Genomic DNA, 112,885 nt, shown 5'->3' on the forward strand with positions numbered 1-112,885 from the left:
AGGACGTGGCCCACGTCTCCGGCGGCGACCCGTCGGTCTACGGCAAGTCCGACCTCATCTTCAAGATGGCCGAGGAAGACGACGCGACGGACGTACCGATCGAGATCGTCCCCGGCCTCACCGCAGCGCTCGGGGGCTCTGCGAATGTCGGCGCGCCGCTGTGTAACGACTTCTGTACGATCTCGCTGTCGGACAAGTGGCGCGGCTGGGACGAGATCGAGGAGAAACTGCGGGCGGCCGCGATCAGCGACTTCGTGATCGTCCTCTACAACTGCTGGCGCAACTACGAGGAGGCCGTCGAGATTGTCCGCGAGGAGCGGACCGACGACGCCTACGTGGCGATCGTCAACGACGCCGGCCGCGAAGACGCCGGCCGCAACGGCGAGAGCCACTTCATCACGACGCTCGGCGAGGCTACCGACCACGACGACAAGGTCTCCGGGATGGGAACCTCGCTGATCATCGGCAACCACGAGACCGAGACCTGGCGCAACGACGATCGAACGTACCTCGTCACCCCGCGCGGCGGGCGTGACGTCGACGATTTCTAATACCCATGAGTACGGACACTGACGCAGACGCTGACGACGAATCGACTTCCAAGTGTGGCGCATCGAGTAGCAGCGAGTCGAGCACCGAGTCCTCGAGTTCGAAATGCGGTGGCTCGAGCAGCAACACCGACGACTCGAGCAGTTCGAAATGCGGCGGCTCCTCGAGTTCCTCCTCGTCCTCGAGCAAGTGCGGCGCTTCCAGTTCCGACGACGAGTCGAATGAGCAGGAAGTCGGCGCGACGATCGACGACTTCGACGCCGAGCCCGGCCAGCTGATCGCCGTCGGTCTCGGCCCCGGCCACCCGGAGGGGATGACCGAGCGCGCGAAGAACGCGCTGCTTGAGGCTGACCACATCGTTGGCTACACGACCTACATCGAGCTGATTCCCGACGAGATCACCGAGCAGGCCGACGACATCTACGACACGCCGATGTGCGGCGAAGTCTCCCGGACCGAAGAGTCGATCGACCGCGCGCTTGCGGGCAACGACGTGGCGATCGTCGGCAGCGGCGACCCCAACGTCTACGCGCTCGCGGGCCTGGCACTCGAGATCCTCGAGTCGAAGGGCGCGACGGCCTCGATGGTCGACTTCGAAGTCGTGCCCGGTGTGCCGGCGGCCCAGTCCTGTGCGGCCCGCCTCGGCGCACCGCTGGTGAACGACACCGTCTCGGTCTCGCTGTCGGACCACCTTGTCCCGATGCCGGAGATCGAGTCGCGGCTGCACTCGGTGGCCAGCGAGAACTTCACGATCACGATCTACAACCCGTGGAGCCGCAAGCGCCGCGAGAACTTCGAGAAGGCCTGTGAGATCCTGCTGACCCACCGCGACCCCGACACACCGGTCGGTATCGTTCACGGCGCGGGCCGCGATGACGAACAGGTGATGATCACCGAACTCGGCGAACTCGAGGACCTCGGTGAAAGCGAGATTATCGACATGACGACGACGATCGTCGTCGGCACCGAGGACACCTACGTCTGGGACGACCGGATGGTCACACCGCGTGGCTACGAGACGAAGTACGACTACTGAGCACACTATGCCACGATACGAAGTTACCATCGAGAAAGACGCCTGCGACGGCATCTTCGCCTGTCTGACCCGCGATCCGCGCTTTATCGAAGGCGCGGACGGCCTCGCGACGGTCGACCCGGACGCGGATCCGGTCTATGACTGTGAGGGCGAGGTCACGGACAACGAGGAACGCGTCGTCGCGACGTTCGACGACGACCGCATTGACGAGGCCCAGCAGGCCGCCGCGGCCTGCCCCACGGACGCGATCATCGTCGAGGAGGTGGGCGAATGAGCGACGGCGACGCGCTCGAGATCGTGGTCCCCTCGGACCCACTCGCGGGACACGCCGCGACGGCGTACTTCTGGGGCCACGTTGCTGGGAGTGGCGATGTCTCGGACGACGGTATCGAGGTCGTCACCAACGACGAGGAGTCCGCCCAAGTGCTGGCCGCGATTGCGGGCGGGAACGTCGCACACGAGACGACGACCCGCGAGTACGCCCACGACACCTCGATCACGCGCACGGAAGACGAGTACACGCTGTCGATCGGCGAGGAAGATGTTGGAGGGCTGTTGGGTCGCACCAGCGCCCTCTCGCTCCCCGTCGACGGGCGGGGCAACTACCGCTTCGGGGCCTTTACGAGCCACGAACGGGAGCTGCTCCGCGGCCTGCTCGAGGGCTGTGGCACGATCTGTTTCAAGTCCTCGAGTGGCACCGTGGGCATTTCCTTCGTCCACGACGACCGCGAACTGCTCGAGGTAACCCAGGAGCTGATCGCCGACTGTCCGATCGACGCCCCCACGGGAGATCTCTCGGCGACTTCGTCGGGTGGCTACTGGTTCGGTGTCGACGACGACGCTGTCCCCGAGTTCGGCACCTGGCTCTACGAGAACTGCGAGGAAACCGGCCTGTTCGCGCCGAGTCGCCGCCGCAAACTCGAGCGCAGTCTCGAGCAAGCGTCGGCGTACGACGGCGACGAGACGTAACACGATCGACGATCGATGAGTACACCTGACGAATCCACGCCCGCGTCGGTGGCTGGCTTCGACGACGAAGCCGTCCTCCTGATCGGCCACGGCTCCAGACGCGAGAAGTCGAACGAACAGGTCCGCGAACTGGCCGCCGGACTCGAGTCACGACTGGGAATCCCGGTCGACGCCGCGTTCCTCGAACTCGCGGAGCCGTCGATCGAAGAGGCCTTCGCGGGACTTGCACCCGTCGCCGATCGGGTGACCGTCGTCCACTGCTCGCTCTTTGCTGCGAGCCACGTCAAAAACGACGTACCGCTGGCGATCGAGCAGGCCCGCGCCGAACACGACATCGCGATCGACAACGGCGCCCATCTGGGAGTCCATCCCGCCATCCTGGATCTGCTGGACGATCGCGCCGCCGAAGTCGAAGCGCAACTGGGCGTCGATCGCGCTGAGGACGATGTCGCCGTCGTCGTCTGTGGCCGCGGCTCGAGCGATCCGGACGCGAACGGCGACGTCCACAAGCTGGCCCGCTTGCTGTTCGAGGGCCGGGACTTCGACCGCGCCGAGGCGACGTTCATCGGCGTGACCGAGCCGACGCTCGAGGACACCCTCCACGGGCTCTCGAAACACCGGCCCGACGCGGTCGTCGTGCTCCCCTATATGCTCGGCGACGGCGTCCTGACCCAGCGGGTCCGCGACTGGACTGCGGAGTTCGACGAGGACTACCCCTACGTCGACGCGCTGGCCGGCGACCCGCTCGGGACGGACTCGCGGCTGCTCGATGTCTTCGCCGACCGTTGGCAGGAGGCGCGGTCGGGCAGCGTCGAGATGTCCTGTGATACGTGCAAGTACAAGGTCGACCTCGAGGGCTACGAGGAAGACGTCGGCGGCGCACGCGCCATGTTGCGTGCGCTGGCCCACCAGGAGGCCCACGCCGACCGCGAGGATATCGACGACGAACCTCACAGTCACGACGCACCCGAGAAACACGTCGCGGTCTGTACCAACCAGACCTGCGCGAAGATGGGCTCGCCGGCAGTCCTCGAGCGCCTCCGTCAGGAGGTACGCGACTCCGAACATTGCGACGCCCGGATCACGCGCTCGTCTTGTTTGGGACGGTGTGGCGACGGGCCGATGGTCGCGGTCTACCCCGACGGGATCTGGTACGGCGGCGTCGAATCCGGCGACGCCGAACGGATCGTCGCCGACCACCTCGACCGGGATCGCATCGTCAGCGACCTCGTCGATCAGACGCTGTAGCAAAGCTGCACCGACTAACGAGACGATACACGATTCCAACACTACTATTCAACCATGAGCTGCCACGAAATCGAAGCACTACGACTCGGACTGATGAACGTCCTCGGCGTCGGGGACGACAGCGCCCGCGAGCACGCGGAGAAAGAACTCGAAGGCCACCTCGAGGGCCCGATTCAGGGCCTCGTGGAGGCCGACAGCCTCACCGAACTGCAGCGCCACCTCGACGCGGCGCTGGTCGACTTAGAGGAGGAGGTCGCCACGATGGACAGCGCCGACCCGGAATACGATTACACGCGAGGGCGACTGCTGGCGGTTCGTGACGCCGAGCGAGCGGTCGGGCGGCTGGCCACGCAGGGCGAGAGCATCGTCGAGGGGCTCGGCGATGCCCACGACACCCTCCACGAGACGTTCCCGGTCGAGGAGTGAACGATGGCTGAACCTGTACCCGACCACGACAGCGGGATCGATTTCCGACAGGTACCGCTCGGCGAGATCGAGCCGGCGCGGAGCCGGCACATGTGGACCCGATCCGCGGTCGGCGTCGCCGAGTCGGGCGACCTTGCCGTCACCGGCGAGTGGGACGGCACCGTCACTGCCCGCGACATCGATTCACTCGAGACCCGCTGGACAGTCGACCATCCCGACCACGCGGTCGGCATCGCGTCGCTCGAGGCTGACGAGACGATCGCCGTCGCCGGCCGCGGCGACACCGGAACGATCGCGGCCTACGACGCCGAGACGGGCGAGCAGCGCTGGCGCTACGACACCGTCGACGACGTCGGCGAGGCGGTCAAAGACACCGTCTTCTATCTGCCCTACGTCGTCGCGCTCGAGACTGGAACGGACGCCGACGGAAACGAGCGGCTCTATGCTGCTGCGCGACGCTACGAGCGCGACGGTGAGACGCGACAGTGGCACAGCACGGTCTACGCGTTCGACACCGACGGCGAGATCTGCTGGACCTACGAGACTGACGCCTCACCGATCGCGCTCGATCTCGCCGCCGACGGCGAGCGCCTCGCGGTGGGCTACAACCGCTGTATGGGCGATCACGACACTGGGCTCGTCGTCCTCGAGGCCAATGCGGGCAAGCTCGCGTGGACCTGGGATCCTGGTACAGACGGCGACCGTCGCGTCGGCGATGTCTCCTTTGACGGGGAGACGATCGCTGTCTCGAGCCACGGCGACAAACGCGGTTACCTGCTCGGTCCCGCCGGTGCTGAGCGCTGGCACGTCGACCTCGCTGTCGAGACCGAGATCGACGGAGAGACGCTCTATGCCTATCCGAACCACGCCTACGCGAACGACGGGCGGGTGGCGTTCGTGACGGGCAACACCTACGCGGCAGAGAGTCGCGAAACGGAGAGCCGGCATCCGAACGAACACCGGGTCGCCGCGTTCGACGCCGACGGCGACCTCGTGTGGGACGAGACGGTTCGCGGGTTCGTCCACGGGCTGGCCACCGACGGCGATCGCCTCGTTGCGCCCTGTGCTCAGAACTTCCGGGTTCGCGATCCCGACACCCACGCCGTTCGCTGGTTCGATCTCGAGTCCGGCGCGGACGGCTGTGAACGCATCGATGGAATCGCCACTGCGGCTGCCGTCGCCGACGATACCGTCGCTGCGATCGAGGAACCTGTGACGTATCACGACGAGGGCGAGACGCGTGGCGCGTACGCGCTTCGTGTCGGCTCGCTCGAGTAGTGTCAATTGGGGTTTCGAGAGCGGTTTCTGCCACGCTGTGCCGACTAGTCGCATACGCAAGGCCAACCGCCACAACGCTTAGGGCCCTCTGCTTTTCTGTATAATGACCGATGAGTTCGCACATAACGGACTCGAGGAATGCTCGTATTCAGAGCGGGGCGAGCATTCCTCGAGCCGCCCCGACGGTGCCGTGCATGCAGCAGGGCCGCCACGCCGAGTATTGACTGACGGCGGACAGGCGGAGATGGAAGAATCGGAAGACGAAACGGCCGACAGTGATGCCGAGGGAGAAGCCGAAGAAGCACCCGAAAACGAAGAAACCGAGGGCGAAGGCAAGGAAGAGGGAGAAGAGCCGGAAGTAGAGCAATCGCAAGCAGAAGAGGAGACAGAGGAAGAAGCAGAGGAAGCGGAAGAGGAGACAGCGGAAGCGGAAGAGGAGACAGCGGAAGAGGCAGAAGAAGCGGAAGCGGAAGAGGAGACAGCGGAAGAGGCAGAAGAAGCGGAAGCAGAAGAAGACGAATACCACGTCGAAGACGCCGACGACGTCTATCAGGACGATGAGGTTGCAGGTGTCCTCCATCTCGACCTCGACGGCCTGTTCCTCGATTTGCTCGGCCTCGAGGTGAACCTGAACCCGGTCACGCTCGACGTCTCGGCGCGACCGGGTGAGAACAACCTGCTCGGGAACCTCCTTGCAGCGGTCTCGGGACTCTTCGACGGGTCCGGAGGCATGCTCGAGAAGGCGGAATCGCTGCTGAGTAAGCCAGGTAAACTCTTCGACGCTCTGTTCGGGGGTGGTGCGGACGGTGAGACGGAAGACGAGGACGCAGAATCGGGCGAGGGTGACGACTCCCCCGGTCGCATCTCCAGAGCGATCGGCTGGCTCAAAGAGAAGGTGGCCGCGCTCGTGCCTAGCTTCCCCACCGAGGAGGTCGTGGCAGCGATCGTCAGTGAAGTGATCGAACAGTTAGTCGAGCGACTCGAGCCCGAACAACCCGAAGAGACCAGCGAACAGAGGGAGCCGTCACAGGCGGAGGCAACAGCATGAGCGATAGCACACTGACCCAGCGGATCGATACCGAGAAGATTAGCGACAACGTCGACGTCGACGAACTGGTCGAAGGAACCCAGTGGGAAGACGAAATCGACGGGGACAAGCCGCTCGGCGAAGCGCTGGGCGGGCAGATCGGCGCGATCCTCGGGCGGGCAATCGGCGAATCCCTCGGACGGACGATCGGGGACATGGTCGTTGACGAACTACTCAGTTCCGGCGAGGAGGAAGGGAAAGCGGACGTGGCTGAGGAACCCGCCGAGGAAGGCGACGAACCCGCTGAGGAGGACGAAACCGGTGAAGAGTCCGCCGAGGAAGGCGACGAAGAAACCGAGGCCGAGGGAGCAGGCGAAAGCGACGGCGATGAATCCGAGGACGACACCGAGACAGAAGGTGACTCCGAGTCGGACACGAAGGACAATGAATCAGCGGACGAAGAACCGGGGCAATCGACCGAAGCCGAAGAGTAACACTGTGACACGGAAAAATAACGTGCTCCACGGATCCGATCGGGGTGGTTATCATGAGTGAGGCATCCGGACTGAAGGGAATGGTAGCTGATGAGGTCAGCAACCAGCTCGATGTCGCCGATATGCTCGGTGATGGGAGTATCGAAGACAGCATCGACGGCGGCGAAGTCGGCGCTGCGGTCGGTCGCCAGTTCGGTGAGCAGTTCGGACGTGATGTCGGTGAGTCGGTCGGCCGAGCAGTCCACGAGACGATCGCCGCGGGCGTCGACGAAGGAAAGGAACTCGGTGAGATCCAGACAGACCTCTCGACGGCGATTCAAAACGCCCTCCGGGAGTCGTTCTCGGAGATCGAAGGCCGCGATTCGCTCGAGTCGATGGCCAAAGGCGTCACCGATGGGAGTAGCGTCGAGGGACTTCTAGACGGCATCGGTGGTGATGAGAGTGAGAAGCAGGCTGAACCACAGGCTGAGGAACCAGCGGAGGAAGCGGAAGATCAGGAAAACGAAGGCGGAGAGAGTGACGAAACGGACGCCAAAGCGGTGGTGAAAGAAGCTGCCGGCAAAGCAGGGGACTCAGTCGAGAACGCTGCCAGCAACGCGAAAGAGACGGTCGAAAGCGTTGCTGGCGAATCCGGGGCGACCGATGAAGCCGACTCGTCCGGAGATGGCGAGGACGAGTCGTCAAGCGCGGATCTCGAGGACCTTCGGAAGGACACGCTCGAGGACTTCCTCGGCGTGATGTCCTACGACGACCTGCAGTCGGTCGCGAAAGACGTCGGCGTAAAGGCGAACCTCAGCCGTGAGGAGATGACCGACGAGATTATCGAGACGGTGACGGACGATGAACCGGACGCGGACTCGAGCGAGGAGTCAGAAACGGAGGCGGAAGCCGAGTGATCGACTCAAACGCACTGCTCTCGCTTCGAACGGGGGACGGATGACACAACCAGCGGCGCGCTGAGAGCGAGGGCCATCCATGAGTGACTCGCAACTACACGACCGGGTGCACGAGATACTGACCGAGGCCGACACATCAAGTGTCTCGCTCGTCGCCGGCGATGGTGACGACGAGTCGACCGAGACGGACCTGCTCGAGACTGCAACCGAGGCGAGCGACCTCCTCGAGTCGACCAACCTCGACGAGTTGCTTGCCGCAGTCGGGCTGGACACGCTCGCAGATGGAACCGAACCGGATTCGATTCCCGAGGCTATCGCCCGGGGTGAGCAGGAGAACGTGGCGGCCCTCCAGCGGCTGCTCCACCTCGCGAAACTGGCCGACCGGGCCGACGATGGGAGTCTCGAGGGAGCAGTCGGCGACCTTCAGGAAGCGATCGACGAACGGACGGGATCGGCTACCGAAGACGAGGACCGCAATGCCGACAGGGATCGGCTGGACGACGAGTCGGCGACCGCCGAGAGCGGCGATACAGACGAGACTGACGCCGATCACGAGGATCGCCTGCGATCGTCGCTTCAGTCCTCGTTTGAACAGTTCGGCGACGACCTCCAGCAACTCAGAGCACGACTCGGGACGGCAAGTGCTGGCACATCGAGTCGTGGGGCTGCTGACGATGCTCAGTCCGATGCAGACGACGCTGAAACTGCGGGCGACGAGGGCCTCGTGGAGAGCGGACTCAGTAGCAATCAGGACTACGGGACGGCGTCAGGTGGTCCGACGCGCTGCTCGACGATGGCACCGCCGCCGTCCCGGCGAGCGGACATGAAAGGTCCCGTCAGGCACTCGACGGTGCCGGACAAACAGGGATAGTACGAGGTATCTCTCGGCTTCGCTCGAGCGCGTCGGGGTCGCGCCAGCCGACCCCCAAATCTCGACTGGGTGTCGTCGGGAGTGCGAGGCGGATCTCGGCGACCGGTGGATGCACCCCTCGAACCATCAAATGCCAGACACTTACCGAGTAGCACGGTCGGTGAACGTTCTAGAGCAGCGATAAGCGTAACCGAAAGCAGTTATAATCTCGGTCGTATCGGCCATTCGAGCGTCCGACGTAACCACTGTCGCCCAAACGTTTATTTACATCCGTTTCATCGTTATTCCCGACATGGAATATCGACGACGAGCCTTCTTAGGGGCAGGTGCAACTGGGATTGCTGCGGCCATTGCGGGCTGTCTGAACAGCAGGAACGACAGCAGCGAGGCGTCGATCGCTGGAGCGGAACTCGCGCTTGCGACGACCACGAGTACGTACGATACGGGACTGCTCGACGAGATCAACGCTGCGTTTCAGGAGCGGTTCGGGGTGCAGGTCGCGGCAAACGCACAAGGGACGGGGCAAGCGATCCAGTCCGCCCGCGACGGAAACGCCGACGTGATCCTCGTCCACGCACGCTCACAAGAGGACGAGTTCATGCGGGATGGCTACGGGGTCAACCGGCGGGACCTGATGTTCAACGACTTCGTGGTCGTCGGGCCGAGCGACGATCCGGCAGGCGTGGGCGACACCGACCAGGCGACGACCGCCTTCGAGGCTATCGCCGACGCACAAGCGACGTTTGCCTCCCGCGGCGACGACTCGGGGACGCACACGAAAGAACAAGTGATCTGGTCCGAAGCCGGCATCGAACCAAGCGGCGAGTGGTACCAGGAAACCGGCAGCGGCATGGGGAATACGTTGACTGTCGCGGACGAATCGAGCGCGTATACGCTCGCTGACCGGGGCACCTACCTCTCGATGCAGGATAACATCGACCTCGAGATCCTGCTTCAGGGCCCGATCGAGGGCGGACCGGAACTGCTCTCGAACCCCTACGGGATCATGGCAGTCAACCCGGAGATCCACGACAACGTCAACTACCAGCTTGCGATGGCCTACATCGGATTCTTTACGAGTCCCGAGGGCCAGCAGCTCATCGGGGACTACACCGCGAACGGCCAACAGCTGTTCTTCCCCGAGGCGCTGGCGGAGGACCCGGACTTCCAGCAGTACGTCCCCGAGGGATGGCAGCCGGATTCGGGCGGCGAGTGATCGCCGCGTTCACAGACCAGCCACACAGACGGAACACCAACTGATGCCATTCGAGTTGATCGCCGAACCGAACTATCTCCGGAGTGTCATTCGCGTCTCGCTGATGGTGAGTCTGACCGCCATCTTCGTGAGTACGCTGGTGAGCCTGCCGATCGCGTTCCTCATCGGCTTCGCCGACTTCCCCGGTAAGCGCCTCGTGACGGCGATCATCAATACGGGAATGGGCTTTCCAAGCGTCGCCGTTGGACTGCTCGTCCTGCTATTTATTTCGAGTGACGGCCCGCTCGGTTCGCTTGACCTCGTCTACACGCCGGAAGCGATGATCATCTCGCAGTGTATTCTCGCCGCGCCAGTGATTACGGGCGTCGCGCTCTCGGCAGTCGAGAGCGTCGACGACGCCGTTCGCGATGCGGCCTACGGCGTCGGCGGAACTCGGACCGACGTTGCCCTCATAACACTCAAAGAGGCACGCTACGGCGTTATAACCGGGATCCTCGCCGGCTTCGGACGGGCGATCAGCGAAGTCGGGTCAGTCCTCATCGTCGGCGGGAACATCGCCTACGCCGACGGCACCTCGAAGACCCGAACCATCACGACCGCGATCACGTTCGAGACGCGCCGAGGCGAGTTCGAGACGGCGCTGGCGCTCGGTGCCATCTTGATCGTCCTCGTCTTGCTCGTCAATGGAATCGTCATGCGACTCGGTGGTCGATAACGATGGTAGACACGAACCCCGCCTCGAGACAGCCGCGGTCAACCGAACCGGGGGTGGCTAGCCGATGAACCTCACACTCGATGGCGTCTCCTACGGCGTCGACGACACGGAGATCCTGAGAGACGTCTCGCTGGCCCTCGAGTCCGGCGAGATCGTGACGATCATCGGTCCCTCGGGAGCCGGCAAGACGACACTGTTACGGCTGGCTGCCCTGTTCGAGCGACCGACCGATGGCGCGATTCGCTACGACGGAACGGATCCGTGGGGGCTGTCGAGAGACGAGCGACTCGCAGTCCGGCGGCGAATCGCGATGGTCTTCCAACAGGCGAGTCTGTTCGATGCCCCGGTTGCGCGGAACGTCGATATCGGACGGCGGGTTCGGCGACCGTGGCTACGGCGGATTGGGGGCTTCCTCGAGCGACTCCTGCCGCGCCGATTCGACGACTCGCCGGCAGTCGACGAGCGGACGCTCGAGGCGCTCGAACTGGTCGGTCTCCGTGACGCGTGGGATCGCGACCCGGCGTCGCTGTCCGGTGGCGAGGCACAGCGGGTGTCGTTCGCACGTGCGCTCGCGGCGGAGCCCGAACTGTTGGTGCTCGACGAACCAACCTCGGATCTCGACCCGCGGAACACGGCGATCCTCGAGCGGGCGATCGAACGCGCACGCGAGCGCAACCATGGCGTCTTGCTCGCGACCCACGACATGCATCAGGCCGAGCGGATCTCGGATCGCGTCGCCTTCTTGCTCGAGGGCGAACTGGTCGAGGTCGGCCCGCCGGATCGGGTCCTCAAGAACCCACAGGACGAACGAACCGCTCGGTTCGTTCGCGGCGATCTCCTGTACGATGACAACGAACTTTTCGCCTGATCTCGAAGGGACACTACCGGAGTAGTCGCCGACTGCAATCATGGAAAAGGAATTCGACCCCTATCTGCGGATCGACGATGTGACAGTCGACCGCAGCGATGTCGCGATGTTACGTGCGATCGACGACTGTGGCTCGCTGTCCGGCGCGGCCGAGGCCCTCGAGCGTTCCTATCCCCGCCTCCAGCAGCGGGTCGTGACGCTTGAGGAGTCGATCGGCCCGCTGGTCGAGCGGACCCGCGGGGGAGCCGACGGCGGCGGGAGTTCGCTGACGGAGACGGCACGAGAGCTGTTGGCACGATTCGATCGGCTGGTCGCGGCGTACGAGGGCGTTACACGCGTCGACGAAACGGTCCTGTCGGGACCAGTCGTCGATCGCGACGGCGAACTCGGGACCGTCGAGACGCCGGTCGGTGAGGTGTTGGCGGTCGTTCCGACCGACGTCGAAAGCGCAGCGGTGACGATCCGCTCCGACGCGGTCAGCCTGCACGCACCGAGCGACGTACCACGGGCCGAGGGCACCAGCGTCCGCAACCGGTTTTCGGGAACTGTCGCATGGCTCGACGCTGGTGACGCCATCGCGCGCGTGGGACTCGAACTTGAGGCCGAGCGCGATGCGGACGGCGACGAGCCGACCGCGCTCGTGGCGCTCGTTACCCGCCGCAGCGTCGAGACGCTGGGCCTCGAGCCCGGTCGATCGATCGTCGCCTCGGTGAAGGCGACGGCAGCGCGGGGCATCTCACGGGACGAGCAGGACGGCGCTGCGACTGGAGCGCGCACTGGGAACTGACTGGGCTGTCGGAGCCGTCGCTGTCTTTCGTCGGGTTCGCTGCCGGCTCGAGCAGTCGTGCGATATCCGGTCGGAGCCACAGGCCTTTCTCGCGGCGGCATCTATTGGCACGCATGTACGATTCGATTCTGGTCGCGACCGACGGCAGCGAGACGGCGACGACCGCGATCGACCACGCGGTCGAACTCGCAGCGCGGTTCGACGCGTCGCTGTACGGCATCGCCGTCGCTGACGATCGGACCGACTACGACACGGGCATCGTCGATCCCGACGAGGCCATGCAACACCTTCGCGAGCGGGCCGCAGACTGGCTCGAGACGGTCGAATCGAAAGCGACCGATGCCGATGTTGCCGTCGAGACGACGGTGCGGACCGGCGTCCCCCACGAAGAAATCCTCGCGTATGCCGCCGAGACTGACAGCGACGTAATCGTCGTCGGTGCTCGGGGTCGCTCGTCGCTCAAGGGTGCCCTGCTCGGCAGCACCATCGACAGGGTCGTTCGAGTCGCCGACCGGACGGTCCTGGTCGTCGGGGACGATGCTGACGACGACCAGACGGGATGAGTACCGCCGGAGGGCGAACATTTACGTCCGCTGTCGTATGACATACCCCTATGTCATTGCTCGTTCCCTTCGACGGGTCGGAGTTGGCCATGAACGCACTCGAGCGCGCCTCCACGTTCGGTGATCTCCTCGACAAGGAAGTCGTCGCCCTGACGGTCATTCCCGACGATGAGGACTACGCACGGGATCGGGGCTGGATCACGCAGGGCGAACCGTTCGATCCGGAGGCGATCGCCGCGGGTATGCAGACCCGCGCCAAAGAGGTCGCACCGGAAGTGACCGTCCGGTCCGAGCGAGTCAGTTCCGACGAGCCGACCGCGACGTCGACGACGAACGTCGTCCGCGAGATCCGGCGGGTCGCCGGCGACCTCGAGGCGTCGGTCGTCTTCATCGGCTCGGAGAACGCGGGCTCGGTCATCGCACCCCAGTCGAGCGTCGGCAGTCCGGTCGCAAACGACCAGCGGTACGATGTCTACGTCGTTCGTGAACCCGGTGAGGATTCCGATCCAGGGGATTTCGCTGATATCGATTCAACGCAGGACGAATTCTGAGCGCGGCCCGAACTGGGGGTTGATCGGCACCCGTCTTGCTGTCAGACGGTCTGCTGTCACGAGTTCCCGGTGAGACCGCAGAGCAGTCGTGGTTGCAGTGGGACAGCAGCCCGTATCACCGTCCGCTAGTCCAGAGGAACGTTTATTCCTCTGACCGACCACGTTTCGAACGATACATGGTCGAACGAAATGGGCGGAGCCAGGAAACGACTCCATCGTCGGGCTCCACCCACAGCCCATCCGACTCGTTCGTCGAGCAGGCGAACGTCGCGGATCCAGCGATCCACGAGCGTTTCGAGACGAACTGGCCGGATTGCTGGACGCGTGCGGCGGATCTCCTTTCGTGGGACGAGCCCTACGACACCGTCCTCGAGGACGACGATGCTCCGTTCTACCGCTGGTTTGCCGATGGGCGATTGAACGCCGCCTACAACTGTCTGGACCGCCATCTCGAGTCGGGTCGGAAAAACCACGCTGCGATTCGCTGGGAGGGCAAGCAGGGCGAACGCCGGACCTACACCTATCAGGATCTCTACGTCGAAGTCAACGAGTTCGCGGCGGCCCTGCGAGACCTCGGCGTCGAAGAGAACGACGTCGTGACGATCTATCTGCCGATGATCCCCGAACTGCCGATCGCGATGTTGGCCTGTGCTCGCATCGGTGCGCCCCACAGCGTCGTCTTCGCCGGCCTCTCTGCGGATGCGCTCGCAACGCGGATGGACGCCGCAAACAGCGAGTTCCTGATCACCTGCGATGGGTACTACCGGCGTGGCGACGCCTTCAACCAGAAGAGCAAAGCGGATAACGCTCGCATCGGCCTCGAGCAGGACGTCCGGACGGTCGTCGTCGACCGCCTCGGCGACGATATGCCACACGTTCTCGGCGACGACGAGTGGGACTACCACGAGCTATGTGACGAGTTCGCAGGCGAGACGGTCGAGCCGGTGTCACGCAACGCCGAGGATATGCTGTTTTTGATGTATACGTCGGGGACGACCGGTCAGCCGAAGGGTGTTGTTCACTCGACGGGCGGTTATCTCGCCCACGTTGCGTGGACGAGCCACGCCGTCCTCGATATCAAACCCGAGGATACCTACTGGTGTGCGGCCGACATCGGCTGGATCACGGGCCACTCCTATATCGTCTACGGGCCGCTCGCGCTTGGTACCACGTCGGTCATGTACGAAGGGACACCCGACTATCCCGACCGGGATCGACTCTGGGAGATCGTCGATCGCAATGCCGTCGACGTCTTCTACACCGCGCCGACGGCGGTCCGTGCGTTCATGAAGTGGGGGTCTGACTATCCGAATCGGCACGATCTCTCCTCACTCCGGCTGCTTGGTACCGTCGGCGAACCGATCAGTCCACGTCCCTGGAACTGGTATCGCGAACATATCGGCGGCGGCGATTGTCCGGTCGTCGATACGTGGTGGCAGACCGAGACCGGCGCCGTGACGGTCTCGACGCTGCCGGGCGTCGACGAGATGAAACCCGGCTCCGCCGGGCCGCCGCTGCCGGGCATCGACGCTCGCGTGATCGACTCCCAGGGTAACGAGGTCGAACCCGGCGAAGCCGGCTATCTCACGCTCGCTCGACCGTGGCCGGGAATGGCCCGGACGCTGTACGACGGCGACGAGCGGTTCGTTACCGAGTACTGGCGGCGTTTTTCCGACCCCGACGCCGACGAGTGGCGCTACTTCAGCGGCGACACGGCCCGGATCGACGAGGACGGCTACATCACCGTCCTCGGTCGAGTCGACGACGTCATCAACGTCTCCGGCCACCGGCTGGGCACGATGGAGATCGAGGGCGCGATCGCCGACGTCGACGGCGTCGCCGAGGCTGCCGTTGTGGGCCGCTCGAACGAGACCGGCAACACCGAGGTCTACGCGTACGTCAGCACCGAACGCGAACGCGAGCCGGATGCGAGCATCCGCACCGCCATCCTCGAGAGCATCGAGTCGGCGATCGGACCGATCGCCCGCCCTGCCGAGGTGATCTTCACGCCGGAACTGCCAAAGACCCGCTCGGGCAAGATCATGCGCCGTTTGCTCGAGGACGTCGCCAACGGCGAGGAACTCGGGGATACGAGCGCGCTCCGCAACCCCGAGATCGTCGGTGAGATTCAGGCCGAAGTCGGCGACGGCAGCCAACCCGGCCAGTGACGTTTCGCAAATTCAGATAGTCCGAAACTAAACCTCATCTCGTTTTCCGATCGGTCCTGTGAAAACCTTGCGAACGGCGGTAATAGGCGATACAATTATGTTCGCGAAACCAAAAGGAGCGAACCATGAGCCTCGAGCAGGGTGTGGGGGCAGTACTCAGACGCCAGGAGTACGAGTCGCTTCTCGACGCTGCCGAGACCTACCGCGAGGCGCTGGTACTCCGTCTCTGTGCCGATGTCGGCCTCCGGCCAGCAGAACTCACGCGGCTCACGATCGACGACATCGAGCAGGTGCGGATCGATCCGCCACGGTATCTGGTTCGAGTCCCGTCCGAGGATGGTGACCGGAACCGAACTGCGTACCTGCCGACGCGTGTCGAACGTGAACTCCGGCGATACGCCCGGAGCAACGGCCTTTCGACCGATGACCGGATCTTTTCGGTGACGCCGCGTCGACTCCAGATGCTCGTCTCCGACGTCGCCGACCGGGCGAGCGACCTCTTTCACGACCCCAGCCTCGCCGAGGTCTCGACGAGCGATCTCCGGCAGTACTTCGCCCACACCGCGCTGGTTGAACACGACGTCAACCCCCGTGTCGTCAAGACTGCGGGCGGCTGGCGCAGTTTCGAAGCCCTCGAGTCCTATCTGCCCGAGCCGACCGATACCGAAATCGTCGACGCCTTCGACGCCGTCGAGCGACCGTCGGGCCCCGGACACGACCGAGCCGGCGACCAATCGAGCCCGGTGATCGGCGACGACAGCGTCATTCGCCTCTTGCTGGCGGCAAGTGATCGGTACGCGTTGCTCCGGCTCGATTCGGATGGCTACGTCGAGCGCTGGAACCGCAGTGCAGCGGCCATGTTCGGGTATCGGGCCGGCGAGATCGTCGGCACGCACGTCTCGACGTTCTATCCCGACGCCGCCGTCGAAAACGGTGCGCCCGAGCGAGCACTATCGACGGCCATCGAGGAATCGGGCACGGAAACCGAAGGCTGGCGCGTCCACAAGGACGGGTCACAGTTTCGGGCGACCGAGGTGATCTCGCCGCTGCGGGACGATCAGGGCCGCCACCGTGGGTTTGCCGTCTTCGTCCGCGACGTCACAGTCGCCCACGAGGAACTGGCGACCGCCCGCAAGCAGCGGAACGAACTCGATCGGCTGTACGCGGTCGCCCGCCGACATCGGGACGTTACGCACGCGTTACTAGATGCAACAGATCACGAAGAGATCGAAACGTCGACGTGCACCGCGCTCACCGACGGCGCTGCCTACGAGTTTGCATGGATCGATCGCGCGACGATGTCGAATCACCGTCGAGAGTGGCGTGCGTCCAGCGGGATCGAACCCGACGCGGTCGAGCACGTGCTCCCCGAGGAGTGGGACAACGAGCCGACCGCCGAGTTCGAGCACGCGGATTCGGCGAGATCGGCCCACGCTGGAGACCGGACTGTCCTCGTCGCAACCGACGTGACGGCATCGCTCGAGGACGAGACGTTCGAGGGTGCCGTCGCGCGAGTCCCGCTTGCCTACGGCGATACCGTCTACGGGCTGCTCTCGGTCGCGACCGATCGCCCAGGGGCGTTCGACGACGACGAGCGGGCGTGGCTCTCGACGATCGGTCGGCAGATCGGCTACGCGATCGCCGCCATCCGTCGGCGAAACCTCCTGTTGTCCGACCGCGTGACGGAACTCGAGGTCGCCTGTCGCGACGAGCGGTCGTTTTTCGTCGCCGCGTCACAACAGCTCGATTGTCGCTTCGAGCTCGACTCGCTGGTCCCGATCGACGAATCGACCCAGCTCTACTACGTCCGCCTCGAGGGGGCGTCACCGGCTGCTGTCTTCGAACTCGCCGAAGACGACCCGGGAATCGAGGACTGTCGGCTGATCGAAACCGATGAGGACGGCTGGCGCGTCGAGTTCGTCATTGACGGCTCCTGTCCCATCGTCACGCTGACGGAGTACGGCGTCACCGTCCGCGAGGCGGTCTTCGAGGACGGCACGGGGACGGTCACCGGTGATTGTGCAGTCGACGCGGACATTCGAACCATCGTCGACGGCCTTCGATCCGCGTTTCCGGACTCCGAACTGGTCGGGAAACGCGAGACCGAACGGGCTGTCCAGACCGCTCGCGAGTTCCGGGAAGGGCTCGAGGACCGCCTGACGGATCGTCAAGAGGCAGCCCTTCGAGCGGCGTATTTCGGTGGGTACTACGACTGGCCCAGAGAGAGCACGGCAGAGGAGGTCGCGGATGCGATGGGTGTCTCCTCACCGACGCTGCACAATCACTTACGAAAGGGTCAACACGAGTTGCTTCGGACGTTCTTAGACGATCCGGACGGCTAGCTGGCCGTTGACGAGCCACTGCCCGTGGTTCGAGCTCGCGCTGTAATGCGAGAGGGGATGCTGGGGTGGCGCTTCCCGGTCGATTTGAGACTAAGTCTCTAGATCCAGCGTTCGATTTGGCGCCACTGACGCTCGATTCGGTACCGATTGGCACGCACGAGCTGGCGTCTCCACCCAGAGTAGCTCGTCGCACCTCCGATTTCACCCCGTTTTTCGGGTGGGCGAGCTGCCTATCACCCCCTAATATAGTCAATATTCCCTATGTCACCCCGCGAGTATCGGGTCGATTTTGCACAACTAGAGGCCGCCTTTACTATGGTAGTCGATAATTGACTGGGTGTACCATGTCACAGGACAATGCCGATCTCGAAGCTCGGCTCGCGGAGCAGGACACGTTCGAGCCTCCCGAGTCGTTCGTCGAGCAGGCAAACGTCACTGACCCTGGGGTCTATGAGGAGTTTGAAGAAAACTGGCCACACTGCTGGGAGCGTGCGGCCGATCTCCTCTCGTGGGAGGAAGAGTACGACTCTGTCCTCGACGACAGCGACGCGCCCTTCTACGAGTGGTTCACGAACGGTAAAATCAACGCCTCGTACAACTGTCTCGACCGGCACGTAGAGGACGACGCCGGCGACAACGTCGCGATCGAGTGGGAAGGCGAACTCGGCGAGACGCGCACCTACACCTACGAGGAACTGCTGGACGAAGTCGAAGACACCGCCGCGATGCTGCGCGACCTCGGCGTTGGCGAGGACGACATCGTCACGCTCTACATGCCGATGATTCCGGAGCTGCCGATCGCGATGCTGGCCTGTGCCCGCATCGGTGCGCCTCACAGCGTCGTCTTCGCCGGCTTCTCGGCGGACGCGCTCGCGACGCGAATGAACTCGGCAGACAGCGAGTACCTCATCACCTGTGACGGCTACTACCGTCGCGGGGACGCACTCGACCACATCTCGAAGACCAACGAGGGCCTCGAGGGCGTCGAGCACGAGGTTTCCGACGTCGTTGTCGTCGACCGACTGGGCGACGACCTCGACCACGAGCTCGCGGACAACCAGCACGACTACGACGACCTCGTCGCCGAGCACGAGGGGTCGACGGTCGAGCCGGTTTCCCGGGACGCCGAGGACATGCTGTTCCTGATGTACACGTCGGGGACGACCGGCCAGCCGAAGGGTGTCAAACACACCACCGGCGGTTATCTTGCCTATAGCGCCTGGACGAGCCACGCCGTCCTCGACATCGAGGCCGACGACACCTACTGGTGTTCGGCCGACATCGGCTGGATTACGGGCCACTCCTACATCGTCTACGGGCCGCTCGCACTGGGCACCACCAGCGTCATGTACGAGGGCACGCCGGACTACCCCGACAAAGACCGCATGTGGGAGATCGTCGAGAAAAACGACGTCGACATCTTCTACACCGCACCGACCGCGATCCGCGCGTTCATGAAGTGGGGCGAGGAGTACCCCGCACAACACGACCTCTCGAGCCTGCGCCTGCTCGGGACCGTCGGGGAGCCCATCAACCCACGCGCGTGGAAGTGGTACTACAAGCACATCGGCAACGAGGAGTGCCCGATCGTCGACACGTGGTGGCAGACCGAAACCGGCGGCATGATGATCACGACGCTGCCGGGTGTCTGCAAGATGAAACCCGGCTCCGCCGGGCCGCCGCTGCCGGGCATCGACGCACAGGTCGTCGACGCACAGGGTGAAGAAGTCGACGCCGGTCAGGCCGGCTACGTCACGGTCAACAACCCGTGGCCCGGCATGCTCCGGACCCTGTACGACAACGACGAGCGATTCATCAACGAGTACTGGGACGAGTACTCCGATCCAGACGCCGACGAGTGGGTCTACTTCCCCGAAGACGGCGCGAAGATCGACGAGGACGACTACATCACCATCCTCGGTCGGGTCGACGACGTGATCAACGTCTCCGGCCACCGGCTGGGGACGATGGAGATCGAGTCGGCCGTCGTCGGCGTCGAAGGCGTCGCCGAAGCCGCCGTCGTCGGTGGCGACCACGAGGTCAAAGGCGAGGCCGTCTACGTCTACGCCATCCCCGAAGACGGCTACGAGGGTGGCGAGGAACTCGAGGAGCGCGCCGCCGAGGCCATCCTCGACTCCATCGGCCCGATCGCCAAGCCCGAAGAGATCGTCTTCACGCACGAACTGCCCAAGACGCGCTCGGGCAAGATCATGCGGCGCCTGCTCGAGGACATCGCGAGCGGAAACGAGCTCGGGAACACCTCGACGCTGCGTAACCCGGACGTCGTCGACGACATCGCGGAGCAGGTCTCGACCGACTAACCACCCATATCTTTTTAAGGTAACAAACAAGTCACTAACACGATTCGTCATAATATGCCAGATAATAACAGCCACAATTCGACCGACAAACAGATCGAAACGGACGGGGGTATGGCCGGACAACCCGCCCAGGCCCACCGAAATACCGACTACCTCAGCTCGGAGGTGAACCTCCTGAAGCCGAGCACGCTGTTCATGCGCGATCACCTGAAGCTCGTCTGGGGGACGTTCATTGTGTGGATGCTCGTTGTTTGGGGACCGGTGACGATGACGTGGATCGCACCGGACGTCATGACGCAGAGTATGCCAGGGCTCGGCTTCCCACTTCACTACTTCCTCATTGCGTTCGGTGCCCCGACCGGGGCATTGATCCTGTCGGCGGTCTACGCCCGCTCTCGGGACCAACTGGACGAAAAATACGGAATCGAGCCTGCCGCAGTCGGTAGCGACAGTGGAACAACGGACGCAGCAGCAACCGACGGAGGTCGTGACCAATGATGGTGCCGCTACAGGCCGAGGCGCTTGACATCTCGTTCAAGCTGATCCCGGCCATCATGATCTTCCTGATGATGGCATCGTTCCTCGCCATCGGCTACGTGTTCAAAGTCGCCGACACCGAGGGCATGTGGGTCGCCGGTCGGGGTATCGGGAACATCGAGAACGGGATGGCGATCGGTGCCAACTGGATGTCGGCCGCCTCGTATCTCGGACTCGCGGGACTCGTTGCCCTCGCCGGGTTCTACGGACTGGCGTTCATCGTCGGCTGGACGACGGGCTACTTCGTGTTGCTCATCTTCCTGGCCGCACAAATGCGTCGGTTCGGCAAGTACACCGCACCCGACTTCGTCGGTGACCGCTTCAACTCGCCGGTCGCACGAGCGCTTGCGGCCTTCACGACGCTGTTGATCGCGTACGTCTACTCGGTCGGACAGGCCCGCGGCATGGGGCTGGTGGGCCAGTACGTCTTCGGGCTCGACATCATCCCGATGATCATCGTGATGATGACGATCACCGTCGGCTACCTGGCACTGTCTGGAATGCTGGGAGCGACGAAGAACATGGCCGTCCAATACGTCATCCTCATCGTCGCGTTCCTCGCGGGTGTGTACGTCGTCGGTTGGTCGCAGGGATACTCCACGGTGCTCCCCCAGATCGAGTACGGGGCGCTCTTCACCGAACTGGGCCGCCAGTTCTCGGAACCGTTCCTCGGCGACAACACGTTCTACCTCTGGGTGGCCACGGCGTTCTCGCTCATCGTCGGTACGTGCGGTCTCCCGCACGTGTTGGTTCGGTTCTATACGGTCCGGAGCGAGCGGACCGCTCGCTGGTCGACCGTCTGGGGCCTGTTCTTCATCTGCCTGCTATACTGGTCCGCGCCGGCAATGGCGGCCTTCGGCGTCGATCTCTTCGGAAATACCCAAGGAGCCGGTGCCTATGCGGCTGAGGGCGGCATGACGGGCGCGGAGGGCGACGTCATCGTCGTGCTGGCCGCGCAGTTCGCCAATCTCCCGACGTGGTTCGTCGGACTCGTGGCCGCAGGGGCGATGGCCGCGGCCATCGCGACGACCGCCGGGCTGTTCATCACCGCCTCCTCGGCAGTCGCACACGACATCTACACCGAGCTGATCAACCCTGACGCGACCCAGCGCCAGCAGGTCCTCATCGGCCGCGCCACCATCATCGTCATCGGCGCGCTGGTGACCGTCACTGCGTTCAACCCGCCGGCACTCATCGGCGAACTGGTCGCATACGCGTTCTCGCTGGCCGGGATCGTGCTGTTCCCGATGTTCTTCCTTGGTCTGTGGTGGGAGAACACCAACAAGCCGGGTGCGCTGGCCGGCATGTCCGCCGGTCTGCTCATCTGGATCACGTCGATCATCAACAGCGTGCTGCCGACCTACATCGGCTTCCTGGCCGATATTGCTGGCGGTGAAGGGGCAGCTATCGTCCCCATCTATGCCCAGTACGTGCCGCCTATCGGGGCGGCGCTCGTTGGGACGCCGGCAGTGTTCATCATCACCATCGCCGTTTCGATGGTGACTGACGAACCACCGATGGAGACCAAACGACTGGTCCGGCAGTGTCACAGTCCCGAACCGATGGGCCAGCAACAGTCCGCACAGGACGTCGTGAGTACCGACGGCGGAGAACCACCTGCAGATGACTAAACCAATGTACGAACGAATACTCGTTCCGACTGACGGCAGCGAAACGTCCGAAGCGGCGGTCGATCACGCACTCGACCTCGCCGAACAGTATGGGGCCGAAGTCCACGCCCTGTACGTGGTCGATACCGACTCGATGAGCCTGAGCCTCGGTGCTGAACAGGTCGATCGCATCGAACAAGGCCAGTTCGGGGAGATGGGTGAAGTCCGAGAACGCGCCGAGCGTGCCACCGGTCACGTTGTCGACCGCGCCCAAGAGCGTGGCCTCGAGAGCGTCGAGAACGTCTCGGCGGGCAAACCCCACTCGCTCATTTCGGACTATATCGACGAAAATGACATCGACCTCGTCGTCATGGGGTCGCACGGTCGGTCCGGCATCAAGCGTGCGCTTCTCGGCAGCGTCACTGAACGGACGCTTCGGTCGACCCATATACCCGTTCTCGTCGTCGACGTCGAGGGACACGAATAGCGAACTGCCGTTTCTTTTGTGTGGTGTCACACCGTTGAGCGGCCGCGCTGTCGACGAGACGATCGCTGATACTCCAGGAGGATCACACCGATCGCATGCGAGCAGCCGTCTCGAGCGGTGAGAGATGTCACGACGCGACCGGGCCCCGCAGGCCGTTACCTGATACGGACTCCTGTCAGTCAGTGCCGGCGCACCCGCGACCCGTCCTGCGGGTGCGCCGGTAACTAGTGATAGCAAACCGTATGACAGTACGAAAAGAGCCAGTTGCTCCGTCGACTCGTGTCTTTCGAGGTGTACTTGCGAGCTCGATCTATCGATTCTGCTGGTTGACCGCGATGTTATAATTCCAGATAAGTCCGAAATACGCGACGATTCCAGCGAGCATACACCCGTAGTACGCCCACGTCGGCCCACCACCGGCGACGTAGAAGATCATCTCGACGAGCGTCACCCAGACGATCGCAAACGCTAGATCTGTCAGCATTCCCCACCGCTCCTCGCGGGCAGTTTGCAGCCACTCTCGAACGCCTGTCATCGACCCATCACCCGGCTCGTAACGTCGTCCATTGTGAGACCGTTTCGCAGGGCCCCGGAAAAAGACTATCGACGTCTCACCACCCTGTCGGCTACTGCTCGTAGAACTCGTCGACTTCGGCTGCCGGAAACGCCGGCGTTGCAGCGGAGACGTACTCGAGTGTTCGGTCACCAGTGTTCTCGAGGCCGTGTTCGGTGTTCGCCGGAATGTGCACGAGATCGCCGGCCTCGACGGCGCGTTCCTCGTCGCCGACGGTCATGATACCGGTTCCAGCAAGGATGACGTAGGCCTGTTCCGGATCGTGCTCGTGGAGTACTTGCCGTGCACCCGGGTCGATATCGACCCAGGTGATCGTCAGCTCGGTCTCCGGGTCGTCGTGGCGTGAGTTGAGGATATGAGAGACCAGCCCATCGTTGCGAGTGAGTGCCGGCGCGTCGGATTTGTTCATTTTCCTCATGTTGGTATCGAATTGTGTTTGAGGTATAAACTTTGACAAGCCGATACTATCGTCACTCCTCCCAGTACTCGGTCTCGTCGTCGATGTGGTAGTAGCCCTCGAGCGTCCGTTCCCCGCGACCGCCTGGCGGTGAGCCGACGAAGACACCGAACTTGTCTATCTCGGGGTAGACGGTGACGTCCGGTTCGTTCATCGTCGACATCGCGAGATACCGAAGGGGCTCTTCGCTGTCGTTGACGACGCGATGGCCACCGCGCTCGTTCGCTGGGAGGGAAACGTAATCGCCAGCCGCCAGGCCCTCGAGGCCGTCGTCAGTTTTGAGTTTGCCCTCGCCCGCCAGCACGTAGAGTGCCTCTTCGTTGGCCGTGTGGTAGTGGTAGGGCCACGAGCGCATGCCCGGCGGGAGTTCGTAGAGGCTACAGCCGAGTTCCGAGGCGTCGACGGCGCTCGAGAGTTCTTTCCGCCGAAACGTCGTCTCGTCGGGATCGTACGTCTTCCAGCCGATATCCGATTGGTTCGTCTTCTCCATACTACGGCTATTTGTGCCTTCTTTCACATATTAGTGCGGGCCGGTCCCGCCACACGTCAGGGACAGCCGATCGACGAGGCGATCTCGAGCAGCGGTGCATCGTCGGTGAGACTCGAGACTTCGTAGTTCAGTTCGTCACAGGTCCAGAACACGCTCTGAATCCGCCCATCGCGACGGTAGGCTGTGTGGCCGTCGAACTCGATTTCCTCGAGCACGTCGGGGCTGAACCGCTGGACCTCCCGGACGGCCACGTAGAGTTCGCGTGCGACCACGTTCGGATCGTTGTACCACAGCGTCGTCGTCGTCCCGAACCGCTCTGCTTTCTCGACGACGGTGACTCGATCGAGGGTGTACGACGCCGGGATCGCCGGCTCCGGCAGGTCGTACGGAGCGACGTCTGCGGCAGCCGCTCGCGACTCGAAGACGCCCAACGGCTTGCGTCCGTCGGTGACGACGGTCGCGTCGTTCGGCGGGTCGTACGTGAACGTTCCCGGCTCGAGCCCCACGTCGATCGCGAGATCGGTGTACGTGACGGCCAGTTCGTGACGGGTTTCGCCGTCGATGCTGACCGTGTTTCGCTCCTTGATCGGATACCGATACTCGTCGTCGATCCAGACGGTCCGGGTGACGTCCATCGCGTCGGGATCGCCGGTCGCCCGGAGTGGCACGACGAAAGTCGTCTCTCCGACGACGAGACTGATCGCCGGCCCGATATCGTCGGTTGGTGGCTTCGTCTCGATAACGTGTGCTTCGCGACCGTCGATCATTTCACTCCCTTCGTAGCCGAGGCGGGACTCCTCGAGGAGGCTCTCGAGAACGAGCCGCGTCCGATCGGTATCGACCTTGTTCGGATGATACTGTTTGTCGACGATCGCTGTCGACGGGTTGTACTCCCATGTCGTGGCTCGGTTGGTCACGGTTACAGCACCAACTGGGACGTCGGGATCGGTCGACTCGCGGACCTCGATGCGCTGTTTGGCCGGCGGTTTGCGCGCGATGCGCTCGGTTCGTTCGACGGTCTCGTCGGGCGTTTCGACCGTCATCGTTCGACGGGCCTGCAGGTTGGTCATGCGGCGGCGTGTCTCGATCGCATCACGGACGAGGTCCTCGCTCGAGGGAGGATCGTCGCGACCCGGATAGCTGACACAGCCGGCGAGTGCGACCGTCGCTCCGACGGCGAGGATCCGCCGACGATTCATGCGAAAGCAATTACCATCAGTGGTGATAAGTCTGTAGGTTCGAACCGATTTCCGATCGCCGGGACCCCCGAGATTTTGTGCGCGGCTCTCACACGTCCAGTCATGAACGTTGACGCCGATCTTTCCGCCCTTCGCGAATACCTCGCTGCTGCAGGGCTCGACGGCTACCTGATCGACGACGACGCCTCGGATTCAGACCAGCGGTACGTCTCGGGCTTTACCGCACCGGATCTCTACCAGACGCTCGTCACGCGGGAGGGTATCCATCTGCTCGTCTCCGGACTCGAGTACGGTCGCGCGAGCGCCGAGGCGAACGCGGATACGGTCACCCGGCGGGCCGCCTATGACTACCAGCAACTGGTCGCCGAACACGGCCAGTACGAGGGGCGGATTCAGACGATCGCGGCCTTTCTCGCGGATCACGACGTCGCCTCGATCGCCGTGCCACGCAGCTTTCCGACGGGGACCGCCGACGGACTCCGCGAGCACGGCCTCACGGTCACGGTCGAGTCCGACGGGATCGTGACGGATATCCGCGCGAGTAAAACCGACTGGGAACTCGAGCAGATTCGGGCGAGCCAGCGGGCAAACGAGGCCGCCATGGCACGAGCCGAGGAGTTGATCGCCACCGCGACGATCGAGGACGGAACCCTCGTTCACGACGGCGACCCACTCACCAGCGAACGTGTCACGGAGGATATCGAGATCACGCTGTTGCGCCACGGCTGTGCGCTAGACGACACGATCGTCGCCTGCGGGGCCGACGGTGCGGATCCCCACGACCGAGGTAGCGGGCCGCTTGAGGCCGACGAACTGATCGTGATCGACATTTTCCCCCGCGATAAGGAGACTGGCTACCACGCCGACATGACCCGCACGTTCGCCCGCGGCGATCCGGGTGCGGAGGCCAGCCGGCGCTACGAGGTCACCCGCGAGGCCTACGAGGCCGCCCTCGAGACCGTCGAGGCTGGCGTCACCGGCGCTGCCGTCCACGGCGCGGCCTGCGATGTGATCGAGGACGCGGGCTACGCGACGCTTCGGAGTGATCCGACCACCGAGACCGGCTTTATCCACAGCACCGGCCACGGCGTCGGGCTGGACATCCACGAACAGCCAAGTGTGTCGTCGGCTGGCGGCGAGCTCCAGCCGGGCCACGTGATCTCGATCGAACCCGGAATCTATGACCCTGCAGTCGGTGGCGTCCGCATCGAGGATCTGATCGTCGTCACCGAAGACGGCTACGAGAATTTGACCGACTATCGCGTGGGGCTCGACCCCGTCGCGGACTCGCGTTAGCGATAGCCGCCGTCGTCCGTGCCGCGAGCATCGTCGATTCGGTCGAACTGCTCGTCGCTCAACTCGAGGTCGACTGCGCCGACGTTTTCTTCGAGTTGGTCCGGGGTGCGTGCGCCGACGATCGGCACGCAGGTAAAGCGGTCCTGATCCATCAGCCATCGCAGGGAGACCTGTGCGGGCGTCGCGTCGAGGTCGTCGGCGACGGATTCGACGGCTTCGAGCACTTCCCAGGCCGTCGCGCTCGTATACCGATCCTCGAACAGGTCGGTGAGGCTGGCCCGCGAGCCGTCCGGCGCGACAACGGTCCCGTCCTCGTCGCGCTCGTATTTTCCGGTGAGGAAGCCGCCGGCAAGCGGCGAGTACGGACAGACCGCGATGTCCTGATCCGCACAGACGTCGAGGTAGTCGCCGACATCGTCCGTATCGGCCGCGTTGAACATCGGCTGGGTTACGTCGAATCGCTCGAGGCCCTCGACGTCGCTCGTCCACAGCGCTTTGGTGAGTTTCCAGGCGGCCATGCTCGAGGCGCCCAGGTGGTTGACTTTCCCCTCGCGGACGAGGTCGGTGAGTGTCCGCAGGGTCTCTTCGATGGGGGTGTCGTCGTCCCAGCGGTGGATGTAGTACAGATCGAGGTAGTCGGTTCCCAGTCGCTCTAGGGTCCCCTCGATCTGGGCGCGGATATGTTTACGTCCGAGCCCGGAGTCGTTCGGCCCGGGTTCGCCCCAGCCGTCGAAGGGGAAGTAGACCTTCGAGGCGATGACGAAGTCCTCGCGGTCGTGGTCTGCGAGCCACTCGCCGATCCACTCCTCGCTGGTGCCGTCGGGATCGCCGTAGACGTTGGCCGTGTCGATGAAGTTGATCCCGTGGTCCCAGGCAGCGTCGAGAAGTTCGTGGGCTTCTTCGCGTTCCGTTTCGACGATGCCGCCGGTCTCGCGACCGAAGCGCCAGGTGCCGAAACAGAGTCGCGAGACCGTCGTGCCCGTGTTACCGAGCGTGGTGTACTCCATAGCTGGGGTTCGGCGGCGACCGCCAAAACGGGTTTGGAAGCGGTGATCGCCCGCTGACGGGTCCGCTCGAAGCCACTCGAGAGCGCCGTTTCCGAAGTTACAAATCGCTTGCCGGTCACCTCCCGGTGATGAATTACTGGTGGCGTCGAATCGTGCTCTCACTGGTTGCCGTTTTCGTTCTCGTGTTCGTCTATGCCGGCATCTATCAGGCCGGAATGGCCGCCTTCGAGGGGGTGAACATGTCGTACTTCGAGGCGCTTCAGTTCGTGATCGAAGCGCTGACGACCGCCGGCTTCGGCGGCGATTCAGCCGACTGGCAGAGCGTCCCGACGAATCTGATGGTGATCGCGATGAACCTCACCGGCGTCCTGCTCGTCTTCCTCGCGCTGCCACTGCTCGTCGTCCCGCTGTTCCAACAGGCGCTCGAGGATCGACCGCCCGAGTCCACTGACCTCACTGACCACGTCGTCATCTGCTCATACACGCCGCGGTCTGACGTGCTCGCGGACGAGCTCGAGGCGGCGAACGTCCCCTACGTCTTCATCGACGACGATCCCGAACTCGTGGTCGAACTCGACAACGGGGGAGTCGACGCCATCCACGGCGAACTCGATCAGGCGGAAACACTTCGGGCAGCAAACGTCACCGATGCCCGTGCGCTCGTCACTGACATCGATGCCGAGACCAACGCGATGGTGATCCTCACTGCCCGCGAACTCTCGAGCGAGCTGACGATCGTCAGCGTCGCCGAGGACGAAGACGTCGCGAGTTACCACCGCTACGCCGGAGCCGACGAGATCGTCCGCCCACGGCGGGTGCTCGGACAGAGCCTTGCCACGAAGGCGACGACGACGATCTCGGCCGAGCTTCGGGACACGATCGCGCTCAGCGAGGACTTCACGGTGACCGAACTGCTCGTCAAGGAACACAGCGATCTCGTCGGCCAGACGATTTCCGAGTCGGGAATCAGAGATCGAATGGGAGTCACCGTCATCGGCGCGTGGTTCAACGGTGAGTTCGTCCCTGTTCCCGGCCCCGACGACGTAATCGACGACAACACGATCTTGCTCGTCGCGGGTCGTCGTGACGACCTCACGGAACTGAAATCGCGAACGGTGTCGAGCCTGCCACGCCGCCCAAACCGAGTAGTCGTGGGCGGTTACGGCGTCGTCGGTCGAACCGCGGTGGAAACGCTGGCTGCAAACGACGTCGCTACGTTCACCATCGATACCGCCGACGAAGACGGGGTCGATATCGTCGGCAGTGTCACCGACGAAGCAGTCCTGGAGACGGCGGGTGTCTCCGACGGCCAGTCGGTCGTGTTGACCCTCGACGACGATGCGGCATCGATCTACGCGACGCTGGTGATCAAGCAAATGGCGCCGAGCGTCGAAATCATCGTTCGAGCGAACGAAACCGAGAACATTCCGAAGTTCTACCGGGCCGGCGCGGAGTACGTCCTCTCGCTCTCGACAGTGACTGGTCGAATGCTCGCGTCCGCGCTGATCGAGGACGAAGAGATCCTCACGCCGGAGACACAGTTCGAACTCGTCCGGACGACCGCGCCGAAAATCGTCGGTCGAAGTCTCGGGGACGTCGACCTGCGGGCACGGACCGGATGTACCGTCGTTGCGGCCGAGCGCAACGGCGACCTACTGACCGACCTCGGACCGGACTTCGTCGTCCGCGAGGACGACGTGTTGATCGTCGCGGGGAGTGACGAGGCGATCAATCGGTTCGTCGCGGTCGCAACGAGTTAGAACGACGGCAACACCTCCGCCTCGTAGAGCTCGAGCGCCTTCCCTTGCTCCGGGCCGATCTGGTGGTAGTAGACGTGGTCGTAGCCGGCGTCGATCGCCTGCTCGATGCTATCGATGTGGGCCTGTGGGTCCGGTTCAGTGGTGGTCCCCGATTCCGCAATGTCTGCTTTCTCGACCAGCTGGGCGGCCTGCTCGAAGTGTGCAGGCGTCGGCAACTCCTGGCCGAGTTCGCCCGGAAGCGAGCCGTTGGGCCACTGTTCGTAGATCGTCTCGATCGCATCCTCCTCGCTGTCGGCGTAGCAGCCGTGTAGCTGGGTGTATTTCGGCCCGTCGCCGCCGGCGTCCTCGTAGCCATCGACGATGTCCCCCTTCGGCCCGGAACACCAGAGGCCATCCGCGTGGTCTGCTGCCCACCGGGCCGTCTGCGGACCGAATGCACTGGCGACCGTCGTCGGCTGCTCGTCGGGGACCGTATAGAGGCGCGCGTTCTCGACCGTATAGTGCTCGCCGCGGTGACTCGTCGTCTCGCCAGTCCAGAGTTTTCGCATGACGTCTAGCGCTTCCTCGAGTTTTGCGAGGCGGACGTCGTGTTCGGGCCAGCGCTCGCCGGTGATGTGCTCGTTTAGGTTCTCGCCGGTGCCGACGCCGAACGTGAACCGATCGCCGAGCAGTTCGTCGACGGTGGCGACGGCATGGGCGACGTTGACCGGATGGATGCGGGTCGTCGGACAGGTGACACCGACCCCGACCTCGATCTCGTCGGTCGCGTTCGCGATGGCACCTAGCGTCGACCAGACGAACGGCGACTCCCCCTGCGCGGAGATCCACGGGTGGAAGTGATCCGAAATCGAGACGAAATCGAAGCCGGCGGCCTCGGCGCGACGGGCGATGTCGACCAGTTCCGTCGGACCGAACTCCTCGCTCGAGAGGGTGTATCCGAGCTGGGGCATTCTCGAGGCAGTACCACGGTCCGGCGGGTAACGGTTGAGCCTGCGACGGCAAGAGCGCGGTTCGGAACGAGCAACGTGAGTGAGAACCGCGATACGAACGGTGCGAAGCACGGTGAGCAGCATGGCGTTTTTCGACCCGTCTGTGCGGCCAGCCGAATCGAACCCCTTACCCGCGATGCGTGGGAACCGACCGCTATGGAAGCCGTAGTCGAAGCAACGGATCTCGAGAAGACCTACGGCGAGACCGTCGCCTTATCCCAGGCCTCGCTGTCGGTCGCCTGTGGCGAGGTCTTCGCGCTGATCGGCCCGAACGGGGCCGGCAAGACGACGCTCGTCCGCGCGCTGACGGGGACGACCGAACCCGACGGCGGCAGCGCGCGAATCCTCGGCGCGAAGCCAGCAGCAGTCGATCGCGGTCGCCTGGGCGTCCTCCCACAGGAGTTCTCGCCACCGGGTCGCCTCAGCGCTCGCGAACTGCTCGCCTACTACGCCGGCCTCTACGACGACGCGCGCGATCCGGACGACGTGCTCGCGGACGTCGGGCTCGTCGATGCGGGCGATACCTGGTACGAGGACCTCTCGGGCGGCCAACAGCGCCGGGCCTGCGTCGGCTCCGCGCTGGTCAACGACCCCGATCTGCTCTTTCTCGACGAGCCGACGACCGGCATTGATCCCGCCGGTCGCCGCACCGTCTGGCGACTGATCGAGGACCTCGCCGACGCCGGGACGACGGTCGTCCTCACGACACACGACATGGCCGAAGCCGAACGACTCGCCGACCGCGTCGGCCTGCTCGCCGACGGCTCGCTCGTCGCACAGGGCCCGCCCAAAGCCCTCGTTCGGGACCACGGCGGCTCGAGCCGACTCACCATCGAGACGGCGGCCGACCCCGATGCCTTCGCGGACCTCGCGTACCCGGTCGAGCGACCGGAACGCGGCCGCAACCGGAACCCCGACAGCGCGGTCGTCGTTCGTGAGATCGACCCCGCCGCGATCGGGACTGTGGTCGACCATCTCAAGGAGCAAGGCATCGAGTACACGGAACTCTCGTGGGCCGAACCGGACCTCGAGGACGTCTATCTCGCGCTGGCCGACGTGACCGAACGCGAGCGAACGGATCGACTCGGGAGCGAAAGCGAAGACGCAGACCTCGTGCAGGCGGGTGAGACGGCATGAGCCGGATGGGACGCGTCAGGGCCGAGACGAGCGCCGGCTGGCGATCCTTTATCCGCCGGCGGACAGCAGTCTTCTTTACGTTCTTCTTCCCGGTGATCCTGATCGTCATCTTCGGCGCGTTGATCCGGACCGATCCGACCGGTGAGGGGCTGTTCACGGAGCCGGCGGCCTACTACGTGCCGGGCTATCTCGCCGTCGTCGTCCTCTTTACGCCGCTGTCGCGGATGGGCAGCGAGGTCGCACGCCACCGTGAGGGGAGCCGGTTCGAGAAACTCGCGACGACGCCGCTGACCCGTCCCGAGTGGTTGCTCGCCCAGACCGCGGTCAACGCAGCGATCATCGGCCTGGCGAGCCTGCTCATCCTTGGACTGGTGATCCTGCTGACCGGCGCCCAGATCACGTTCTCACCGCTGTTAGTACCGTATATCCTGATCGGTGTGATCTGTTTCTGTGGCGTCGGCGCGATGCTCGGCAGCTACACCGACTCCCAGGACGGCGCGGTCGCCGCCAGCAACGCGATCGGGCTGCCGCTGCTCTTCCTCTCGGAGACGTTCATCTCCCTGTCACAACTGCCCGGTTGGTTCGAACCCCTTGTGAACCTCTCGCCGCTGACCTACTTCGCACGCGGCGTGCGGGCCGCGACCTACACGGACGCAACGACACCCGCGGTCGCCGGCGTCGACCCTGCACTCGCGAACCTCGGGATCCTCGCCGCGCTCGCCGTCGTCGCCTTCGCGCTCGGTGCGCGATCGATCCCGCGGACGGACTAATCGTTGGCCGCGAGAACGAACCGATTTAGGCCCCGCACACCAACCTCCGGCAACCAGCATGCGCCCAGCCCATCCCACCGAGCAGGCCGTCGGTATGGACCACTACGTCTCTGAAACCGACGGCGTCGGCGGCCACCTTCGCGAGGACGACGAACACTTCCGGGTGCGCGAACTCGAGCGCTTCGACACCCAACCCGTCGACGCCTCGATGGACGCCTACCCGCATCTCGTCTTCCGGGCGACGCTGCAGGGCTGGGACACCAACGACTTCGCATCGCGACTCTCGGATGCGCTCGGACTCTCCCGCGAGCGGGTCAACTGGGCCGGGACGAAAGACAAGTACGCCGTGACGACACAGCTGTTTTCGGTCTACGGAGCCGATCCCGAGGACATCCCCGAGATCGACGGGGCCGAGATCGAGGTACTGGGCCGGGCAGGCCGAAATCTCGAGTTCGGCGACCTCGCGGGCAACGCCTTCGAACTTGTCGTCAGCGAACCCGACCGACCTGACAACGCCACGGCGATCACCAACGAACTGCACGAGTTCGGTGGGCTCGAGGATCAAGGGAGCGACGACGCGACCTCGATCGGCGTCCCGAATTTCTTCGGCCAGCAGCGCTTTGGCAGCCGCCGGCCGGTCACCCACGAGGTCGGCCTCGCGATCGCTCGTGGCGACTGGGAAGGCGCAGTGATGGCCTACCTCGGGAACCCGACGGACGCGGAACCGGAGTCGACCCAGGAAGCCAGAGCCTTCGTCGAGGAGACGCGCGACTGGCAGGAAGCCTTAGAGCGTGTTCCCAACCGCCTCCGGTACGAGCGCTCGATGATTCACGCGCTCGCAGAACACGACGGCGAGCCCGGTTCCGACGAGTTCCGGGCCGCCCTCGAGCGCGTCCCCTCGAACCTCCAGCGGCTGTTCGTCCACGCGGCCCAGTCGTACGCGTTCAACCTGATGCTGTCCGAACGGCTCGAGCGCGACCTGCCGTTCGATCGTCCCGTCGACGGCGACGTGGTCTGTTTTGCCGATACCGACGCACCTGATGGGCTCGAGTTGCCCGATCCCGACCGACTCCAGCGGGTCGACGAGCGCCGCGTCGGCTCGGTGACCCGCCACTGCGAGCGTGGCCGGGCGTTCGTCACCGCGCCGCTGGTCGGCACCGAGACGGAGCTGACCGACGGCGAGCAAGGCGAGATCGAACGCGCCGTCCTCGACGACCTCGGCCTCGAGCCATCGGATTTCGACCTCCCCGGCGAGTTCCACTCCACGGGCACGCGGCGGGCGATCCTTCTGCGGACGGATCTGTCGCTCGAGACCGAGCCGCTGACCCTCTCGTTTGCGCTCCCGAAGGGGTCGTACGCGACGGTCGTCTCCCGGGAGTATCTGAAGGTCGATCCGATCGACCTCGGCTGACGCCGTCGCGTCCGAACGCAGCCAGTCTCGAGATGGTCGCCGAACCGTTTACATGGTGGTACGAGTAGGCTCGCACATGATCGGCACGGACGAGACTCGCGAGATCGTCGACTGGCGAAAGACGACCGAAGACGGGAAACCAACCTACGAGATCGAGTACAGCGAGCCGGTTCCGGAGCCGACGGGGCGATCGAAGGCGCTGTTCGGTGCGAGCAGCGGTGGAACGGTGCCGGCCGGCGAGCAGTCGTTTCTGTTGCCGGACGGCGAGCGGATCCCCGCGACTGAGGCAGTCTTCGAGGCTGACGGGACCACGCTACGCGTCCGCCACGAACCGTCGACGCTGGCTCGCCTCCGCCGATACCTGCCGTGGTGAACTGGGCTGGCCTCGATCGCGTGCGGGGTCGCTGACAGCCTTTTGCCTGCTCGCGTTCAACGGACACCCATGCGTAGCAAACGCGTCCAACGGGAGATCGACGATCTCGTCGCGCAGGGCTGGCGGATCGAGGAGGAGACGCCCGACCGCGTCGTGATGGTCGACCGAGAGTTCGGCTCGGTCGGCTCGCACATCGTCGTCGCGCTGCTGACGTTCTGGTTCTCGCTGGGTGTTGGAAACGTCGTCTGGGCGGCGTACAACTACGTCTCGAACTCTCGGCGTCGCGTGCTCTGGGAGGACGGCGATGCCTGTCCGTCCTGTGGGGCCGCTGTGTCGGCGACCGACGACTACTGCCCGTCCTGTGGTGAGGCCCTCGAGAGCGGTCCCGACCCGACCGACGCGGTCTCCTGTCCCGACTGTGAGGCCGTCGTCGCCGCCGGCTCGCGATACTGTCCGGCTTGCGGGACGGAACTCGCGGACGCGGCAGATAAATCCACGTAGCGGACCTCACCGTCACGAACCGAACTGATAGGTACGTTGGGCCCTAGACCGTGTATACGGCAATGGAACTGGATTCGGACCCTCACATTCTCCTGACGAACGACGACGGGATCGACGCACCCGGGATCCGGGCGCTGTACGACGCACTGCAGGCGGTCGGCACGGTCACCGTCGTCGCGCCCGATCGGAACCGCAGCGCCGTCGGTCGCTCGCTCTCGTATGGCCGGACGCGATCCTCGCCCGACGACCTCTCGCTGGACCTGGAATCGGATTCGTTTACCTCGCCAGTTCCACACACCGACCACGAACTCGGCTACGCCGTCGACGGCACGCCCTGTGACTGTGCCATCGTCGGCGTCAACGCCATCGAGCCCGAACCCGACATCGTCGTCTCGGGCTGTAACGCCGGCGCGAACCTCGGTGCGTACGTCTTCTCCCGCTCGGGAACGGTGAGCGCTGCGATGGAAGCAGCCTTCCTCGAGACGCCGTCGATCGCCGTTTCGATGGACACGCTCGGCTACGACACCGACCTCGAGCCGACCGATTTCGAGCGAGCGGCCGAGATCACAGCCACGATCCTCGACGGTGCACCCGGAACGGGCCTGTTCGACCGCGTCGACTACCTGAACGTCAACGTTCCTCGCCCGGATCGCGAGCCAAACGGCTATGCGATCACGCGCCCGACCCGCGTCTACGAGATGGACGCGACGGTCGAAGACGGCGGCTTCCAGTTGACCAACCGCCTCTGGCAACAGATGGCCAACCGGGACATCCCCGATCCAGCAGACACCGACCGCCACGCCGTGCTCGCAGGTCTGGTCTCGATTTCGCCGCTTCGCATCCCCTACGACGTCGTCGATACCGACCCCGTCCGGACGATCATCGAGCGCATTCTGTAGCGCCGTGACCGCCAACAAAAACACGGCTGTTTTACACGACCGGTGTCAAACGGCGAGTATGGAGTGTCGTCACTGTGCGTCGCCGCTCGAGAAACCCGGGGACTACTGTCTGGTCTGCCGGGACGCCAACACCGAGGCGATCGTCCTCGAGGCGGCACGCGACAGGGCGACGATCACGATGCTCGCGGGCGAGGACGAGACACGCGAGCGCGACGAATCGGCAGACCCCGACAAACAGATCCTCGGCGAGACGACGATCACGACGACGCCGGAAGACGGCGAGAACGAGCCGATCGAACTCCGGAACTTCGCCGGGCTGATCGCCGACGAAATCCGCCGGAAGCGCCCTGACGAGGTCTATGCCGGTGGGACGCGGGCAGTGATCCGTGCCGTGCGCGAGGACCTCCACCATCCGTTCTACCGCGTCGACGACGACGAGCCAGTCCAGGCCGTCCTCGAGCGTCGCGGCAATCGCGCGCTCGATGTCGTCGAGACGCCGCCGGCCGAGAAGATCGGCGGCAGCCACACCACGCTCATCGGCGGGCGGACGGGCATGGAGGCGATCCACGCCGTTGCGGGCCACCCCCACGTCAAGAAGGTCATTCCGGGCCCCATCGACGCCGGCGGCAAGGGCTCCCAGTCGGGCATGCGCGCGAAGGTCACCCGCGCTGACGACGGCGGTAACGTGCGGATGCTGCTCCGGGACGGCTCGAGTGTGCAGGAAAATCGCGTCGTGACGACCGCTCGAGATCGAGAGATGGGCGAGCGAATTCGGGCGGATTTGAATGACGTGCTCGCTGAAGCGGAGTTTCAGTAGCTATTCTTCGACCGGTTCGACTGATTGATTATCCGGCTGTCCGTCAACCGGCTCCGCCGGGGAGTCTTCTGTCTGTTCGTCTCCGGGTGAGTCGGGCGATTCCGGTTCCTCCGGTGGTTCTGATTCTTCGGGAGTGTCTGGCTCTTCCGGTGGTCCTGGTTCTTCAGGCGAGTCAGGTTCCTCTGGTGGTCCCGGTTCCTGGGGACTGTCTGGCTCTTCCGGTTGCTCGTCGGGAGTGCTGTCGGGCGATTCGTCAGCCGTTTCGGGTTCAGTCACCGTGAACTGGATCGACGCAGCGTCGTCGTCGGTGCGCACGGTTGCGGTTCGGTCGCCGACATCCGTCTGGGTCGTCGCATACGTCAGCGTGACTGATCCCGTCTCGTCGGCAGCGAGTGACACAGATTGGGTGTCGACGCCCTGTTGCTGGTCGATATCCAGGTACACGTTAGTCTCGCCGGCTTCGGTGCCGACGTTCGTCACCTCGGCGGTCACCTCGAGTGTGGCTCCGGCTTCGACTGGATCGGTCGCGTTCACAGTCGTCACCTCGAACGCCGCCGTCTCGGCTGGTTCCTCGACGGTCACCTGCGCCGTCGCCTCGTCGTCCTCGCTGCGAACGGTGACCGCGAGTTCGCCGACGTCTTCGGGCCGGGTCTGGTACGACAGCGTCACCGTTTCGAGCGCACCTTCCTCGAGATCGACCTGCGCGGTGTCGACGACCTGCCCGCCGACCGCGAGCGCGAACTCCCGAGATCCGGTGGCGTTGCCGATGTTTTCGACCTCGACCGTCACCTCGAGCGTCTCACCGGCCACTACGGGGGCTGTCGTCTCGAGGATGGCGACCGAAAACGCGGGCTCCGGATCTCGATACTCGCCGGCTGGCTCCGTCTCGGCCCGGAGCGTCTCGTCGTAGAGATAGTTTTCGAGGTCGATCTCCCAGACGAGTCGTTCGTCGTCGGTTTGGGGCGTCCACTCGACGGCGAACGAGTGGGTTCCGGGCTCGAGCGCAGGCGGTTCGTCCTCAGTTGTTCCCGCGACGAACGCGCCGCCAACGAGTTCGAGATCGTTCGGGTTCTCGTAGCCGAACGTAACTGTGTAGCTGTCGCCTTCCGTGGGCGTGACGTCCTCGAGTGCGATTGACGGTCGCTCGGGCCGGCGTTCGTCGATGCAGTCGTTTGGGTTGCTTTCGCGGCGCTCATCCGATTCGAACCAGTTGACGAAGACGGTCCCGATAGTCGAGCCGAAGCCGTCGTCTCTGAGTCCGACGACGACCTCGTCGTCGGTCCGGTCGAGGACCCCCTCGTCATCGCTGATCTGGAGCCGAATCGTCCCGGAAAACGGGGCATCGATCGCGTCGCCGATCGTGATCCCCGGATGGGCGTTGCCGACGCCTACCGAGTCGACGAAGAGCGTCTCGACGGTCAGATCGTCGCCATCTTCGAACGTCCCGGAGACGGTCGCCTGCGTGCAGTTGACAAATTCGATCTCGAAGTCCCTGTCATCGGTGCCGTAGACGAGGACCGTCCGTTCGTCCGAGGCAACAGCGCTCTCGACGCGAACCGGGAACTCCTGGTCGTTTTCGACGAGTGCCGTTTCGAACGCCATCGTGACTGTCTCACGGGCACCCGGTTCGAGCCGTATCGACGCGGTATCCACGACGGTCGGATCGTGGCCGACGACGAACTCGAGATCCTGCGTCACGGTGACCTCGCTTGCGTTCTCGACTTCGGCGGTCACCTCGAGGACGTCGCCAGCGTCGACGGGATCGTTCGTCCCGGTGATCGTCACGGTTACATCGACGTCGTCCGTGCCGATCACCTCGACGTCGCGGACCGCTGCGTCGTCGTCGCTTTCGACCCGCACGGGAAACGTCTGTGTTCGCCGGACGAGCGCTGTTTCGAATTCGAGATCGACCGTCTCGGTCTCGCCACCGGCGACCGTCACCGACTGGGAATCGACGAGTTCGGGATCGTGACCGACGATCAGTTCGATCTCCTGGGTCGTCTCCGACTCGGCAGTGTTTTCGAGTGTTGCAGTCACCTCGAGGACGTCGCCGGTCGTGACCGGGTCGTTCGTCTCGATGTTCGTCACTGCCAGCGGCGGCTCGTCGACGTAGACGAAGACGGGGACCTCGTCGGAATCGCCCTCGGTTTCGATCCGGGCCGGGAACTCTTGGTCGTTCCTGACGAGCGCGGTCTCGTACCCCATCGTAACCGTCTCGGATTCGCCGGGCTCGAGCGAGACCACTGTCGTATCGACCACCGTCGGATCGTGACCGACGATCAACTGCACCTCTCGCGTAAGGCCCGTGCTGTGGCTGTTCTCGAACTCGGCGATCACCTCGAGAAACTCGCCCGTCTGGACCGGTGCGTTGGTCTCCACGATCGTCACGTCCAGTCCGATATCCTCAGTGCCGATCACTTCGACCGTCCGTTCATCGGCGCTGTCTTCGGTTTCGACCCGCGCGGGGAACGTCTGGGTTCGCCTGACGACTGCCGTTTCGAACTCGAGATCGATCGTTTCGGACTCGCCCCCGCCGACGGCCACCGACTGGCTGTCGACGAGTTCGGGATCGTGGCCGACGATCAGATCGACATCCTGTGTTATTTCGGTGTCGGTCGTGTTCTCGACCGTCGCCGTGACCTCGAGCACCTCGCCGGCGTCGACGGGATCGTTCGTCTCGATGATCGACACGGCCAGGTCTGCATCGGTTTCACCGACATCGTCGATCACCCACGACCGTTCGGACGTGATCGTTCCGTTCTCGCTGATCACCCAGGCGATGATCGGACACCCATGGCAGCCGCTCTCGAGCGAGAGCGTCGCGGTGTCTTTGCTCCCGCTCACCGCTGTCTCACCGAGGATGACGTCCGCGTGGCCGAGCCACCAGACGACGCGGTCGAGCGCGCCGTCGGGATGTGCGACATCCAGCTCGAGTTCGATCGATTCGTCGGTGGTCATCGCGAGTGACTCGTCAGCCGGCCGCCTGCCCTCGATGGTCGGCGCTGCGGTCCCGGTTTCTGCCACGGTGATCGTCCACGTCGCTCGGCGGGGCTCGTCGTCGCCGACGGCAGCAGCGACCTCGTAGGTGCCTGCCGAGTCGAACGTCGTCTGCCAGTAGTCGGCACCCCGATGGCCGTAGTACGTGCTAAACCAGGGTCCCATCGACCAACCGACGTACTCGCCATCGACGAACCACTGTGTTCGTCCGCCGTACTCCCCGAGCGCGTCGGATTCGACCTCGAAGAGCACCGTCGTCCCCGGCTGTACCGTCAGCTCCGGGTCCGGTGATAGTTGTGCGGTGTCCAATTCCTCAACGGCGAGGACGTCGACGGTGCGTTCAGCCGTGTCGTCGTCGGTCTCGAACCGGACCGTGACCGTCTCGTCCTGGCTGACTGGATAGGTACGATAACTGAAGTAGTCGATCGTCTCGGTTTCACCGGGACCAACCGTCGTTTCGACGGTCGACCGATGTTCGCCCTCGTAAAAACCCTCGACTGTTGTCCTCACTGCCGTGGTGCCTGTGTTTTCGACCGCTACGCTCACCTCGAGTAGCGATCCACCCTCGACGGGCGCGTTCGTCTCGACGATTCGAACCTCGGTGACGCCGTCGTCCTGAACGGCACGCCTCCGCCTCGCGACCTCTCGTTCGATCGCTTCCACACTCCCCGTAAGCGTCGCCGCCAGACCGCCCCCGGCGGCGAGATAGCGTCGTCGCCGCATGGATACGCTGTCCACGACGGAACACATAATACATTGTCACCGTTTGCTTGATCGTCATTCTGCAGCGGTAACGAGACGCGAAACAGGTGGACAGGTGCCGTCAGCGAGTCTCAAAGAGCTGTGTCACGCACAGTCTCGGCTGGCGCAAATACTGTCAGTACCCGATGGAAGTGACACTTCCTGCTGGTTGTCCCAGCCTTAACCGGAGCGGTGTAATTAGATATAATTAGTCATGCTCGAGCGACCGGACGCTGTCCTCACACTGATCCCGCTACTGGCGGTCAGCGGCCTTGCCGTTCGGACACTGCTTGCGCCGGGTTTCGGATCGGGGCTGTTCACGACGCCGCTTGCGGCTGCCGGCTATCTCGCCGCGCTCGCGCTCGTCTTTCTAGAGCTGCTTGCGTGGCCGGTCGCCCAGCGGCTCAGTGGGTCGTGACCGGAGCCGATCGCGTCCGCGAACCGACGCGACTCAACAGGTTTAAGAATCCGCTGGCGATAGAGAGCACTACTATGGCCAAGAAAGGACAGGTCGGTAGCGCTGGCCGCTTCGGTGCCCGCTACGGCCGCGTCGCACGACGTCGCGTCAGCGAGATCGAAGACGACATGCAGAACGCCGAAGTCGACGGCGACGACGTCACCCGCGTCGGCACTGGCATCTGGAAAAACGAAGAGACCGGCGAAGTCTTCACCGGCGGTGCCTACCGCCCGGAGACCCCCGCTGGCCGCACCGTCCAGCGCTCCATCCGCGCTGCGCTCGCCGAGGACGACGAATAACCACCTCTTCAGGACCAGTATGAGTTACAAATGCTCTCGCTGTAAACGCGACGTCCAGCTCGACGAGTACGGCGGCGTCCGCTGTCCCTACTGCGGCCACCGCGTGCTCCTGAAAGAACGCAGCCGCGACGTCAAGGAAGTCGACGTCCAGTAACGCGTCAGCGTGTCTTCTCACGACGCGACCCTCGAGTTCGACTACGAGAGCACCGCGCGTGCCGAACTCGTCGCTGAAAGCGTCGCCCGCGAGATCGGTGAGATCGACGACGACCGCTCGCGGACGACCCTCGAGCGAGACGACTCGCTGGTCCGCGTCGAGATCGACGCCGACGACGTGATCGCCCTGCGAGCCGCGTTGAACACGTGGTTTTCGCTGATCGATGTCGCCGAGCGAACCGCCGACGCTGGATTGGGAGTGCTCGAGGCCAAGTCTGAGTCATCGTAGTCTGTCAACCCCTTCTGACGGGCTGGGTGATCTGTGGATTGCATTCGACCTGGTCGAACGCATTGTACTCGAACTCGACGCTACGCTCCCCGCTCGTGATCGCTGGACCCGCGCTCGCTGCGGATCGACGGGATCGTCTTCCAGTAGAGCACTCTGATTCTATATCCTCGCGCACGTGATATCGTGATAATAACGTGGAGCCGACCACGGTGGCGCTCCGAAGACAAAGCTTGGCTTTATCAGTCCGGAGGGCGACGGTCGAGATATGCAAGGAAACCTGCCGCCGGAAGCACAGGAGAAAATCGAACAGCTACAGGATCTGCAGGAGACGGCACAGCAAGTCGCCGTCCAGAAGCAGGAAGCGGAAACCGGCCTCACCGAGGCCCAGAACGCCCTCGACGAACTCGAGAACATCGACGAGGAGACGACGATGTACCGCAGCGTCGGCGAGCTGCTCGTCGAGACCGACTACGACCAGGCAGAAGAAGACCTCGAGGACAAGGTCGACTCGCTCGAACTCCGCGTCGAGACCCTCGAGAAGCAAGAAGAGCGCGTCCAGGACCAGTTCGAGGGCCTGCAGGACGAGCTCGAAGAACTGCTCGGTGGCGGCATGGGCGGCGGTCCGAGCCCGGCTGGCGGTCCCGGCGCTGGCGGCGCATAAATGCCGACTGACGAGCCGACGGCCGACGACGTTGTCCAGACGGCGTCGGACGCTGCGGAAGGCTACGTCTTCTCGCAGTACAAACAGTCGGCCGTTCGCGATCTCGACGTCACCGTGACGTTCGAAGACGGCGTCCTCGAGGTCGACGTCTACCTCAACGTGCCCGAGGGCGACGCCGAGGCCGATCCCGAACAGGTTGCCGACGATGCCGCGCTCGCGGCTCGGCAAGCGGTCGACGAACTGTTCGAGGCATAACGGACGCGATCTCGCGTTTCGAACAGCTTCTTTCGGTCTCTTTGAGAGTGACTAGCCAGTGCTACGCCGGTGATCGACGTGTGAGCGGCGTGGCTGTGTTCCGGTGAACGCCGGTACGAAGCGACGAACCGGTGAGTGCCACGAATCACTCGAACGGACGTGCCGACGACCGCTACACCCGATAACCCGGTGCCAGCAACTCGATCGGATGTGGCACGTCGCGCTCGAGCAGCCCCTCGAGTTGATCGCCACACGACGTCCCCGACGCAACGACTGTTTTTGCGCCGTCGATCTGTTCGGCCAGCCGCTCGCCGACATCGACACTCAGTTCGTAGTACTCCCGTTTGTAGCCGAAGGAGCCGGCCATGCCACAGCACTCGGCGCTGGTCGTCTCGGGGGCGTAGCCACACCGCTCGAGGACGGCGACGGTCGGTGCCTCGAGATCGAGCGTGCGCTGCTGGCAGTGGGAGTGATACGTCACTGGCTCCGCGCCATTGCCGTTCGACAGCGCCGATGGGTCGGCTCCGTTCTCGAGCAGTCCGTAGACGAACTCACAGATCTCGTAGCTCCTGTCGCGTAAGCGCTCGAACGATCGCTCGGGGAGCAGCCGTTCGTACTCGCGGTGCATGGCTGCCAGATCGGAGGGCTCGACGACGACCACGTCCCGGTCAGCATCGAGATCCTCCGCCAGCGAAGCAAAGAGCCGGCTTGCCTGCCGGTCGGCGGTCGCGACCATCCCCTGGGAAAGCGCCGCGCGTCCGCTCTCGGGCAGGTCCGGTACCTGTACCGGAACGCCCAGCGCCTCGAGCGTGCGGACGGCGGCTTTCCCGCGGTCGACGTCGACGTAGTTCGTGTAGACGTCGGGATAGAGGACGACCTCGCGGTCGATATCCACGTCAGCGCCTCGAGACGCTCGCCGACTCGAGGCCGCAGCGCCACCTCGCTTCTCGAACCAGTCGACGAGCGATTCGCGCTGGAACGCGGGCAAATCACGGCGGCGGTCGATTCCGAGAGTGCGCTCGAGCAGCCCGCGGACGGGGTCAGCGTCCGCGAGCCAGTTCGAAACGGGTGCGGTTGCGCTGGCTGCTTTCGCAGCCGTGCCGATGTTGCCGAAGAAGCGCTTGCCGAGGTCGAGGCCACCCTCCTCCATATCCGGCGTGAGGCCGTCGACGAGGAAGTCGGTGGCCGCCGGGTCCTCGCTGCGGTTGATCCGATCCCGGACGACGGTGTTGATCCACGGGATGTCGATCTTGACCGGACAGGCGTCGACACAGCGCGAGCAGCCGGTACAGAGGTCGTTGAACTCGGCGGCGGATTCCTGGCCGTGGACGCCGGCCTCCCAACCGGTCGCGATCCCGCCGGAGTAGGTCTCGCCGCCGAAGCCGTGGCCGCCGACGGACTGGAAGTTCGCACACGAGTTCGAGCAGGCCCCACAGCGAATACAGTACAGCGTTTCCCGGAGCTGGTCGTCCTCGCGCATGTCCATCCGACCGTTGTCCAGCAGGACGAGGTGGAAGTCTCGGTCCGCCTTCGCTTCGTCGCCGGTCGTCGTCGGCTCCTCGGGGTCGTCGAAGGAAAGCGTCGGCGAGTCGGTCGGCGGCGAGAGCATCGTCACGTACTGTGCGATCGACTGGCCCGTCGCGCTCTTGGCGATGAGATCGACGAACGGCTCGAGATCCGACAGCGTCGGGATCAGCTTCTCGACACCCGCGATCGCGACGTGGGTGTCGGGCGTGACCGCACACTTGCGCGCGTTGCCCTCGTTCGTGACGAGCGTGATCGTCCCGCTGTCGGCGACGACGAAGTTCGCGCCGGTGATCCCCACGTCGGCCTCCTGGATATGGTCGGCGAGATAGTCGCGGGCAAACTGGGTCAACTCTTCGGCGGTCTCGAAGGGTTCGTCGGGATCGAATCGTTCGTTGAACAACTCGGCGATCTCCGCGCGCTCGAGGTGCATCGCTGGCCCGACGATATGCGAGGGCGTGTCGTCTGCAACCTGCAGGACCCACTCGCCGAGGTCGGTCTCGGTGATGTCGATCCCTGCGGCCGCGAGCGCCTCGTTGAGATCGATCTCCTCGGTCGTCATGGACTTCGATTTGACGACCGACGGAGTGTCGTCGTCTCCGGTGATCCCGTGTTCTTCGCTCTCGGTATGGACGACATCGGCCACGTACGCGTTTGCATCCGCGGCGTCGTCGGCGACGTAGACGGTGCCGCCGTTGGCCTCGACCGCTTCTCGGGCCGTCTCGAGCAACTCGGGCAGCCGATCGATGGCATCCTCCTTGATCGATCGGGCCTCGGTTCGTAGCGCCTCGAGATCGTCGGTTGCGCTGTATGCCGCTTCGCGCTGCGTGTCGAACGAACTCGCGTTTGCGTGGACAGCATCGCCTTCGGTCTCGAGCAGGTGCCGAATCCGATCAGCTTGCTGCGATCGGGTGCGCTGGGCCATCTTAGCGGTCCTCCAAGACGATTACGTCGACAGCACCCGGGCCGTGGACGCCGTGGACGAGATCGCCCATATCGGCGGTCGCACTCCGACCGGTTGCGAAGACGACGCTGTCTCGGCCTCGCTCGAACTGCGATTCGAGACGGTCGAATCCGGCACTCAGATTCGGGACGACGTCGCTTTCTGCGACGACCGCGACGTGGCGATCTGGATAGAGGCTGATCGGCTCTGCGCCATCGGCGGTCGATTCGATCGCAACGGTGCCGTACTCCGCGATGGCGAAGCCGACTGGAGTGATACCCGTCCGTGCTCGTTCGAGGTCGGCGGTCGTTGGCGTCGTCGTCACCGATTCCGGAAGCGTAGCGCCCTCGAACGGCAGTGGCGCGCCGACGGCTGGCTCTTCGACGATCGTTTCGATTCGCTCGCTCGCGTCGGCTGCCGGAACGCGCTCGAACCCCACCTCGAGTCCCTCGAGTGCGCGCTCGAACCGACCGATAGTGTCGACTGTCATCACGTCTCACGTCTCAACGGACGGTGAAGATACTGACGGTCGAATTGGCTACATCACCCGTCGGCAGCGAACTCGTCGCGGACGAGCCCTTCGAGATAGTAGTCGAGTTGGTCGCGGACGGCCTCGAGCCACTGGGTCTCATTCGTCGTACAGCCGAGAAAGAGGGCTCCTTCGACAAAGAGGTAGAGCGTGCCGGCGACGGCGTCGGGGTCGACGTCACGGAAGACGCCCTCCTCGATTCCTGCTTCGATCACGGTGGCAAGTCGGTTCCGTGCCTGTCGATCGACGCTGTCGAAGTAGGCACGGTAGTCAGGATCATGAACAGCCTGCGCTCGCAACTCGAGGTAAACTCGGTGGATCTCGTCGGGGACGAGCGTTTCGAGTCGTTGGCCGTCGGCTGTTTCTCCGACCAGTGCGAGGTCGAGCAGTCGTTCGACGCACTCTATCGCGGTTCCCGAAGTTTCGAGAACGAGTTCGTCGCCGTACTGCATGAGCAGCGATTCGGCAAACTCGCGCACCAGGTCGTCCTTGCTCTCGAAGTGGTGATAGATCGTCGACTTGCTCACTGCAGCTTCGTCGGCGACACGGCCCATCGAGAGGTCGGCATAGCCGTCCGTCTCGAGTGTCCGGTACGTCGCCGCGAAGATAGCCTCCTTTCCGCCGGTCGACTCGTCGAACGGCGTCTGGCTGTCGTCCATGCCGACCGACTGTTCGGTCGATCGGCATATAAGCACGGTGGGCTCGTCGTCGTCACGACCACCTCCTTTTTAACCCTACCGATCGTTCGGTTGGCTATGAACCGAACGTTCGGTCGGTACGGTGATCGCGATGGATGCTAACGAACTCGCCGAGCGGATCGTCGGCCACAGACGGCTCGTTCTCGTCGTGGTTTTGCTGTTGACGGTCGGGATCGGGGCCGGCACAGCCGCGGTCGAGGAAGACACGGCGATGGACGAATTTCAGGTCGAATCCGAGGAACGCGAGGCACTCGACGCGATCGACGACGACTTCGCCACGCGCGGCAGCGAGACGACAACCGCACAGGTGGTCATCGAGGCCGACGACGGGAACGTACTCGACCACTCGTCGCTCGCCTCGATCCTCGAGTTCCAGCGAACGCTCCACGAGGACGAGCGCGTATCGCTCACGCTGGCCGACGACGAGCCGATCGGCAGCGTTCCAAGCGCCATCGCGACAGCAGCGATTCACGAGGAGCAGGCCACCGAACTCGAGTCGCATGCGACCGAGCTAAATCGGACCGAGGCGGCACTTGTCGCGGCACTCGAGCGTCTCGAAAGCGATCCCGACACATCCGCCGCGACCGAGTTCGATACCGTCCGCGCGAATTCGTCGATCGAGTTCACCGACGAGGAAGCCACAACGTTCGCGACGGCAGCCAAGCGACTTCGCGAGGCCGAGACCGAAACGACACGTGAAGAAGCCATCCGGCAGGGAACCCGTGGGCTCCTCGTCGACGAGTACGAGGCGCTTGCTGCCGATCGTGCAGCGCTTGCCGACGGCCTCGAGCCGTCGCTGTCGGCCCAGATCGAGCAAGTGGAATCGATGGACGACGACGAACTCGCGGCGACGATCGAACGGGTGCTCGACGCCGAAACCGGTCGCGACGAACTGTTCGCACTCATGCCGACCGCGTACGAACCCGGCGAGCCGACGGCGTCCGGAACCATCGTCGCTGTCGTCCAAGATACTGACGGCGAGTACGTTGCCGTCGACACTGCTCCGGACACGATCGTGACGAGCCAGCAGGCGATCGGCGACCTCGCCGCGTCGGAACTCGAGGGGTCGACCGCCGTATTCGGCCACGGGATTACGGCAGACGAAATCACCACCGCGTCGTCGGACAGTCTCGCCGTCGTCGGGCCGCTGGCGCTTGCGTTCGTGCTCGTCGTCCTGTCGATCGCTTACCGGGACCCGATTGACGTCGTTCTCGGGCTCGTCGGCGTCGCACTCGTACTCGTCTGGACGATCGGAGCCATGGGCTGGCTCGGGATCGACTTCGGGCTCGTCTTCATCGCCGTCCCCGTCTTGCTGATCGCGCTGTCGATCGACTACGCGATTCACCTCCTCATGCGAAGTCGGGAGGAACGAGACGGAGAAGACCGCGGTCCAGCAGCTGGAATGACCGCTGCGCTCGCCGGCGTCGGCGTCGCGCTCGTCACGGTGACGCTGACGACGGCGACGGGCTTTCTCTCGAACCTCGTCAGCCCGATCGGTCCGATCAGGGAGTTCGGCCTCGTCTGTGCGCTCGGGATCCTCGCCGCGCTCGCCGTCTTCGGGCTGTTCGTCCCAACCGCCAAAGTCGAGATCGATACGTTTCTCGAGGCCCGAGGGATCGACCGGCAGCGAGCCGCAATCGGGACCGGCGACCGGCTGGGGTCGATGCTCGCTGTCGGCAGCCGGCTCGCTCGCCGGGCACCGGCTGCGGTGCTCGTTGTCGCGCTCGTCGTCAGTGCTGGCGGTGCCTACGGCGCGACGCAAGTCGACACGTCCTTCGAGACGACCGCGTTTCTCCCCGAAGAGCCCGACTGGACCCACGACCTCCCCGACGGGATGGCACCAGACGAATATACCGTGGCAACGGCGCTCGAGACGCTCGAGGAGGAGTTCATCCGGCAGGACCGCCGCGCACAGCTGCTCGTCGAGGGTGAGCTCACCAATCCCGAGACGTTACAGCGGATCGACGACGCCGAGCGAGTGGCGACGGCAAGCGGGACGGTCGCGCAACTCTCGAACGGCGACCACGCCGTCCGGAGCTCGCTTACGGCCATGGAGTCCGTCGCGGCGACCAACGAGTCGTTCAACGCGACGTTTCATGCGGCGGATACCGACGGCGACGGGGTTCCGGACTCGAACCTCGAGACCGTCTACGACGAGTTCCTCGCTGCTGATCCCGCGACAGCCGAGGCGGTCGTCCACCGAACCGATGACGGGGAGTACGAGGCCGCCCGACTCGTCCTGACGGCTACCGGTGACGCGTCCAACGAGGAGGTAACGGCGGCAATGCGGGACGCGGTGTCACACGTCGACGGTGACGGGCTCACCGCCACGGCGACGGGACAGGCCACCGTGGTGAACTATCGAACCGAAGGGGCGATCGCCGACACGATCGTCATGAGCTTGCTCGTCACGCTCGCCGTCGTCGGCGCACTTCTACTGGTCGTCTACCGCCGGACAGCTGGCGCTGCCTCGCTTGGTGTCGTGACGCTCGGTCCCGTCCTCATGACGCTGTGTTGGGTCCTCGGCACGATGTGGCTGCTCGAGATCCCCTTCAATTACATCACGGGTATGATCGCGAGTCTCACTATCGGACTCGGCATCGACTACAGCATCCACGTCAGCGAGCGCTATCATCAGGAACTCGAGCGCAGCGACGCGGCCGGCGATCCACTCCGACGGACGGTGACCGGGACCGGCGGTGCGCTACTTGGCAGTGCAGCGACAACGGCTGGCGGGTTCGGCATCCTCGCGTTCGCATTCCTGCCGTCGCTGCAGTATTTCGGGCTCATCGCCGCAACCTCGATCGGGTACGCCTTCGTCGCGAGCGTGCTCGTCTTACCGAGTTTGCTCGTCTACTGGACGCGGCTCGTCGGCCGTGGCCAGAGACAGGCGACGGTCGGTCAGGTGTCACAGCCGTCCGCGACGCACGAAGACGACTGAGATCGGTGAATGGGAAAGCGACAGACAGGGGGCACAGTCGTCGGTACTGCTGGCTGTAAATCGAATCGGAAACCGAGACGGCGACTACTGCGATTCGCAGATCGACAGGAAATTCTCGAAGATCTCGTCACCCTCCTCAGTGTGGGCCACCTCGGGGTGCCACTGGACGCCATAGAGGTCTCGATCGGTGTCACTCATCGCCTCGACGTCACAGACGTCACTTTTCGCCGTCAGCTCGAATCCCTCGGGGAGTGCCGTGACCTCGTCGGCGTGGCTCGCCCAGACGCGGGTTTCGGGGTGCAGCGATCCAGTCAGGGGGTCGTCTTCGTCAACGATGTCGACCGAGACGTCGGCGTAGCCGCCGTACTCGCCGCTCCCGACCTGCCCGCCGAGTTCCTCGGCGATCAGTTGCATGCCCAGACAGATGCCTAGCACCGGCATATCCGTCCTGAGATACTCGGGAGACTTTCCGATCCGATCCATGTCGGGGCCACCGGAGAGGACGACGCCGTCGGCGTCGACCTCCTCGGGCGGCGTGTCGTTGTCGATCAGTTCCGTATCGACGCCGAGGTCACGAAGCGCCCGGCGCTCTAAGTGGGTGAACTGTCCGTGATTGTCCACCACGACGATTTTCGTCATTGGGTGTCCGTAGCGGGTCACCCGGTAAAAGCGGCCCGAAACGTGCGCTTTCGATGACTCCCCGACTCGGCATAGCTATTTGTCGATCCGTTCCGTTACGTCTACAGGAATCATGGTGTCTGTTAGCGAGTTACAAGAGCTGTACGAGAACATGGTGACGGCGCGCCAGTACGAGGAGCGATTACAGGAGGAGTACATGGCGGGCAAACAGCCCGCGTTCGATATCTCTGCCGGCCCGATTCCGGGCGAACTCCACCTCGCAGCGGGCCACGAGGCTGCCGGCGCAGGCGTCTGCCAGCACCTCCGGGACGACGACACGGTCACGGCACCACACCGACCCCACCACATCGCCATCGCGAAAGGCGTCGACTTGAAGCGGATGACCGCCGAGATCTTCGGCCGCGAAAGCGGCTTAAGCGGCGGGAAGGGCGGTCATATGCATCTGTTCGATCCCGACGTCAACTTCGCGTGTAGTGGCATCATTGCCGAGGGCTGTCCGCCTGCGGTCGGCGCTGGACTGGCCGCAAAGAAGCGCAACACCGACAGCGTCGCCGTCGCGTTCCTCGGCGAGGGCGCGATCGATCAGGGGGCGTTCCTCGAGTCGCTGAACCTCGCGAGCGTTCAGAACCTCCCCGTCGTTTTCGTCGTCGAGGACAACGACTGGGCGATCAGCATGCCAAAAGAACGCGTCACCGACGTCGAGAACGGAGCCCAGCGCGCCGACGGGTTCGGCCTCCAAGGTGCGCGTGTGGACGCCGACGACGCCGTCGCGATCTCCGATGCCGCCAGAGAAGCCGTCGGACGCGCCCGCGACGGGAACGGCCCGACGCTGCTCGAGGTCCAGGTCCACCGACGCATGGGTCACTTCATGGGCGATCCCGAGTCGTATCGCCCCGACGAGGACAAAGCCGCCGCCGAGCAGCGGGATTCGATCGAGCGACTCGAGGCGGATCTCCGTGCCCACGGCGTCGACGACGAGGAGATCGACGACCTGCGCTCGCGGGCCCACGACCGCGTCGAGGAGGCGATCGAGTGGGCGAAAGACCAGCCCGAACCAGACCCGGACGACGCCTACGAGGACGTGTTCGTGAATCCGCCCTCGGGCGTAACAGACAGCGAACCGTCGACCGCGGACACAGGGGGTGATGACTAATGGCACAACAGGAAAAAGACGACGCGAGCGGACAGCAGACGGGCCGGTCGCTGACGATGAGCCGAGCGATGGTCGAGGCGATCGCCCACGAGATGCGCGAGGACGACGAGGTCTTCTACATGGGCGAAGACGTCGCGGACTACGGCGGCATCTTCGACAGTACTGAGGGCCTGTTGGATGAATTCGGTCGCGACCGCATCATGGACGTGCCGATCAGCGAGACGGCGTACCTCGGTGCCGCTGTCGGCGCGGCTCAGGAGGGGATGCGCCCGATCGCCGAGCTGATGTTCGTCGACTTCTTCGGCGTCGCGATGGATCAGATCTACAACCAGTTGGCCAAGAACACCTACATGAGCGGCGGCTCGGTGAACGTCCCGATGGTGCTTACCGCCGCCGTGGGCGGGACGTACAACGACGCCGCCCAGCACTCCCAGACACTCTACGGGACGTTCGCACACCTCCCGGGGATGAAAGTCGTCGTGCCCTCGACCGCCTACGACGCGAAGGGACTGATGCACAACGCCATCCGCGACGACGACCCGGTCGTCTACATGTTCCACAAGCGGTTGATGGGGATCGGCTGGCTGCCGGCACCCGACGGCCCGAAGACCGGTGTTCCCGAAGACGACTATACGATTCCCTTTGGCAGCGCCGACATCAAACGCGAGGGGGCAGACGTGACTGTCGTCACCCTCGGGTTGCACGTCCACCGCGCGCTCGAGGCTGCCGCGGACCTCGCCGACGACGGAATCGACGTGGAGGTCGTCGATCTGCGGACGCTCGTGCCCCTCGACACCGACACCATCCGCGACTCGGTGGCCAAGACCGGCCATCTGGTCGTCGTCGACGAGGACTACCGCTCGTACGGCGTCACCGGCGAGATCATCGCGAGCGTGGCCGAGGCCGGACTCGACGACCTCGAGGCCGTCGAGCGGGTCGCCCTCCCGGACGTGCCGATCCCGTACGCGCGACCGATGGAAGACGAGGTCGTTCCGGGGACGGACGACATCGTGGCTGCCGTTCGCGCCGCTCAAGGGGACGAATGAGCGGGACCGATGACCGCGTCGCCGTCGAGACGAGCGATCGCTGGCCCGACGACGCAGACGAGGACGTCGGTGTCGTCGTCAACTGGTTCGTAGCCGAGGGCGGTCACGTCGAGGAGGGCGACGCGATCTGCGAATTTCAGGTCGAAAAGGTAAGCGTCGACGTGCCGGCACCGGTGACCGGCACGCTCGCAGAGATCACGATCGGGGAAGACGAGGAGTTCGAGCGGGGTGATCGGCTCGCCTGGATTCGACCGGCATAGCCGTCACCAGGCTTGAGCGAGCGCGAAGTTTGCTCAGTTCTGCTCGCCCCCACTTAAAGACGCAAGCTGTCGAGGTGTCGGTTTTTAATGTGCTCACTTCCCCCTCCAGCGTCGGTTCGTATGACCCGTCCGAGTGTGGACGCAGGTGAGGGGAGTGTAACGATGAAAACTGCGATGCCGCCGGCTTCGGATTCACCTCACATTGCAGGGCACGACTCGCCCGCAGAGTGCACTGCGACCGACAGCACATCGACTGTTATTAACGCGCTCGCTGCTGGATATACGCCGATTCTCGAGTCACGCGTTCCGGTACGCTTATGCGGTCGTCACCGGATGAACGTGACATGGCAGTCGATCTCAGTGAATTCGACCATCCGGCGTGGCGTACCGCGGCGGGAACGGGCATCGGGTATGTGCTGATTCTCGCGGTGCTGACCGTGGCTATGTTCGTCGTGCCGTGGCTCGTCTTCTCGGCGCTATAGTCTCGGACCGTACACACTGGCCGCTTCGTTGATCGCGGCAGATCGGCCACGAAACTGAGATTGGTTCTCTCGACGACAGAGCGAACGCTGTCTGGATAGCGCATCGAACGGGATGGCTCGAGCGAGTGAAAAGCGAAGAGAAAGATCGCCGTCGACCTCGAGCGCGTTCAGGCGAAGGTTTTCGAGACGTCTTCGGTCTCGTCAGATTCGGCCTGAACCTTGTCCCAGGCGCTGCGGAAGTCTTCCATCCGGATCTCGGTGCGGTCGTCGCGGATGGCGAACATGCCGGCTTCGGTACAGACGGCCTTGATGTCGGCACCGGAGGCCGCCTCGGCCTCTTCGGCCAGTTCGGCGAAGTCGACGTCGTCGGCGACGTTCATCCCGCGGGTGTGGATCTCGAAGATGATCTCGCGGCCCTCCTGGTTGGGCTTTGGCACTTCGATGAGGCGGTCGAACCGGCCCGGGCGGAGGATGGCCCGGTCGAGCATATCGAAGCGGTTGGTGGCCGCGATGATGCGGATCTCACCGCGTTCCTCGAAGCCGTCCATCTCGGAGAGCAGTTGCATCATCGTCCGCTGGACCTCGGCGTCGCCGGAGGTCTTGGACTCAGTCCGTTTGGCGGCGATGGCGTCGATCTCGTCGATGAAGATGACGGCGGGTTCGTGCTCGCGGGCGACGTCGAAGAGGTCGCGGACGAGCTTCGCACCCTCACCGATGAACTTGTGGACCAGCTCCGAGCCGGCCATCTTGATGAAGGTGGCGTCGGTCTGGTTGGCCACGGCTTTGGCGAGCATCGTCTTCCCGGTGCCCGGCGGCCCGTAGAGCAAGACGCCGCTTGGCGGGTCGATCCCGACGTCGTCGAACATCTCGGGCTTCTCGAGGGGCATCTCGACGGTCTCGCGGACTTCTTGCATCTGCTCTTCGAGACCGCCGATGTCCTCGTAACTGACGTCGGGACTCTCGGTGACTTCCATCACGCGAGCGCGCACGTCGGTCTCGCTCGAGAGGGGCTTGACGATAGACAGCGAGTTGTTGACAGCCACTCGAGCGTCGGGCTCGAGATCGGCGCGCATCTCGTCGGTGACTTCGGTCAGCGCCTCCTGGTTGTTCCCGTGTTGTTTGATGATGACGCCCTCGTCCGTGACCTCTTGGACGGTGGCGACGAACAGCGGGGACTGCTTGAGCTTCTTGTTTTCGTGTGTAAGTCGCTCGAGTTTCTGCTGGTACTTGTTGTTCTCGGCGTTGGCGTCGAGGAGCTTGTCACGCATCTCCTCGTTTTGCGCCTCGAGGATCTCCAGCCGTTCCTCGAGCGCCTGGATTTTCTCCTGTTGGGACGCCTCGTCCTCATCATATGGGAGGTCGACGTCGTCCACAGTGTCGCTCATCACCCGTCCTTTGGGTGTTGGTTCTTAAGAGGCTTCGGGTAGGTGCACTCAACCACAGCGTATTACTAGTGAGCATTAGATAGAATGGAAAATATTATTACCCCGTATTCGGAATAGGTGGATAAGATGAGTGCATCAGAGTCCCTTCAACAGGAGACTGCCGATCGGGGAACGTGGGACGACGTCCGTGAGCTGCCGCCGAGTGCGAAATTGGTCGCGAAAGTCCTCGAGTACAACGACACGATGACCCAACAACAGATCGCCGACGAGACGCTGCTGCCGTCCCGGACGGTCCGGTACGCGCTCAACCGACTCGACGAAAAGAACGTCGTCGACTCGCGCTTTTCGTTCTCTGACGCACGTAAGCGCCTCTACAGTCTCGATATCGACGCGTAACTGACTCGTCTCTCCCGACCCGCGCTGTCGGTTCGTGGCGTTTACTTTCACTCCGGTGACGGAACCCCTTTAGGGTGGACTCGCAAACCACTGGCCAATGACGCGGGTTATCCATACGGGCGATACCCACATCGGGTACCAGCAGTACAACTCGCCCGAGCGACGACAGGACTTTCTCGAGGCGTTCCGCTCGGTCGTCGAGGACGCCGTCGCCGACGACATCGACGCGGTGGTCCACGCCGGCGACCTCTTTCACGACCGTCGACCGAGTCTGGTCGATCTGCAGGGCACGATCGACGTCCTCCGGACGCTCTCCGACGCCGGGGTTCCCTTTCTCGCCGTCGTCGGCAACCACGAATCGAAACGCGACGCCCAGTGGCTCGATCTCTTCGCGGATCTCGGGCTGGCGACGAGACTCGGTGCTGACCCGGTCGTCGTCGGCGACGCTGCCTTCTACGGTCTGGACTTCGTCCCCCGCTCGCGCCGGGACGACCTCGAGTACGCGTTCGATCCGGTCCCCGAGGAAGCCGACCACGCGACGCTGGTGAGCCACGGCCTCTTCGAACCCTTCGCCCACGCCGACTGGGACACCGAGGTCGTCCTCGAGGAATCGACGGTCGATTTCGATGCTGTCCTGTTGGGCGACAACCACGCGCCTGACACTGCCGAGGTCCGCGACACCTGGGTCACCTACTGCGGCTCGACCGAACGGGCAAGCGCCAGTGAGCGCGAAGACCGAGGCTACAACATCGTCGACTTCGAGGAGTCGGTCGCGATCAGTCGCCGCGGGCTCACCGACACCCGCGAGTTCGTCTTCGTCGACGTCGACCTCGCCGAGGGCGAGGGAATCGACCGCGTGCAGGAACGCGTCCGCCAGCACGACCTCGAGGAGGCGGTCGTCATCGTCACGATCGAGGGTGAGGGTCGTCCGATCACGCCTGCGGCGATCGAGGAACTCGCGATCGACCGCGGGGCGCTCGTCGCCCGCGTCAACGACCGCCGGGAACTCCCCGACGAGGACGACGAGGTGTCGGTCAGCTTCGCAAACCCAGATGACGCCGTTCGCGAGCGGGTGCGCGAACTGGGGCTCAGCGATGCCGCCCGCGAGATCGACGAGGCCGTCCGGAACAGTGACCTCGCCGACGCGAACGTCCGCGAGACCGTCGAACGACGGGTTCGCGAGTTGCTCGAGGACGACCGATCGGCCTTCGAGCCCGCGCCGGAGCGCGAACCGGGCGACGAGGACGTAACGACGGTCGCCGACCACCTCGCCGACGAGGCCGACCCCGAAGCCGATTCGACTGGCACCAGCGCTGGTGGTACGGGCGAAGGCACCGAGCCGACAGCCGACACAGCCGAAAGCACGACCGACGACGCCGGCGAGGCCGACGAGACTGCCGACGCCGACACCGCTTCGCTGGGTGATTTCGCATGAGAGTCGACCGTGTTCGCCTGCTGAATTTTAAATGCTATGGCGACGCCGATCTCACCCTCGAGCGCGGCGTGACCGTCGTTCACGGCGTCAACGGCAGCGGGAAGTCGACGCTGCTCGAGGCCGTCTTCTTTGCGCTCTACGGTTCGAAGGCCCTCGATGACCGCACGTTAGACGATGTCATCACGACCGGCGAAGACGAAAGCGAGGTCGAACTCTGGTTTACCCACGACGGTCGCGAATATCACGTCGAGCGCCGACTCAAACTCCGCGGTGACCGTGCCACGACGACGAAGTGCGTCCTCGAGACACCGACCGAGACGATCGAGGGGGCCCGCGACGTCCGCCGAGAGGTGACCGAACTCTTGCGAATGGACGCCGAGGCGTTCGTCAACTGCGCGTACGTCCGACAGGGCGAGGTCAACAAGCTCATCCACGCCTCGCCGAGCGACCGCCAGGACATGATCGACGATCTCCTCCAGCTGGGGGCACTCGAGGACTACCGCGAGCGGGCCAGCGACGCCCGACTCGGCGTCAAAACGGTACTCGACGGCCAGCGCGATGTACTCGACAATATCCAACAGCAGGTCGAAGAAAAGGAGACACAGGATCTCCACACACAACTCAACGAACTCGAGTCTCGCCGTGCTGACCTCACCGAGGAGATCGACCACTACGAAACACAGCGCGAGCAGGCCCGGGAGACCCTCGAGACCGCCGAAGACGTCCTCGAGCGCTACGAAGAGACTCGCGAAGAGATCGTCACGCTCGAGGACGAGATCGAGGACCTCCAGTCGAAAATCGCCGATACCGAACGGGAGCGCGAGGACGCGAGCGACGAGATTAGCGAGCACAGAACGCGACGCGAAGCGCTCGCCGACGAGCGTGCCGACCTGCTCGAGACGGTCGGTTTCGAGACGACCGACCCCGACGATGCAGTCATCAAGACCCGAATCGAGGAACTCGACGCACGCGACGAGGACCTCCGTGACGATCTCGAGGATGTCCGGGTGACGATCACGGAGGGGACAAACGAGATCGAGCGACTGCGCACGGAGGCCGACGACCTCGAGGCGCAGGCCGAAGCCGCCCGAGAAGACGCCGACGACCTCACAGCGCGAATCGAGGACGACGAGGAGACGATTGCCGACCGGGAAGCGAAACTCGAGGACCTCGACGCGGAGATCGCGGACGCACGGGCGGCATTCGACGACGCTCCCGTCGACTTCGGGACGAGCGAATCTCACCTCGAGTCTCTCAAAGCCGACCGCGAGGAGTTGAGCGCAGCGATCAACGACATCACCGCGGACATCCGGACCGCCGAGAACGCGATCGAAGAGGGCGAACGGCTGCTCGAGGAAGGCAAATGTCCGGAGTGTGGCCAGCCCGTCGAGGACTCGCCACACGTCGACGTGCTGGACGATCGCCGGGCGGAGCGTGACGAGTTAGCGACCGAACGCGACGAACTCGAGGCCGAGCGCGACGAGTTAGACGAACGGATCGACCGCGCCGAGGCCTTACTCGAGGCCGAGCGACGGGTCGACCGGCTCGAGGACAACCGCGAGAACGTCGAACAGTTACTCGCCGAGAAACGCGACAGCGTTGCGGACCGGCGCGACCAGCGCGACCAGCTGCGAGCGGACGCCGACGAGTACGAGACCGAGGCCGAGGCGAAGCGAGCCGCCGCCGACGAACGCGAAGCCGAGGTGGCTGACGCACGGGCAGCCATCGGCGAACTCAACACCAAGCGCGGGGAACTCAAGGAGACGATCCAGACGCTCGAGCGGATCTCTGAGATCACCGACGTGCGAGCCACGCTCGAAACCGAGATCGACCGGCTTCGCGAGCGCATCACGGACTGGGAGGAGATCAACGAGGAGCGTCGCGAGACCCTCTCGGCGAAACGCGAACGCAAGCGCGATCTCGAGTCCGAATTCGACGACGAGCGAGTCGAAACCGCCCGAGAGGACAAGCGAAACGCCGAGCAGTACATCGAGCAGGTCGACGAGAAACTCGCCGACCTCGAGTCCGAGCGCGACGAGGTACAGGGGGCGATTGGCAGCGTCGACGAGAAACTCGCCGAACTCGAGCGACTTCGCGAGCGCTTAGAGCGCGTCGAGGCCCAGTGTAAGCACCTCGAGTCGCTGTATGGAGAAGCTGAGACGCTCCAAACGACCTACGGCGAGTTGCGGGCGGAACTGCGCCAGCGCAACGTCGAGACCTTGGAACGGCTGCTCAACGAGACGTTCGACCTAGTCTATCAGAACGACTCCTACGCGGCGATCGATCTCGACGGCGACTACCGGCTGACGGTCTATCAGAAAGACGGCGAAGCCTTAGAGCCCGAGCAACTCTCGGGTGGCGAGCGGGCACTCTTTAATCTCAGCCTGCGGTGTGCGATCTACCGGCTGCTGGCCGAAGGGGTCGAGGGAACCGCGCCGATGCCGCCGCTCATCCTCGACGAGCCGACGGTCTTCCTCGATTCGGGTCACGTCACCCAACTCGTCTCGCTGATCGAATCGATGCGCAACGACTTCGGTGTCGAACAGATCGTCGTCGTCAGCCACGACGAGGAACTCGTCGGGGCGGCCGATTCGCTCGTCCGCGTCGAGAAGGATGCGACGTCGAACCGCTCGCGACTCGAGCGCGGCGAGCCCCCGGAGGCGGAACTCCTCGCGTCGGAGTGAGGCCGCTCGAGGCTCGACTCGAGCGGCCCCTCGCTCAGTTGGAGTCGTCGGTCTCGTCCGCCGATGCAGCCGCCGGTCGGATCGTCTCGAGTGCGGTCTCACAGGTGTCGGTAACCTGATAGCCCCGTTCGCCGGCGACCTCGGTCTCCTCGAGCAAGCCGGCAGCCACAAGCACCGTCAGCCGACCGTGTAGGTCGCTTTCACAGAACTCGTAGGCGTCGAGTAGGGTGCGGACGCCGAGTGGCCCCCGTGTCGCGAGCTCGAGCAACAGTCCGAGCGTTTCCTCGTCGTGAACGTTCGTGAGCAGCGTCAGCACCGGGTCGCCGACGCTGCGGGTAGCCGTCTCGAGGGGCGATTCACCGTCGACGGGTTCTAAGCGGTCGTTCTGAACGTAGCACTCGTTGCCGGTTTCGGGATCGCGAACGAGACTTGCACTGTCGGAGTGTTTGAGAAGCAGGTATCGTTTGCCGGTGTCGTCCTTGACGGTATTCATTTGCGATCGGATCGGGTCGGTGACTGTGGTTGGGCACCGTCCCCCGAAGCCGTTTCGGTTGCCTCGCTCGCTGATGGGGTCCCGTCAGCAGAGTCGTCGTCCGCTGCACCGTCGTCGCTATCGGCTCGAAACGCACGGTAGCGTCGTCCGGCAAGTCCGAACAGGACGATCCCAGCGCCAACGAGGATACCGCCGCGAGTTGCATCGCCTTCGAATACCAGCAGTAAGGCCCCGATCGAGACGATGAAGAGGGCGGCGTTGATGACCAACACCAGCCCCCAGAACGCCTGTAGGATGTCGCTTGGAACGTCCGTCTCGGCGGTGGACACGCTCGGCACGTCGATCGCACTTTCGGCCCCATCCGCATCCGGCTCGTCCTCGGTCGCCACCTGCGGAATCGTCAGCCCGTCGCTGTCGGGATCGTAGAACTCCTCCTCGGGGTCCCACTCCTCGGGTTCGTTCTCGGTCCGGTCGAATACCACATGGAAATCGATGATAAGCGGGCGGAAAAGCGTTCGCTTCGCGATCTGTTTCAGATACTCGGTCGAAACTGTGGTCCGGCGCATACGTTGATCGTCGTTGCGCCGGAAACCGGTACCGCAGCCGGTCTTAGGCCAGGTCCTCGAGCGTGAGCGTCTGGGAGGTCTCTACCCACGCGAGGGGGTTCTCCGCGTCGTAGAAGACGACGCCGTCGTCGGTCTCATAGGATTCGATCGTCGCGGTCCCGTCAGGAATGCTACTCGGCTCGCTCCGATCTGCCGCGTCGTCGTTTAGATGGGAAGACATATCCAGTATCCGGTTATATGCTATGTGTTACCACGTTAAATGTCTTCTTGCTTCTGCAAGGCTTGTGTGTAGTTGTCCATCTCGTCGTTTGTGACGGAGACGGATGCCTCGAGCCAGGTGTCGAAGACGGTCTCGGCGAGCGGTGAATCTGGGGGTTTTTAGCCGCCGCCTGCCAACCCCAGTACCATGACTGAGGCGGGCCAGACCGGGCTCACGGATTTCGGCGACGAGTCCGACGACAGTGACGACCGGCCGGCAGAAGAGGCTGTTGCCGTCGCTGGCAACGGCGGGACCGACGCCGCGGAGGTGATTGACGTCCTCGAGGAGACGCTTCCTGAACCCGAGGGCGACCTCGAACTCGCGGTGATGCAGGTCGATTACACCATCGCCGGCTACGGCGACGAGGAGCGACCGATCATGCACGTTTTCGGGCGCACGCCCGACGGCGAGTTAGAGCACGTCCAGGTGGTCGGCTTCAAACCGTACTTCTATGCGCCGACGGACACGCTTGAGCGACCACCCGAAGAGGCCTACGACCGGCTGACGGGCAGCCGAGAGTTCGATCACGATGGTGAGCCCTACGAGAGTATCCGCGGCGAGAAACTCACCAAAATCTTCGGCCAGACGCCACGGGATGTCGGGCAAGTGCGTGATGACTTCGACCACTACGAGGCCGACATCCTCTTTCCGAACCGGTTTCTGATCGACAAGGACGTCCGGAGCGGGATCCGGGTGCCCGAACGGCGCGCTGACGACGACTCGCTGGTCGTTCCTCACGACGAAGTCGAGGCTGCAGACGTCGACGCCGACCCGCGCATCAACACCTTCGACATCGAGGTCGACGACCGCTCGGGCTTTCCCGAGGACGGTGAAGAACCGATCGTTTGTCTCACCAGCCACGACTCCTATCGCGACGAGTACGTCATGTGGCTCTACGAGGCACCCATCGGCGACGGGCCGATTCCCGGCGAAATAGACGACTACGAGCCGATCGAGGGCGTGATCGACCACGAGGTCCGGAGCTTCGCGGAGGAAGAAGCGATGCTCGAGGCCTTCATCGAGTATATCGACGCAACCGATCCGGATATCCTGACCGGGTGGAACTTCGAGGACTTCGACGCGCCCTATTTCCTTGACCGGCTCGAGGAACTCGCCGGCCCCCACCACGAGTACGATCTCTCGATCGATCGCCTCTCGCGGGTCGACGAGGTCTGGCGCAGCAACTGGGGCGGCCCCGACATCAAGGGGCGGATCGTCTTCGACCTGCTGTATGGCTACCAGCGGATGGTGTTCTCCGAACTCGACTCCTACCGGCTCGACGCCGTCGGCGAAGTCGAACTCGGCGTCGGCAAAGAGCGCTACGCCGGCGACATCGGCGACCTCTGGGAGGACGACCCGACGCGACTGCTCGAGTACAACCTCCGGGACGTGGAACTCTGTGTCGAACTCGATCGCCAGCAGGAGATCATCCCCTTCTGGGACGAAGTGCGGTCGTTCGTCGGCTGTAAACTCGAGGACGCCCCCACCCCCGGCGACGCGGTCGACATGTACGTCCTCCACGAGGCCCACGGTCGTTTCGCGTTGCCCTCGAAGGGCCAACAGGAGGCCGGCGATGAGTACGAGGGCGGCGCGGTGTTCGAGCCGATTACGGGCGTCAAGGAGAACGTCACCGTGCTCGACCTCAAGTCGCTGTATCCGATGTGTATGACGACGATCAACGCCTCGCCGGAGACGAAAGTCGACCCCGACGAGTACGACGGCGAGACCTATGTCGCGCCCACGGGCACACACTTCCGGAAGGAACCGGACGGCGTGAACCGGGAGATGATCACGGAACTGCTCGACGAGCGCGAGGAAAAGAAGGCGCTCCGGAACGAACACGAACCCGGGTCGCCCGAGTACGAGCAGTACGACCGGCAGCAAGGAGCTGTCAAGGTTATTATGAATTCGTTGTACGGTGTGTCGGGATGGGATAAATTCCGTCTCTATGATAAAGAGGCAGCAGCCGCAATTACCGCGACTGGCCGCGACGTCATCGAGTTTACGGACGAAGCGGCAAACGAACTGGAGTATCAAGTTACGTATGGGGACACCGACTCGGTCATGCTCGAGCTCGGCCCCGACGTTCCCAAAGAAGATGCGCTCGAGCAGTCCTTCGAGATCGAGGAGTACATCAACGAACGGTACGACGACTTCGCGATCGAGGAGCTAAACGCTGAGGAGCATCGGTTCCAGATCGAGTTCGAAAAACTCTACCGGCGCTTTTTCCAGGCGGGCAAAAAGAAACGCTACGCTGGCCACATCACCTGGAAGGAAGGCAAAGACGTCGACGACATCGACATCGTCGGCTTCGAATACCAGCGCTCCGACATCGCGCCGATCACCAAGGAAGTGCAACACCGGGTCATCGAGATGATCGTCCGCGAGGGCGACGTGGAAGGTGCCAAGGAGTACGTCAACGGGATCATCGAGGACGTGCTGGCGGGCGAGATTTCGCTCGAGGAGATCGCCATCCCCGGCGGGATCGGCAAGCGACTCGACAACTACGACACCGACACGGCACAGGTCCGCGGGGCGAAGTACGCCAACCTCCTGTTGGGAACCAACTTTCAGCGCGGGAGCAAACCCAAACGGCTGTATCTCGACCGCGTCGATCCCTCGTTCTTCGAGCGTCTCGAGGACGAGGAAGGGTTCGACGCTCGCACGGACCCGCTCTATGGTGCGTTCAAGCGCGATCCGGACGTGATCTGTTTCGAGTACGACGACCAGATCCCCGAGGAGTTCGAAGTCGACTACGATACGATGCTCGAGAAGACGCTCCAGGGCCCGATCGAGCGCATTCTCGAAGCACTGGGCGTCTCGTGGGAGGAGATTAAAAGCGGCCAAGAGCAGAAGGGCCTGGATAGCTTCATGTAGCTTGGAACACCCGTCTGACCTCGAGCAATCGATTCGCGGTCAGCTGTCGCGCTCGAACCGAACAGCCCCGGTTTTGGACGCTCTCGAGCCGTCCCGTGTCCAGAACTTGCCAGTTGCCGCGGTTTCGCAATAGACGGGTCATATGATGGATTGTCTCGGCCTATGGGAACAGTGGTTTCCAAATAGAAAACTTATTTTGCGAATAGAAGACAGTATCCAGTTGGATACGAAACCGTTATCAGTCATACGACCCACCTTTGAGGTGACAGAGTACTATGGCACGTCTCGAACTACGTAACCTGCACGCGGAAGTGGCGGAGGGCGACGAGAAAATTCTCGAGGGCGTCGATCTCGAGGTCGAATCCGGCGAGATCCACGCCCTGATGGGGCCGAACGGCTCCGGGAAGTCGACGACCGCGAAGGTCATCGCCGGCCACCCGGCCTACGAGATCACCGACGGTGAGGTCCTGTTGCACCTCGAGGACGAGGAGTTCGGCGAGGACATCGAGATCGACGAGGACCAGCGCACCTGGGACCTGCTGGATCTCGAGCCGAACGAACGCGCCGCGCTCGGTATTTTCCTCGCCTTCCAGTACCCCGCCGAGATCGAGGGCGTCACGATGACGAACTTCCTTCGCACGGCGCTCAACGCCAAGATCGAAGAGCGCGAGGAGCTCTTTGAGGGCGAGGAGGGTGACGACGAGGACGAGGACGAAGGCTTCGAGACCTCGCCGATGGAAGGTCCCGCGGACGAAGGCGAAGTCGGCGTCGCCGAGTTCCAGGAGATCCTCCAGGAGAAGATGAAGCAACTGGACATGGACGAGAAGTTCGCCCAGCGCTATCTCAACGCTGGCTTCTCCGGTGGGGAGAAAAAGCAGAACGAAGTGTTGCAGGCTGCCATCCTCGAGCCGTCTATTGCTGTCCTCGACGAGATCGACTCCGGGCTCGACATCGACCGCCTGCAGGACGTTTCAACCGGCATCAACGCCTTGCGCGACGAGCAGGGCACCGGCGTCCTCCAGATCACGCACTACCAGCGTATTCTCGACTACGTCGAGCCCGATCACGTCCACGTGATGCTCGACGGCCAGATCGCCAAAAGCGGCGGTCCCGAACTTGCCGAAGAACTCGAGGACAAGGGGTACGACTGGGTCCGCGAGGAAGTCTACGGCACTGCGTAACCGGATTCAGCTAGAACAAGCGTAATACCGCTACAGCCGTAACCATAATACTGATCAACCAATGAGTTCCGATCAAGACCACCTAAAAGAGACTGACACCGAGGCCCGCTTCGAGTTCAAGAAAGAACAGAACGCCGCGGTCAAATCCGACAAGGGCCTGACCGAGGAGGTCATCCGCATGATCTCCGAGGACAAAGACGAGCCCGACTGGATGCTCGAGCGTCGCCTGCGCGCGCTCAAGCAGTACCAGAACATGCCGATGCCGACGGATTGGCCCGGTCAGCCGGACCTGACCGAACTGGACATCGAGGAGATCGTCCCCTACATCCGCCCGGACGTCGACAAGCGTGAAGGCGTCGACGACTGGACGGAGCTGCCCGACGAGATCAAAGACACCTTCGACAAGCTAGGCATTCCGGAAGCCGAGAAGAACGCCCTCTCGGGCGTCGGCGCCCAGTACGAGTCGGAGGTCGTCTACCAGAACATGCAAGAACAGTGGGAGGAGAAGGGTGTTATCTTCATGAACATGGACCGCGCGGTCCAGGAGCACCCTGACCTCGTCAAAGAGCACTTCATGACTTCCTGTGTGCCGCCAAGCGACAACAAGTTCGCTGCGCTACACGGCGCCGTCTGGTCCGGCGGATCGTTCGTCTACGTCCCCGAGGGCGTCACCGTCGAGATGCCCGTCCAGGCGTACTTCCGCATGAACTCGGAAGGGATGGGCCAGTTCGAGCACACGCTCATCATCGCCGAGGAAGGCTCCGAGGTTCACTACATCGAGGGCTGTTCCGCACCGAAATACGGCACCCACAACCTGCACTCGGGTGGCGTCGAAGTCTTCGTCGGCGAGGACGCTCACGTCCAGTATTCGACCGTCCAGAACTGGTCGAAGAACACGTTCAACCTCAACACCAAGCGCGCCATCGTCGAAGAAAACGGCACGATGGAGTGGATCTCGGGCAGCATGGGCTCGAAAGCCACCATGCTCTACCCGTGTTCGATCCTCAAGGGTCGCGGCGCGACCGACACCCACATCACCATCGCCTTCGCCGGCGAGGGTCAGGACATCGACACCGGCGCGAAGGTCTACCACAACGCGCCAGACACGAGTTCGACCATCGAGTCCAAGTCGATCTCCAAAGACGGCGGTCGCACCAACTACCGCGGCCTCGTCCACATCGCCGACGGTGCCGAGAACTCCTCGACTGCGGTGGAGTGTGACGCGCTGATGTTCGACAACGAGTCCACCTCGGACACCATGCCGTACATGGAGATCGAGGAGTCGAAAGTCGACGTCGCCCACGAGGCGACCGTCGGCAAGATCGGCGACGAGGACATCTTCTACCTCCAGTCCCGTGGGCTGGACGACGACGACGCCAAGAAGATGATCGTCGCCGGCTTCATCGAGCCGATCACGGAAGAACTGCCGATCGAGTACGCGGTCGAACTCAACCGCCTCATCGAACTCGAGATGGAGGGGAGCCTCGGATAATATGAGCGCAGGAACACAGGTACACGCCAATCTGACGGAGGAACAGGTACGCGAGATCAGCGGGGACTTAGACGAGCCCGAGTGGCTCTTAGAGACCCGTCTCGAGGCCCTCGACGCACTCGAGGACCTCGACATGCCCGATGTCATCCGGACGCCGGGTCGCAACTGGACGAACCTCCACGAACTCGACTTCGAGTCGCTCGTGGATCCGCTGAACGCAGCGGAGAACAAAGACCAGGTCGGTCCCGATGAGGCCGACGTGCTGTCGTGGGCCGACGCCGTCGACGAGCACGAGGAACTTCTGAAAGAGCACTTCGGCTCTATCGTCGATCCGCAGGAGAACTACCTGACGGCGCTGTCGACAGCGCTGTTCAGCACCGGGACGGTCATCTACGTTCCCGAAGGTGTCGACGCCGAGGACGTGACGATCCGGACCGAGCAGAACTCCCGCTCGCTGTTCAATTACACGCTCGTCGTCACCGAGGAGTCGTCCTCGGTCACGATCTTAGAGCGCCAGTCGACCGGCCAGGAGGCCGAGGAGCAGTACTACAGCGGCGTCGTCGAAGTCGCCGCCGGCGAGAACAGCTACGTCCAGTACGGCAGCCTCCAGAACCTCTCGGAGGAGGCCTACAACTTCACCGTCAAACGCGGCGTCGCCGACACCTACGCCACGATCGACTGGATCGAGGGCAACCTCGGCACGCAGCTGACCAAGACTGAGGTCTCGACGACGCTCAGCGGCGACTCTTCGGAGACGCAGATCGTCGGTGCCTTCTACGGCCACAACGACCAGCACTTCGACCTCGACGCGAAGGTCTGGCACCGCGCCGAGCACACGACGGCAGACCTCGTCACCCGTGGCGTCACCGACGACGTGGCCCGCTCGGTCTACGAGGGTGTTCAAGACGTTGGACAGGACGCCTGGGACACCAGCTCCTACCAGCGTGAGAACACGTTGATGCTCTCCGACGAGAGCGAGGCCGACGCCTCCCCGAAGCTGATCATCAACAACCACGACACCGAGGCCAGCCACTCCGCGACGGTCGGCCAGATCGACCAGGAGGACCTGTTCTACATGACCTCCCGTGGTGTCGATCCGCGCGCCGCCCGCAACATGCTCGTCGAGGGCTTCTTCGTGCCCGTCTTAGAGGAGATCGACGTCGACGAACTCCGCGACGACCTCGAAGAGCTGATCGGCGCGCGTCTTCGCGACCGAGAGTAAACAGCTCGTGGGAGCTTCGATCCCACGGCGACTCCATCGGCGCGAGTAACGACTGCGGCTGCGGTTTCGATTCAATTTTCGGTTTCGCTGACCCGGGAGACACGGCTCCGTCCGGATGACAGGACACCGAACGACCCGCGACTACGTCGCTTCGAATCCCGATCGACGCGGGAGACCGGGTGGCGTCTCGACTCGAGTCATGCCCGTGTCACCTATCGGCTCTCGAATTCGAGCAATAGGGAAACATAAGTACCGACAGACCTGTATGTCGGCTATGAGTCTGGGACAGCGTGTCTCGAGCGACCACCAGCTGACCCGATTGCTCCAGATCGGGGTCGTCCTGGAGGAAGTCGTCGAGTCACGCGCCGCCCTCCATCTCGACTCGCTCCCGCCCGAGGAGCGAGCGGACTTCGACGAGGAGGTCGAAGAGTTACTCGCCGACGCAGCCGCCGAGTCGGCCGCCCACCGCGAGCAACTCGAGGCGCTGATCGACGATCTCGAGGCAGATACGGTTGAATACGAAGAAATCAACGCACTGGTCGACGCCCAGTACGGGCCGCCAGAGGATACGGACGGCGTCCTCTACGACCAGTTGGCAAACGAGGAGACAGCCTACAAGTTCTACGACGACCTGATCACGGCGATCGAAGCCTCCGACACTGAGTTTGCCGTCGATCGCGACCGGCTGCTCGAGGCGCTGTACGACATCCGTGAGGAGGAACGCGCGGGCGTCGAAGAAGTAACCGGGATTATGGAGCGGAGAGCATGACCGAGCGATCGACGACCACGGCGCGTGCAGCCGCCAACACGCCGTCCGATACCTGTACCGACGCCCGGTTGCGGTTACACCGGCGCACCACCGCCACGACAGACCGTGGCACTGACGGAGGACTGGTATGAACACTGCAGACCAATATCTCAAGGCGATCTATCTGGCTCAACGAATCGAGGACGGCCCCGCATCGACCGGCATGCTCGCTGACCTGCTCGACGTCAGCCCCGCAAGCGTCAACGAGATGATCGGAAAACTTCAGGACCGAGAACTCGTCCAACACGAGAAGTACAAGGGCGCGAGTCTGACCGACGAGGGCCTCGAGCGCGCTCACAACGCCCTCCAGACCTACTGTATTATCGAACGCTTCCTCGCGAACGTCCTCGAGGTCGAGGAGTTCCGCGACGAAGCCCGCGCCTTAGAGAGCGTCATCGACGACACCGTCGCAGAGCGACTGGACACGATCATCGACCGCCCCAGCCAGTGTCCCGACTGTTTCGATCCCGAAGACGATTGTTGTGAACTGCTCGAGGTCGGCGGTCGCGCGGACTGACACACGATCGGTTGGGCTTGCGTTATACTCCCGGTGACTCCCCAAACCGGATGTATCGCCGACCGGCGATCGCCACAGCGACGAGCGCAGCGGCGAAAGCGGCGCTGAGGCCGATCGGAATTCGCCACCTCGTCCCTTCCCAGTCCGCTTCGAACACGGCAGCATAGTAGCTCGCGATCTCCTCACCATAGAGTGCAACGAGTACCTCGCGGTTGTTCCCGAGCGAGTTCGAATTCCAGTTGGCGCTGCCGACGACCACCACTTCTCGGTCGATTACGATGCCCTTCGCGTGGAGTTTCCCGAATCGATCGGTGTCGCCGACGAGTTGGACCTCGAGCGGGAGCGCTTCGCGAGCAGCGAGCCGCTCGAGGTCGGCTGCGAGCCGTTCGTTCTCGTCGGCGTTGTACCACGTCGATCCGAGCAAGATCCGAACCTCAACGCCGCGGCGGGCTGCTTCGATGGTTGGCTCGAGCAACGAGACGTCGGCGGCGACACTGGGCTGGAGAACGAGGAGTTCGTCGTCTGCTGTTGCAAGAAGGTCCGTCAGTCGCTGCTCGGCGTTGTCCGGTGCGACCAGCAATTCGGCTGACTCGACGGAAACCGTCGACGGCTCGTGTGTCGTAGGAAATTCGGACTGAGCCGGCGAACGGATGTCATCAGTGCCGTCGTCGACGAACGACGCGGTCTCGAGATACGCCGTCCCGGTCGTCGTATCTCGGCCCTCGAAGTCGGCCCAGAAGACGGTCGCGAGATCGTTCGCGAGCGCCTCGCTCTCGAACCGAACACCCCAGCCGCGGCTGCTCTCGCCGCCGACACCCGCGGGCTTCCAGTTCTCGGTCGTGACCAGCACGCGATCGTCGGCGACGGCATACTTGGGGTGGTGGTACCGATAGCGCCCGTGTTCGCCGCCGATGACGCGGACATCGACACCGCCGGTCTCGAGCGTCTCGATGACAGCTTCGGTCGGTGCCGGCGTCCCGCCGACGGGACTCGCCTCGAACAGTACCGTGACGTCGACGCCGCGTTCGGCTGCAGCCACGAGGTCGGTCGCAATCGTCTCGGAGGTGACGGTATAGCCGGCCAGCAGGAGCCGGTTGTCGGCACTTCGAATCGTCTCCCGCGGAATGTGTGGTGCATCCGGGAGGACGAACGCCGTTGCGTCGTCGATCGTCGCGCTCGAGACGGGCAGGCAGGTGGCATCTCGCGGCCACCACTGGCCGCGAGCGCTGACTGTCTCGCCCGCACGCGCCCTCGTTCGATACCATCGCTCGGCGGTCGGCGCGCGGTTGTAGGAGACCATATCGATCGTGGTCGTCGCGTTTCGGAGTCGAAGCGCGTCGCCGTCAGCCGACAGCTTGAGCCGGCCCTCGAGTTCGAGAACGCGCAGGTCGGTCAACGTCTCAGTGACGTTCGGAGCCGTGCTCAGCGCGACGCGACCGGTGGTCGTCTGGTTCGGTAGCGACGCCGTCGTCTCCCCGTCGGTAAGCGTCAGATTCGCGAGCCGAGTGTCAGGCGGCGTCTCGAGGACGACGAACTCGCCGACGTTGCCATCGGTCGTGGGATTCGGGTAGAGGCCGACGATCCGCGAGTGCCGTCGTGTGGCCGAGACAGTCGCTGTCGCCTCGCCTGCTCGCGGCGGACAGGCGAGTTCGGTTGCGTTCACGGCCGGTTTCGCAGTGGCTCTCTCGGCGGACCGGTCTGGGAGTGCGGTTCCGGTCCCGTGAGCGATCGGCAATCCGGCGAGTATCACGGTGCTACAGGCGAGACAGCAAACGAAGACGGCACCGAGCGCGACCCGACGGGTATCCATCGCCCTGTCTGGCCGCCTTTCAGTATTTAAACTGTTGGAAAGGCTGAGTGTAACATCGACTGTGAAGGTGGCGGCGGGTCAGCCACGCCACGGCCACCAGTGTCTCATACGGTTTGCTGTACCGATGTACCAGTGTAACCGCAGGGCAGGTCGCGGTTGCACCGGTACTGACTGACAGGAGACCGTCTCAGGCTGCGGGCTCGAGGTCGACGCGTTCGGCTTCGGCCTGTACCAGGTAGGCACGGTCGTCGTCGTAGTCGGCGACGACTGCGAGCGCCTCTTGGGTACCGATCTGGCGGAGTGCCCACGCACTGCTGGCGCGGACGCGGTCGGAATCGTCGTCTGCGAGGACGTCCGCGAGCGGTTCGATGACGCGGGTGTCGCCGATCAGGCCGAGCGCGCGGGCAGCCCAGCTCCGAACGTCGGCCTCGTCGGCGACCAGTTGCTGGGCGATCGGTTCGACGGCGTCTTCCGCACCGATCTCGCCGAGCGCGCGGAACGCGGGCTGTTGGAGGTTCGGGTTGGAGTCGACGTAATCGAGGAGGGTGTCGACGACCTCCTCGTCGTCGACGCCGATTTTGCCGAGGACGGCCATCGCGGCCTGGTCACGGCGGTTTGCCTTCTGGAGCATCGGGTCGATGGCTTCCTCGGGACCCATCCGTTCGAGGGCCTCCATGCAATGCTCTTCCATGAAGTCGGAGTCGAAGGTGTCCAGCGCCAGGAGGATCATGTCGACGTTGCCGCGTTTCTCGTGGACCTTGAGCGCGTGCCACTCCGGCGGATAGTCTTTGACGTGCTCGAGTACGTCGTAGTACCCTTCGCGGCGAAGCTGTTCACGGACCTCGAGGTCTGCCCACTCGGTCGCATCGTCGATGTCGCTTTGGAGATCGTCGGTTGCCTCGAGCAGGCCGGCGATCGTCGCCGCGTCGTCGTCGGCATCGAGAGCTGCGGCCTCGACGGCGTCGACCGCATCGTCGAGAGTCGCGTCGAGTTGGGCCGACACGTCCTCGCCCTCCTCGACCAGCGTGACCGAACTGTCGAGCAGGTCGTTGAGGTCGTCGAGGAAGCCCTCGACCGCCTCGATTAGCTCGGCATTTCCTTCTTCGGTCCAGCGGGTGCCCGTGATCGTGCTACTGGCGCTGTTGATTTCGCTAACGACATCCTCGCCGTAGGGCCCGCGCTGGTCCTCGAGATCGGACTCGAGATCCGAGAGATCGCTCTCGATCTCGTCGTACTTCTCCTGGAGCTCTTCTTCGGGCGCGGGTTCTTCGTCTTCTTCCTCCTCGTCTTCGTCGGTCTCGGGCGGCTCCGGAATCTCGATGTCTTCGAGGTCCTCGCGGAACGAGTCGAGATCCGCTTCGACGACGTCGAGGTCGTCTTCGGTGTCGGCTGCCTCGAGATCCGCTTCGAGGTCCTCGAGGTCGGCTGCGAGCGTCGTGAGTCGCTCGTCGATGGCCTCGAGATCGACCGACTCCTCCTCTTCCGGTTCGGCTTCGGCGGCCGCGTCGTCACCGTTTGCCTCGTCCTCACTCATCGTACCACCCGGGGACGACGCCGACGCGTGACTGTGTGCATACCCGACAGTCGTGTCAGCACGGTCCTAAGCGTTTCCATGCACGTCGACATCCGTCTCCGACGATCGCTCCGTCTCGCCCCAGTAGAACCACGGACTGAGCGTCATGTACGCCAGCCCGAGCGTGAGGAGTGCATACGGAAACGTCCGCCCGGCGAACGTCGGGACGAGGATCGCGAGCGCGTGGACGACGCCCATGATCGCCGCGTCTCGAGCCAGCAGATCGGGATACTCGATCCGTGAAACCATCAGATAACAGAACGCAGCGGTGACCGCGAGGACGAGCCAGGGCTGGGTTTCACCCGCGAGGATCGCCGCACCGAGGATCGTCGCGGCCAGCGTCGTCTGGACACCCTCGGTGTAGTTTCCGGACACGTCGTATGCGGTGTACATCCCGAGTCGGGTGACGGCCATGGCGACGAACAGCGCACAGACACCCGCTACGACCAGCAGCTCGGCAGTGACCGCGTCGAACCTGAGCTCGAGGCCGTCTGAGACGACGGTAAAAGAGAGGACAGCAGGGGCGACGGCGAAGGAGGCGACGTCGGCGAGCGAGTCGAGATAGGGGCCGGCATCGGTGCCGCCGTAGTGGCGCGCGAGGATCCCGTCGAGGCCGTCCGCGATCGCCGCCAGCAGGATCAACCGGGCGGCCAGTTCGATGTCGACGACTGCGACGACGACTGCGACGAACCCCAGCGCGGCGTTGGCGATCGTCACCGCGTCGGCGACGCCCAGTCGACCGACGAACCGGGGAAGCATATGGCCCGATTCGACGGGGAGATACCTTACGTGTTTTCGTTTCCACGGGGCCGTTTTCGAGAACTGAACCGGGGCGGTTATACGGCAACTGTCCTAACGAAGGGATATGCACCGGCGTGTCTATCTCGCTGCTGTCGGGACTGCCGTTTCAGCTGGTCTGGCAGGGTGTTCGTCCGCGATCAGTATCGGCGGGAGCGATCCCTGTGCTAGCGAGGACTGTCACATCGGTATGAACCGCACCGAGTTCCTCCCCGACGTCTACGAGATTTCCGTCGGCGACACTGTCGTCTGGAAAAATACGAGCGAAGCCGACCACACCGTCACCGCCTACGACAACGGGATCCCGGACGAAGCTGCCTTTTTCGCCACCGGTGGGTTCGAGAATCAAGAGTCGGCACGCCACGCCTGGCAAGGCCAACGCGGCGGTCGCCTCGGTCCGCGCGAGACGTTCGAACACACCTTCGAAGTGCCGGGCACCTACGAGTACTTCTGTATCCCACACGAACGCGCGGAGATGGACGGCAAGATCGTCGTCTCCGAGTGACGGCTGCGAGTCGAGTCAGTTCGGTCCTTCTATCGACACTCCCACTTCGCTCGAGCCGCCGGCTCCCGGCCGATGTGAGCTGCGAAAAAGGATCGAAAACGCGAGTATCGGCTGTGCGTCTCAGTCGTCTGCAGCGACGTCGTCTTCGTCGACGTCGACGGCGGTCGCTTCTTCTTCGGCGACTTCCTCGGGGTGGGCCTCGAGGGTGGTCTTCTGGATCTCGACACGGCGCAGCGGGTAGATCGTCTTGGCCTCGCCGTAGATGGCAGAGGAGAGCCGACCTTCGACGACGCTGTCGATGAGCTCCTCGAAGGAGCGCTCCTCGGCGGCGTCTTCGATCATTTCGACCATCTGCTCGCGGATGGCCTTCTCCTGACTTGCGTCGGCTTTCTTGGTCGTGAAGGCGACGGGCTGAATCTGGACGCGGTAGTCGTCCGTCGTGAGGACGGTGACGTAGGCCTCGATCTTCGAGGCACCGCGACGGACCAGCGAGCGCAGGTAGTCACGGGTCAGGGAGTGTTCCGTGAACTCCGTGTACGCCGAGTCGCTGCCGACGTCGGTGACCTTGAAGGTCAGCTTCGTGTTGTTCTCGCTGGCGTTGTTCGTGAGTTCGCCGAGCGTCGTTTCGATGGTTCGGTCGTAGACTTTCTCCGGTTCGTCAGCGGGGGTTTCGCCGAGTTCCTGGCGGTCGAACTGCTCGGGTGCCAGGACGGTGTACCACCGCTTCTCCTGTTTCGCACGTGAAACTGATCGTTCACTCATTGTGTGTCGTGTGTTGAGTCGCTATCGGGGTCGGACACAGGTCCCGTGTCCGTCGGTTCTGCGTGCTGTTCGGTCCGTGCCTGTGAAACGACGTCGATCGCGACCTCGAGGTTGACGACGTAGTCGTCGACCGTCGACTGGAGGCCACTGGTCGTCTCGCGTTCGATGTGCGTGACGACCGTTGCGGTCTCACCGTCACGGTCGACGGTCGTCTCCATCTCGTCGGTGTTGTCCGGGCGAAGCGCCCGCGCGACGAGCGTCGCGTCGTCGTGGTCCGTCCGAATCGTCGCGTGACGGCTCATAGCAGGTCCCTCACTGCCGCGATGATCGTCGTGTCGTCCACGTCGGGGTCGAATCGCAGGTAGCCACGCCGCCTGCCGCCATCATAGTCGACATCGGCGTCAGGCGCTCGCTCCGTGAGTTCGCGGGCAACCCTCTCGAGGGTCGCACCGAGCGAGTCAGCGTCGCGGGTCGCGATCGCCGCCTCACCATCTCCGACAGCGAGGACGGCTGATTCGGGCGACCGGTAGGTAACTCCGACTCGTGCAACCGCGTCGACGGGACCGTCATCGATGCCGACGACGAACAGCCCGTCGTAGCGGCCGGTCGAGCCGTCCCTGAGCGCGGCGTGTGCGCGGCGACCGTACTCACGCCAGCCCTCGAGCGCCCGCTCGCGGACATCGTGCCCCATCGCGAGCGCGACGCCAGTGCCGGGGTCTACGCTGGCCGTGGCCTCGAGCACGTCGGCGAAGCCACCGAGCGTCGCGAACGGTCCGTCGGACGTCGCATACGGCTGCAACGCTCGACCGATCGTTGTCGCAGCGGTGTCGGTCGCCCCGTCGGCACCGACGACGTCGAGTGCGACCACCGAGCCGATCGCCCGATGGACGTCCGCGTCGAAGTCGGCGGGATCACCGTCGACGACGTCCGCGAGCGCCTCGCGGGTCGCGTCAGGGTCGCCCGACCACGGCGCGTGCAGCCGCGTCGAGTGTGCGAGCCCGTCGACCGGATCGTCGGTCGGGATCGCGACGCCCGGTCGCTGCTCGAGCAGGCCCTGCTCGCGTGCGGCTGTTTCGAGCCATTCGCTTTCGCCCGCGCCGGGGTCGCCACCGCTTGCGACGATGCCGGCGAGTGCGACGACCGGGTCCGGCGTCACGTCGAGGTCGCGGACGAGATCGACTGCCTCGAGGGTCGCTGGCCGATCGGGTGTCGCAAGTTGGATGACGTCGTCCGCGTCGGCAACCGCGTCAGCGGTGCCGACGACGACCGTCACGTCGTCCTTGCGCGTCGATGTGTGAACCCGTTCGGATCGTGCCGCGACTGTGCGTGCGACGGTCACCTGAAACGGCGTCTCGCTCGCATCGAGCGCGCTCGCGAGCAATCCGCTCGCGGCGAGTGCGTCGCCATCGGCGCGGGCGATTAGCCGAACGAAGCCGGCGCTCTCGAGCGCGTTCGTGGCGGACGCCGGCTCGGCGGATCGACCCTCGGTGGACATACAGTGTTACTCGTTCTCGAGGAGCTCGACTGCGACGTCGTAGGAGTACGTGAAGTCGGGCTCGAGTTCGTCGCCGCGGTAGTAGTCGACCAGACGGCGAACCTTCGCTTCGGTGTTCTGCAGGGCGCGCTTGTTCTGGTGGTCCTGCTGGTTCTCGCGGACGTGTTCGCGCAGGCGCACCGCACGCTCCATCAGGTTCCGGAGGTCCTCGGGGATGTCTGACGTGGCGTCGTTTTCCTCGAGGATCTCGGTGACTTTCTTCCCGGTCGCCAGCTTGACGTCCGGGACGGGCGTACCGGTGACGCCTTCGTCACGCAGCTTCATCCCAATCTGGCTGGGATCGTAGCCCTGCTCTGCCAGTTCGACGACCCGAGATTCGATGTCTTCTGGGTCGACGTCGCTCCACTCCGGCGGTTCGTCTGCCGACGGCTTGTCCGAACCGGACGAGCCGCGACGGCGGGTGTGCATTCGTGCCATTGTTTGAGGATAGGAATCGCACTGACCGCTCGTGTCTGCTGTCGACAGCAGTCACGAGTCCCGTTTGGGGCCCGTCACCGTCGACAGCAGCCGGCTCTCGCCGTGCACTTCCGCAATCCCAAGCCACCCGGAAAAGGGGGTGACACAGTCGGATTTGCGGCCGTGCGCTTCCCACCTTCGCTACCGTCGTGGAGGACTAAAGGGTTTCTACACGACGCCGTCCGTCGTGGTCACGCCCTCGCTCATACGGACTCCTGTCAGTCGGTGCCGGTGGAACCGCGACCGTCCTGCGGTCGGGCCAGGACAGCGGCACAGCAGACCGTCTCAGAGCACGACCGTAAAGATCAGCACGGCGAGTCCGAGCATGGCAGCGGCGTGTTTCGCGCCCGCTCTCACGTCGCCGGTACTCAACTGACCGGCGAGCAGCCCCGAGAAGAGCCCCTGTACGAGTGTCGCGTGATAGAACAGTGTGGCGTAGGCGTCTGAATCGACAGTGGAGAACCCGCCGAGTCCGCTGAGATCTGTCCCGGCTCCGTCAGTGAGTGCTGCACTGTCGGTCGGAAGTTGTGGAATCAGATAGCCCGCGAGCACCGCGATGATGAACAGGAAGACGAGAAACGAGACGTAGACCACAACTGTGTACTCGACCATCGATCGCTTGCGCTCGCGCTCGAGGCGGCGATCGGCTGCCGCCTGTCGGGCGGCGATCCGAAGGGTGGTCGCGAGATTGCCGCTGGCGTTCATCGACTCGGTGAGCAGGGTGACGACTCGACCGATCGATCGGGTGCCGACGCGGGCCTCGAGCCGCTGGAGTGCCGTTTGCACGTCGGCACCCCACTGCACGTCAGCTCGGACCCGGTCGAGTTCGGCGCTGAGCGGACCCAGTTCCGATCCCCGGACCCGGTCGATCGCCGCCACGATCGATAGGCCGGCCTCGTTGACGCTGGCGAGTCGATCGAGCAAGTCCGGAACTGCGGCTTCGATCGCCGCGAGTCGCCGCCGGTGGCGTTCGTACGCGATCGCGAAGACGGTCACGACGCCGAAGGTACCGACGGCGATGGTATCGTCGACCGCAGTCACGTCGAACCCGCCTGCGAGCGCCGCCGGAAGCCGACTGGCTATCGCTGTGAGCACGAGCGGGACGGTGACGACGAGCGTCAGCGACGGTCGCTCGAGGATCGTCCGAACCGGGTGGCCAAACCGGTCGCGCAGCCCCTGCAGTCGGCGGTAGTACCGAACTCGCTCGACGTTCGGGTGTGGTCGCGGGCCCGGTCCGGTGCTGGTGGTCGCTGCTGGTCGATCCGATCGAACTGCGGTCGTCTCGGTGGGCTCTGACGCTCCGTCGAGCCCGCTGCTGGGATCGAGTTTCTCCGTCATCGTACTCAGATACACCATGAACCCGAGGTTGGCGATCGGCAAGAGCAGGTAGACGAGCACCTGTAACTGCCCAAACGTCTCACCGGCGGCGATCCCGATGACGACGAGGATCGTAATGAGAAACAGCGGCCCCGCAACCAGCACCGTGACGTAGGCCTCCGCCAGCGTCGAGAGCAACTCGAGGATGCTCTCTTGCTGGGAGTCGGCCTCTTCGCGGAAGTCCTGATACTGGCGCTCGAGGAACGGGGCGAGTCCGTGGCCGCTCTGGAGGACGCTGACGAGGTTGTCGGTGAACTCCCGAAACTGGGGGCTGGGCGAGCGCCGACCCATTCGCTGGAGAGCGGTGATGACGTCGGTGCCGAACGTGTCCATACTTCGAACGGCGACCGAAAACTCGGTGGCGGGTTCCCCGTAGGTCGCTTCCTGGTCGGCGACGACACGGACGATGTCCGGGACCGCCATACCGCTTTGTGAAAGCGAGTAAATGAACGCGACCGTTGCGGGGAGCCCCGCTTCGATCCGTCGGGCGCGCGCGTCGGCGACGTAGCCGGGATACCACCACCGGAGCCAGTACGTGATGCCGCCGGTGATGGCACCGAGCGTGAGCGCAGCCCCGCCGAAGAGGACGACCAGTTCGCCGAGTGAGAGCGATGGCAGCCCACCAAGCGATGCGAGGACGGCGAGGGAATCCGGGAGCGCCGCACGTAACGTGTCGGTATCGACCGAAAGCAGTACCAGGAGGCCCCAAGCGGCGTAGACGCCGACGATCGAGCCGACGACAGCGGCGATGGTCGCGTACAGCAGCGTCAGCGAGCCGTACTCGCGGATCGTCGTCGGCCACTGTGCGGCACGTAACGCCGCCTGCCTGTCCGGACGTTCATCTCGGATCGTCACGACGGCGGAGCCGAACAGTCGGATCGCGATCCGGCTGAGAACGCGGTCGACGCGACCGACGTATCTGCTGACCGCGATCGGCAGACACAGCGCCATCGCAACGACCAGCGGAACGACGGTTACAATCCTCATCCGTCTCGAGCGTCGTGTTCGGGTTCGATCGGGCTATCGACGCTCGCAGCGGTCGGTTCGTCGCTGTCACCGTCGCTCTCATCGGCGATTCGCTCGAGGACCTGCTCCGGATCGCGGTAGTACTTGTTGACGAGCGCGCTGAACCGTCGGTAGTCGCTGCCGCCGGTCGTCTGAAGGTACTCGAGGAACCGTGTTCGGTTTCTGAGTTCGGTCAGCAGTTCCTGCTGACTCCAGCCGCGTTCGTCACGGATCTCCGAGAGGAGTTTGCTCCCCTCGTTTCGGAACCGGTCGGTCTGTCCCTCCCACGTGTAGGCCATCGAGTAGTCGAGTTCGCCGGTTCGCTGGTCGACGCCCTCGATTTCGGCGATGACCTTGTTCCGGCGGACGCGCTGGCCATCGACGCGGGTCTGTGTCTGCACCGAGAGCACGTCGAGGCTCTGGACCATCGCCCGCGGGACGTTGATCGGGTCGTTCTCGAGGCGGTTGATCGCTGTCTGGACCGAATCGGCGTGCATCGTCGAGTAAGTCGTGTGGCCGGTGTTCATCGCCTGAAAGAGCGTCATGGCTTCCTCGCCGCGGACCTCGCCGACGAGGATGTATTCGGGCCGGTGGCGGAGTGCAGAGCGCAACAGATCGTACATCGTCACGTCCCGTACCTCGTGAACGCGTTCGCGCGTGATCGCGGAGAGCCAGTTGTCGTGTGAGAGCTGGAGTTCGCGCGTGTCTTCGATCGTCAACACCTTCGATCGCGGGGGGATGAACATCGAGATGGCGTTCATGCTCGTCGTCTTTCCCGATGCGGTGCCGCCCGCGAACAGCAGGCTCTTGTTGTGCTCGATCGCGAGCCAGAGATAGGCCAGTTGCTCGACGCTGAACGTCCCGTACTCGAGCAAGTCGATCGGCGTGAAGGGGTCGTCGGCGTACTTCCGGATGGTAAACGCAGAGCCCCGTGGGGTCACTTCCTCGCCCAGCGCGAGTTCGGCCCGGGAGCCGTCGGGAAGGGTCGTGTTGACCACCGGGTCCCCGATGGAGATGTGTTGTCCCGAGTGCTGGGCCAGTTTGACGACGAACTGATCGAGCGTCGATTTCCCGAAGCTGACGTCCGTCTCGATGTCGGTGTACTCGTCGTGATAGACGAACAGCGGCAGGTCGTAACCGTCACACGAGATGTCCTCGACGTGGGGATCGTGCATGATCGGCTCGAGCGGCCCGTAACCCCGAAACTCGCGGTAGATGTGGTAAAACAGTCGGTAGAACGTCGCCGTCTCGATGTCGGCCCCGTAGCGCTCGAGATACTCACGGATCGTCTCCCGTAACACCGCTTCGGCGTCGTGGCTCTCGCCGTCGTCTTCCCGGTACAGCAGCGGATCGCGGACGTCTTCGAGCAGCACCTCGAGCAGGACCGCCTCGTCCTCGCGAAGCGACGGCTCGACGGTCCGGTACTGGTGTTCGTCCGCCTCGTGATCGTAACCGATCGAGACGAACGAGAACGGTGCGTCGACCCAGTAGCGGTCGATCTCCTCGAGCCCGTCGGGATCGTCGAACGTGACCAGCGGGCTGTGGACCGCTGGTTCGTAGTCACCGCCGTCGACCGTCGACCCCCGAAGCGTTTCGACGAGTCGTCGCACTGTTCGACGAGCGGTGTCGATCGTCGACTCGTGGCGCTCGCCCGCGTCGGCTCCCGAATCGGCCTGCGACCCGGGGCCGGGACCGCTCTCGCGACCGGTCGTCGTGTCGCTCGAGTCGTCAGTTGCTGGGATATCCATCGATAGCTGGGTTCGTGACACGTCCGGACGCGACGCTCATAAAGGAGACGGCCAACCGTGGCTGGCCGTCCCTCGATTCGAATCCCCTGTGCGTTACGTTCATACCGCGCGAGGCCGAAGGAACACGTACGGAATGAGGCGCGAGCACTTCACGTTAGATGTCACCAATATCGACTGGGCCGAAACTGACGGCGAGCCGAAAAAACCCTCGGTAGCGATCGACTTCACCGGCCCGGAAGCGATGCTTCGCGAGCGCCTGACTGGTCCCGACGGCGACGTTCTCGAGGCGAGCGAAACGGACACAGCCCTCCGATTGCAGGGACCGCTCGAGGACGATACTGCGGGGGTAGTGAGCGTGACCAACCGCATCACCGGCGAGTTCATCCTCGAACTCAACGAAGACGCTGGCGACGTCTTGCAGTTCATCCGTGCCGCACGGCGCTACGGCGAGACCGCCGGCGACGAGGGCCAGTATCGCGTCGAAATCACGCTTGATGGCGAGCCGTTCGTCAGCTACGACAAGCGAACGTTTCTCGTCTACGACGACGAGGGCAGCCTGCTTCGCCAACACAGCCTGATCCCAAGCGGCGTCGAACTCTAATCGCGAGCGGGTTCGCCCGCTGTTCTCCCGAGGGAACCGCTAGTTCCGCCGTCTGGAACTGAACCGGCAATTATAAGTTATTTAGGCACGCCTAAATGGATGTGCGCCGGCAGCTGCCGGAGGGGCGATACATGGCTAACGGAGAACTGCTTACGACGGCGGTCGAGAACCGATCCAAAGAATCGACGACGAGTGAGACAGTTCTCGAACTCGACGGTATCGCGAAACGCTACGGGAACCAGGAAGTCATCGGCGACCTCTCGATCGCCGTCCGCGACGGCGAAATCCTGACCCTGCTCGGCCCGTCCGGCTGTGGCAAGACCACGACGCTGCGGCTGATCGCCGGCCTCGAGAAACCCAACGCCGGCCAGATTCGATTGCAAGGCGAACCCGTCTCGGGCGACGATCGGTTCATCCCACCGGAAGACCGCAACGTCGGCGTCGTCTTTCAGGACTTCGCGCTGTTTCCACACCTGACTGCTCGCGAAAACGTCGCCTTCGGCTTGCAGGATCGCGCCGAGAGCGAGCGTGCACGTCGTGTCGACGAACTACTCGAACTCGTCGGCCTCGAGACCCACGGCGACCACTATCCGGGCGAACTCTCCGGCGGCCAGCAACAGCGAATCGCGCTCGCGCGCTCGCTGGCTCCCGAACCCGAGATGCTGTTGCTCGACGAACCCTTCTCGAGTCTGGACGTGGACCTGCGTGTCGAGATGCGCGAGGAGGTTCGCCGCATCATCAAGCAGACGGGCGTCACCGCGATCTCTGTGACCCACGACCAGGAGGAGGCGCTGTCCATTTCCGACCGCGTCGCCGTGATGAACGACGGCGACATCGAACAGATCGACACCCCCCAGCAGGTCTTCCAGCAGCCCGAGTCACGCTTCGTCGCGGGCTTTCTGGGCCACGCCAGTTTCCTCTCGGGTGAGGTCCACGGTGACAGCGTCGACACCGCACTCGGCCGCGTCCTGCGGGACGACGTTCATGGGCTGGCCCACCAGTACGACGGCTCCGTCGTCGACCTCCTCGTTCGCCCCGACGACGTGACAGCCTACCCTGCCGACGGGCCGGAAGTCGACGGTCGCGTCGTCTATCGGCGCTATCTCGGCCCGACCGTCCTCTATCGCGTCGAACTCGACGGCGGCGAAACGATCGAGTGTATGCACAACCACTCCGATCATATCGACTTAGACGAGCGCGTCGGCGTCCGCGTCACCGCTGACCACAACCTCGCGTGGTTCCCCGCGGATCACCGCGAGGGAGTCGAAGTCGACGCGGACGGAACCCCCACTGACGACGACTGATCGCACTCGCACCGTCGTCTCTCCGTTCTCGACTCTCCAGTCGACCCCCCCATCCGTTTGCTTTTGCCCCGTTTCCGGTCGCTTACTCGAGTCCGTACGGCCTGTGGCGCAAATGGACGCCTGTCAGTGGATGCCGGCAGGTCCACGACACGGCCTGCGGTCCCACCGGGACACCGTGACAGCAGACCGAACCAGCGCTGTCGCTTATGTTAGCTGCCCGAACGGTCACTTTGATACCGATGCACACGTGAGTCGGTGCTATGGCCGACAGAACGAGGATCGCAACGTACTGCGGGTTTGCCGCCCCGACCGTCGCGCTGGGCGCGATTGCCCTCGCGACGATCGTCGCCCCGCCCGAGACGTTCACGTGGCACGATCGGGCGCTCTCGGAGATGGGTCGGTACGGTGCCCCGACGTTTTGGCTATTCAATGGCGGCCTGATCGTGGGCGGGCTGCTCGGCCTGCCGTTCGTCTGGCGCTGCTGGCTTGCGAGTCGCAACGCCGTCGAACGCCTCGGCATCGTCCTCCTGGTGATCGCGGTCGGCGGCCTGATCGGTGTCGCCGTCTTCTTTCTCGAGCACACGGCAGTCTACCTCGAGACGAGTCTACACGGGCTCGCGGCGCTGGCGGTATTCAGCGTGGCCCCGTTTGCGAGCTGGGTCTATGGAACGGGGGCGGCGCTGGCTGATGACGGTCGCCTCGCGGTCGCGTCGTTTTGGCTCGGAATCGTCCATCCGCTCGCGTGGCTGGGCTGGCTGCTGTCGCTCGGTGGACGCGTCGATACCGGCACGTGGTTTGCCGTCCCCGAGTTCGTCGCCGCCGTCGCCTTCGGCGGCTGGATTCTCACGCTTGCAGTCGCCCATCGGTATCGAGACGACAGCAGGTCGACTGCTCCCAGCCGCTGAGCGGTCGGACTCGGTTTTGCGACACGTGGCCACACAACGCTTAAATCGAAACCCTTCCTAACGGCGCGTATGCATAAGGACGAACTCCTCGAGCTCCACGAAGAACTCGTCGTCATCATGGAGTACTTCTCGGAGCGCGAGGAGGTCGACGAAACGCTGTTCGATCCCTACCGCCAGCTCGACGTCGACCCCTCGCACGTCCACAAGTCGAAAAGTGAACACAAACACGCGGTCTTCGTCCTCGGCAACGCACTCGCCAACGCGATGAGCGAAGACGAGTTCTCGAGCGCCGGTCGAATCGGCAAGCGGATGAAAGAACTCGCCGAGGACGCAGAATCTAAGATATAGAGACAGTCTAGGCGAAACGTATTTGGTGTGGTTCCCGCTTGTTGACGTATGGATCCGCGCACGCAAGAGCGCGTCGAGGAGTGGGACTCCCGCCCGTTCACCGGCGGTTTCGACGGGCTCTCCGATCTCGCCCACGCTGATTTCTCTGGCGTTGTGTCGGCGGTTGGGACCTGGCTCTGTATGCTCAACGGTCGCATTGTCGGCATCATCGACGGCGATATCGATGACTTCGAAACCGCCTCGGGAACGTGTTATGAGGCACCTCACCCGTCGCTGCCCTTGCTCTGTACGATGGAAGAACAGGGCGGCGAGACGCGAGCGAAGTATTACACCAACGAAACAGCACTTCGGGAAGTCGACAACACGCTCCAGAGCGGGTCGTTCACCGGATACGTCGAACTGAGCGAGAACGTGCTCAGTGGCGACTACTACGCCGTCTACTACGGTGGCCGTCGGATGGCCGCGGCGTACATCGGTAATGCCGAACGGCTGCTCACCGGCGAGGAGGCGTTCGACCGAGCGGCCGACGAGGTCGGCATCTACGAGGTTATCGACGTCGAGATCGACGTTGTCGACGTTCCTGGGACCGACTCGGCATCGGAAGCTGACCCGACGACCGAGTCCGCCCCCTCCGACACTGCAGTCGAGGCCGGTGCTCCCAGCACGACGAGCGATGACGGCTCGGAGCCCGACTCGGCGGAGTCATCGATCGAACCGATCGACATCTCGAGCACCGACGCAGTCGACGCCGCAGACGTGTCTGGGGCCGATTCGACTGAAGCCGTTACCGACGAGTCGGCACAGCCGTCCGAGATCGACCCAACGGATGATCCGTCGGGCATCACAGCGACTGACAGCAGTGAGGGCGAATCCGAGCCACCATCGGCTGGGATCACCGAGTCGGGCCCCGCCGATGACGCCGAACCGGCGTCCGCAGCCGAGACATCCGCTGACGACGAGACACGCCAGAACCTGGACCAAGACGCCCCGCTGGAGTCTGAACCGACCGACTCCGACTCAGTATCGACGCCGGTCGCGTCGGCTGGCGAGCCGTCGACACTGAATGCCGATGGCGCGACTGACCCAGACCTCGAAGAAATCGAAGCGGCAGCCGAGGTACTCGACCGAAACGGGATCTCCTGGGTCGACGACGATGACGAGCCAGCGACTGGCTTGGCCAGCGAGTCCGCCACCGAGTCCGAAACGACGGCCACGGGCGACGGACTCGAAGAAGAGTTCGAACGCGAAGAGGAGTGGCGCGAGACGCGACGCATTCCGTCGATCGATCCGGACAACAGCGACTCGGCCACAGACTCGAGCACGGGCGGGCGTGAACTACGGATGGACCAGCCGTCGGCGACGTCCGACGCGAACGCGGACGAGACGTCGTCCGCTGTGCAATCCGATACCCAGCCTTCGGATCGAACCGCTGCATCGACGCCGTCGACGCCGTCAACCGCGGGTTCGTCCGACTCTCGTGAGGATGGATCGCGCGCGCAGGGAGCCCGAACACAGACCACCACGACCGACGCACACAGCGAGCAGGTTGCGACGCTCACCGAGAAAGTCGAGACGCTGCAGGAACAGCGCGACTCGCTCGCGACGAAAGCCGAAGAACTCGAGGCCGAACGCGATCGGCTGCACGCCGAGAACGACGATCTGTCCGCGACGGTCGAGCGACTCCAGTCCCGAATCGACGACCTCGAGACGGAACTCGAGCAGGCTCAGTCGCGTGTGGACGATAGCGCGACATCCGACGCTGGCACCCAGCTCTCACCGCAGCAGGCGCTCTCGCAGACGAACCTCTTCGTCAGATACGCCTCGAAGAGCCAGCCGACCCTCGAGACGGCCCACGACGGCGACGCCGATCGCAGCGAGGTCGCCTCGAACCTGCGACTGGAACACCACACTGGATTCGACTCGAGTGACGCGGTCGTCGACGGGAAATCTTACGACGACTTCCTCGAGACGACGATGGAGCATCGGTTCGTCGACTGGCTCACCGAGATGCTCCTGTACGAAATCCGTGATACCGGGAACGCGGACGGACTGGGCGATCTCTACGATGCGATCCCGCGAATCGATCGGGCCGAACTCGGCGCGACGATCTCGCTTGCCGACGACGACACCGAAGACGTCCCCGAGCAGGTGACCTTCGACATCGTCGCGTTCGACAAGATGGGGAACCCGTTACTGCTGGTCACGCTCAACGACTCGCGCGAGCCTGCGACGAAAGACTTACTCGCCGAACTCGAGGAAGCCGCCTCCGCGGTCAAGGCCAACTATCCTGATCTGGCAGCTGCGATCGCCGTCACCTCGAGTTACTTCGAGCCCGGCGCGCTCGAGGTGGCCGAACAGGCGACGAGTAGCGGCTTCCTCAGCCGCAGCTCGAAGCTGAGTTACGTTAACCTCTCGCGGAAATCCGGCTACCATCTCTGTCTCGTCGAGTCGCGCTCGGAAGGCTTCCACATGAACGTGCCGGAGCTATAGCGGTCGCGCTCGGCGCTGTTACCGTCTGTCTGTTCTGTGTCGCTCTCACGTCGCTGCAGAAAGCAGCCGCTCAGACTGGTGTCTGAAACGATCGGGTGCTCGAGCGCCCGCGGCTGCGAAACGTGGCAGAAAGCAGTTACTCCGTCCGTGTCGCACCGGCGTCGATCGCGGGGACGGGCGACAACGTCCGACGTGGACGAGAGTCTAGCCTTCGATCTCTGCGACGTCTTCGATCTTCATGCCGTCGAGCTTGTCGACGATGTCGTCGAGCTTGTCGTCGAGTTCGTCGACGAACTCGGCGGTGCGCTCGGTCTTGATCGCACCCTGGCTCGAGGGCTCGATGAGGTTTTCTTCCTCGAGAACGCGAAGCGAGTAGCGGACTTTGTGGTGCGGGTAGCCCGTCTCGTTCGACATCTTGACGATCCCGATAGGTTCGTTCTCGATGACCATCTTCAGGACCTGCAGATGTCGTTCCAACATATCGACTTCCTTCTCAAGTCGGTCTATCATGGCATTTGTTAACTTGTCTTTGGGCCTTTTAAAAGTTACTCTCGAGCGCTGAAACGACGTTGCCCAACCTGTCAATCGCTCCTGTCAGTAGTTAACGCTTCCGATGTGGCCAGTTTCCTGTCGCTGGGTGTGTCTCTCTCAGCGAGTTATACGACTGGCAGCGAGCGGTCCGGGGTTCGGTCGTCCGCATGCTGGTTGGACACCGTGATAGGGAGCGTCGATCGGTCGGTGGTCAACGTTGTGGAGTTCGGTGTCGGCACCCGTATACCGTAATCTGTTTATCGGCCCGGCAAGAACCCGTCGCTGTTATGACCGTCACTATCGTCGGGTCGCAACTCGGCGACGAAGGCAAGGGTGGGGTCGTCGACCTGTACGGCGACGCCGCCGATGTCGTTGCCCGGTATCAGGGCGGCGACAACGCTGGCCATACCGTCGTACACGACGGAGAGAAGTACAAACTGTCGCTCGTGCCGTCGGGTGCCGTTCGCGGAAAGATCGGCGTCCTCGGCAACGGCTGTGTCGTCAACCCCGAGACGCTGTTCGACGAGATCGACACGCTCCGCGATCGCGGCCTCGAGCCTGACGTCCGCGTCGCCGAGCGCGCACACGTTATCCTCCCCTATCACCGCGCGCTCGACGGCATCGAAGAGGAAGAAAAAGACGACCTCGCCGCCGGCACGACCAAACGCGGCATCGGCCCGACCTACGAGGACAAAGCGGGCCGCCGCGGTGTCCGGATCGGCGACCTGCTCGACCCCGACGCGCTACGCGAACGCCTCGAGTACGTCGTTCCTCAGAAGAAGGCCCTCGCTGAGGAGGTCTTCGAGAAGGAAACCGGCGAGGAGTTCGACATCGAGCACCTCTACGAGACCTATCGCGAGTACGGCGAGCGCCTCGAAGAGGAAGGGATGACCGTCGACTGCGGAGACTTCCTGCAGGAACGGATCGATGCCGGCGACAACGTCATGCTCGAGGGCGCACAGGGAACGTCGCTCGACATCGACCACGGCGTCTACCCCTACGTCACCTCCTCGAACCCGAGTTCGGGTGGCGCGAGCGTCGGCACCGGCCTCGGCCCGACGGTCGTCGGCCAGGGAGACGTCATCGGCATCGTCAAAGCCTACCTCTCGCGAGTCGGCACGGGCCCGCTTCCGACCGAACTCGGCGGTGTCGAGGATCAGACGCCCGACTACGACGCCGACGAGGGCGCCGGCGACGACGAAGAGGAACTCGCGACCTACATCCGCGACGAGGGTGGGGAGTACGGTACCGTCACCGGTCGCCCCCGCCGTGTCGGGTGGCTCGACATGCCCATGTTGCGGCACGCGACCCGCGCGAACGGCTTTACGGGGCTTGCGATCAACCACATCGACGTGCTGGCCGGCCTCGACGAGGTGAAAGTCGGACACAGCTACGAGTTCGATGGTGAGGAAATCTTCACGATGCCCCCGACGACCGAAGCCTGGGGCCGCTGTGAGGCCATCTTCAAGTCCTTCGACGGCTGGCCTGAAGTCGACTGGGCCGAAGTCGCCGCCGAGGGCTACGAGGCGATCCCAGAGAACGCACGGACCTACCTCGAGTACATCAGTGACGAACTCGAGACGCCGATCTACGCGGTCGGTGTCGGCCCTGGCCGCGAGGAGACCGTCGTCGTCGAGAACCCCTACGAGTAGTCATCGCACTCTCACGGTTGCGTGTGATGCGGTCGGGACGTTCCCGAAACCTTTTGCTGCAGGCGACGAGCCTACGTAGTATGAAGGAGTCGTTGCTGGACATTCTCTGCTGTCCGCTCGATAAACACGATCTGGAACTCGAGAACGCCGAGTACGACGGCGACGAGGTCGTCGGCGGCGAACTCGTCTGTACGGAGTGTGGCGAGGCCTACCCGATCGAAGACGGGATTCCGAACCTGCTGCCGCCGGATATGCGCGACGAAACGCCGGCCTGACGGACACAAACCGTGTCACCAGCCGAGGTTACCGTCCACGTCAACCGCGGGTCCACAAACACACTCGAGCCGGCCAGCACCGCGCTCGAAACTGACGGCTCGTTTCGCCTCTCGCTGACGGGCCACGAGTCACCCGCACACGTCCACTGTCGGCTTGACGGCGACCTCGAGCGGATCGCGTCGCTCGCTGGTGCGAACTACTACGTCGAACCGGACAGCGTTACGACCGTCCCGGTCGCCGTCGACGCCGACGCGATCGACCAACCGGTCGACGGCTGCCTCGAGATCCTGACGGGCTATGGCTCCGAGTCGGTCGCGATCGACGTCACGGTCGTTCCCGGTCCGCCGGGCGTCGATGTCGACGAATCGCTCGCCGAACCGACCCGTACGGAACCCGAACCGACGCCACTCGAGCAGGTCGTCGATCGGATGACGAACGGTAGCGGGCTCGATTCGGGGACGCTCGCAGTGCTGGCGCTGGGCATGGTCGCGCTCGCGATTGCGACGCTGACGACGGCGTCGATCGCGAGTCCGGTCGCGACGGCCGGCCTGGGGATCGTCGTCGCCGGAGTCGTCGTGGCGCTGTTTCTGTTACTCCAGTAGAATCGTATAACTCGTAAGCGGGCTACTCGTCGACCTGGGTCGCCTCGAGTCCGCCCTCGCCGACGCGCTTGGCCCGGAGGTATCGCGCCCGATAACGGTTCGCGCCGTCGTAGACGTCGGCCTCGCGGATCTCATCAGTACGGCCCTCGGCGACGGCGTCGATCAGCTCCTCGAGTTGGTTGAGTTCGCTGGTCGTGAGCTCGAGTTCGTAGGTGTGTTCCTCCTCGGACTCGAGGATGGCCCACTTGCGGGCGGCTGCGACGACGAGCGAGCAGGGTTCCCGACAGGGGAACGGCCCATCGCCACCGTCGACGTCCAAGTCGTCGTCTTCGTCGTATTCCCACTCTCGGCGGCGGAGACACTGCGAGTCGACACAGCAGGCTTCTGCCATCCAGTCGACGGCCTCGCGCGGGAGTTCGTCGATCACGTCGTAGATACCGGTCTGTCGCTCGGCGGTCTCGGTCCAGTGATCGATATCCAGATTCCCGCGCAGTTCGCGGTGCCAGTTGGCGATCGTCGCGGGATAGAGAAAGCCGATCGTCTCGACGAGTTCCGCACCCGAGAGACCGGTAAACGCCCAGCCCGAGACGAGTGTGGGCGCGGTTTTCAGCGGTCGGTAGCGACCGTCCTCGTCGTAAGTCGCGATGTCCCGGGCGTCACGCGGGTCGTCGTAAACCTCGAGGTCGACAAGGTCGCTGTCGGCGTCGTCGACGTGCCAGAGGTCGTAGACGCGCTCGCCATCGGGATCGTCGACATCGACGAAGCGGACCGTGATCGACAGTTGGCCCCACTGCCGGTCGATGCCGTTTCGGAGCGCGTCGTACCGTGTCGGCACTGCGAGGCCCTCGGTCGTGTGCTCGTCGGCGTCCGGGAGCGGTGCGTGCTCGCACCACCGGAGGAACGCACGCCGGGCAGTGCCCTCTCCGCCGACGGTCTCCTGCCAGTAGCGCCAGTTGGTGACGTACTCCTCACAGGTCTCGAGTGTCTCCCGAAGGGCGGCCTCATCGAGGCCGTGCCACTCGTTGTCGGGCGTCTCGAGGGAGTAGTCGCCGTCAGTTTCGGCGATTCGGAGGCCGTCGAACGAAATGCCATCCGACGCGCGCTCGAGCAGCGTCTCGAGGTCGTCGCTCGAAATCGTCACGTGTCAGTCACCCGCGCCCGTTCCCGCGCTCGGTTCGTGGTCGGCGTCGGCGACCGATCCGGCGAGATCGCGGACCGTCTCGCGAGCGTCGCCGATGTCGGCCCCGGCGTCGGTCGCCCGCTCGAGGACGACGTCGGCCATGAGGGCTTCGGTGCCGACGGCACCGGTGTACCAGATTCGGTGGCCATCGACCTCGGCAGGCACGTCCCAGCCGAGCCGGTAGTCCTCGGTCAGTCCCATGTCTTCGGGAATGTCCTCTTGGGTGTGGTAGCCATCGGCGATAAACAGCGGGACGACGACGATGTCGTCGCTCTCGAAGTAGTCCGTGACGTCGTCGACTTCGGGTTCTTCGTCCATGAACAGCGCCTCGACCTCGTCGAAGCGGTCGCGATCGCGGATGCGTTCGCTGTGGTACTCGATGGCCTTCGCGGAGTTTTCGTTGCGCTCGGTCCCGTGGCCAACCACCGACAGGCCGACGCCCTCACCCACGTCCGGGTCCTCCATCGCGGTTTCGGCCCGCTGGACGATCACGTCCGTCATCGCGTCGTGGGTGCCGACCGGCCCACAGTAATGGATGGTCTTGCCGACGTCGTCGGCCTCGAGCGTGGCCTGTGAGGCGCTGGTGCCGTCCGAATCCCACTTTTCTGGGTCCCAGTCGTCTAAGCGCAGTTCCCGCGGGATCACCTGCTCGGTAAAATACCCCTCGCTGATAAAGAGTGGAACGACGAACACCTCGTCGGCCTCGAGCGTGCGGACCACTTCGCGGAAGTGTGGTTCTTCCTTCCAGAACGCCTCGCGGACCTCGTCGAACGCGCCCGTCTCGCGGATCGTATCCGCGTGGGCGTAGGTCGGATCCGAAGCGTCCGGATTCAGGTGCGATCCGTGTGCCGCGATGACCAGCGCTTGCATGGACGGCGCTTAGGATAGTACCGGTATAGGGGCTTCGCTGCCGGTCCTCGTCGCCGGGTCTGACGGTCTGACACGCGTCGCTCGAGCCCGGAGAACGCTACGTCTATTTGCGCCCAGTGTCAACTCGAGTGCGTGCAACTGGTGGGCTACGAACCGAGCGGGCGGGGCTCGGCGCTGCTGATCAGCGACGGCAGCGGCGCGGTCGATCATCGCCCGCTCGAGCCCGGTGACGACCTCGCGTACACGCTCGGCGAGCGCCACTGCGCCGGGACGATCGACGAGACCGGCACGCACGTCGCCTGCGACCGACCGTCAGCCCCCTACTGCGAATATCATACGAGCACGTGGGTCTGTGCCCGCTGTACCGGGACCTGCCTGAAAGACGAGATGGACTGTTACGAGGACCACGCCGTCTACATCGCCGCGTTCGCCCCAGACACGTTCAAGGTCGGCGTCACAAAGCTGTGGCGTCTCGAGACCCGGCTGCGCGAACAGGGAGCCGACCGCGCGGCCCACGTCCACACCGTCTCGAACGGTCGCATCGCCCGCGAGCTCGAGGCCGAGATCGCTCAGCGACTGGTTGACCGGGTTCGCGCTGACTCCAAGGTGGCCGCACTCGCTGCTGCCGTCGACGAAGACGCCTGGGAGGCCGTCCTCGCGGCGTTCGATGTCATCGATCGGTTCGACTGCGACTACGGCCTTGACCTCGAGACACGTCCGGTCCGCGAGACGGTCGCGTCGGGGACCGTCGTCGGCGTCAAAGGGCGGCTGCTGATACTCGACAACGGCGGGACGACCTACGCCGTTGACATGCGCGACCTCGTCGGGTACGACGTAGCGGAGGGCTCCACGGGCCGTGACCTGCAGTCGTCGCTGGGGTCGTTTGGGTAGGCTCTTTCCATACTGGTCCCGGTGTAACGGCTGGTTGTCACAGACATTCGAGACATGGCAACCCTTTTCCCCGACGCAGCAGAATCCGAGGGTATGACGGACGAAAACGACTCCAACGGAGACGCAGGCGACGACAGCGAGGAGAAATCGTTCCGCGAGCGCGTCGAAGAGATCCGCGAGAAGCGCGCTGAAGAGGGCGAAGGCGAGGGCGAGGCCCCCGAAAGCCCGTTCGGCGGCGGCGGTGGCGGCCCCGGCGGCATGGGCGGCGGCAATCCCTTCGCCCAGATGATGGGTGGCATGATGGGCGGCGGCCCCGGCGCTGGTCCCGGTGGTCCCGGTGGTCGTGGCGGGCAAGACGAGAGCAACGAGGAACTCGTCCGCGAAGTCCGACAGCTCCGTGACGAAATGCGCGATCAGACCCGTGCGCTCAAGCGCATCGCCGACGCGCTCGAAGATCAGTAACGGACCCGTTTCATCGCTCTCCGTTTTCGCCGGTCATCCGTTCCGCTGAGCCATGTGTGTCTTGTGATGGTGGACGACGCGAGCGTGGTCAGAGCAGTAGTCCGTGATCCCGTCTCGAGCGTGATCCAGGTGCGATCCGCATTGTCCGGCAGGATTATTGTCTGATACGGAGCCGGTCCCGATCGTCGTACCGAAAGCCGGCGTCTTCGAACGCCGCTCGGGCCGCACGGACGTTCACTTCACCATCAGTTCCCAGAAACGGCGTTTCGGGGTCCTGACCGTTCCACGTGAGGCTGTCGGGGACCCACTGCTCGGTAACTGGTGTCGCAACCGGTCGTGCATACCCGTGAAAGACGGTCTCAGCAAGCCACTCCTTGTCGATCAACTGTGCGATGACCCGCCTGAATCGGGGGTTCCCAAACGGTGCCTTCCGCGTGTTGAATCCAAGGAAATAAAACGTCCACGACGGTGACTCGAGTCGCTGCTGTCCGTCTGTCTTGTCGACAGTCTCGATGAGTCTCGTATCAAGAGCCGTACTCGTGACGTCGGCAGTGCCGTTTCCGACAGCATCGATCGCCGTTTCCGGGTTCGGTGGGACCTCGATCACACACTCGTCGACGGTCGGTGCCGGCTGCTCACTGCCGGACCGGAGCGTAAAGTGACCGTCGAACCGCTCGAGTCTGAGTTGATCGCCCTCGGTTCGATTTACATACTGGTAGGGGCCGCTCCCGACCGGCCGAATGTTGTTCGTGACGACCGCCGTCGTGGTGCCCTGCGAGAGCGCACCACCGCCCAGTCCCATCGGGCTCTCTGACCGCTCACGCCAGATGTGTGCGGGCAGTATCGGGACGAGGAGGGCGCGTTCGCCGACCGCCTGCCCCGCATCGACGGTAAACTCGAGACGATCGCGGCTCCGAACGTCGATCGCCTCGACGGCGTCGATCTGTCCGCGAAAGCGGGGTGCAGGAACGACCCGGTCGTCATCGTCACCGGACATGTCTGCGAGAAACTGGTAGGTGAACTCGACATCGGCGGCGGTCACCGGCTCGCCGTCGTGAAACGCACAGCCGTTTCGAAGGCGAACGTCGAGCGTCGCCCCGTGCCACTCCCACGACTCCGCGAGCCACGGTTGGACCTCCCCGGTTGGGTCGTCAGTCGCCAGCGAGTCGTAGAGTAACTGGGTGATCGTTCCGCGACCACGATAGTCGGAAGCCAGCGGGTTGAGGTTTTTCGTCGGTCGGCTATCCGTGTGGGCGGCGCGCAGCGTCCTAACGCCCGCCGCAGGCTCGAGTCCGAGATAGCCACTCCGGGTCGCGAGATGACCGTCAGCCCAGCCGGTGAACCGATCCGTTCTGACGACGCGGTGTTCCTCGGGAATACAGATCGGGACGAACGGCTGGTCGCGTGCGATCGCCTCGAGCGCGCTCGTGACGGCGTCGCGCCGATCGTTCCCGTCGGCGTGGCGTTGCTTCTCGAGCAGGTCGTCGACGGCCAGGTTGGTGTAGCCAAACGGGTTCTGCCAGCCCGATTCGTCGATATACAGCGAGTGTAACGCCTCGTAGAGGAAGTCGGGATCGGTCCCACCCGGATGTCGACCGATACAGATGTCGAACTCGTGATCGTACAGCACTGCTCGGTTGAAGTCGATCCCGGAGCGGATGTCGAACGAGACATCGATCCCGACCGTTGTGAGGATCTGCTCGAGTTCGTTTGCGATCCGGATACTTTCTCTGTCACTGTCAGCAGGGAGGGTGGTGACCGTCAGCGAGAGCTGTTTGATATTGCGTTTCGTAACGAGATTCCGGAGTCGGCTCACACAGCCGCTAGTCGAGACCGTCAGACCAGCCGTCGCTGCCAGCGCAGCCCGACGACTGGGACCGGTGCCGTCGGTGGCTGCGCTGTTTGATTCTGGGTCGGCCCGTCCTCCGTTCATGTTGTCTGTCTACCATGATTGTCCGCCAGCATATAACAGTATTGTGCTCACGTGGCTCGCGCGTCGGTCAGAGAGTTGGCTGTTTTGACGCTTTCAGCACGATATGTCTCGCCATCATAGACCGTGAAACCGGACGATTACTCCTGTTTTTGGGGCCAGGGCAGCCGATCGGCGAACTGCTCTGAAAGCTCCGCGACCGACCAGCGGTCGACGAGTCGATCCGAGAGGTCGACACAGGCCGCTGCGAGCATCGTGCCTGCAGCGACGTCGATTCCCCAGTGGATGCCGAGATACATCGTCGAAATCGCGACGCTTACCGCCAGTACGACCGCGATGAGGTGCCACTTCGGGAATTCCGACCGCGTCTTCCATGCGAACGCCGCGACGGTCGCCGACATCGAGGTGTGAAGCGATGGGAAGACATTGGTGCTAGCATTGACCTCGCTTGTGAGCCACTGATATTGTGGATTAGTTTCATACAGCATTCGACCAGCGAATTCGGCGGGCATCATGTTCCGGGGGCCGTACGCGATCACGAAGATATAGAGGAGAAGACCGATCGAGTAGTTGAGCGCGTAGGCCGTCAGCAGCCGGCGGAAGATCCGAGTATCGGAGAGCGTAAAGTATGCGATAACCGGGAATATCAGCAGAAACGTGTAGCCGTAGACGTAAATAGCCGAGAAATACGCCGTCGTCTCCGGTGTCTGGATCGACTGAAAGATCAGGATTAACTCTCCCTCGAGGTCGTAAAACGCCCCAGAGAGATGGAACCCGATCTGTCGCGACAGCTCAGGCGCGGTCTGTCTGGCGACCCGGTTGATCAGTAACACACAGAGTAACACGGCGATCACCGGGGCGGCAGTCCTGAGTCGGCTTCGCCACTCCGAGCGCGTCCGAGCGAGGCGCTCACGGCCGATGAAAACGACGACTGACACCGGCACCAGTATCGAGATGACGAGAGCGAGCTGCGTCAACACCTCAGCGAGCATCGCGTCTAGTAGCCTCCAAGCAAGCGACCGTTATCATCGTACCGAAAGCCGGCAGTCTCGAACGCCGCTTTCGCCGCCGCCACGTTGAGTTCGCCGTTCGAGCCAAGGAACGGTGTCACCGGATCCTCGCCGTCCCACGTGAGACGGTCGGGGACCCATTCGTCTGTCACCGGCGTCGCGGTCGGGGTTGCGTGTCCATAGAAGACCTCGTCGACGATCGCTTGCTTTGGAATCAACTGCGTGACCGCACGGCGGAAGTGCGTGTTGCTGAAGGGTGCGTTTCGGACGTTGAATCCGACGTGGTAGAACGTCCGCGAGGGGTGGTGTAACTGCTCGATGTCCGTGGATTCGGGGACCGCATCTAGCGTATTGGCGTCAAGTGCCGACGCCGTCAGGTCAGCGTTGCCATCAACCACCTGTCTGATCGTCGTCTCACTGTTGGGAGCGATATCAAACCGAAGCTCCTCGACGGATGGACTGGGAAGTTCGATATCGTCTCGGAGCGTGAAGTGATCGTCAAACTGTGTGAGGACGAGCTGATCATCCTCTGTCCGACTCTCGAACTGGAACGGTCCACTGCCGATCGGCGGAATGTGATCGCCCGTCGCAGCGATCCACCGTCCCTGTGGTGCAGTAAACTCGCCATCGGCTGCACGCTGGTCGACAAGCTCACGCCAGAAGTGTTTCGGCAGGATCGGCACAGTCAGTGCCCGTTTGCCGACCACTCGATTCCCATTCATCGAGAACGTCAGTTCGTACTCGCCGTCGACCGTAATCCGGTCGACCACGTCGATGTGGCTCTGATATCGCGGTGCCGGCGAGGGTGTTGGCGCTCGTCCGAGTGACGTATCTTCGAGGAACCGGTAGGTAAAGGCGACGTCCTCGGCGGTTAGCCGTTCACCATCGTGGAACCGACAGTCTTCGTGGAGCGAGACCGTCGCGGTCAGCGTCGGGCCCTGCTCGTCGGTCGGGTTCGCCTCCGCCCACGTTATGTTGTCCTTGGCAAGCCAGGGCTGTACCTCGCCCTCGTGGACGGTTCCCAGCGAGTCATAGAGCAGGTCGATCATCGTGTCCCGCTCTCGCATCGTTGCCGATAGTGGGTTGAGGTTACTCGTTGGACGAGCATCCGTTTTGAGCGCGAGCAACTCGTTGCCATCGCCGGTCGACTCGGGCTCGAGATAGCCGTGGCGAGTCGTGAGATTGGCCTCGTCCCAGCCGTCGAAGCGGTCCGTACTGGCGACGCGATACTCGTCGGGCCGACAGATCGGTTCGAAGGGTTTGGACTCTGCGAGCGATCTCAACACCGACTGGACGAGCCGCTTTCGTTGCTCTCCTTTGGCTCGCCGCTGGTCCTCAAGCAGCGTATCGAAGACCATGTTGGTGAACCCGAAGGGGTTCTGCCAGCCGGCTTCGGTGGCGAACGAGGAGTGGAGCATCTCATAGAGGAAATCGGGGTCGTATCCGGCAGGATGATGGCCGACGTAGAGGTCGAAATCGTGCTCGATCAGCACCGCTTTCAGCAACTCCGACGGCGACCGCATGTCGATCGAGACGTCGATTCCGGCCTGTTGGAGGGCCGTCTCGAGTCGACGGGCGATCTGAATGCCCTGTCTATCTGCGTCCGCCGGTACCGTGGCGATGGACAGCGACAGTTGTCCGTTGACGGCTTTCCCGACCGCGTTGCGCACGTAGTCGGTACAGCCGCTCGTGGTGAGTGCGGCCCCCGCTGCCCCGGCAGCCAGAAACGAACGACGGCTGATGCCGGTCTCAGAGGGAGTGGGGTCCCAATTCATATCGTTGTGTAGCACCTCCTCTCATTTGATATATAACAATATTGCGTACTCTAAACCAATACGTGTCACACTAAAGAATCTTTTCAATCAGGGGTACATTCTATTCGAGTTACTTTTTGTGAGATGTTAACAAACTCAGCTCGTGGTGGCACTCGGCACGTTCGTCTCGGCTCAGTCTCGAGCGCAACATCAATAGGCGCACCCACGAAACGGAAGCTATGGACATCGCTGCCGAACGGATCGAGCGCCTTCACGACCTCGCTCGAGCGGCGGCAGCGGACGGCGACGACGAGTTGGCTCGCTACTACGTCCGTCTTGCGCGACGGGTCGCAGAGCGGAACCGCCTCACGCTGCCGCGGACGTTTCGCCGGTTTACGTGCGACGAGTGTGATGCGTACCTCCGGCCGGGAGACAACGCTCGCGTCAGGTTGCAAGACAGCCACGTCGTCATCACTTGTGAGTGCGGTGCCCACGCTCGATATCCCTACGACTGACTGCGGACTGTTGGCAGTCGGTCTCGTGACTGCGTCGCACAGCCGGTGGCCGTGCCGCATCGAGAAGATTGAAACCGCTTCGCTCTCTTACACAGGGATATGGATAACCAGGAACGCAAGCGCCGCGCACACGACCTCGACGTGACCGTCTGGGTCGGCAAAAGCGGCGTCGATGCCGTCGTCGACGAACTCAACGACCAGCTAACCGACAGAGATCTCGTGAAAGTGAAATTCCTGCGGGCCGCCCGTGCCGGGAGCTCGACCGACGAGAAAGCAGCCGACCTCGCGGAGCGTGTCAACGCTGACCTCGTCGACACGCGTGGACATACCGCGGTGTTGTATCGATGAGCGTCGGTTCCGCGGGCCTGCTTCAGCTTCAGGGTGGGAACGCGGAGCTCGGCCTGATCGGCGGGGCGCTCGAGGAGGCGGGGCTCTCGGCGGCACAGGCAGGGTTAGCCGAGGGTGCGATCAAATTCGTCGTCGCGTTTGCAGCGATCTGGGTGATCGGTCGGCTGGTGTTCGTTCCGCTGATCGAGCGGGCTCTCGACAGACGCGATCTCGACGAGCACGCCAAGAACCCGCTGTTGTTGCTCACGCGCTTTGGCGTCGCGTTCCTCGCGCTTGCGGTCGCGTTTAGCTTCGCCGGCTTCGGTAACCTCCTCGTCTCGATGGCTGGCATCGCGGCAGCCGGCGCATTCGCGATCGGGCTGGCAATGCAGAACGTGATCTCGAACTTCGTGGCTGGCGTCTTCATCTACATGGACAAGCCGTTCCGCATCGGCGACTGGATCGAGTGGGACGACGGGACGTATGCGGGCGTCGTAGAAGACATCAGCCTCCGCGTGACCCGCGTGCGCACGTTCGACAACGAACTGCTGACGGTCCCGAACTCGTCGCTCACCGAGAGTCCCCTCAAAAACCCCGTCGACGCCGACAAACTCCGACTGAAGTTCGTCTTCGGGATCGGCTACGACGACGACATCCAGCAGGCGACCGACATCATCGTCGAGGAAGCCGAGCGCCATCCCGACATCATGACCGATCCCGCACCCTCCGTCCGGCTGACGGAACTGGGTTCGTCCGACGTCGGATTGCAGTCTCGCTTCTGGATCGAAAACCCATCCCGCGCCGATTTCGTTCGAACGCGCGGCGAGTACGTCACCGCGGTCAAACAACGCTTTGACGAGGAGGACATCGACATCCCCTACCCCGTCCGCACGCTCGAGGGGGGCCTCGAGTTCGAGAGCGCCAGCGGCCAGAGCGTCGTGCAGCCGGCCGAATAACGCCGTTCGATTGTTCCCTATTCGGAACAGTACGGATCTCCTCGGTTTCAAATTGATGGCCGGGAGCGCGGCTCGAACGACAGTGAGAGCCGCAGGACCCGGGGGAGGGCAGGCCGTTACCGATAGAACCGCGAGCGAGGCCGCAGGCCGAGCGAGCGGGCTGACGACTGATGTGAGTGTAACGAACGGAAGGAGGAATGCTTTTGATCGACCCTAAGCGGGAGCTTCGCTCCCGCGAGGTCCGAGAGAGCAAAGCTCTCTCGAGATTTTACCGAGCGACGCGACGGCGTGCGGCAGCAACGCTGCCGTCGCCGTCGCTGAGTGCAGTGTAAAAGGTCGTTGTGTATGAATGCGGAGAACCGCTCTTGCCCGGCGTTCCGACCGGGGGAATCTCGGTTGCCTTCTCCACCCCGCGACCCGTCGAGCGACAGGTGTCCGGCGGTCCACTGCTCGCTTCCGCGCCTGATGGGCTGTCGCCGGCTAACCACGATGGGGCGTCCCTGCGGACGGCCATCGTAGACCGCTGTCCCCGACGGACGAGGCTTCTATGTTGGCTCCCGAGGCCCCGGTCGGTCTGACCGGACGCCTGCGGCGTTCGGTCCCCGCTAAAGACCATACGCGGGTAGTGAGCAGGGCCTAACTGCCCGACCTATCCGAATCAGAATAGGTGATCGGTACTTAAGGGCCTTTCGCCTCGAAAATTGAACGGCTGTGCGGGGACGGCGTGAGCCGGCGGACTGTATCACGCGAAACTCCTGCAAACGTCGTATCAGCTGTCGGCTATCCCATCGGCCACAGGGCCGGTTCGTTCGGTAATCTGGACGAATACGGAGCCGTCGGGCTGGGTCGTCATCTTCGGGAAGACATCGAGATCGTCCGTGGCCTCGAGTCGGTACCGGCGTCCGATCGCGGCGAGGACGGCTTTCATCTCGAGACGGGCGAAGTGTCGCCCGATGCAGATTCGAGGTCCGTTTCCGAAGGGAATGAATTCGAACCCGCGCTCGCGAGCAGTCGTGTCGACCCATCGGCCCGGATCGAACTCGAGCGGGGCATCGTAAAATCGGGGATCGCGGTGGACGCTCCACGTCGAGAGCAGGACCTCCGCGTCCTCTGGCAGGACATAATCGCCGAGAGTGACGCGTTCGGTCGTCACTCGGGGAATCGCGTGAACGGGCGGGTAAAGACGGAGCGTCTCGTTGATCACCTGCGTCGTATACTCGAGGGCGGACAAATCCTCGAGTGTCAGGGGGCCGTCGAGGACCGTGTCGAGTTCGGCATAAAACCGATCAGCGACGTCGGGATGCGAGCCGATCAGGTGGCAGGCGTAGGTCATCGCGAGCGCGGTCGTTTCGTGGCCGGCAAAGAGCATGCCGACGACTTGGTCGAGTACTTCTGCTTGGTCGAACTCGGAATCGGGGTCGTCCCGGAGCGCAGCCAGTGTCGCGAGGAGACTCTCGTCTGCTGGCCCGGCTCCGGTCTCGTCGAGGATCGATCGTGCCCAGTCCCGAAGGCGGTCGGAACCACGCCGGAACTTGCGGCGAGCCGGCGTCGGGACCCAGTCCGGCAGCACCCATGATGTCGGCTCGAACCAGCCGTTGAGCGCATTGGCGTCCGCCGCGAGCGCGTCGATGTCGGTCGCCGGGAGCGACGCGCCGAACACCACCTCGAAGAGGTTCTCGAGTGCGATCGAGCGCATTTCCTCGTCGAGTTGGATGCGTCCACCGGTGGGCCACTCTTCGATACGATTCGCTGTAACCTGCCCCATCGTTTCGGCGTCGTCACCGATTCGAGCCGGGGCAAAAAAGTCCTCCATTGCGTGCCGCTGGCGGCGCCACTGATCTCCTTCGACGGAGAGCAGCGCCTCGTCAAAAGCGACTCGAAAATCATCGAGTTTCGCGAACGTCTCTCCATTTGACAACGCTGTTTCGATTGTCGACGGTGCAGCGACGACATAAACGTCACGTCCCAGCAATTCCATCCGAAAGATATCGCCGGTCGACTCGACCGATTGTCTGACGAAGCCGAACGGGTCGGCAGCGAACGCGGCTGTGTGGCCGATGACTGGCGTCCCCGGTGGTGAAGGCGGGAGTGAACTCGTCCGTCCCATTTCTCGAGTAAAAGAGTGTCGGTCACTAGAATAGTTCTTTTGAAGCAGACGTTGCGATGGACCGGACTGAGAGTGGACGATCGACTGCTTGAAGCTCATGACTACCCGCTCGAAGCGACCGGCGATCACTGATCCGTAAGCGCAGAGAGGAAAAGGCCCATTAGTTTCACGACACATCTCTCCGGTATGGGACTCGGCAGCACTGCAAAGAAGATTCAGACCCTCTCGGATCGGGCCGAGGCGATGTACAAGCAGGTCCAGAAACTCCAGCAGCGGATCACGGGGCTCGAGGAGAAGGCAGAGGAAACCCACGAGACGGTCACGCGCATGGACCACCAGCTCACCGAACAGCGCGCGCTCTTGCTCGCGATTGCAGAAGAGCAGGGAATCGATGGCGAAGCGGTCCTTGCAGAGGCGGCGATCGACGATGCTGAAGCCGAGACCGACGCTGATACCGCCGACTCAGCGACGAACGCGGACGCAGCGTCCGACACAGCCTCCGGCGACGCGACCGCCGAATAGCGACACGACGAGTCACGGGCGTGCCGACACTAACTGGCAGCAGGCCGTTTCAGGCAATCAGCCGGCGGTGCTCGACTTTCATACACCGGTCCTGAACGACAGTTCGACCGTCGGCTGCAGCACGGGCCGCGGCGTCGTCGTCGCGAATTCCCGATTGGGTCCAGATCGCGTTCACGTCACCGCGCTCGAGGACGGCGTCGACGACGTCACTGACTTCCTCACTGGGCCGGAACACACAGACGACATCGATCGATTCGTCGACGGCTGCCAGCGAGTCGTACGCCTCGCGGCCGAAGATATCGTCTGCGAACGGATTGACTGGAACGATATCGTAGCCGTGCTCGAGCATGTACTTCGGGACGTTGTGGGCTGCTTTCCCGGGCGTGCTCGAGCAGCCAACGACTGCGATCGTGTCGTATGCGAGCACGGCCTCGATGTCGTCGGTAGAGTCGACCGTCATACCACGGCGTAAGGACGCGACGGTGAAACGTCTCAGGGTCGCGGCGAGGAGAGCGGCCACGGTCGCTCGAGCACGCCGACGTTAGATATCGACCGCGAACTCGAAGTCGTGAGCAGCCACCGCGAACTCCCCGAGGAGCGTCGCCGCCGCGTCGAGATCGTCGAGATCGAGGACCTCGACGGGCGTGTGCATATAGCGGTTGGGCACGCCGAGGTTGAGCGACGGGATCCCGCCGCGTGACGTGTAGAACGCGTCTGCATCCGTCCCGGTCCGGCTGCCCGCTGCCTGTAACTGCACCTCGATGTCGGCGTTGGACGCGACCTCGCGGGCAGCCTCGACGACCCGCGGATGGTTCGCGCTGCCACGTGTGATGACCGGCCCGCCGCCGAGTTCGATCCCGTTTTTCTCGCCCGCGGGTGTGCTCGGCGCATCCGTCGCGTGGGTGACGTCAGTCGCGACGACGACGTCAGGCTCGAGGTCGAACCCGACCATTTTCGCACCTTGCAGGCCGAGTTCTTCTTGTACTGTCGAGACGGCGTAGACCGTCGCGTCGGGGTCCGCGGCAGCGGCACGGCGAAGCCCTTCTGCCGCAGCCCACACGCCGATGCGGTTGTCCAACCCCCGTGCTGCGATGCGGTCGTTTTCCAACTCGCTGATCGTCTGCTCAACGGTGATCGGGTCACCACGTTCGACCAACTTCGCAGCCTCGTCCGCATCGCTTGCGCCGATGTCGATATGCTGTTCGTCGATGTCCTCGAGCGATTCGTCCTCCTGGTCACGCATGTGAATTGCTGTCTGACCGATCACGCCCGGCACCCGACCGTCGTCCGTGTGAATGCGGACGTGCTGGCCCTTCGAGACTGTCCGATCGGCGCCACCGATCGCCGTCATGCGAATCGCGCCGTTGTCCTCGATATCTCGCACCATAAAGCCGATTTCGTCGCCGTGGCCGGCGAGTGCGACTGTCGGCTCGCCGCCCTCGAGGACGGCAACGGCGTTTCCGTACGCATCAGTCCGCACCTCGTCGGCGAACTCCTCGACGTACTCGACCCAGTGACGTTGGCCGGCTGTCTCGAAGCCGGACGGCGTCGCGGTCGTGAGCAACGTCTCGAGGAACGCTCGTCGTGGTTGGTCCATACCCGACCTTCGTGGGCCCTGTGCGTGAAAATACCGGTCTCTCGACACTGGTGTGAGCAACGAACGGGAAAACAGCGACGACCGCGAGTACTCAGGGCGAGAGACCAGCCGTCCGAATCGTTGGCTCGTCGCCATCGGTCGACTCCTCGAGTTCGATGACGGCGTCGAACAGCTGTTTGAGCGTGTTCATCGTTTGATCGTCGTGTGCCGTCGCGTCGATGACGTACAGCCCCAGCGCGTCGGCGCTCTGAATACGGCCCGTGAATACGTGGAGGAATCGAAACACGGTCTGGAGATCTGAGTACATCAGCAGCGTCGAAACGGAGTGCATGAGCACGCGGTTCTCGGTGTGCCCCCGCGTCTCGTAGAACTCCTGAAGGAATTCGGAGAGTTTGATCCCGATGCCAGTCATGTCGACGGGCGACGAGGCGTATTTAATCCGCGGATCGTCGTCGATGGTCCCGATACCGCGCTGTTTCGTGACACAGTCGACGACACCGACATCGGGTTCGACGCCGTCGTCGATACGGGTATCGAAGCCCTCGAGAACCTTGTCGGCGCTGTCTTTGGTGGTGACGATGATCGATCCATCCCCACGGTTTGCCCCACTTGCGAGGATGTCGAAGGCAATCTGGCGTTTGCCTGTCAGTGGCGGACCCGTGACGAGTACGTTCGTCCCTGGATCGAGGTCGGCGTCCGGAAGGACATCTGCAAGGTCATACATAACGGGATACTCACATCCATCGCCGTGGCGACGAGCTGGTACCACAGCCCACCCGGTAGCCGGCGTGTTAGTTGGAAATACGTGAAGCGGCTTATAGAACTTTTGATTAGAAACCCCCTCGATTATGTGATGTTGTATCACATTTCGGTCGATTGCTATCGTGCGTACGTGTCCTATAGCGAGAGCGAAAGCTCGAGGGCGACGCGTCCGATGATGAACGCCAGTGCGGCGAGAAACATCCCATATTTGAGGTGCGATTGGCCGGCAGTCGGATTCTCGAAACTCTCGTAGGCGGCGACCAGCATGATGGCATCAGCAGGTGCGACGACGAGCAGATATGCGACACCGAACTCCGCACGCAGGTACGGAATCGGACTGGCGACGACGGCTGCCACGAGTAAGACGGCTGCGACGACGAGCGCACGGCGTTCCCCGATCGCGATCGGCAGGGTGTGCAGCCCCTCTTCGCGATCTCCTTCGATATCTTCAACGTCCTTGATGATCTCCCGGGTTAGCGTTGCAATCGCCGCGAGCACGAACAGCACGACCGCTGGTCCGATCTCACTCCCATCGATCGCTGCAGCCCCAAAGAGGAACGTGCTGCCGACCAGATAGGCGACGAGTGCATTGCCCACGCCGGGCAACCCCTTGAAAAACTCGGTGTATGCGACCAACGCGAGGAGATTGACGGTCGCAATCGCGATCGCCAACCGCGGCAGTATCAGCGCGAAGGCGACCGCGCCAGCAAAGAGTGTAATACTGAATGCTAGCGCACCTCGTGGACTCACTGCCCCGCGGGGAATCGCCCGCTCGGGCTGGTTGATCCGGTCGATCTCTCGATCGAAGTAGTCGTTGATCGCATTTCCCGCACCGACTGCCAATCCTGTTGCCGCGACCGCAGCGACGACCGCCATCGGCTCCTCGGACACGCCGCCGGCGATGAACGACCCGATAAACGTCAATACGCTCGCCGCGATGACGTTTATCGGTCGCGTCAACTCGAGCAACCCACGACCTGTCTCGCCGACTGTCATACGCGGGCATGCTCATGGAACGTGGTTAAACGGTGCGATCCGCCGCTGTGGTCGGCGTGGCGAACCTCTAGAACAGACCGCTATCCGATCGGCCACCGGAGCTGTGTTTGGATCCCGCCCCGGCGCAGCGTTTCATACGGTCTGCTGTCCCGATGTCCCGGTGGGCCCGCAGGACGGTCGCGGGTGCACAGGCACTGCCTGACAGGAGCCCGTATCAGCGCCACTCCTCGAGATCACAGAGCAGATCACTTTCGACCGCGAGCCATTCGCTCACTCGCTCGTCGTCGCTTGCGTCCACGGGAACGGCGGTCCAGACGTCCTCCTCGTCGGCCAGCAACTCGAGTGGCGTCGTGCCGGACTGCGCCTCGCCTGGCATCGGGGCCTCGGCTTCCGTCATGGTCTGTGTCGGCCTTGGAACCTCATGCTCAAGGTCCCCGTCGGTGATTATCAGCGGATGAAAATCACCGATAGTGGGTGTGTCGATCACTGTCGAGTCCGGTGAAAATCGAGTGACTTATACGGGTCCGTCGGGAACAAATCGGTGAGGGCGCTTAGCTCAGTCTGGACAGAGTACTTGGCTTCGGACCAAGCTGTCACGGGTTCAAATCCTGTAGCGCCCATCCGTTTTCCGGTTGGTTCGCAGTTGTGGACTATACTTCGCCGATGAGATAGGAGGCCTGCTGCAGAGAGTCGTTAGTCTTCAGCAGGAGCCTGTGTCGACGTCTCTCGAGCAGGGGCCGGTGGTTCGTGCGTCCCGAATTCCGGATGGGTCTCCTCCATCCAGAGAGACACGATTGCTCCGGAGACGAACATCAAGGCGGCGGTCATGTAGAATGCGGCCTCGAGGTTTACGAACTCCATCGAGAGCCCGATCAGGATCGCGCCGACGCCGTAGCCGGCGTCGCGCCACATCCGGTAGACGCCCATCCCTGCCGACCGCCAGGTCGGGTGGGCGGCATCGCTTGGGACCGTCATCAGGTTCGGGTAGAGCAGCGCCATGCCGAGCCCGGAAACGGCGGCTAAGACTGCCCACGGGAGGTAGCTATCGACGAACACCATCCCGAGGACGCCTGCGCCGGCGAGGAACATTCCGACGATGACCGGCGGGCGGCGACCGATGCGGTCTGCGAGGCCGCCGGTGCCGATCTGGAGGAAGTACATCGCGCTGTGGACCCCGACGACGACCCCGACAGCTTCGATTGCGAGACCCTGACTCGTGAGATACAGCGGGACAGCGATCCAGAACAGCGTATCGACGAAGTTCTCGATGTGGCCGGCTTGGGCCGCCGCGAACAGCGTCTTGTCGCCGTAGGTCGCGCGCTTTAGCACCTCGTTGAACGGCAGGTTCGCATCGTGGTGGTCGTCGTCGCCCTCGAGGTGGGCGAGTTGAACCGTCTCTTTGATGAGGAAAATCGAGATCAGGAACGCGAGCACCACCACAGCAGCCAGGAAGTAGAACGGCTCGGGCCGGAGGCTGGTCTGGCCGGCGATCACACCGGTGAGCCACGCACCCACAGCGACGCCGGTGTAGCCAAAGGCCTCGTCGATCCCGACGGCAAGGCCGCGCTGATCGGGGCTCGCGAGGTCGATCTTGGCGTTGATCGCCATACTCCAGGTGAGCGCCTGGTTGATCCCCAGGAGGACGTTCCCGACGGTGATCCACCACCAGTTGGGTGCGAAAATGAGGATCACCGGAATCGGCAGCGCGGTGAGCCAGCCACTGACGAGCACCGGCTTCCGACCGTATTCTTCGCCCCACTTGCCGGCATAGAGGTTGAGCAATGCCTTGACGAAGCCGAAGGAGACGACGAACGAGCCGATGACGAAAAACGACTCGACGCCGAGGACGTCCTCGCCCAGCACGGGGACGACAGTGCGCTCCGACCCGATCGTTAGGCCGGTTGCAAAGACCAGCAGCACGTGCAGCGAGAACTGTCCGAGGTGTTCTCGGATTCCCTGTGTCAGCTCGGTCGTCTCGCTCATGGATTATACGATCACACAGCGGGTGGCGTCCAGCTCGCGTTCGGATCGAGTCTCGTCAGTTCGCAGCCATCTGTTCCTGTCGCTCGCGTTCGCGTCGATCATTCGTGGTCATCCGTACGAACTAGTCTCGAATATAGGTACTGCCGGTCATGACCGGCACCATTACATCGTTATCGACCGAAGGAGAGCACATGAGCTTGTACGAGGCCTCGTTCCGAGTGAAACACGAGTGTCCTTACCGGGCGCTTTCGGAACGCTATCCGGATCTGACGATCCGTGAGTGGTATCTGAGCGACTGTCAGGTACTCGAGATCACGTCCGCGGAAACGCCGACGGACGAGTTACTCGCCGACCTCGAGGAACTCGGAACGATCTTGCACCGATCGATCGACGAGAGCGGGCTGCACGTCGTCACGCAGGCGTGTCTCTGTTCGCTCGAGGAGTCGATCATCGACCGGTTCGAGGCGCACAACTGTCTGTATCAGCCGCCGACGGTTCACCGCCAGGGCTGGGAACACTACACGGTGATCGCGTTTGACGAGGCCGACGTGCGAGACCTCATCCGGGACCTCGAGGCGGATCGGGATATCGACGTCCTCTCCAAGACTGCCATCTCGGAACAGGGAATTCCCCACAGCATGCTGGCCCCGGTCGATCGACTCTTCGAGGATCTTACCGACCGACAGTTGGCGGCGCTCCGGCTGGCTCTCGAGAGCGGCTACTACGAGCAGCCACGACAGACGTCGCTGCGTGAGTTGGCCGATCGAACAGCCGTCGCCCGGTCGACGTACGAAGAACACCTTCGGAAGGCGGAGAACAAGCTGCTGACGAACGCCGGCGAGTTCCTGCGGATGGTGACCGCGACGGCTGTGAGCGATCCGCTCCGGGTCGAGCAGTCGAGAGCGCCCGAACGGCGTGCCGACTGACGGCTGTCGGCTCTCGAGTCCCCTCTTTCACTCTCTCTCGCCGACAACTGCCTCATACCGACCGGACGCCGGTCTCGCGGTCGGACGCGGCACCGACTGCTGGCAGGGTAAATGAAAACGTCGCGCCCTCGCCGGGTTCGGAGTCGACCCAGATTTCGCCGCCGTGGCGTTCGATGATCCGCTCACAGAGCGCGAGCCCGATGCCGGTGCCGCTGTGGGTCTCGCGGCTGTGGAGCCGCTGGAACACTTCGAAGATGCGGTCCTGTTCGTCGGGATCGATGCCGATCCCGTTGTCGGCGACGGAGACCGTCCACGTCGTCCCGTCGCGTTCGGCCGACACGTGCACGCGAGGGGATTGCTCGCCGCTGTACTCGATCGCGTTCGACAGCAGGTTCTGGAACACTTGGCGCAACTGCCCGTCGTCGCCCTCGACGCGAGGCAAGTCCTCGACCGTGATCTCGGCTCCGTGCTCGTCGATTTTCATCTGCAGGTTCTTGCGCACGTCCTCGAGGACGGCCTCGAGATCGACCGGCTCGAACGGATCGCCCTGCGTCTCGACGCGCGAATACTGGAGCAGGCCGTCGATCATCTCGCGCATGCGCTCGGACCCGTCGACGGCGAACGCGAGGAACTCCTGTCCGTCGTCGTCGAGTTCGTCGCCATATCGGCGCTCGATCAGTTGCAGGTAGCTCGAGACCATTCGCAGCGGCTCCTGCAGGTCGTGGGAGGCCGCGTAGGCGAACTGTTCTAAGCGCTTGTTAGACTCCTCGAGATCGACGACGAGGTCTTCGAGGTCGGTCCGGTACTGCTGTCGCTCGATCGTCTCGGCGAGGACGTTCGCGACGCTCTGGACGAAGCTGACGTCTTCGTCGGTGAACCGTTTCGGTTCGGTGTCGTGCGTGGCGAGAATCCCCCACGGGTCGTCGACCGGGCCGATGATGGTGCTAATGCCGCTGCGGACGTCGTGATCCGTTAGCAATGCGGGACCGCTGAACCGACCGTCCGTCTCTAGGTCCTCGACGACGATCGGCCGATCCTGCTTGAGGGTGTAGGCGGCTTGAGAGTTGGCTTCGACGGCCGCCACCGTCGCCGTCCCGACGAGTCCGTCGTCCCAGCCGACGCCTTGGCGGAGCAAGAGTTCCTCGCCCGCATCGTCGAGGTCGAGTACTTTGGCGTAGTCGGTGTCGAGGACGGTCGCCACCTGGCGGCTCGCGTCGTGCATGAGTTCGTCCAGATCGTCGGTCTCGAGGGCGAGCTGGCCGAGATCGGCGACGACCTGTTGCTGGCTAGCTCGGCGTTCGAGTTCGCGTTCGCGCGCCATGCGTTCGGAGACATCGCGACCGATGCCCGCAAGCGCCGGCTCGCCGCCAGGTGTCTCGACTCTCGAGGCGGCGAACTCGTAGGGAAGCTGCTCGCCTGCGCTGGTACGGAGCGTCGCCTCGAGTTGGACGCTCCCCGTTTCGAACCCCTCGGCGATCGCACTCGTGACGCGCTCGTGATCGTTGCTGTCGATAAAATCCAGAGCGGTCATCGACGCGACGTCCGAGTCCGAGTACCCCGTGATCTCACAGAGACTCTCGTTCCACCGGTGGAGCGTGCCGTCGGGGTCCAGCACGTAGAAAATGTCGTCGATGGCGTTGAGCACGCGATCGGTGTAGGCCTGATGATGCTCGAGACGCTGGTTCGACTCCGAAAGCTTCCTGTTGACCTCCTCAAGTCGGGTCACCGTCTCCTCGAGTTCCGTCTGCGTGGCTTGCAGTTCTCGGTTGCGTGCCTCGAGTTCGCGTGTTCGGGTTTTGGCCTTCGCATCGTAGATCCCGGAAGCGAAGCCGGCAACAGTGGCGAGTGCCGTCAGGATGAGGATCGTCGACAACTCGTCGACGACCTCGCCGGGCTGGAGGCTGTAGACGACGAGGACGGCGATCATTGCCGCGAAGCCGCTGAGACACCAGCCCGCGATCGTCGTGTAGAACACGGGGTCGATGTCGAACGTGGGCACTCGATAGCCTCCATAGAGGAGGACGGCCCCGGGACCGGCGATGAGCAGCGACGTAATGAACACGTTGCCAAGCGGCGTCCCCACTGTCAGTTCAGTGAGTGCCAACCCTGTTGCGAGCCCGACATAGAGGACGCCAAGGACGACGACGAGACGCCGTCCACCGACGACCGAGAGCGTGCGGTTCCAGGAAACCACTGATTCCATTCGGACGACGATGACCATTAGAATTGTGCCGTCTGGTATGACAGTACAGGACGTGCTACCGGCGAGACACCACTGGCAATCGACGGCCCGATATCATTGACTCGCTCACTCGGTGGCCACGAGCTTGTAGCCGCCGCCGTCGGTGTCGATCCCCTCGTCCGTCGGGCCCTCACCGTCTTCCGGCGGGTTCGGCGCACGTTCGGCGTAGTAAATCGCGCTGTCGATCACGCGCGGCGTACTCGAGACGATGCCGTCGTTGTCGACCGTCCAGACGATCTCGCCGGTGCGTTTCTCGAGCGCGTAGACTGTCCCTCCTCTCGAGCCAACCAGAACACGATCGTCGCAGACGGTCGGACAACCGTAGAGCCAGCCGTCCGTCTCGACCGACCAGTGGCGCTCGCCGGACTGGGCATCGAGGGCGTACAGGTTGCTGTCGTGACTGCCGATGAAGACCGTATCCAGCGTGGGATCGATCGCCGGCCCCGACATCACGAGATCCCCCGTCTCGAACGACCAGTCTTCGGAGCCGTCCTCGAGATCGACCCGGTAGACGCGGTGGTCCCACGAGCCGAAATAGGCTCCACCGTCGTAGGTCGCGATCGGCCCCTTGATCTCGCCGTCGTTATCGCGAGGCTCGGTTTCGAACGACCACTGGAACTCGAGGTCTGGATAGGACCATCCGTAGAGCACCCCGTCGTTCGAACCACACACGAGGCGACCGGCGGCGAGGTCGATCGCCGGCGTCGAGTGAGGGTGGTCGGTGGGCCGGCCCTCGGGATCTTCCCAGACGACATCCCCGGTTTCCGCGTCGACGACGAACGTGCTCCCCTCCGGATCGGGGTACTCGACTGCCACGACGAGCCGTCCGTCGTGATACAGCGGGCTCGAGCCGATCGAGCCGCCGAGTTTCGTCTGCCAGTCGATATTGCCCGTCTCAGCGTTGACGGCGTAGCACACGCCGTCGTACGCGCCAACGTAGACGCGACCGTCGGCGACCGCCGGCGTGCCGTGGATCCCTCTCCCCTCGGTGTCCGTCCCGGTTCGCCAGCGCTCCTCACCGTCGGCGTCGAGGGCGATGAGATAGCCGGTGTCACCCGGGAAGACGACCCCGTCGTCCGGAAGCGGGACGGCGCTGGCCTTCGCTGCAGTGTGCGACCCCGTGTTGAGTTCGTCGAACCGCCAGTCCTGTGTCACCTCGTCGGGTACCGTCGCGTCGGGGTAGTAGCCCCACCGCTCGAGCGAGTGTCTGAACTGGGCGACGCCGCCGGGAACGGTCTGCTCGAGGCCGGTCTCGGCGAGGGGGATCTCGTCGGTTCTGCCTGCCCCGCCTTGGCCGAGACAGCCTGCGAGCCCGGCGATCGATACCGTCGCGCCGCCGACCGCCTGCAGCACCTGCCGGCGACTGTGGCTTGTCCGTCGTCGCCGGTCGGTCACGTGCGAGTCGTCCGTCATCGTCACGACGCTCACGCCCGAGAAGCACCTGCTTTGTGTTTTGTCGACACGTCGCCGGAACGAGAGATTCGCCGGCTACACTGTCACTACCGGTCGATCGCGCCCTCTCCCGTTCGGGTAGAGGGTGGTGGGGGACGGCTACTCGAGTTCGTTGATCATGACGACGGCCTCGCCGTCGATGACCGTCTCGTCGCTCTCGTCGACGACCGTCGTGTGCAGCCGGAACCGATCGTCGCCGAGGTCTTCGATGATCTCACACGCTGCCGTGACCGTCTCACCGATCTCGACCGGTCCCGTGAACTCGAGGTCCTGCGAGAGGTAGACCGTCACGCCGGGAAAGCGGGCCAACGCGGCGCTAATCGTCCCGGCGACGAGCGTGCCGTGGGCGATTCGGCCGCCGAACTGCGTTTCCTCGGCGAACTCGGACTCGAGATGGAGCCGGTTGGCATCGCCCGAGACCTGTGCGAACGCGGTGACGTCCGTGTCCGCGATCGGCTTCCGAAAGCGAACGTAGTCGCCGACACCGAGTGCGTCGGCATCGTCGGTCGAGCGTTCCATGGTCCAGTTCTCGTCGCCGAACGCGATTTCGCCGACCGCCCCCGAGGTCGTCGTGTCTGTGTCGGACGAGGGTTCGCGCGAGCGCGTCAGCCCCATTGCCGCGAAGAGGGCGTTGTTGGCTTCGACGTAGCTGTTGAAGACGTGTTTCGAAACACTACTCCAGTGGTCAGTCGGTGGTACGGGGTCGACGCTGCTGGCGTCCGGGCGTTGGCTACTCATAGGCCAAGGGTGTGCTCAACTAGCGGTGCCGTCGCCTTTGTGGTGGTGCCAAATCACATTGGAACGACCACGACTCGTGTGACCCCCATCCGATCTCGGACTCTCAACCGACCGCTCCGATTCGTGGTACCGGGCCACTCCGGTGGAGCAACCGGACCCGACTCGAGCCGAGACCGCTGTTCGATGACTGGTGCCGGCTAGGCCGCGGAGAGGGAGTCGAGAAAGTCAGCCGCGGTCGCGTTGAACGCACGCGGGCGGTCCTGATTGACCAGATGGCCCGAGTTGGCCAGTTCCACGCGTGCGCCGTTGGCGACCGCTGCGGCGATCTGTGCACCCTGTCGCTTGACGAGCGGGGCCTCCTGTTCGCCGTGGACGACGAGCGTCGGCGTCTCGACGCCAGTTAGCTCAGGTGGGTCGTACCGGTAGAGCGCGTCGAAGATTTTGCGATACTCCGCCGATGGGATGTCACCGACAGTGTCGATCGCCTCGGCTCTGACCGCGGAGTCGACCGACAGCCACCGCTGGCCAGTCGTCGCCTGAATCGACTGGAGCATCGACTGGAAGGTCCCCGCCGAGCCCGTCATCGACAGCGATGCGGACACCGCCGGCAGCGGCGACCAGAACGGCTTCATCCCCGTCGGCAGTTCGACCGGCGGCATCGACCGCACCGCCCCGCCAAGGATCGCACCCGCCGCACGATCCGGGTGGCGATCCAGATACTCCTGGACGACCATCGACCCCAGAGAGAGCCCACAGCAGATCGGCCGCTCGACCTCGAGGTGTGAAAACAACGCCTCGAGGTCGTCAGTGAAGAGTTCGATCGAGTACTGGTCGGCGTCAGTTGCGCCGGTGTTGCCGTGGCCGCGAACGTCGAGCGTGATAGTCCGGTACTCGTCGGCGAAGTGTTCGACCTGTGGCTGCCAGGCCGTTCCGTCCATCCACCCGCCGTGGACGAACACCAGCGGCTGGCCGTCACCGGTCGTCTCATAATGGATCGTCCCGTCGTCGAGCTCGAGTGCTGCCATACAGTGGTTGGTGGCTGCTCGCTCTTAGAACACCGGGTTGCGGTAGCACGGACTGAAAACCGGGCTACGAAGGTATGTTTATACGACCGATCCCCGCTTATACTGTCTGACAACAGTCAGTGAACACTCGATCGTGTCTCGAGTTCGATCGATGTGTGAGCCGTGTTGTCCGGCAGTATTAGTCATCGGCTTCGGTTCGAATCCAGCGGTCCCAGACCGAGTCGAATTCGGAGTCGTCTTCGGAGATGCGATCCCACGCCGCGAGACCGCGTTCCTCGCGAGTTCCCGGGACCGTGTTGTCGAGGACGAGCGCCGCAAGTC

The 112,885-nt window shown here is 63.7% G+C and carries 110 protein-coding genes, 1 tRNA gene and 1 other RNA gene (2 of these 112 cut by a window edge); 69 read left to right on the forward strand and 43 right to left on the reverse strand.

The features are described 5' to 3' along the window. The 23 genes from ACERI1_RS02050 to ACERI1_RS02160 form a co-directional block, all read left to right on the forward strand. Positions 1–551, forward strand: partial view of a precorrin-3B C(17)-methyltransferase gene (locus ACERI1_RS02050; RefSeq protein ID WP_373616364.1) — the 3' portion only. 322 nt of this gene lie to the left of the window's left edge; the window shows 551 of its 873 coding nt (coding positions 323–873); its start codon lies off the left edge, out of view; its stop codon occupies positions 549–551. Positions 552–556: 5 nt separating this feature from the next. Continuing rightward, positions 557–1,585 (forward strand): precorrin-3B C(17)-methyltransferase, encoded by a 1,029-nt coding sequence (gene cobJ / locus ACERI1_RS02055; protein ID WP_373616365.1) that lies wholly within the window; start codon positions 557–559, stop codon positions 1,583–1,585. 7 nt (positions 1,586–1,592) lie between these two features. Next, positions 1,593–1,859 carry a ferredoxin gene (locus ACERI1_RS02060; protein WP_373616366.1) on the forward strand — a complete coding sequence of 89 codons (267 nt, stop codon included), beginning with the start codon at positions 1,593–1,595 and terminating at the stop codon, positions 1,857–1,859. Further along, positions 1,856–2,554 (forward strand): cobalamin biosynthesis protein, encoded by a 699-nt coding sequence (locus ACERI1_RS02065; protein WP_373616367.1) that lies wholly within the window; start codon positions 1,856–1,858, stop codon positions 2,552–2,554. Before ACERI1_RS02060 ends, ACERI1_RS02065 begins: the two co-directional genes overlap by 4 nt. A 15-nt stretch (positions 2,555–2,569) precedes the next feature. Next, a complete protein-coding gene (locus ACERI1_RS02070; RefSeq protein ID WP_373616368.1) occupies positions 2,570–3,802 on the forward strand; it encodes a CbiX/SirB N-terminal domain-containing protein in 1,233 nt (410 codons plus the stop codon). A gap of 54 nt (positions 3,803–3,856) precedes the next feature. Next, complete coding sequence (locus tag ACERI1_RS02075) at positions 3,857–4,228, forward strand: DUF3209 family protein (protein ID WP_138779034.1); 372 nt, start codon at positions 3,857–3,859, stop codon at positions 4,226–4,228. A gap of 3 nt (positions 4,229–4,231) precedes the next feature. Next, on the forward strand, positions 4,232–5,506 hold the full coding sequence (locus ACERI1_RS02080; protein WP_373616369.1) for a PQQ-binding-like beta-propeller repeat protein: 1,275 nt from the start codon (positions 4,232–4,234) through the stop codon (positions 5,504–5,506). Between the two features lie 103 nt (positions 5,507–5,609). Then, positions 5,610–6,554 carry a hypothetical protein gene (locus ACERI1_RS02085; RefSeq protein WP_373616370.1) on the forward strand — a complete coding sequence of 315 codons (945 nt, stop codon included), beginning with the start codon at positions 5,610–5,612 and terminating at the stop codon, positions 6,552–6,554. Further along, positions 6,551–7,027 (forward strand): hypothetical protein, encoded by a 477-nt coding sequence (locus ACERI1_RS02090; RefSeq protein ID WP_373616371.1) that lies wholly within the window; start codon positions 6,551–6,553, stop codon positions 7,025–7,027. The genes ACERI1_RS02085 and ACERI1_RS02090 overlap by 4 nt, the downstream gene beginning before the upstream one ends. A gap of 53 nt (positions 7,028–7,080) precedes the next feature. Then, positions 7,081–7,923, forward strand: a complete 843-nt coding sequence (locus ACERI1_RS02095) for a hypothetical protein (RefSeq protein ID WP_373616372.1) — start codon at positions 7,081–7,083, stop codon at positions 7,921–7,923. A gap of 79 nt (positions 7,924–8,002) precedes the next feature. Continuing rightward, positions 8,003–8,794, forward strand: a complete 792-nt coding sequence (locus ACERI1_RS02100; RefSeq protein WP_373616373.1) for a hypothetical protein — start codon at positions 8,003–8,005, stop codon at positions 8,792–8,794. Between the two features lie 292 nt (positions 8,795–9,086). After that, positions 9,087–10,010 (forward strand): substrate-binding domain-containing protein, encoded by a 924-nt coding sequence (locus ACERI1_RS02105; RefSeq protein ID WP_373616374.1) that lies wholly within the window; start codon positions 9,087–9,089, stop codon positions 10,008–10,010. Positions 10,011–10,053: 43 nt separating this feature from the next. Beyond that, entirely contained in the window at positions 10,054–10,725 is a 672-nt protein-coding gene (locus tag ACERI1_RS02110; RefSeq protein WP_373616375.1) for an ABC transporter permease, read from the forward strand. Positions 10,726–10,789: 64 nt separating this feature from the next. Beyond that, positions 10,790–11,593, forward strand: a complete 804-nt coding sequence (locus ACERI1_RS02115) for an amino acid ABC transporter ATP-binding protein (RefSeq protein ID WP_373616376.1) — start codon at positions 10,790–10,792, stop codon at positions 11,591–11,593. Between the two features lie 40 nt (positions 11,594–11,633). Then, complete coding sequence (locus tag ACERI1_RS02120) at positions 11,634–12,380, forward strand: TOBE domain-containing protein (protein ID WP_373616377.1); 747 nt, start codon at positions 11,634–11,636, stop codon at positions 12,378–12,380. Between the two features lie 113 nt (positions 12,381–12,493). Beyond that, positions 12,494–12,943: a universal stress protein gene (locus ACERI1_RS02125; RefSeq protein WP_373616378.1), complete on the forward strand. Its 450-nt coding sequence runs from the start codon at positions 12,494–12,496 to the stop codon at positions 12,941–12,943. A 50-nt stretch (positions 12,944–12,993) separates the two neighbouring features. Then, positions 12,994–13,494 carry a universal stress protein gene (locus ACERI1_RS02130; protein ID WP_373616379.1) on the forward strand — a complete coding sequence of 167 codons (501 nt, stop codon included), beginning with the start codon at positions 12,994–12,996 and terminating at the stop codon, positions 13,492–13,494. 176 nt (positions 13,495–13,670) lie between these two features. Then, positions 13,671–15,662, forward strand: coding sequence for an acetate--CoA ligase (gene acs, locus ACERI1_RS02135; RefSeq protein WP_373616380.1), 1,992 nt, complete (start codon positions 13,671–13,673; stop codon positions 15,660–15,662). Positions 15,663–15,787: 125 nt separating this feature from the next. Beyond that, positions 15,788–18,004 (forward strand): bacterio-opsin activator domain-containing protein, encoded by a 2,217-nt coding sequence (locus ACERI1_RS02140; RefSeq protein WP_373616381.1) that lies wholly within the window; start codon positions 15,788–15,790, stop codon positions 18,002–18,004. A 344-nt stretch (positions 18,005–18,348) separates the two neighbouring features. After that, positions 18,349–20,325: an acetate--CoA ligase gene (gene acs / locus ACERI1_RS02145; protein ID WP_373616382.1), complete on the forward strand. Its 1,977-nt coding sequence runs from the start codon at positions 18,349–18,351 to the stop codon at positions 20,323–20,325. A 54-nt stretch (positions 20,326–20,379) separates the two neighbouring features. After that, entirely contained in the window at positions 20,380–20,823 is a 444-nt protein-coding gene (locus tag ACERI1_RS02150; RefSeq protein ID WP_373616383.1) for a DUF4212 domain-containing protein, read from the forward strand. After that, positions 20,820–22,493: a cation acetate symporter gene (locus ACERI1_RS02155; RefSeq protein ID WP_373616384.1), complete on the forward strand. Its 1,674-nt coding sequence runs from the start codon at positions 20,820–20,822 to the stop codon at positions 22,491–22,493. The genes ACERI1_RS02150 and ACERI1_RS02155 overlap by 4 nt, the downstream gene beginning before the upstream one ends. A 4-nt stretch (positions 22,494–22,497) precedes the next feature. Beyond that, on the forward strand, positions 22,498–22,959 hold the full coding sequence (locus tag ACERI1_RS02160; protein ID WP_373616385.1) for a universal stress protein: 462 nt from the start codon (positions 22,498–22,500) through the stop codon (positions 22,957–22,959). Between the two features lie 310 nt (positions 22,960–23,269). Here ACERI1_RS02160 and ACERI1_RS02165 read toward each other — a convergent pair whose 3' ends face one another. From ACERI1_RS02165 to ACERI1_RS02180, 4 genes are all read right to left on the reverse strand, one after another. After that, on the reverse strand, positions 23,270–23,494 hold the full coding sequence (locus tag ACERI1_RS02165) for a hypothetical protein (RefSeq protein WP_373616386.1): 225 nt from the start codon (positions 23,492–23,494) through the stop codon (positions 23,270–23,272). Positions 23,495–23,585: 91 nt separating this feature from the next. Continuing rightward, positions 23,586–23,951, reverse strand: coding sequence for a cupin domain-containing protein (locus tag ACERI1_RS02170; RefSeq protein ID WP_373616387.1), 366 nt, complete (start codon positions 23,949–23,951; stop codon positions 23,586–23,588). A gap of 52 nt (positions 23,952–24,003) precedes the next feature. Beyond that, positions 24,004–24,480, reverse strand: a complete 477-nt coding sequence (locus ACERI1_RS02175) for a cupin domain-containing protein (RefSeq protein ID WP_373616388.1) — start codon at positions 24,478–24,480, stop codon at positions 24,004–24,006. A 56-nt stretch (positions 24,481–24,536) separates the two neighbouring features. Further along, positions 24,537–25,679, reverse strand: coding sequence for an outer membrane lipoprotein carrier protein LolA (locus ACERI1_RS02180; RefSeq protein WP_373616389.1), 1,143 nt, complete (start codon positions 25,677–25,679; stop codon positions 24,537–24,539). A 102-nt stretch (positions 25,680–25,781) separates the two neighbouring features. On the opposite strand from ACERI1_RS02180, the gene ACERI1_RS02185 reads away from it, so the two are divergent. Beyond that, positions 25,782–26,975 (forward strand): M24 family metallopeptidase, encoded by a 1,194-nt coding sequence (locus tag ACERI1_RS02185; protein ID WP_373616390.1) that lies wholly within the window; start codon positions 25,782–25,784, stop codon positions 26,973–26,975. Here ACERI1_RS02185 and ACERI1_RS02190 read toward each other — a convergent pair. Then, positions 26,972–27,982, reverse strand: coding sequence for an aldo/keto reductase (locus ACERI1_RS02190; protein ID WP_373616391.1), 1,011 nt, complete (start codon positions 27,980–27,982; stop codon positions 26,972–26,974). The two genes, ACERI1_RS02185 and ACERI1_RS02190, sit on opposite strands and share 4 nt — an antisense overlap. Before the next feature lie 128 nt (positions 27,983–28,110). Between ACERI1_RS02190 and ACERI1_RS02195 the strand changes: the two genes are divergently transcribed. Further along, on the forward strand, positions 28,111–29,742 hold the full coding sequence (locus ACERI1_RS02195) for a TrkA family potassium uptake protein (protein ID WP_373616392.1): 1,632 nt from the start codon (positions 28,111–28,113) through the stop codon (positions 29,740–29,742). Here ACERI1_RS02195 and ACERI1_RS02200 read toward each other — a convergent pair. After that, complete coding sequence (locus tag ACERI1_RS02200) at positions 29,739–30,692, reverse strand: TIGR03557 family F420-dependent LLM class oxidoreductase (RefSeq protein WP_373616393.1); 954 nt, start codon at positions 30,690–30,692, stop codon at positions 29,739–29,741. The genes ACERI1_RS02195 and ACERI1_RS02200 overlap by 4 nt on opposite strands. A 195-nt stretch (positions 30,693–30,887) precedes the next feature. Between ACERI1_RS02200 and ACERI1_RS02205 the strand changes: the two genes are divergently transcribed. The 7 genes from ACERI1_RS02205 to ACERI1_RS02235 all read left to right on the forward strand — a co-directional run bounded on the left by ACERI1_RS02205 (position 30,888) and on the right by ACERI1_RS02235 (position 36,639). Beyond that, on the forward strand, positions 30,888–31,868 hold the full coding sequence (locus ACERI1_RS02205; protein WP_373616394.1) for an ABC transporter ATP-binding protein: 981 nt from the start codon (positions 30,888–30,890) through the stop codon (positions 31,866–31,868). Next, positions 31,865–32,638: an ABC transporter permease gene (locus tag ACERI1_RS02210; protein ID WP_373616395.1), complete on the forward strand. Its 774-nt coding sequence runs from the start codon at positions 31,865–31,867 to the stop codon at positions 32,636–32,638. The genes ACERI1_RS02205 and ACERI1_RS02210 overlap by 4 nt, the downstream gene beginning before the upstream one ends. A 58-nt stretch (positions 32,639–32,696) precedes the next feature. Next, positions 32,697–34,049 carry a tRNA pseudouridine(13) synthase TruD gene (gene truD, locus ACERI1_RS02215; protein ID WP_373616396.1) on the forward strand — a complete coding sequence of 451 codons (1,353 nt, stop codon included), beginning with the start codon at positions 32,697–32,699 and terminating at the stop codon, positions 34,047–34,049. Positions 34,050–34,125: 76 nt separating this feature from the next. Next, positions 34,126–34,422 carry a hypothetical protein gene (locus ACERI1_RS02220; protein ID WP_373616397.1) on the forward strand — a complete coding sequence of 99 codons (297 nt, stop codon included), beginning with the start codon at positions 34,126–34,128 and terminating at the stop codon, positions 34,420–34,422. Positions 34,423–34,491: 69 nt separating this feature from the next. After that, on the forward strand, positions 34,492–34,923 hold the full coding sequence (locus tag ACERI1_RS02225) for a zinc ribbon domain-containing protein (protein WP_373616398.1): 432 nt from the start codon (positions 34,492–34,494) through the stop codon (positions 34,921–34,923). Between the two features lie 62 nt (positions 34,924–34,985). Beyond that, complete coding sequence (gene surE / locus ACERI1_RS02230) at positions 34,986–35,822, forward strand: 5'/3'-nucleotidase SurE (RefSeq protein WP_373616399.1); 837 nt, start codon at positions 34,986–34,988, stop codon at positions 35,820–35,822. 58 nt (positions 35,823–35,880) lie between these two features. Further along, positions 35,881–36,639 (forward strand): DUF2103 domain-containing protein, encoded by a 759-nt coding sequence (locus ACERI1_RS02235; RefSeq protein WP_373616400.1) that lies wholly within the window; start codon positions 35,881–35,883, stop codon positions 36,637–36,639. Here the strand turns inward: ACERI1_RS02235 and ACERI1_RS02240 are convergent, their stop codons facing one another. Further along, the gene (locus tag ACERI1_RS02240) at positions 36,640–40,359 is read right to left on the reverse strand and encodes a CARDB domain-containing protein (RefSeq protein ID WP_373616401.1); all 3,720 of its coding nucleotides are present in this window, start codon (positions 40,357–40,359) and stop codon (positions 36,640–36,642) included. A 232-nt stretch (positions 40,360–40,591) separates the two neighbouring features. On the opposite strand from ACERI1_RS02240, the gene ACERI1_RS02245 reads away from it, so the two are divergent. The 6 genes from ACERI1_RS02245 to ACERI1_RS02270 all read left to right on the forward strand — a co-directional run bounded on the left by ACERI1_RS02245 (position 40,592) and on the right by ACERI1_RS02270 (position 42,491). Then, complete coding sequence (locus ACERI1_RS02245) at positions 40,592–40,795, forward strand: hypothetical protein (RefSeq protein ID WP_373616402.1); 204 nt, start codon at positions 40,592–40,594, stop codon at positions 40,793–40,795. Positions 40,796–40,869: 74 nt separating this feature from the next. Continuing rightward, the gene (locus ACERI1_RS02250) at positions 40,870–41,133 is read left to right on the forward strand and encodes a hypothetical protein (protein ID WP_008009665.1); all 264 of its coding nucleotides are present in this window, start codon (positions 40,870–40,872) and stop codon (positions 41,131–41,133) included. A gap of 19 nt (positions 41,134–41,152) precedes the next feature. Further along, complete coding sequence (locus ACERI1_RS02255) at positions 41,153–41,287, forward strand: DNA-directed RNA polymerase subunit P (protein WP_006181151.1); 135 nt, start codon at positions 41,153–41,155, stop codon at positions 41,285–41,287. A 9-nt stretch (positions 41,288–41,296) separates the two neighbouring features. Beyond that, positions 41,297–41,575, forward strand: coding sequence for a KEOPS complex subunit Pcc1 (locus ACERI1_RS02260; protein WP_373616403.1), 279 nt, complete (start codon positions 41,297–41,299; stop codon positions 41,573–41,575). A gap of 265 nt (positions 41,576–41,840) precedes the next feature. Next, the gene (locus ACERI1_RS02265; protein ID WP_373616404.1) at positions 41,841–42,236 is read left to right on the forward strand and encodes a prefoldin subunit beta; all 396 of its coding nucleotides are present in this window, start codon (positions 41,841–41,843) and stop codon (positions 42,234–42,236) included. Further along, a complete protein-coding gene (locus tag ACERI1_RS02270; protein WP_373616405.1) occupies positions 42,237–42,491 on the forward strand; it encodes a DUF3194 domain-containing protein in 255 nt (84 codons plus the stop codon). A gap of 172 nt (positions 42,492–42,663) precedes the next feature. Here ACERI1_RS02270 and ACERI1_RS02275 read toward each other — a convergent pair whose 3' ends face one another. From ACERI1_RS02275 to ACERI1_RS02285, 3 genes are read right to left on the reverse strand one after another with little or no spacing between them, the layout of a single operon-like run. Next, the gene (locus ACERI1_RS02275; protein WP_373616406.1) at positions 42,664–44,940 is read right to left on the reverse strand and encodes an LUD domain-containing protein; all 2,277 of its coding nucleotides are present in this window, start codon (positions 44,938–44,940) and stop codon (positions 42,664–42,666) included. Between the two features lies 1 nt (position 44,941). Next, a complete protein-coding gene (locus ACERI1_RS02280; protein WP_373616407.1) occupies positions 44,942–45,448 on the reverse strand; it encodes an LUD domain-containing protein in 507 nt (168 codons plus the stop codon). 53 nt (positions 45,449–45,501) lie between these two features. Next, positions 45,502–46,146: a TetR/AcrR family transcriptional regulator gene (locus ACERI1_RS02285; RefSeq protein WP_373616408.1), complete on the reverse strand. Its 645-nt coding sequence runs from the start codon at positions 46,144–46,146 to the stop codon at positions 45,502–45,504. 130 nt (positions 46,147–46,276) lie between these two features. Between ACERI1_RS02285 and ACERI1_RS02290 the strand changes: the two genes are divergently transcribed. Continuing rightward, a complete protein-coding gene (locus ACERI1_RS02290; protein WP_373616409.1) occupies positions 46,277–49,126 on the forward strand; it encodes an MMPL family transporter in 2,850 nt (949 codons plus the stop codon). An 84-nt stretch (positions 49,127–49,210) separates the two neighbouring features. On the opposite strand, the gene ACERI1_RS02295 is transcribed toward ACERI1_RS02290, so the two are convergent. After that, positions 49,211–49,765, reverse strand: coding sequence for a GMP synthase subunit A (locus ACERI1_RS02295; protein WP_373616410.1), 555 nt, complete (start codon positions 49,763–49,765; stop codon positions 49,211–49,213). Positions 49,766–49,904: 139 nt separating this feature from the next. Here ACERI1_RS02295 and ACERI1_RS02300 point away from each other — a divergent pair, with 139 nt between their 5' ends. From ACERI1_RS02300 to ACERI1_RS02315, 4 genes are all read left to right on the forward strand, one after another. Further along, entirely contained in the window at positions 49,905–50,918 is a 1,014-nt protein-coding gene (locus ACERI1_RS02300; protein ID WP_373616833.1) for a thiamine pyrophosphate-dependent dehydrogenase E1 component subunit alpha, read from the forward strand. Further along, on the forward strand, positions 50,918–51,964 hold the full coding sequence (locus ACERI1_RS02305) for an alpha-ketoacid dehydrogenase subunit beta (protein WP_373616411.1): 1,047 nt from the start codon (positions 50,918–50,920) through the stop codon (positions 51,962–51,964). The genes ACERI1_RS02300 and ACERI1_RS02305 overlap by 1 nt, the downstream gene beginning before the upstream one ends. Further along, a complete protein-coding gene (locus ACERI1_RS02310) occupies positions 51,961–52,224 on the forward strand; it encodes a lipoyl domain-containing protein (protein WP_373616412.1) in 264 nt (87 codons plus the stop codon). The genes ACERI1_RS02305 and ACERI1_RS02310 overlap by 4 nt, the downstream gene beginning before the upstream one ends. Positions 52,225–52,568: 344 nt before the next feature. Beyond that, the gene (locus tag ACERI1_RS02315; RefSeq protein ID WP_373616413.1) at positions 52,569–52,706 is read left to right on the forward strand and encodes a hypothetical protein; all 138 of its coding nucleotides are present in this window, start codon (positions 52,569–52,571) and stop codon (positions 52,704–52,706) included. 167 nt (positions 52,707–52,873) lie between these two features. Here the strand turns inward: ACERI1_RS02315 and ACERI1_RS02320 are convergent, their stop codons facing one another. Continuing rightward, a complete protein-coding gene (locus tag ACERI1_RS02320) occupies positions 52,874–54,091 on the reverse strand; it encodes a proteasome-activating nucleotidase (RefSeq protein WP_373616414.1) in 1,218 nt (405 codons plus the stop codon). Positions 54,092–54,217: 126 nt separating this feature from the next. Between ACERI1_RS02320 and ACERI1_RS02325 the strand changes: the two genes are divergently transcribed. The 3 genes from ACERI1_RS02325 to rad50 all read left to right on the forward strand — a co-directional run bounded on the left by ACERI1_RS02325 (position 54,218) and on the right by rad50 (position 58,606). Further along, a complete protein-coding gene (locus tag ACERI1_RS02325) occupies positions 54,218–54,487 on the forward strand; it encodes a MarR family transcriptional regulator (RefSeq protein WP_373616415.1) in 270 nt (89 codons plus the stop codon). Between the two features lie 97 nt (positions 54,488–54,584). Beyond that, the gene (gene mre11, locus ACERI1_RS02330) at positions 54,585–55,922 is read left to right on the forward strand and encodes a DNA double-strand break repair protein Mre11 (RefSeq protein WP_373616416.1); all 1,338 of its coding nucleotides are present in this window, start codon (positions 54,585–54,587) and stop codon (positions 55,920–55,922) included. Next, positions 55,919–58,606, forward strand: coding sequence for a DNA double-strand break repair ATPase Rad50 (gene rad50 / locus ACERI1_RS02335; RefSeq protein ID WP_373616417.1), 2,688 nt, complete (start codon positions 55,919–55,921; stop codon positions 58,604–58,606). Before mre11 ends, rad50 begins: the two co-directional genes overlap by 4 nt. Before the next feature lie 34 nt (positions 58,607–58,640). On the opposite strand, the gene ACERI1_RS02340 is transcribed toward rad50, so the two are convergent. From ACERI1_RS02340 to ACERI1_RS02350, 3 genes are all read right to left on the reverse strand, one after another. After that, a complete protein-coding gene (locus tag ACERI1_RS02340) occupies positions 58,641–59,099 on the reverse strand; it encodes a hypothetical protein (RefSeq protein WP_373616418.1) in 459 nt (152 codons plus the stop codon). Continuing rightward, complete coding sequence (locus ACERI1_RS02345; RefSeq protein WP_373616419.1) at positions 59,096–59,581, reverse strand: hypothetical protein; 486 nt, start codon at positions 59,579–59,581, stop codon at positions 59,096–59,098. Before ACERI1_RS02345 ends, ACERI1_RS02340 begins: the two co-directional genes overlap by 4 nt. A gap of 127 nt (positions 59,582–59,708) precedes the next feature. After that, positions 59,709–59,885, reverse strand: a complete 177-nt coding sequence (locus ACERI1_RS02350; protein WP_373616420.1) for a hypothetical protein — start codon at positions 59,883–59,885, stop codon at positions 59,709–59,711. Between the two features lie 186 nt (positions 59,886–60,071). On the opposite strand from ACERI1_RS02350, the gene ACERI1_RS02355 reads away from it, so the two are divergent. The 6 genes from ACERI1_RS02355 to ACERI1_RS02380 all read left to right on the forward strand — a co-directional run bounded on the left by ACERI1_RS02355 (position 60,072) and on the right by ACERI1_RS02380 (position 68,021). Further along, positions 60,072–62,801 (forward strand): DNA-directed DNA polymerase, encoded by a 2,730-nt coding sequence (locus tag ACERI1_RS02355; protein ID WP_373616421.1) that lies wholly within the window; start codon positions 60,072–60,074, stop codon positions 62,799–62,801. A 275-nt stretch (positions 62,802–63,076) separates the two neighbouring features. After that, positions 63,077–63,982, forward strand: a complete 906-nt coding sequence (locus ACERI1_RS02360; protein ID WP_373616422.1) for an ABC transporter ATP-binding protein — start codon at positions 63,077–63,079, stop codon at positions 63,980–63,982. 61 nt (positions 63,983–64,043) lie between these two features. Then, on the forward strand, positions 64,044–65,474 hold the full coding sequence (gene sufB / locus ACERI1_RS02365) for a Fe-S cluster assembly protein SufB (RefSeq protein ID WP_373616423.1): 1,431 nt from the start codon (positions 64,044–64,046) through the stop codon (positions 65,472–65,474). Position 65,475: 1 nt separating this feature from the next. Beyond that, a complete protein-coding gene (sufD, locus tag ACERI1_RS02370) occupies positions 65,476–66,696 on the forward strand; it encodes a Fe-S cluster assembly protein SufD (RefSeq protein WP_373616424.1) in 1,221 nt (406 codons plus the stop codon). Between the two features lie 274 nt (positions 66,697–66,970). Beyond that, positions 66,971–67,465 carry a ferritin-like domain-containing protein gene (locus ACERI1_RS02375; RefSeq protein ID WP_373616425.1) on the forward strand — a complete coding sequence of 165 codons (495 nt, stop codon included), beginning with the start codon at positions 66,971–66,973 and terminating at the stop codon, positions 67,463–67,465. Between the two features lie 127 nt (positions 67,466–67,592). Further along, positions 67,593–68,021, forward strand: a complete 429-nt coding sequence (locus tag ACERI1_RS02380; RefSeq protein WP_373616426.1) for a metal-dependent transcriptional regulator — start codon at positions 67,593–67,595, stop codon at positions 68,019–68,021. Between the two features lie 22 nt (positions 68,022–68,043). Here ACERI1_RS02380 and ACERI1_RS02385 read toward each other — a convergent pair whose 3' ends face one another. From ACERI1_RS02385 to ACERI1_RS02395, 3 genes are all read right to left on the reverse strand, one after another. Next, positions 68,044–69,831, reverse strand: a complete 1,788-nt coding sequence (locus ACERI1_RS02385; protein WP_373616427.1) for a phosphatidylserine/phosphatidylglycerophosphate/cardiolipin synthase family protein — start codon at positions 69,829–69,831, stop codon at positions 68,044–68,046. A 187-nt stretch (positions 69,832–70,018) separates the two neighbouring features. Then, positions 70,019–71,365, reverse strand: a complete 1,347-nt coding sequence (locus tag ACERI1_RS02390; RefSeq protein WP_373616428.1) for a HEAT repeat domain-containing protein — start codon at positions 71,363–71,365, stop codon at positions 70,019–70,021. Between the two features lie 66 nt (positions 71,366–71,431). Next, positions 71,432–72,163: a protein sorting system archaetidylserine synthase gene (locus ACERI1_RS02395; protein ID WP_373616429.1), complete on the reverse strand. Its 732-nt coding sequence runs from the start codon at positions 72,161–72,163 to the stop codon at positions 71,432–71,434. A gap of 106 nt (positions 72,164–72,269) precedes the next feature. Between ACERI1_RS02395 and ACERI1_RS02400 the strand changes: the two genes are divergently transcribed. Next, positions 72,270–72,707 (forward strand): plastocyanin/azurin family copper-binding protein, encoded by a 438-nt coding sequence (locus ACERI1_RS02400; RefSeq protein ID WP_373616430.1) that lies wholly within the window; start codon positions 72,270–72,272, stop codon positions 72,705–72,707. Positions 72,708–72,827: 120 nt separating this feature from the next. Here the strand turns inward: ACERI1_RS02400 and ACERI1_RS02405 are convergent, their stop codons facing one another. The 6 genes from ACERI1_RS02405 to ACERI1_RS02430 form a co-directional block, all read right to left on the reverse strand. After that, positions 72,828–73,469 carry a 30S ribosomal protein S3ae gene (locus ACERI1_RS02405; RefSeq protein ID WP_373616431.1) on the reverse strand — a complete coding sequence of 214 codons (642 nt, stop codon included), beginning with the start codon at positions 73,467–73,469 and terminating at the stop codon, positions 72,828–72,830. Further along, positions 73,466–73,771, reverse strand: coding sequence for a KEOPS complex subunit Pcc1 (locus ACERI1_RS02410; protein WP_373616432.1), 306 nt, complete (start codon positions 73,769–73,771; stop codon positions 73,466–73,468). The genes ACERI1_RS02405 and ACERI1_RS02410 overlap by 4 nt, the downstream gene beginning before the upstream one ends. Beyond that, positions 73,768–74,964, reverse strand: a complete 1,197-nt coding sequence (locus tag ACERI1_RS02415) for an exonuclease (RefSeq protein WP_373616433.1) — start codon at positions 74,962–74,964, stop codon at positions 73,768–73,770. Before ACERI1_RS02415 ends, ACERI1_RS02410 begins: the two co-directional genes overlap by 4 nt. 6 nt (positions 74,965–74,970) lie before the next feature. Further along, positions 74,971–75,441 (reverse strand): 30S ribosomal protein S15, encoded by a 471-nt coding sequence (locus ACERI1_RS02420; RefSeq protein WP_373616434.1) that lies wholly within the window; start codon positions 75,439–75,441, stop codon positions 74,971–74,973. A gap of 324 nt (positions 75,442–75,765) precedes the next feature. Beyond that, positions 75,766–77,844, reverse strand: a complete 2,079-nt coding sequence (locus ACERI1_RS02425) for a type II secretion system F family protein (RefSeq protein ID WP_373616435.1) — start codon at positions 77,842–77,844, stop codon at positions 75,766–75,768. Then, entirely contained in the window at positions 77,841–79,610 is a 1,770-nt protein-coding gene (locus ACERI1_RS02430) for a type II/IV secretion system ATPase subunit (RefSeq protein WP_373616436.1), read from the reverse strand. The genes ACERI1_RS02425 and ACERI1_RS02430 overlap by 4 nt, the downstream gene beginning before the upstream one ends. 133 nt (positions 79,611–79,743) lie before the next feature. Between ACERI1_RS02430 and ACERI1_RS02435 the strand changes: the two genes are divergently transcribed. The 5 genes from ACERI1_RS02435 to ACERI1_RS02455 all read left to right on the forward strand — a co-directional run bounded on the left by ACERI1_RS02435 (position 79,744) and on the right by ACERI1_RS02455 (position 85,258). Continuing rightward, positions 79,744–80,211: a DUF5793 family protein gene (locus ACERI1_RS02435; RefSeq protein ID WP_373616437.1), complete on the forward strand. Its 468-nt coding sequence runs from the start codon at positions 79,744–79,746 to the stop codon at positions 80,209–80,211. Positions 80,212–80,342: 131 nt separating this feature from the next. Further along, positions 80,343–81,515 carry an ABC transporter ATP-binding protein gene (locus tag ACERI1_RS02440; RefSeq protein ID WP_373616438.1) on the forward strand — a complete coding sequence of 391 codons (1,173 nt, stop codon included), beginning with the start codon at positions 80,343–80,345 and terminating at the stop codon, positions 81,513–81,515. A 260-nt stretch (positions 81,516–81,775) separates the two neighbouring features. After that, positions 81,776–82,420, forward strand: coding sequence for a DUF998 domain-containing protein (locus ACERI1_RS02445; protein WP_373616439.1), 645 nt, complete (start codon positions 81,776–81,778; stop codon positions 82,418–82,420). A gap of 69 nt (positions 82,421–82,489) precedes the next feature. Beyond that, entirely contained in the window at positions 82,490–82,768 is a 279-nt protein-coding gene (locus tag ACERI1_RS02450) for a UPF0058 family protein (protein WP_373616440.1), read from the forward strand. A gap of 48 nt (positions 82,769–82,816) precedes the next feature. Further along, the gene (locus ACERI1_RS02455; RefSeq protein ID WP_373616441.1) at positions 82,817–85,258 is read left to right on the forward strand and encodes a transcriptional regulator; all 2,442 of its coding nucleotides are present in this window, start codon (positions 82,817–82,819) and stop codon (positions 85,256–85,258) included. A 204-nt stretch (positions 85,259–85,462) separates the two neighbouring features. On the opposite strand, the gene ACERI1_RS02460 is transcribed toward ACERI1_RS02455, so the two are convergent. Next, positions 85,463–85,768: a hypothetical protein gene (locus ACERI1_RS02460; protein ID WP_008009576.1), complete on the reverse strand. Its 306-nt coding sequence runs from the start codon at positions 85,766–85,768 to the stop codon at positions 85,463–85,465. 308 nt (positions 85,769–86,076) lie between these two features. On the opposite strand from ACERI1_RS02460, the gene ACERI1_RS02465 reads away from it, so the two are divergent. From ACERI1_RS02465 to ACERI1_RS02475, 3 genes are all read left to right on the forward strand, one after another. Continuing rightward, the gene (locus tag ACERI1_RS02465; protein WP_373616442.1) at positions 86,077–87,441 is read left to right on the forward strand and encodes an adenylosuccinate synthase; all 1,365 of its coding nucleotides are present in this window, start codon (positions 86,077–86,079) and stop codon (positions 87,439–87,441) included. 80 nt (positions 87,442–87,521) lie between these two features. Beyond that, positions 87,522–87,716: a methytransferase partner Trm112 gene (locus ACERI1_RS02470; protein WP_008009572.1), complete on the forward strand. Its 195-nt coding sequence runs from the start codon at positions 87,522–87,524 to the stop codon at positions 87,714–87,716. Positions 87,717–87,728: 12 nt separating this feature from the next. Then, entirely contained in the window at positions 87,729–88,319 is a 591-nt protein-coding gene (locus ACERI1_RS02475) for a hypothetical protein (protein ID WP_373616443.1), read from the forward strand. Positions 88,320–88,341: 22 nt separating this feature from the next. Here ACERI1_RS02475 and ACERI1_RS02480 read toward each other — a convergent pair whose 3' ends face one another. Continuing rightward, a complete protein-coding gene (locus tag ACERI1_RS02480; protein WP_373616444.1) occupies positions 88,342–89,460 on the reverse strand; it encodes a DR2241 family protein in 1,119 nt (372 codons plus the stop codon). A gap of 3 nt (positions 89,461–89,463) precedes the next feature. Beyond that, the gene (locus tag ACERI1_RS02485; protein WP_373616445.1) at positions 89,464–90,369 is read right to left on the reverse strand and encodes a CbiX/SirB N-terminal domain-containing protein; all 906 of its coding nucleotides are present in this window, start codon (positions 90,367–90,369) and stop codon (positions 89,464–89,466) included. A gap of 132 nt (positions 90,370–90,501) precedes the next feature. Here ACERI1_RS02485 and ACERI1_RS02490 point away from each other — a divergent pair, with 132 nt between their 5' ends. Together ACERI1_RS02490 and ACERI1_RS02495 are read left to right on the forward strand one after the other, a co-directional pair. Beyond that, positions 90,502–91,260, forward strand: coding sequence for a DUF2797 domain-containing protein (locus tag ACERI1_RS02490; protein WP_373616446.1), 759 nt, complete (start codon positions 90,502–90,504; stop codon positions 91,258–91,260). Between the two features lie 93 nt (positions 91,261–91,353). After that, the gene (locus tag ACERI1_RS02495) at positions 91,354–91,722 is read left to right on the forward strand and encodes a hypothetical protein (protein ID WP_373616447.1); all 369 of its coding nucleotides are present in this window, start codon (positions 91,354–91,356) and stop codon (positions 91,720–91,722) included. Between the two features lie 154 nt (positions 91,723–91,876). On the opposite strand, the gene ACERI1_RS02500 is transcribed toward ACERI1_RS02495, so the two are convergent. From ACERI1_RS02500 to ACERI1_RS02510, 3 genes are all read right to left on the reverse strand, one after another. Next, positions 91,877–93,655: an ABC transporter substrate-binding protein gene (locus tag ACERI1_RS02500; RefSeq protein ID WP_373616448.1), complete on the reverse strand. Its 1,779-nt coding sequence runs from the start codon at positions 93,653–93,655 to the stop codon at positions 91,877–91,879. 137 nt (positions 93,656–93,792) lie between these two features. Continuing rightward, positions 93,793–94,644: a phosphatase PAP2 family protein gene (locus tag ACERI1_RS02505; RefSeq protein ID WP_373616449.1), complete on the reverse strand. Its 852-nt coding sequence runs from the start codon at positions 94,642–94,644 to the stop codon at positions 93,793–93,795. A 5-nt stretch (positions 94,645–94,649) separates the two neighbouring features. Then, entirely contained in the window at positions 94,650–96,437 is a 1,788-nt protein-coding gene (locus ACERI1_RS02510) for an ABC transporter substrate-binding protein (RefSeq protein WP_373616450.1), read from the reverse strand. 218 nt (positions 96,438–96,655) lie between these two features. Between ACERI1_RS02510 and ACERI1_RS02515 the strand changes: the two genes are divergently transcribed. The 3 genes from ACERI1_RS02515 (at position 96,656) to ACERI1_RS02525 (ending at position 98,214) form a co-directional block, all read left to right on the forward strand. Next, entirely contained in the window at positions 96,656–96,931 is a 276-nt protein-coding gene (locus ACERI1_RS02515; protein WP_373616451.1) for a ribonuclease P protein component 4, read from the forward strand. Positions 96,932–97,030: 99 nt separating this feature from the next. Further along, complete coding sequence (locus tag ACERI1_RS02520; RefSeq protein ID WP_373616452.1) at positions 97,031–97,279, forward strand: YhbY family RNA-binding protein; 249 nt, start codon at positions 97,031–97,033, stop codon at positions 97,277–97,279. Continuing rightward, on the forward strand, positions 97,276–98,214 hold the full coding sequence (locus tag ACERI1_RS02525; RefSeq protein ID WP_373616453.1) for a mechanosensitive ion channel family protein: 939 nt from the start codon (positions 97,276–97,278) through the stop codon (positions 98,212–98,214). Before ACERI1_RS02520 ends, ACERI1_RS02525 begins: the two co-directional genes overlap by 4 nt. 348 nt (positions 98,215–98,562) lie before the next feature. Here the strand turns inward: ACERI1_RS02525 and ffs are convergent. Beyond that, positions 98,563–98,874: signal recognition particle sRNA (gene ffs / locus ACERI1_RS02530), an RNA gene on the reverse strand. A gap of 109 nt (positions 98,875–98,983) precedes the next feature. After that, positions 98,984–100,321 carry a cytochrome P450 gene (locus ACERI1_RS02535; RefSeq protein ID WP_373616454.1) on the reverse strand — a complete coding sequence of 446 codons (1,338 nt, stop codon included), beginning with the start codon at positions 100,319–100,321 and terminating at the stop codon, positions 98,984–98,986. Between the two features lie 186 nt (positions 100,322–100,507). On the opposite strand from ACERI1_RS02535, the gene ACERI1_RS02540 reads away from it, so the two are divergent. After that, positions 100,508–100,843 (forward strand): DUF5798 family protein, encoded by a 336-nt coding sequence (locus ACERI1_RS02540; RefSeq protein ID WP_373616455.1) that lies wholly within the window; start codon positions 100,508–100,510, stop codon positions 100,841–100,843. Between the two features lie 49 nt (positions 100,844–100,892). Here the strand turns inward: ACERI1_RS02540 and ACERI1_RS02545 are convergent, their stop codons facing one another. The 5 genes from ACERI1_RS02545 to ACERI1_RS02565 form a co-directional block, all read right to left on the reverse strand. Next, positions 100,893–101,303 carry a CoA-binding protein gene (locus tag ACERI1_RS02545; protein ID WP_373616456.1) on the reverse strand — a complete coding sequence of 137 codons (411 nt, stop codon included), beginning with the start codon at positions 101,301–101,303 and terminating at the stop codon, positions 100,893–100,895. Positions 101,304–101,384: 81 nt separating this feature from the next. Continuing rightward, positions 101,385–102,440, reverse strand: a complete 1,056-nt coding sequence (locus tag ACERI1_RS02550) for a M20/M25/M40 family metallo-hydrolase (protein WP_373616457.1) — start codon at positions 102,438–102,440, stop codon at positions 101,385–101,387. Between the two features lie 91 nt (positions 102,441–102,531). After that, positions 102,532–103,164, reverse strand: coding sequence for an RAD55 family ATPase (locus tag ACERI1_RS02555; protein ID WP_373616458.1), 633 nt, complete (start codon positions 103,162–103,164; stop codon positions 102,532–102,534). Positions 103,165–103,337: 173 nt separating this feature from the next. Continuing rightward, positions 103,338–104,198, reverse strand: a complete 861-nt coding sequence (locus ACERI1_RS02560) for a geranylgeranylglycerol-phosphate geranylgeranyltransferase (protein WP_373616459.1) — start codon at positions 104,196–104,198, stop codon at positions 103,338–103,340. Between the two features lie 214 nt (positions 104,199–104,412). Beyond that, entirely contained in the window at positions 104,413–104,595 is a 183-nt protein-coding gene (locus ACERI1_RS02565) for a hypothetical protein (RefSeq protein WP_373616460.1), read from the reverse strand. A gap of 148 nt (positions 104,596–104,743) precedes the next feature. On the opposite strand from ACERI1_RS02565, the gene ACERI1_RS02570 reads away from it, so the two are divergent. Further along, a tRNA-Arg gene (locus ACERI1_RS02570) sits at positions 104,744–104,818 on the forward strand. 73 nt (positions 104,819–104,891) lie between these two features. Here the strand turns inward: ACERI1_RS02570 and ACERI1_RS02575 are convergent. Then, positions 104,892–106,181 carry an MFS transporter gene (locus tag ACERI1_RS02575; protein WP_373616461.1) on the reverse strand — a complete coding sequence of 430 codons (1,290 nt, stop codon included), beginning with the start codon at positions 106,179–106,181 and terminating at the stop codon, positions 104,892–104,894. A gap of 191 nt (positions 106,182–106,372) precedes the next feature. Between ACERI1_RS02575 and ACERI1_RS02580 the strand changes: the two genes are divergently transcribed. Continuing rightward, positions 106,373–107,107 carry a helix-turn-helix domain-containing protein gene (locus ACERI1_RS02580; RefSeq protein ID WP_373616462.1) on the forward strand — a complete coding sequence of 245 codons (735 nt, stop codon included), beginning with the start codon at positions 106,373–106,375 and terminating at the stop codon, positions 107,105–107,107. Positions 107,108–107,159: 52 nt separating this feature from the next. Here the strand turns inward: ACERI1_RS02580 and ACERI1_RS02585 are convergent, their stop codons facing one another. From ACERI1_RS02585 to ACERI1_RS02605, 5 genes are all read right to left on the reverse strand, one after another. Further along, a complete protein-coding gene (locus tag ACERI1_RS02585) occupies positions 107,160–109,310 on the reverse strand; it encodes an ATP-binding protein (protein ID WP_373616834.1) in 2,151 nt (716 codons plus the stop codon). A 105-nt stretch (positions 109,311–109,415) separates the two neighbouring features. Beyond that, the gene (locus tag ACERI1_RS02590) at positions 109,416–110,762 is read right to left on the reverse strand and encodes a PQQ-binding-like beta-propeller repeat protein (protein ID WP_373616463.1); all 1,347 of its coding nucleotides are present in this window, start codon (positions 110,760–110,762) and stop codon (positions 109,416–109,418) included. 138 nt (positions 110,763–110,900) lie between these two features. Next, positions 110,901–111,539, reverse strand: a complete 639-nt coding sequence (locus ACERI1_RS02595) for a MaoC family dehydratase (RefSeq protein ID WP_373616464.1) — start codon at positions 111,537–111,539, stop codon at positions 110,901–110,903. A 197-nt stretch (positions 111,540–111,736) separates the two neighbouring features. After that, positions 111,737–112,564: an alpha/beta fold hydrolase gene (locus tag ACERI1_RS02600; RefSeq protein WP_373616465.1), complete on the reverse strand. Its 828-nt coding sequence runs from the start codon at positions 112,562–112,564 to the stop codon at positions 111,737–111,739. Between the two features lie 178 nt (positions 112,565–112,742). Further along, on the reverse strand, positions 112,743–112,885 hold the end of the coding sequence (locus ACERI1_RS02605; RefSeq protein WP_373616466.1) for a uracil-xanthine permease family protein. It continues 1,429 nt past the right edge of the window; the window shows 143 of its 1,572 coding nt (coding positions 1,430–1,572); the start codon falls outside the window, past its right edge; it ends in the stop codon at positions 112,743–112,745.

This window comes from Natrinema sp. HArc-T2, assembly GCF_041821085.1.
In the GTDB taxonomy this organism is placed as follows: Archaea; Halobacteriota; Halobacteria; order Halobacteriales; family Natrialbaceae; genus Natrinema.

Excerpts from the sequence above, each read along its gene's own strand:
- cobJ (WP_373616365.1), top strand. The coding sequence starts at position 557 with ATGAGTACGGACACTGACGCAGACGCTGACGACGAATCGACTTCCAAG.
- ACERI1_RS02060 (WP_373616366.1), top strand. The coding sequence starts at position 1,593 with ATGCCACGATACGAAGTTACCATCGAGAAAGACGCCTGCGACGGCATC.
- ACERI1_RS02065 (WP_373616367.1), top strand. The coding sequence starts at position 1,856 with ATGAGCGACGGCGACGCGCTCGAGATCGTGGTCCCCTCGGACCCACTC.
- ACERI1_RS02070 (WP_373616368.1), top strand. The coding sequence starts at position 2,570 with ATGAGTACACCTGACGAATCCACGCCCGCGTCGGTGGCTGGCTTCGAC.
- ACERI1_RS02075 (WP_138779034.1), top strand. The coding sequence starts at position 3,857 with ATGAGCTGCCACGAAATCGAAGCACTACGACTCGGACTGATGAACGTC.
- ACERI1_RS02080 (WP_373616369.1), top strand. The coding sequence starts at position 4,232 with ATGGCTGAACCTGTACCCGACCACGACAGCGGGATCGATTTCCGACAG.
- ACERI1_RS02085 (WP_373616370.1), top strand. The coding sequence starts at position 5,610 with ATGACCGATGAGTTCGCACATAACGGACTCGAGGAATGCTCGTATTCA.
- ACERI1_RS02090 (WP_373616371.1), top strand. The coding sequence starts at position 6,551 with ATGAGCGATAGCACACTGACCCAGCGGATCGATACCGAGAAGATTAGC.
- ACERI1_RS02095 (WP_373616372.1), top strand. The coding sequence starts at position 7,081 with ATGAGTGAGGCATCCGGACTGAAGGGAATGGTAGCTGATGAGGTCAGC.
- ACERI1_RS02100 (WP_373616373.1), top strand. The coding sequence starts at position 8,003 with ATGAGTGACTCGCAACTACACGACCGGGTGCACGAGATACTGACCGAG.
- ACERI1_RS02105 (WP_373616374.1), top strand. The coding sequence starts at position 9,087 with ATGGAATATCGACGACGAGCCTTCTTAGGGGCAGGTGCAACTGGGATT.
- ACERI1_RS02110 (WP_373616375.1), top strand. The coding sequence starts at position 10,054 with ATGCCATTCGAGTTGATCGCCGAACCGAACTATCTCCGGAGTGTCATT.
- ACERI1_RS02115 (WP_373616376.1), top strand. The coding sequence starts at position 10,790 with ATGAACCTCACACTCGATGGCGTCTCCTACGGCGTCGACGACACGGAG.
- ACERI1_RS02120 (WP_373616377.1), top strand. The coding sequence starts at position 11,634 with ATGGAAAAGGAATTCGACCCCTATCTGCGGATCGACGATGTGACAGTC.
- ACERI1_RS02125 (WP_373616378.1), top strand. The coding sequence starts at position 12,494 with ATGTACGATTCGATTCTGGTCGCGACCGACGGCAGCGAGACGGCGACG.
- ACERI1_RS02130 (WP_373616379.1), top strand. The coding sequence starts at position 12,994 with ATGTCATTGCTCGTTCCCTTCGACGGGTCGGAGTTGGCCATGAACGCA.
- acs (WP_373616380.1), top strand. The coding sequence starts at position 13,671 with ATGGTCGAACGAAATGGGCGGAGCCAGGAAACGACTCCATCGTCGGGC.
- ACERI1_RS02140 (WP_373616381.1), top strand. The coding sequence starts at position 15,788 with ATGAGCCTCGAGCAGGGTGTGGGGGCAGTACTCAGACGCCAGGAGTAC.
- acs (WP_373616382.1), top strand. The coding sequence starts at position 18,349 with ATGTCACAGGACAATGCCGATCTCGAAGCTCGGCTCGCGGAGCAGGAC.
- ACERI1_RS02150 (WP_373616383.1), top strand. The coding sequence starts at position 20,380 with ATGCCAGATAATAACAGCCACAATTCGACCGACAAACAGATCGAAACG.
- ACERI1_RS02155 (WP_373616384.1), top strand. The coding sequence starts at position 20,820 with ATGATGGTGCCGCTACAGGCCGAGGCGCTTGACATCTCGTTCAAGCTG.
- ACERI1_RS02160 (WP_373616385.1), top strand. The coding sequence starts at position 22,498 with ATGTACGAACGAATACTCGTTCCGACTGACGGCAGCGAAACGTCCGAA.
- ACERI1_RS02165 (WP_373616386.1), bottom strand. The coding sequence starts at position 23,494 with ATGACAGGCGTTCGAGAGTGGCTGCAAACTGCCCGCGAGGAGCGGTGG.
- ACERI1_RS02170 (WP_373616387.1), bottom strand. The coding sequence starts at position 23,951 with ATGAGGAAAATGAACAAATCCGACGCGCCGGCACTCACTCGCAACGAT.
- ACERI1_RS02175 (WP_373616388.1), bottom strand. The coding sequence starts at position 24,480 with ATGGAGAAGACGAACCAATCGGATATCGGCTGGAAGACGTACGATCCC.
- ACERI1_RS02180 (WP_373616389.1), bottom strand. The coding sequence starts at position 25,679 with ATGAATCGTCGGCGGATCCTCGCCGTCGGAGCGACGGTCGCACTCGCC.
- ACERI1_RS02185 (WP_373616390.1), top strand. The coding sequence starts at position 25,782 with ATGAACGTTGACGCCGATCTTTCCGCCCTTCGCGAATACCTCGCTGCT.
- ACERI1_RS02190 (WP_373616391.1), bottom strand. The coding sequence starts at position 27,982 with ATGGAGTACACCACGCTCGGTAACACGGGCACGACGGTCTCGCGACTC.
- ACERI1_RS02195 (WP_373616392.1), top strand. The coding sequence starts at position 28,111 with ATGAATTACTGGTGGCGTCGAATCGTGCTCTCACTGGTTGCCGTTTTC.
- ACERI1_RS02200 (WP_373616393.1), bottom strand. The coding sequence starts at position 30,692 with ATGCCCCAGCTCGGATACACCCTCTCGAGCGAGGAGTTCGGTCCGACG.
- ACERI1_RS02205 (WP_373616394.1), top strand. The coding sequence starts at position 30,888 with ATGGAAGCCGTAGTCGAAGCAACGGATCTCGAGAAGACCTACGGCGAG.
- ACERI1_RS02210 (WP_373616395.1), top strand. The coding sequence starts at position 31,865 with ATGAGCCGGATGGGACGCGTCAGGGCCGAGACGAGCGCCGGCTGGCGA.
- truD (WP_373616396.1), top strand. The coding sequence starts at position 32,697 with ATGCGCCCAGCCCATCCCACCGAGCAGGCCGTCGGTATGGACCACTAC.
- ACERI1_RS02220 (WP_373616397.1), top strand. The coding sequence starts at position 34,126 with ATGATCGGCACGGACGAGACTCGCGAGATCGTCGACTGGCGAAAGACG.
- ACERI1_RS02225 (WP_373616398.1), top strand. The coding sequence starts at position 34,492 with ATGCGTAGCAAACGCGTCCAACGGGAGATCGACGATCTCGTCGCGCAG.
- surE (WP_373616399.1), top strand. The coding sequence starts at position 34,986 with ATGGAACTGGATTCGGACCCTCACATTCTCCTGACGAACGACGACGGG.
- ACERI1_RS02235 (WP_373616400.1), top strand. The coding sequence starts at position 35,881 with ATGGAGTGTCGTCACTGTGCGTCGCCGCTCGAGAAACCCGGGGACTAC.
- ACERI1_RS02240 (WP_373616401.1), bottom strand. The coding sequence starts at position 40,359 with ATGCGGCGACGACGCTATCTCGCCGCCGGGGGCGGTCTGGCGGCGACG.
- ACERI1_RS02245 (WP_373616402.1), top strand. The coding sequence starts at position 40,592 with ATGCTCGAGCGACCGGACGCTGTCCTCACACTGATCCCGCTACTGGCG.
- ACERI1_RS02250 (WP_008009665.1), top strand. The coding sequence starts at position 40,870 with ATGGCCAAGAAAGGACAGGTCGGTAGCGCTGGCCGCTTCGGTGCCCGC.
- ACERI1_RS02255 (WP_006181151.1), top strand. The coding sequence starts at position 41,153 with ATGAGTTACAAATGCTCTCGCTGTAAACGCGACGTCCAGCTCGACGAG.
- ACERI1_RS02265 (WP_373616404.1), top strand. The coding sequence starts at position 41,841 with ATGCAAGGAAACCTGCCGCCGGAAGCACAGGAGAAAATCGAACAGCTA.
- ACERI1_RS02270 (WP_373616405.1), top strand. The coding sequence starts at position 42,237 with ATGCCGACTGACGAGCCGACGGCCGACGACGTTGTCCAGACGGCGTCG.
- ACERI1_RS02275 (WP_373616406.1), bottom strand. The coding sequence starts at position 44,940 with ATGGCCCAGCGCACCCGATCGCAGCAAGCTGATCGGATTCGGCACCTG.
- ACERI1_RS02280 (WP_373616407.1), bottom strand. The coding sequence starts at position 45,448 with ATGACAGTCGACACTATCGGTCGGTTCGAGCGCGCACTCGAGGGACTC.
- ACERI1_RS02285 (WP_373616408.1), bottom strand. The coding sequence starts at position 46,146 with ATGGACGACAGCCAGACGCCGTTCGACGAGTCGACCGGCGGAAAGGAG.
- ACERI1_RS02290 (WP_373616409.1), top strand. The coding sequence starts at position 46,277 with ATGGATGCTAACGAACTCGCCGAGCGGATCGTCGGCCACAGACGGCTC.
- ACERI1_RS02295 (WP_373616410.1), bottom strand. The coding sequence starts at position 49,765 with ATGACGAAAATCGTCGTGGTGGACAATCACGGACAGTTCACCCACTTA.
- ACERI1_RS02305 (WP_373616411.1), top strand. The coding sequence starts at position 50,918 with ATGGCACAACAGGAAAAAGACGACGCGAGCGGACAGCAGACGGGCCGG.
- ACERI1_RS02310 (WP_373616412.1), top strand. The coding sequence starts at position 51,961 with ATGAGCGGGACCGATGACCGCGTCGCCGTCGAGACGAGCGATCGCTGG.
- ACERI1_RS02315 (WP_373616413.1), top strand. The coding sequence starts at position 52,569 with ATGGCAGTCGATCTCAGTGAATTCGACCATCCGGCGTGGCGTACCGCG.
- ACERI1_RS02320 (WP_373616414.1), bottom strand. The coding sequence starts at position 54,091 with ATGAGCGACACTGTGGACGACGTCGACCTCCCATATGATGAGGACGAG.
- ACERI1_RS02325 (WP_373616415.1), top strand. The coding sequence starts at position 54,218 with ATGAGTGCATCAGAGTCCCTTCAACAGGAGACTGCCGATCGGGGAACG.
- mre11 (WP_373616416.1), top strand. The coding sequence starts at position 54,585 with ATGACGCGGGTTATCCATACGGGCGATACCCACATCGGGTACCAGCAG.
- rad50 (WP_373616417.1), top strand. The coding sequence starts at position 55,919 with ATGAGAGTCGACCGTGTTCGCCTGCTGAATTTTAAATGCTATGGCGAC.
- ACERI1_RS02340 (WP_373616418.1), bottom strand. The coding sequence starts at position 59,099 with ATGAATACCGTCAAGGACGACACCGGCAAACGATACCTGCTTCTCAAA.
- ACERI1_RS02350 (WP_373616420.1), bottom strand. The coding sequence starts at position 59,885 with ATGTCTTCCCATCTAAACGACGACGCGGCAGATCGGAGCGAGCCGAGT.
- ACERI1_RS02355 (WP_373616421.1), top strand. The coding sequence starts at position 60,072 with ATGACTGAGGCGGGCCAGACCGGGCTCACGGATTTCGGCGACGAGTCC.
- ACERI1_RS02360 (WP_373616422.1), top strand. The coding sequence starts at position 63,077 with ATGGCACGTCTCGAACTACGTAACCTGCACGCGGAAGTGGCGGAGGGC.
- sufB (WP_373616423.1), top strand. The coding sequence starts at position 64,044 with ATGAGTTCCGATCAAGACCACCTAAAAGAGACTGACACCGAGGCCCGC.
- sufD (WP_373616424.1), top strand. The coding sequence starts at position 65,476 with ATGAGCGCAGGAACACAGGTACACGCCAATCTGACGGAGGAACAGGTA.
- ACERI1_RS02375 (WP_373616425.1), top strand. The coding sequence starts at position 66,971 with ATGAGTCTGGGACAGCGTGTCTCGAGCGACCACCAGCTGACCCGATTG.
- ACERI1_RS02380 (WP_373616426.1), top strand. The coding sequence starts at position 67,593 with ATGAACACTGCAGACCAATATCTCAAGGCGATCTATCTGGCTCAACGA.
- ACERI1_RS02385 (WP_373616427.1), bottom strand. The coding sequence starts at position 69,831 with ATGGATACCCGTCGGGTCGCGCTCGGTGCCGTCTTCGTTTGCTGTCTC.
- ACERI1_RS02390 (WP_373616428.1), bottom strand. The coding sequence starts at position 71,365 with ATGAGTGAGGACGAGGCAAACGGTGACGACGCGGCCGCCGAAGCCGAA.
- ACERI1_RS02395 (WP_373616429.1), bottom strand. The coding sequence starts at position 72,163 with ATGCTTCCCCGGTTCGTCGGTCGACTGGGCGTCGCCGACGCGGTGACG.
- ACERI1_RS02400 (WP_373616430.1), top strand. The coding sequence starts at position 72,270 with ATGCACCGGCGTGTCTATCTCGCTGCTGTCGGGACTGCCGTTTCAGCT.
- ACERI1_RS02405 (WP_373616431.1), bottom strand. The coding sequence starts at position 73,469 with ATGAGTGAACGATCAGTTTCACGTGCGAAACAGGAGAAGCGGTGGTAC.
- ACERI1_RS02410 (WP_373616432.1), bottom strand. The coding sequence starts at position 73,771 with ATGAGCCGTCACGCGACGATTCGGACGGACCACGACGACGCGACGCTC.
- ACERI1_RS02415 (WP_373616433.1), bottom strand. The coding sequence starts at position 74,964 with ATGTCCACCGAGGGTCGATCCGCCGAGCCGGCGTCCGCCACGAACGCG.
- ACERI1_RS02420 (WP_373616434.1), bottom strand. The coding sequence starts at position 75,441 with ATGGCACGAATGCACACCCGCCGTCGCGGCTCGTCCGGTTCGGACAAG.
- ACERI1_RS02425 (WP_373616435.1), bottom strand. The coding sequence starts at position 77,844 with ATGAGGATTGTAACCGTCGTTCCGCTGGTCGTTGCGATGGCGCTGTGT.
- ACERI1_RS02430 (WP_373616436.1), bottom strand. The coding sequence starts at position 79,610 with ATGGATATCCCAGCAACTGACGACTCGAGCGACACGACGACCGGTCGC.
- ACERI1_RS02435 (WP_373616437.1), top strand. The coding sequence starts at position 79,744 with ATGAGGCGCGAGCACTTCACGTTAGATGTCACCAATATCGACTGGGCC.
- ACERI1_RS02440 (WP_373616438.1), top strand. The coding sequence starts at position 80,343 with ATGGCTAACGGAGAACTGCTTACGACGGCGGTCGAGAACCGATCCAAA.
- ACERI1_RS02445 (WP_373616439.1), top strand. The coding sequence starts at position 81,776 with ATGGCCGACAGAACGAGGATCGCAACGTACTGCGGGTTTGCCGCCCCG.
- ACERI1_RS02450 (WP_373616440.1), top strand. The coding sequence starts at position 82,490 with ATGCATAAGGACGAACTCCTCGAGCTCCACGAAGAACTCGTCGTCATC.
- ACERI1_RS02455 (WP_373616441.1), top strand. The coding sequence starts at position 82,817 with ATGGATCCGCGCACGCAAGAGCGCGTCGAGGAGTGGGACTCCCGCCCG.
- ACERI1_RS02460 (WP_008009576.1), bottom strand. The coding sequence starts at position 85,768 with ATGATAGACCGACTTGAGAAGGAAGTCGATATGTTGGAACGACATCTG.
- ACERI1_RS02465 (WP_373616442.1), top strand. The coding sequence starts at position 86,077 with ATGACCGTCACTATCGTCGGGTCGCAACTCGGCGACGAAGGCAAGGGT.
- ACERI1_RS02470 (WP_008009572.1), top strand. The coding sequence starts at position 87,522 with ATGAAGGAGTCGTTGCTGGACATTCTCTGCTGTCCGCTCGATAAACAC.
- ACERI1_RS02485 (WP_373616445.1), bottom strand. The coding sequence starts at position 90,369 with ATGCAAGCGCTGGTCATCGCGGCACACGGATCGCACCTGAATCCGGAC.
- ACERI1_RS02495 (WP_373616447.1), top strand. The coding sequence starts at position 91,354 with ATGACGGACGAAAACGACTCCAACGGAGACGCAGGCGACGACAGCGAG.
- ACERI1_RS02500 (WP_373616448.1), bottom strand. The coding sequence starts at position 93,655 with ATGAACGGAGGACGGGCCGACCCAGAATCAAACAGCGCAGCCACCGAC.
- ACERI1_RS02505 (WP_373616449.1), bottom strand. The coding sequence starts at position 94,644 with ATGCTCGCTGAGGTGTTGACGCAGCTCGCTCTCGTCATCTCGATACTG.
- ACERI1_RS02510 (WP_373616450.1), bottom strand. The coding sequence starts at position 96,437 with ATGAATTGGGACCCCACTCCCTCTGAGACCGGCATCAGCCGTCGTTCG.
- ACERI1_RS02515 (WP_373616451.1), top strand. The coding sequence starts at position 96,656 with ATGGACATCGCTGCCGAACGGATCGAGCGCCTTCACGACCTCGCTCGA.
- ACERI1_RS02520 (WP_373616452.1), top strand. The coding sequence starts at position 97,031 with ATGGATAACCAGGAACGCAAGCGCCGCGCACACGACCTCGACGTGACC.
- ACERI1_RS02525 (WP_373616453.1), top strand. The coding sequence starts at position 97,276 with ATGAGCGTCGGTTCCGCGGGCCTGCTTCAGCTTCAGGGTGGGAACGCG.
- ACERI1_RS02535 (WP_373616454.1), bottom strand. The coding sequence starts at position 100,321 with ATGGGACGGACGAGTTCACTCCCGCCTTCACCACCGGGGACGCCAGTC.
- ACERI1_RS02540 (WP_373616455.1), top strand. The coding sequence starts at position 100,508 with ATGGGACTCGGCAGCACTGCAAAGAAGATTCAGACCCTCTCGGATCGG.
- ACERI1_RS02545 (WP_373616456.1), bottom strand. The coding sequence starts at position 101,303 with ATGACGGTCGACTCTACCGACGACATCGAGGCCGTGCTCGCATACGAC.
- ACERI1_RS02550 (WP_373616457.1), bottom strand. The coding sequence starts at position 102,440 with ATGGACCAACCACGACGAGCGTTCCTCGAGACGTTGCTCACGACCGCG.
- ACERI1_RS02555 (WP_373616458.1), bottom strand. The coding sequence starts at position 103,164 with ATGTATGACCTTGCAGATGTCCTTCCGGACGCCGACCTCGATCCAGGG.
- ACERI1_RS02560 (WP_373616459.1), bottom strand. The coding sequence starts at position 104,198 with ATGACAGTCGGCGAGACAGGTCGTGGGTTGCTCGAGTTGACGCGACCG.
- ACERI1_RS02565 (WP_373616460.1), bottom strand. The coding sequence starts at position 104,595 with ATGACGGAAGCCGAGGCCCCGATGCCAGGCGAGGCGCAGTCCGGCACG.
- ACERI1_RS02575 (WP_373616461.1), bottom strand. The coding sequence starts at position 106,181 with ATGAGCGAGACGACCGAGCTGACACAGGGAATCCGAGAACACCTCGGA.
- ACERI1_RS02580 (WP_373616462.1), top strand. The coding sequence starts at position 106,373 with ATGAGCTTGTACGAGGCCTCGTTCCGAGTGAAACACGAGTGTCCTTAC.
- ACERI1_RS02585 (WP_373616834.1), bottom strand. The coding sequence starts at position 109,310 with ATGGAATCAGTGGTTTCCTGGAACCGCACGCTCTCGGTCGTCGGTGGA.
- ACERI1_RS02590 (WP_373616463.1), bottom strand. The coding sequence starts at position 110,762 with ATGACGGACGACTCGCACGTGACCGACCGGCGACGACGGACAAGCCAC.
- ACERI1_RS02595 (WP_373616464.1), bottom strand. The coding sequence starts at position 111,539 with ATGAGTAGCCAACGCCCGGACGCCAGCAGCGTCGACCCCGTACCACCG.
- ACERI1_RS02600 (WP_373616465.1), bottom strand. The coding sequence starts at position 112,564 with ATGGCAGCACTCGAGCTCGACGACGGGACGATCCATTATGAGACGACC.